Genomic DNA, 115,343 nt, shown 5'->3' with positions numbered 1-115,343 from the left:
GCCCCTAGTGCGGTCATCAATTTAGGCCTTAACCGTGTCGAAATAGCGAAAGTGATCGCTTCATCTACTTCTTTATCATGCAAGGATTGCTTAAACTGTAAGAAAGTAAAAATTGCATTTTCACCGATAATCCCCACAATCATAATCAACCCTGTATAACTACCTACGTTTAATGGCGTTGCCGTTATAAACAGTGCCAAATAGCTGCCTGAAATACCCAGAACTGAAATCAGGAGAATTAAAAATGCTATTTTAAAATCCTTGAAAAGGAATAAAATAACACTAAAAACAAGCAAACTTGATGCAATAAGGATAGTCAATAATTCAGAAAAAGATTGTTGTTGCTCCTTATAAGCACCGCCATATTCAATGTGATATCCTGAGGGCAGATTTACTTTTGATTTGATCGCTGACTGTATATCATTCATTACACTTCCCAAATCCCGGTTATCTAATCTGGCAGTAATGGCACCAATGGTTTGCAGGTTTTCCCTTTCCACTTCAGCACTACCTGGTTTCAGCTCAACTTTAGCTAAATTCTGAATTGGAATGGCAGTTCCATCAGGCAAAAAAATCTTCATCCTAGAGATATCAGAAATACTAAATTTTCTACTACCTGGATAAACCATTCGGATGGGAGAAAGTTGTTGTTTATCATACAAATCACCGATCATATTACCTTGGATGCCCGTTTGAACCTGCAACTGAAACGATGCAGGCGTCATACCATATTGAGCAAGCATAGCAAAATCAGGCTGGACATTTACGGATGGGCCAGATAATACAATCCCATCAAACACATCAACTGTTCCACTTATCTTGGAAACCAAATTTGCTACCTGTTTTGATAAGCCCTGTAATTTTTGCTGGTCGTTACCAAAAATTTTAATCTCGATTGGCTGAGTCGAACTCATTAAGTCTCCAAGCATATCGCCAATCACCTGGCCAAAATCCACCACTAATGCAGGCTGTGTACTTTCAACATGTGTTCTGATCTCAGAAATCACCTCATCTGTACTTTTTGTTCTGTTGGCTTTAAGTTGAATGAGGTAATCCCCTGTATTAGGCTCGGTAATGAAAAAGCCCATTTGTGTTCCCGTTCTTCTCGAATAAGCCTGCACATCAGGTATTTTAACAATTTCTTTCTCCACCTCTTTCAACATCCTATCGGTTTCTTCAAGCGATGTTCCTGGAGGCGATGCGTAATCCAAAACAATACTCCCCTCATCCATTTCTGGTAAAAATCCTGTTTGTAAGCGAGGAAAAACGACTGCAATGGAAACTATTAAGATCAATATAAAAACAAAACTGATATACGGTCGCTGAATAAAATAACGCACCCATTTTTGTGGCTTAACTTCATGACGGGTAGCTTGCCTGCCTGATGCATTATTGTGTGAATCTTTTGTGAGCAACAGATAAATTACGGGTAAGCCAATCCAGGTTACAAAAAACGAGCAAACCAGGGTAATAATCATCGTATTGGTCATTACCTGGAAATAAGACCCTGCAACCCCTGTCATCAGTACGAAAGGCAAGAAAATTACAATAGTACAAATCGATGAACCGAGCATTGCGGGAAAAAGATAATGAATCGCCCTTCCAAGTAAAGGAACTGTAGGTTCATCAGGATGCTCCTCGTGTGTACGATGGATTTGTTCTACTACCACTATAGCATCATCAATAATTAATCCAATAGCCGCTGCAATAGCGCCCAAAGTCATGATATTTAGAGAGTAACCGATGAAATAAAGTACAATTACGCTTAAGCAAAGCGTAACCGGTATAGTGATGAGGATGGTTGTGCTGGCTTTAATTGAACGCAGAAAAATAATGGCGACAATGATGGCCAGTACTAATCCTATCCATATACTATCGCGAACGCTTTTGACCGATTCGTTTATAAAATCGGCCTGCACATAATAGGGCTTGATGGTGATCCCCGCAGGAAGTATGGTTGCGAGCTGACTAACCTTTGTGGCCATTTGGCTCGAAAGGTCAACAAGGTTGGCGTTAGGCTGTTTGATAACTGCAATCAGAATTCCGTCTTTACCATTTGCATTTATCCTGGTGTATTCTACACTTTGTTGTATGCTAACTTTGGCAATATCACTTACTTTTACAATTCGGTTACCTTTCCTGGTGAGTACAAGGTTTTCGAGGTCTGTTTTGGTTTTTACCGTTGCATCGGTAACTGAAAGGTATAAATAATTATGGTCGGCTAAATAACCGTTCGATTTTATAAAATTGGTTTGTGATAGTACATTACTAATTTGATCTGGTGATATGCCTAGCGTTTGCATTTTGGATACATCAAGTTCCAGCCAAAATTCCTTGCTTTTCCCTCCAATAACCCGAATTTCAGATACACCGGTAACTTGTGAAAGAAAAGGTTTCACGGTATAAGTGGCAATCTTTTTCAGTTCTGCAGGCGAATATTTATGGCTCTCCAAGCTATAGCCGCTAATGGGCAAAATGGAGGGGTTCATTTTCTCAACCGAGATATTTACCCCTGCCGGTAATGTTGCGCTGATTTTTGCAATCTGCGATTCGATTTGTTGCTGGCTTAAATTGATATCTGCTCCAGGATTCATAAATGCCGAAAGCTCGCAACTTCCACGACTGGTTGTACTCCTTACCAATTGTAGATTTGGCACTTGCTTTACCGCATTTTCCAACGGACGTGTAACCGTAACCACCATTCTATCAACTGGTTGCAGCTCAGCGTCAGCAATAATTTTAATCTTCGGAAAAGTGATTTCGGGGAAAAGCCCGGTTTTCAGTTGCTGAAAAGAATAAACGCCTCCAACCAGAATAATAATGAGTACAGCCAGAATAGGATTTCTATGAGAAATAAAAAAGTTTTGCATGCTATTTCTGAATCTTAACTTTTGCTGTATCGGCAATTCCGTAGTTACCTGATGTGATAATTCTATCAATTGTGGAAAACTTCGGACTCAACACTTCCGTCGTACTGCTGTTTTCGATGCCTTTCCTCACATTTACTTTTATCGCTGTAGAATCGTTAATGAGTTTCATTACCCAAAATTCATCTTCCGTTTCGTTGGCTAATACCGCAGATTTTGGCAGAACCTGGGCGTTTGGATGGCTGAGTTTGCTCAGTTTTACCTTTGCAATTAACCCCTCTGGAATATCTTTGCCTGATGGAACTTGAATAATATATCGCTGAGTTTGCGCTAATGAATCAACCGCAGGCATTGTTCCGGAAACAGAACCTGTTAATGAGGTCCCATCGGGTAGCAATACATTCAGGTTTCCGTTTTGCTTAATGATTTGATTAAGCTCGTAGGGAAGATCTAACAAAAACACTAAACTATTACGATTGCTGACGGTTGCCAAAGCCTCACCATCTTGCACATAATCGCCTTTTTGATGATTAACCTGAACGATAATTCCGCCTTGTTCTGCACTAATATTTGAAATCCCTGAAAACTTAAAACCAGGATCGAGCTTATTAATGGTATTGCCAATCGATCTTGCTTCTTTGGTAATCAGTGTGAAAAGATTTTGCCCGCTGCCTACTTTTTGACCAGTTTGTGCGTTAGTTTTTTCGATATAACCATTGATGTTTGCTTTAACAAAGCTCTTTTCTAAATAAGCAGACGTTGCAGAAAGCTCAATATATTCAACCAGTGAACTATCGCTCACATGTGTAATTTGTACTGGTGTAACTGGAGATGGCGTATCTGCTGTAGTTTCAGGTGCTGAACTGCTACAAGAAGAAAGTGTAATTGCAACAGCGATGCTGGCATAAATCAATTTTAAATATTTTTTCATTATCGGTTCCAATAATTATATTGATTAATCAGTTTTAAGCGACTTATAGTAGTTTGTCTCAGCAGATTTTGTGCAGACATATAATTGTTAATGGCAATTACAAAATCAGCCACCCGCAAATCGCCTGTATGCATCAGTTTACTATCCACATCAATCAATCCTTTACTAAACCTGATTTGATCGTTGATTTTTCCAAAAAGCGAATTGGTTTGCTCAATTTGCTGACGAATTAAATTGAGCTGTTGTGTTTGTTGCCTAACAAAAAATGTTCTGTAATTTGATATGGTTTCTGAGGCAAGATCCAGTTTATTAAATTGCATTTTCTTTTGATGACCATCGTAAATCGGAACAGAGAATGTAAAACCCACGCTAGCACCGAAGTTTTTGTAGGGCTGGAGTGCTAAAGATGAGTTATAACCGCCATTGGCATACACGCCAAGTTTTGGTTGATAATTTAGCATGATCGAATTCCTTTGATTTTCGTTCTTCAAACTATCCAATTCAAATTTCTTTTTAAAAAAACCAGCTTCGGCAAACAATTTTTCCGACTTAAGCATTGGTTCTTCCAAATGAACAAGTGCGGTATCGGTAATTCCGGATAAGTAATTTAGCGTGGCCAAATCATTTTTATGTTGCAAAACTGCTTGTTGTAAGCTTAATTCCTGCTGTTGCAGGGTAACCAAAAAGGTTAAATATTCTGATTGTTTGTAAATATTACTTCTGGTTAAAGTTTTAAGCAAAGCCTCTTCTTTTCGCAATAAGATAACTACTTCATTATTAAAATCAACTTGATCTTGACTGGCAAAAGCCAGAATATATTGGTCGGCAATGGATCGATTTAAATCGAATGTCGACGCTTGACTTGCATACCTGATGGAATCGCTCTGCAATTTTACGCCTTGTAACTGGTTTTTAATACGTTTTTTATTCAGTAAATCATAATTCACATTGAGTAAAGCATCTAACGATTGACCGTTGGTAATGACTTCATCATACCCATAACTACGAATAATGGGTGCATATAATCCGCTTGAAGATCCCGTGACCTGAGGTTTTCCCGTTGCCCTCACAATCAGACTATCTATGCCTGCAGATTTACGCTTGTTTTCCAAATCCTTTAGTACAGGACTTGAAATTTTTGCCTGATTAAGAAAAAAATCAAGATTTTTTGTTGGTTCCTGCGCTTTTGCAAAAAGTGAAGCGCTAAGAAGTATAACAATGGAAAAATATTTGAATTTCGTTCTCATTTGTTAAAATTTATTCCGTTAGGTAAAACTTGCGCAATTCTGCCAAAAGTTTAGCCGGGCATTACTTTTGGAATAGTTAAATGGAGTTTTTTATAAATCTAAAATCTTCCGGATAGCATTAAACCCGATGCTCCAGGTTGGTAAAAGGGCATCAAAGTAAATTTGCTATCTTTCTTTTTATTGAAAATTTGTTTCATATAAGGATAAATGAGGTATGCAATCTTAGTCGAGGCAATTCCAAATCCGGCACCGGCGACAACATCACTAAACCAGTGTTTATTGTTGTACATCCTTAATGTTCCAGTGGCGGTGGCTACGAAGTATCCTGCATAGCCAATCCAGGGGTTAACATCCTTATATTCCTGATGCAAAAATTCTGCAGCCATAAAAGCAGATGCAGTATGGCCAGAAGGAAATGAATTTTCGCCGTTTCCATTGGGACGTTCCCTGCCAACGCCCTGCTTAACAAAATGAGTAGAAACCCCCATAATCGCAGCAGACGTTACATAAAGCATAGAAGCATCAAACAGATTATGTTTACCTTTTACGCCTGAAAGATTAAGCGCATAAACAGCAGCCGCCGGTGCAAACTGTAAATAGTCATCAACATGTGCTGCGAACAAAGGATGGTCTTCCTGTAGTTCAGCTTTTGTACTCAAATCCAGTTGTTTTAAGGCACCATTATCATAAACAGCTGCAAAACCATAACCCGCCAGAACAGCTGGGGCGATGAATGAGGCTATTTTAAATTTATTCTTTGGAACAGGATTACCTGAATACCATCTTCCTAATGAATCTGGAGTTAAAGCGGTTTTTAACGAATCTATACTTTGCGCAAAAGAAGATAATGTTGCTGCTGTGAACAGCAACATTAGGTAAAAATACTTTGCCATACTAAGGTTTTATAGGGTTACCTTTTGCATCAAACAGTAAATCTTTTCCTTTTACTTCAGCCTCATAACTTACACTGCCATCAGCTTTGGTAATTTTAGCAGCCTCGGCTACTTTCATACCTTTTAACTTAGCCATTACAGCGGCTGGAAACTCACTGGCTTTGATAGAAACTTCCGTTTCCAATAAAGACCCCGCTGCTGAATAGACTTCGGAGGTTTCCTTACCATTTAAAGTAAAACCAGCCTCGTAATTTTGTTTTTCCATCTCCCAGTTTACCTTAACTCCAGGGTGACTTTTTATAAAAGCAGTTTTAACTGCAGCCGGTAATTTTGCATCTGCAACTTTCTGTGCGAATGTAGCGGTAACCATACCGCCCATCAATAAAAAAATTCCTAAAATCTTTTTCATAGTTTTTATTTTTTATCAAAACTAAAAAGCAATTATGTAGGAATTCTGTAGTTAAGATGCAGGATTAAAAAAAACAGAAAAAATATGTATTTCGTTTATTTGCTGGTAATTGATCTGATAACCATAAAGGTTACAAACTTGTTTTGTAATGGCCAAGCCAAGTCCCATACCTTCAGATTCGTTTGATTTCGAGAACCTGTCAAAGAGCCTGTTTTTACCACTAAAATCCTTTCCTGTGTTGGACATAACAAGTGCAGCTTCAGTGAGCTCGATCCAAATCGTTCCACCACGTTGATTATGTCTTACTGCATTACTAAAGAGATTATTTAACAAAATATCTGCAAGATATCGGCTCATGATGACTGTTTTATGGTTCAATTTAATTTTGGTAGTCAAACTATCTCTCTCAAAAAGTTCATGAAACTGTCTTATCTTGGATTCTATTAAAATTTTAAGATCAATTTCCTGTGTATCGGTAATCAAGTTGTTTTCGATTTTAGCCAGCAGCAGAAGGGATTGATGAAGCCGCGAAAGCCTGCCCGTTGCCTGATAGATATCTTCTAGCAGTGTGCCTTGCTGTGCGGTAAAGGGTTCTGTTTGCAGAAGCGAGTCAAGTTTCGAATTAATCACCGCCAGGGGTGTCATCATCTCGTGCGATGCGTTGTCTGTGAAACTCTTAAGCTCCCTGTAATCCTGCTTCACCCTGTCGGCCATGGCATTTACCGATTGATTAAGCTCAATGAATTCATCTATTTTTGTGGTATCGCTGTTTAGTGATTCCATTTTGGTCACTTCAAAGGATTTCATTCTTTTCAGTGTGTTGTAAAAAGGCATCCAGAGTCTACTCATTACAAAACGATTAATTATAAATAGGGAAACGAGCAAAATTAGCGTCACCCCTAAAGTAATCAGCAGGATCACCCTCACCAGGTCTTCCGACTCTACCCTTGATTTAGTAATGGTTACCTGAATGCTCTGGCCTTTTAGCCTAAGGGTCGTAACCAGACTTCTTCCCGGTTCCTGCTCGTTCTCATTTTGGTTTAAGTAGGTCGTATTGCTAAATTCCCGGATATCGTTCGCTTCTGCGGGCAATTTGCGATAGGAAACCTGCTGATCGAGATAACTCGCAGGCAGGGGCAGCTTTTGATAAGTCCTAGTGTATTGCCTGATCTCATTTTCCTCTACCGCTAAATCCTTGTCCAGTTTATTGGTCAGGATCAGGTGAATAAAAAAATAATAGATGATGCCGGTGATCACCAGGATAACGGAAGAGGTCAGGATATTGACCCTGTTATAGCGGGTAGAAAGCTTCATGCATCTGTAAATTTATAACCAATGCCATAAATAGATTTAATATAATCCTTTGCACCTGTTTCGGCTAGTTTCTTTTTCAGATTTTTACATGGGTATAAATAAAATCGAAATCATCCGACAGATCCATTTCATCGCCCCAAAGATGTTCTGCCATCGCATTTTTCGTTACGACTTTGTTTTTATTTGATAAAAGATATACAAGCAGATCAAATTCTTTTCTGGTTAGAGTAAGTTGATTATCATTCAAGGTAACCTTCATTGCGATACGTCCACTTTAATCTCATGGAAGGTAATCACATTGTCTCCATCAAAATTTTTCCTGCGTACAATCGCACTCACCCTTGCCTTCAATTCTGAAAGATGAAAAGGCTTAACTAAATAATCATCGGCTCCCAGATCAAGTCCTGAAAGCCTGTCGTCCAAAGAGTGCCTTGCAGAGATAATCAGTACACCATCCTTTTTATTAGATTTCTTCAATTTGGATAAGAGTTCCATTCCATCCCCACCAGGTAAACCGAGATCTAAAAGGATGCAGTCATAACTATAAAGTTCAATCTTTTCACTGGCCGTATCAAAATCGGGAGCATGCTCACATATATTTCCCTCTCCGGTAAAATAGGCAAAAATGCTTTCATACAATGCATGCTCATCTTCAACAATCAGTATTTTCATTTTTTTATAATTTACATCTTGTATGCAAAATGGGTTAATTTACAAGTCAGTTATATAGCCGGCTTTTAAGTTTCATTATATTAAATGCTTTTTGTTGCTGAAGTGTATTTTTGCCGTAATCAGTAAAATATAAATGAGCTGATAACATGTTCAAATTTAATTTATCCCATTCAATATCACTGTAAAAAAGATTGAGATTCGTTTCCCATTCCATTTTTAGGCGGCTTGCATAATCCTGATAGTCAGGGAGCGAAAAGTGGAGGAAATCTGCATCGCAAATCACCTCTTCTAATTTCCCTGCAGGATGTTGCGGAAATTTCGTAGAAATAATACATTTTTTTACAAGCTCGATTTTTTCTACAGCTAACCCATTCGTCCCTAATAATTCTGATGCAATCCTGGCACTTTCTTCTTCGTGCCCCCGATATTGTTCGGTATATCCCACATCGTGCAGAAAAGCAGCTAGTACCAATATAAATAGCTCATCCTCACTAAGTCCTTCCGTCTTTCCAATAAGCTTTACCCCTTCCACAACCAATAAAGTGTGATTGAGGTTGTGAAAATACATTTGATTAGAAAGTCTGTCTCTGAGATTATGTTCAACAAACCGCTCCACGGTGGTGAGTAAATTTTCCACTTGATAGTCCATACCTTAAATTAATCTGATACAATATTAGTCCCCAACTCTGGAGAAAATCTGTAGAAGACTGACGCAGAAAATCTTTCTCGTTACTTTGGAAAGAAAAGTAAGACAACGTTATAAAATTCATAGTTCAGTTTAGCTACTGATTTGATAGCTATCTTCGCTTCTGGACAAGAATTAAAAGATGTGGAAATTTTATGCAATCCTCCCGGCTTTTTTTGCCGCTGCTACGGCAATACTTGCAAAAATCAGAATAAAAGGGGTAAACGGTAACCTGGCTACTGCAATTCGGACAGTTGTAATTCTTTTTTTGACCTGGGGGACTGTTCTGGCAAGCGGAGCGGTTCAGTAGTTAAAACACTTAACAAAAACAATCTGATCTTCCTTGGACTATCTGTGTAGCTACAGGACTCTCCTGGATCTTCTATTTCAAGGCTGGAAACTGGTGCCGTTTCAAAAGTAGCTCCAATTGATAAGTTAAGTAAGGTTATAGCCATGGGATTAGCATTTTTAATTATAAAAGAACCTATTGAAACCAAAATGCTAATCGGCGGATTAATGATTGTTGGTGGGGGCATCGTGATTCTGCATTAAGATTATCCATTTGAATTAAGAATTTCTATTATAGATCAAGAACCAAACTAAAACCTTATTTTAATTTATTTTAAATAAATTTACTTTTGCACTTATACCCGTATTCATAACCCGCGCCAATGAGCTTAACACAATCGAAAACAAAACCTCTTAAGCAAAAAAAAGGCAAGTCAATTGTCAGTAAAACAATATCATTTCTGCATCTCTGGTTGGGCTTGGCAGCAGGTGGTGTGCTTATTGTTGTTGCCATTACGGGTTGCATTTTATCGTTTGAAGACGAAATTAGCTCAGTAGTATTTTCGAAAGAACAACGAATTATACCTGGAAATAAACCCTTGCCAATCGATTCATTGGTATCAATTGCAAAGGCGGGCTACCCTGAGAAAAAAATCTTTAGGATGATTGTTTCCAATGCGCCTGAGCATAGTGTAAAAGCAACATTCGGCACCAAAAAAACAGGTTATGATTTTTTGTATCTTAATCCATATACAGGAGCAATCCTTTCAAAAGGAAAAGAAAGTAAACGTTTTTTTGCCATCGTGCTTAACTTACATCGTTTTTTACTGGCAGGCACAATCGGCAAAACGATAACTGGAATTTCTTGCGCTATCACCTTTTTTATGGCTTTAAGCGGAATGTATTTATGGTGGCCAAAAAATAAGAAGGTCTTAAAGCAGCGATTGGTTATGAAATCTGCAGCATCATTTAAAAGAACAAATTGGGATCTACATGCCGTTGGCGGATTTTATTCAATGATTTTCTTAGTCATCATTACCCTAACAGGCTTAATATGGAGCTATGATGCAGTGGAAAATCTGCTGTTAACAGCGATTGACGGAAAGGTCACCACATCACCGGTGGTAAAACAAGGAGCAGAAAAAGCAATGCAAATAGAACATTTATATGCTGGCATTGTTGCAAAAACGGATAGCATTTATCCTTATCAGGGAAATATAACCATCAGCTTTCCGGACAAAAAAAATAAACCTGTACTGGTTTCCAAGGAAAATGAATCTAAATTAATCAGCACGGTTAATCAAATCTATTTCGACAATAGAAATGGCAAAATTATTGATGAGCGCCCCTTTTCATCACTTACTACTGGTAGCCAGATTAGAAAGTTAAACAAGGCGATACATACCGGAAGTATATTAGGTTGGCCAACAAAAGTGCTCATGTTTATAGTTTCGTTACTTACCGCATCACTTCCAATTACAGGTCTACTGATTTATCTTGGGAGAGGAAAAAAGACCATAAAAAGGGTTTAACAAGCAGATAAGAATTTAAAAAAATGGCGATCAGTTTTATACTGAACACCATTTTTTTTTGAACTTTAACCTATCATTTTAAAACTTAAGGATAAAGTTCCCCGTAAATCTGGCTGGTGCCTGTGGCGTTAGTCGTACCGACCATGCTTTTTCACTCGTTAAGTTATCCACCTTAAAACCAATTCTAAACTTAGAGTGGTCGTAAAAAATACTGGCATCAAAGATTTGGTATTCTGGAATAATAAATTTTGAATTGTAGGTATTGGTATAATAAGACTTATCTCCTGTGTTTCCACCAAAACCAGTACCCAAACCTCTTAATTTACCTTCTGTAAAACGATAGCTTACCCAAAAGTTTAGTGTATTTGGCGGACCAGATTGTCCCGGACGAAGTCCGTTATTCCTGATATCACTTGCATCAGTAACCTTACTATCATTATAAGCATAACCAGCAACAATATTTAATCCTGCGATTGGGTTAGCGGTCAATTCCACCTCTAAACCCCGGCTCAATTGCGAACCATCTTGCACGCTGTAGTTGACGTCGATTGGGTCTGGACGAAGGATGTTTTTTACTTTAATATCATAATAACTGATGGTACCTACAAGTTTATGATCAAATAAATCACCTTTTACCCCAAACTCCAGCTGATCGGCATATTCCGCTTTAAAGCCACTACCATCTCTTGCAATCCCACTCTTGTTAAAAAAACCATTCATGTAGTTACCAAAAAGTGAAACACGGTCTTTTAACACTTCGTATACCAAACCAAATTTTGGAGAAAAACTTGTTTGATTATATGGGCCTGCCTGGATACCGCCAACACCTAAGCCACCTGAAGTTAATCCGGTTAAAATGTTATAAACGCCCTTGTACTGATATCGGTTCACCCTTAAGCTCGCCATTGCAGTCAGCTGATCGGTGATATTAAAAACATTAGAGGCGTAAGCTGCGTAAGTATTGTCGCGGTTTGTTTCCTTGCGAAGTGTGCCCCGGGAGGTTAATGAATCTACTTTAAACTGGCTTACGCGATAACTTGCTGGTGTATTGATAAAATCAACATCTGGAAGATTTACCGTTACACGATCAAAATCATTATAGTTATTGTAATAGTCAACACCAACAACGATTCTGTTGCGGTGATCAGCTATTGTAAAATCGCCAATAAAGTTTTGTTGAAAATCTGTTGCTATAAACTGGGTGTAACCAACAATGACGTTAGGGCGGATTGTTGTTTCACTTCTTCCGTTCAATGCCGTAATATCTCCGCTAATAAATGAACGTGCCCTGGAAAGAATGGTCTGAGAAGTCCATTCATCTGAGATCTTAAAATTGATTTGTCCGAAAATATTCATCATTTGCGTTTTATAAGTCAAATCATTACTCAAAAACGTTTTGTTGTATGGAAATCCAATATCTGCAATTGAACGTTCTACGCTGGTTTGACCGCCTGGCACTGCAACATATGGATTTAACCTTACTACTGAAGTCCCTTTCGCCTGGCCAAATTCTACATCAAGTAGTACTGATAAACGATCTGTAATCTGATAAGAGAAACTCGGTGCTGCACTTACACTGTTGGTATAACCCAAATCCTGGAAACTATGCTCCCAGGTTGTGGCACCATTTAAGCGGAATAGTGCCGTACGGTCTTCATTAATCGGGGTATTTACATCGAAAGTTAACCTGTTAAAGTTCCAGCTACCGGTGGTGTAACCTACTTCGCCACCAAAGCCATTAAAGGGTTTTTTGGTTACACGATTGTACAAACCACCATAACTACTGGCAATGCTGTTACCGAAAAGCGTTGCAGACGGGCCTTTGATCGCTTCGATACGCTCAAGGTTTGCCGGATCGATAAAAGAAAACGCAGCACCAGCCACACCGTTTCTTGCGTTTGGTTCGGTATCAAAGCCGCGGGAACGGAAAGTAACCCTTCCTTGATTGGCAATCATAGGTATACCAGCACCAGGTACATTTTTGGCAATACTTGCAAGGTCCACAGCCATTTGCTCTTGAAACAATGCTTTGGGAACTGCGTTGTAAACCTGTGGGTTTTCGAGATTTTTTAGCGGCAACCGAGCGATGTAGATACTTTCTTTCTGCGTAAATTTGTTGGTAACGCCTGCTACGGTAACCTCCTGAAGCGCCTGAACATTTTCTTTTTCAAGCTTATAGTCTAGTTTTGCGGTCTCACCTTGTAATACAACCACTGTCAAGTCCTTTTGCGGATTACCAAGCAATTGGAAGCGAACAGTGTATTTGCCTGGCGCAATATTGCTGAAAGTATAGTTTCCAGTTTCATTGGTAAGAGTTGATTTTCCAGTTTCTAATATAGAAACAGATGCCGATGAATAAGGCTGTCCGTCTACCAAAGTAATCTTTCCTGCTATCTTGCCTGGCCCCTGGGCAAAACTAGAAATGCCTGCGATAAGCAGGCATGCAGTGAATAATAAGTATAAATATTTCATCAAATGTGGCTTTGTATTTTTTTAAACGGGGCAAATATAAAAACATTATTTATAATTAGTCTAAGTAAATTCGTAACATGAAAAACTAACATTTAATGCTATTCTATAAAAAGGCAGTAATTACATCGGTGACGGATACTCGTGTAGGCTATACCTTTGTACTTTCCAGCCGTTGGATCATTCCAATCCAGCCTGATATTGTACATTCCCTTAGCTGTCGCATAAAAGACAGCTGCGCCATTTTCATCCACAACAAGTTTTTTTTCCCAGTTCTCGGGATTGAAAACCCGAAGCTTCGATTTGGCCTTTTCATGCTTATCTTCCCTAAAGGCATTGACGATAATGCTTTTGCCTTGTTTGTTTACCAACAAATCCAAAAACTGGGCAGGCTTTCGTTGCTCGGATATATAGCCGGCGATGTATTGGCCGCAAAGATAATCTATAGGAAGAATACTTTCCCCTCCAGTTGCAGACCTGTCGACGACTGGATGGGTTTTATTAATGCCAATAATTCTGTATTGGCCAGATAATTCTGGCAGAAAAACCATACTCCAGCAATCAATTTTTTTAGTCATTTTTAACGGCCTAATATTTCCTTTCGGATCGATCAGTTGAAAACTAAATTCACCTGCCAGAACAAGTTCCTGGCCCGTTTGCCGGTGGCGAGTGCCAAGTTCATCGATATTTCCATAGATGAGCTCGACAGTTACCTGACTGCTTAATTTGTGGTTGCCCTTAATTTCCATCCAGTAGGCACTAGCATGGCTGAAAAAAGGCAACAGTACCAGCAGATACACGAAGATAGGCGTGGTCTTGTTAAGTGATTTCATTAGGGCAAAACTAAATAGAAAGGCTTAACAATCCATATTTTTAATAAGCTTTGGTTATAAAACTTGTAAAGCCTTTGTGGTTCAGGATACAAACGCTGATATGTTATATAATATCATTAAATGTAACATTGATCCTAATATTACGTTTATAAAAAAAGCTTATCTCATTTACAATGGTTTAGGTACTGTAGGTAACTATACCACAATTAACCACACTGGAAAACAACTATAAAAGAGAGATCGACAAGCATACTAATAATGTTGAGGGCTTTTGGGGTTTGTCCTAATTAAACAGGTTTTTATAAGTTGGTAGCAAATTATTACCAAACTGATCGCAAACCCTCAAAATAATGACCATCTTCGGAAAAGTAATTTGGAGGGGTGATGAAATTTTGCTCCCGCAGAATAAAATCAAAAATAGCTTTAATCAGCTTCACTACTTCAATCAAACATTTTTGAGTTAGCATTACGTATTACCAGCCATCTTCGGGTGTCATGTCAGATTTCACTAATTCAAAACCTGTGTTAATAGGATAGAATGCAAATGCATTACTGAATCTTCTGTATTATTTTTCTAAACCGACATATCTTCAATTGCTGGTACTGCCATTACTCCGCCTAACATTCCTTATTAAAGACAGTGCTTAAATACAATTGCCATCGGATTTTAAATAACATTTTATCTTAAGCACTTTCTCCATTCGGTAAGTAATTTAATAATATGACATAGTTTGCGCTTTCCAAAATTGTTTGCTAACAATATGACCTTATCAACATTCGACACACTTAATTTGATCCTAGTAAATGAAGTCAAAAGCCCTCCTTCCCTGGTCGCTTAAATTTTCCTCTCATCAAATTCTACCATCCACTCTATGCCGTATTTATCGCGGAACATACCAAAATACGAACCCCAGGGACTATCACCAATTGGCATTTCAATGGTTCCCCCTATCGAGAGCCCATGGAATAATTTGTCTGCCTCAGCTTTGCTTTCAGTACCAATAGAAATTTTAGACCTGTTTTCATTTTCATTTACCCTGCCCATAAATTCGGGAACGTCGTTGCCCATCAGTACATTTTCACCAATCGGCAGCGCAATGTGCATAATTTTATTAGCATCCGTTTCTGCTATGGAATTTCCCGGAATTGACAAATCTTTGTAACGGATTATCACTGAGAAATCAGTGCCAAATACTGATTTGTAAAATTCAAATGCTTCTTCTGTATTTCCGTTGAAATTAATGTGTGGATTGATATGTGCCATAGAATTTATTTTGATTAACCCGAAATTGAGCTAACAATACAAAGATCGAGTTATTTTTGAATTTGATGCCGTATAAGAATGACAAGAAAAGGGTGATTTGCGACAGAATTTATTATATTGTAGAGAAAAAAATTTGAATATGAAACATGTATCTATTCTTGTACCTGAAAATTCGGTTTTACAAGCTATAGCGGATCCACAATATTTATTTTCTACCATTAATCAGTTTATGATTAATAGTGAGAAAAAGCCGTTATTTGAGGTCAAATTGATAGGACTAAAAAAGTCAGTGACCTTGAATGATGGCCTTTACACTGTAAATACAAATCAACTTTTGCAAGATGTAAAGGAAACAGACTTAATTGTTATTCCTGCTCTGTTTGGGGATATGAAAACGGCAATCGCTAGAAATAAAGAAATGCTACCCTGGATCATTGATCAATATAACAACGGTGCAGAAGTTGCATCATTGTGTGTTGGTGCTTTTTTGCTTGCTTCCACTGGATTACTCGATGGTAAAAAGTGTTCTACTCATTGGGGGTTTCAAAATGAATTTCGAGAAATGTTCCCGGATGTTAAGGTGATAGATGGAAGCATTATTACCGAAGAGCATAGGATCTATTCGAGTGGAGGTGCGAACTCCTATTGGAATTTATTACTGCATTTGATTGAGAAATATACAGACAGGCAAACTGCAATTTTGGCTTCAAAATATTTTGCCATTGATATTGACAGAGAAAATCAATCGGCTTTTGCAATGTTTCAAGGACAAAAAAATCATACTGACGAAGCTATAAAACAGGTACAGAAATTTATAGATAACCATGTTCACGAAAAAATAACCGTTGATGGATTGGCAGATTTGGTTTGCTTAGGAATAAGAAGTTTTGAGAGGCGGTTCAAAACTGCCACCAATAATTCTGTTTTGGAGTATGTAAATCGAATAAAAATTGAGTCTGCTAAAAGAAGTTTTGAAGCGAAAAGAAAAAACATTAACGAAGTGATGCATGATGTCGGCTACTCGGATACAAAAGCATTTCGTTCCATTTTTAAAAAAATTACAGGCCTTACGCCTGTGGAGTACAGAAATAAATATAATAAAATGGTAGTGGAGCAGTAGTCTGCTTACTAATGTAGAAATATTGAGAAAATAAAAGCAATACTAAAAATACAGATAGCCAATCTTTAAATATGGCTCTATTGTTACCTTTGGATTTACTCCAAAATAATATCATTTGGATGTATGCTATGTTCAATTTAATAGGAGCGGATCAATTTATATGCAGTTTGATACTTTAGTGATTATTTTGTCAAATAAACTGTGAATATCAGTGCAACAAAACGCATATCAACCGGAACAAACACAAGCAAGCATACTAAAAGGAGCTGGAAATCAGCTCCCACACTTTCTGTAAGAAAAAATCGATATCAAAAGGCTTTTGGATAAACCCATCTGCAACGCACCCTTTTTTTACTTGCTCAATACTGGCATTGGCACTCATAATGATCACAGGAGTATTGCATAACATGCAATCAGATTTTATGCTCTTGCAAACGTCGATGCCAGACCCATCAGGCAGCATTACGTCTAAAATAAATAGATCGGCGACTTCCTTTGCCTCCCTATTCATAAAATCGGACACATTCGCAAAAGAGGTCACAGTATAGTTTGCAGTTTCCAAAATAAGCTCAACTACCTCACGTATTGCAGGGTTATCTTCTAAAACGAATATTTTTGCCATAACTAATGTCTCCCTTAGATTATTGATTATCACGGTTATCTATTTTCTATCCTTATAAGCCATTTCCGTACGGAGTCTACTTAGGGTTTCTAATCTCATTCCTAAGAAGGATGCAATATATCTCAGGGGAATTCGCTCTATCAAGTGCTGGTAACTAACTAAAAATCGTTCATAGCGCAACTTAGCACTTGGTAGACGTGCTACAGTTGCCCTTTCAGATGCTTCACGATATTGAACTTCTGCGAGCATACGCCCGATAATATTTGCTTCAGTGAAATTATTATACAAATGTATCATTGTTTCATGTGGAATTGCGATAGCGGATACTGTTGAAATTGCTTCAATATATTCTTCAGATGGGCCAAACGTCAAATCTATGAATGGTCCGACAAATTCCCCCTCGGTGGCAATCCTTGTGGTTATATGTTTTGTCCCTACTTTTAAGAACCCATGGATAGCCCCGTCTAGAAGCAAATAAGTGCAATGATTTTTTTCAAATGGCGATGCGATAGATTTATTTCGTCTGAACTTTATAGGGAAGGTTTGCAAATTTATAATTTCCTCCATTTGTGAATTAAGCGAATGATAATCTTTGAAGACGGGGATGACCGGAGATGTTCCTCCATGAGATAGCCAGCGGGTTGCAGGAGATTCGGAAATAGTGTTCATGTTGAACCAAATATCACTAAAGCATTGTTACAAAAACGCCATTTTCCCTAACAGTTGATCAATATCAATTAAAATATTTTTTTAACATATAATGCGTTCTCTTTGTTCATATCTGAAAACTATTTTTCACTAAAATAAGCTAATCGCTATGACACTATATGCTACATTCAAATACGATGTAACGCCAAAGCAATCCCAGAAATCTGACGAATTATTTCTGAATTATAAATATGGTGTGTATGATGACGAAGAAACAGATAAATTTTACAAAACGTTGTGGTTGGTTTTCATGGTTAAGGTAATTCGCAGTCATACTATTAGGACCTTGTCATATGATTCACGCCAAATCTATCATTGCCCTTCGGATTATATTAGCATCGTTAGCATATTTGCTGAAAATATAGGATACAATTATGGCCGCATACCACTCCCTGTCCAAATGCTCAAAATATTAGCTTCCATCTCCTAACGTTGTTCGGTAATTATTATTTGTGAAATAGACTTATTATTCGGAATTTGGCCTTGTCACCAAAGTTGAAGCTTTGCAGGAAGATTCGAAGACAATTCGATAGTTTAACAACAAGCCGTAGATTTGCATACCACCAATTGCCACCTCTTTAGTGACTTAAAACTCGGAGCACCATCAATAGACTTTTTACCAGCTAACTATGGGAGGCCAAAGGGCTGCCTACCATAGTTAAATTTTATCATCCTGTATTTAGCAAATTACAAAACCAAAAGCCGCTTGCGCTCTTTGGGATCTTATTAGAATCATCATGCTTTTAAATTTAGACTTTTGATTGGAATAGCTGCATACATTTTGAAAATCTCCATTTGCTACATTATCTGCCCATGATAAAGTCACTATTGTCATTATTATCCAAATGTGAAGGCGCAGAAAACGCGAACTTTATTACAGTGTCAAGACGTTGCGTAAAAAGTGGATCTCTAGTTTCTTATTCAAGCAATTAAAAGCCTCTTTACTTAAGGACACGACCGTTACATATTGATTCCATCTACATTTCAGACAATACCATCAAAAATAGCAATAGTATTTTGAACAATCTGATAATCTTTACCCCTACCCCTAATGACTTTTCTGTATAAGTTTGGAGGTTGGCATAGTAATTTGAACCAGTTACCATAAGCTCATTGTCTCGAATATGGGCATTTAACAAATCAAAAATTCACATTGTCCAAGGTAAAAAGTGGCGTTTTTCAATGCAATAATAAAGGTCTGCAAATTGTAGCGCTTCGGCACTGGAGGGTTAGTCTCTAACAAACGTACTAAAACCTTACTATGATTTTTCTTTGACACAAAAAACTATGTTTCTGTGTTTGCTGATCATAATATATTTCATGTGTCAAGATATTAGTTTTTTTGGTTTCTGGTTTTTGTGGTTAGGATTTCCGAATTGATCACCTTAATGTGTGGGGTGTCGGTCATTAGAAAACGGGATTGTTTTTCCATTTCCTGTAGTGTATCATTAATATTGTTATGGGCGGTCTGCACTTCGATGCGAACGATAAAAAACAGCTCTTCGGTTTTCATAATATTTTAGTTTTGGTATTGATTGATAAATTGAATTTATTGGAGGCTAAAGGGGTAATTTCTCCCAGCAGGTTGTCAGCATACAGCTTTTCAGTACAATTAATGGAGTAATTCAAAAAAATCTCCATACATCCTTATAGCATTTTAATTAAGCCCCGCCATAAACAGGCAGGGCAAAGTGACATTAAGCAGGAATTGTAATTTCCGCTTCGATTTCTGCGAGGCGATTGGTACATAGCTCACGCACAAACTGGGCAACCGCTTTGATGATCACAGGGTTTTTGGTGGAGAACTTGTTGCGTTTATCGTCTGTGATTTCAATTTCGCAACCCTGATAATAATTTGAGGTGATATCTTCGGCTTCTTCCTTTTGTTCAATCTCAAATTTATCGAGATTATCAATAGTGTGTACCAGTCTACCCCGTTGCACCATTCGGCGGTGAAGTTCTTCTACCAGTTTTAATGTGCTCTCCAAATTCATGGCAGGTTTTTCGGGTTTAGTATCAGCATTTTTTGATTCGATCTTTTCTTCCTGATCCTGTGGCAACTGAACGACAGTGCCAGGGGAGTTTGATCTTTCGTTATTAATTTTTAGATCCAAGGTTTTTAAGCCTGCTGCTGTTTGGTCTTTTTTTAAATCCTCTTTTTCCGGTTCATCATCAAAAGACTTATTTTCATTGTTTAAGTTTGCCTTGCCTGCCAGGGGTTGATAAAATGGGTTTTTTGCGGATTTGATATCTAAAAATTCGGGTTTTGAATTAGTGCTATTTATACTTTGATTTTTCATGATTTTTGATTTTAATATTTGAAATAATTTGATTGATGATTTTGCCTATTGTGGCATTGTTTGATGAGCGTTTGCTCAGGGGTCGGGTTGGTGGGCTTCTGTTTTTTAATGGGTTCATCGCTTAGTTATTTAATGATTCAAAGTCAGTCGGCAGGAGCCTCCTGGCTTTTTGTTAAGCCGCCTCTCCTTGATACAATCCAGTATGCAAGGCAAGACTTTTCGAAAAACAAATACGCTTTTGAGCGCAGCGAGAAAGGAAGATTTTTTTTCAGCAAACCGAAGGTGTGGTCTTGACGGCAAACGGATTGTTCAGAAATTTGCTACTCAAAATGCCTACAGGTACTTTATATGAATTTTTAAAGGCAAACAGTTTGAAAATTTCGCAGACAATGCGAAATACATACAATAAATAAGTAGGTTTTGGATATAAACCGATAAGAGTTAACTGAAACTTGCAAGCAATGGATAGATTGATTATCTTAGCCGCCGAGAGCGTTAATTTAGATAAACGGATTTGTGGCCATGGCTGCATTTCCGTTTTTTTATTCGTTAGTACTCAATTCACTAACTTAGGCTTAAAGATTTAATCAACAACCGAATTTAAAAATTTGCTTTTGCGTAACGCTAGCATGCACTTAATTGTGATGCCATATCGGCATAGTTTTCTATCGTCCGGAAATTGCCTGAAAACACTTTTTGCCAGGAGTTTACGAATGAATGAATAAAAAATAAGCTCCTACGAGAAATCGCAGAAGCTTTAAAATCAGATCATAATTCCCTCATCCATAAAGCTACAATACCCATGCTTACAAACAATGATGTGATCGAGTATTTGGAGATCAAGCAACTTGCCGGCTTCGGTCAGCTTCCTGGTTAGTTTCATATCGGCCTCACTTGGGCTTGATTCACCAGAAGGATGGCTGTGAGAAAGAATTATCCCACTTGCACAGGCTTTCAACGCCACGGCAAAAATAATTTTGGGATCAGCTATTGTTCCCGACATGCCACCCTGAGAAATATTGACGATACCTAAGACCCTGTTTCTTCGGTTTAATAAAATAATTTTGAACTCCTCAATGAGCTCAATTTTGTTCATGTCCCAATTACTTTTTAGTATGTCATATGCCTTAGTGGAACTATCGATTTGCGGGCGATCCATTGCGATAAATTTCGGTTTGTAGCTGATTTCGATTTCGGCAAGCTGATAAAGTGAGTTTTCCATAATATAATGATTTAATTATGGTGCATGAGCTGGCTTGGTTTGCGCCAAAGAGATTGAAGCAACGGAATAAATGGAAATAGCGGGAATGGCCACAGGCGGGTTTATGCCGGAATTTCAGTCTCGTGCCGAAAAACAAGCCTAAATTTGCGGCGGATTAAATGATGCCCCTTTTTCACCTTTTTGCTATTGAGAGGATGCACATTCATTTCTAAATCTATCTCAAGGTGCTTCGCCACCTTTTAGTGAAGGTATTTTTAGAAATTTATCAGTGAGCAGTGACTTTATCAGGAAAAAAGGAGTTAGTAGATATATAGTTAAAATTATATTGTGCTGTGAAAACGGTATGCTAAATAATTATTAAAGCGCATGAATCTGGTAATATCCTGTGGGGATTAAAACCTAAACAAACAAGGCTATAAAGGGCAATAATGCTAAGAATAAGCATGTTGTACTTAAATAATACATCTGAAATGGAATAAATTTCAACACAACAAACAGCAAATAGTGTATTAGGCAAGGATTTTCGTTCTTCGATTTAAAACGATAAAGTCCCGACCTATGGCCGGGACTTAGGATTTTCCAAAACAGCTATCTTGCTATTTTGCGCTATTTTTCTTCTCTGTAACCTCTGCCCTGATTTCCTGAGCTAAAACTTTAAGGTCTTGCATCGCTTTACGAACACGGGTACCTGCCGCAGCATTACCATTTTCATAAAATTTAGTGGTATCAGCCTCAATTGCTGACACCAGATCTTTTACTTTTCCAAACTTTTCCATAATTGTTTCTTTTGCTAACTAAAATCGTCAGCGATTTATAAAATTTAATAGTTGTTTACAAAAAGCGAGCCGCTAAATTATAAAAAGTTCTTAGACGCCCAAGCCCTGATTGGCAGAGACGTCTTTTCCCTTCGATTTTGTCTCTGCTTTATTCTGGGAAGGTTGTTTAAGAAACTGTTCCCTTTTTTCTGCTCTTCCGTTGGCTGCGAACATATTGAGTTGGGAATAACGTGGCACCGCTTCAACCTGTAATCTCACCTGCTCCCCATTTTTTTCTACAGTGATCACCGGACGATCACCATTTTTCAATTGGGCTTCCAGTTTTTCTCTTTCTTTAGGGCTTTCGAGTTCTTTGATGTTGAATTTATCCAGTACCTCTTTTAGGTTGAAGCCGTATGAGGGATCGTGGTATTGATTCATATTGAAATTCATGTGCCTGTCCCGTGGCCCATCGAGGTCTAGCTTCATCCAGGCTTTATAGGGCAATCCGCCCTGGGTGAGCATGTCCTCACGATAAACTGCCCGACCCTCGATTAAATTTATGGACTGTGAAGCGGTGAACCCTTTGCCTCGTTCTACCCATATGGTTTGGGGCAATGGCGGATTTCGGAAAGTCCTGCCAAAATCTTTGTCCACATAATTGATCTTACCTTCTTCCATGGTGGCGAGTTTTGTTTTGTGTGCGGCGTCCTTACCTACGGCCAGTTCTGCATTTCCCTGATGCTTCCTGAATACTTCAATGGCATCTGCTACATTATCTCTTTTAAACACATTATTTTTTCCAGGCGTATCACTTGGCGAAATAACCAGATACTTTTGGCCCGCCTCTAAGGGTTTACCCTCGTTTAGTGCCACATCGTATTTATTAAGGTAATAATTTTCGGACTGGCCGGATTGCTTGAAATAAAGATTGAGATCTATTTGTCCTTTATGTCCATTGATCTGGTCCTTTAAAATAAACTCCGGAAGATTGGACTTCATGTTTTCTTCCATTTTCTCCTGCAGCTCCTTACTGAAACCCAGACTTTTCATCTCATTTTTGAGATTTTCCAAATTGTTTAAATTCATACTATTGTTGTTTATGGTTAACTAATTAGCTATTGTTAATTTCCTGATCCACTCACCGGACTGACGGTAATAAATCGAACACTATCTCCAACCAATACCACCCAGGGCATTTCACCAAATGCATGCTTCCATAGTACTCGGCTCAAACTTAAAGGGCTTCTTTTTAAAGGACAAAGTCTTTGCAGTGCACCATTTTGTTCGAAGCGGCTCGAGATTGGTAAATCAATTTTATTCCTTTCATAATCCAGCTCAGACCTGACCTAATGGAAAGTCCGGTAATCCCCATATCGTTTACCCACTTGTTGAACCGTTCGTAATTTTGCTCCCGAATCTCCTTCGAATACTTTACGAGGCCGGGCATGATGAGCAAGCGCTCTTTCCAATCCGAGTATTTCTAACGATTGGATTGGGAAAAAACCTTTACGAAGCATTTTCATGATTGAGCGGGTCATGTTTGCGAAAACACACTCATCAAGGGCAGTAACCCCGGGCGAGTACCTGCCAGGCCACGCCTTAAAAAAAAAATCTTTCTCTTTTATTCCTTTAAATAAGTCGTCCTGAACTTCTCCAAGCGATTCAAGTTCCTTTTGCTTTGCATCCCAGTTTTCAGGATGTTTTTTCCGAGGTTGATCTCAAAAATGAAATTATTTTCTGATTTGGTTATTGCGCAGCAGAACCGGAAACCCTGCTTTCACCTTCATTTTTACCCGCCTTACTTTTTTGGAAAAAAGCCCTTTAGCGGCGTCGATACCTGCACCTGCTACTTGGGTTCCAATGGATTGATCCATGGTCAGCAGTTGAAGGCCTCTCACTGCATCATCTGCTCCACCTGAAATCGCATTATCTACTATTGCATCTGGCGCCGCAATTCCTTTAATACCATCAAGGCTGTAGATGGAAAGGTCTACCGGAATGATGCTTTTATCAATCCGTATGGTTTTGATATCTACAAGCAACCTTTGATTAGTCAGGTTACAAAGTCCAAAAATTTCGTGTCCCTTTGGAAGCATGATGCCGTTGATGGTGAGTGTATCAGTGAGCACCAGTTTAAGCACTGCGCCCTGAATGAGGGTTTGTTTTGCCGCAACCTGGGCTGGAATTGCCGCAAATTTTTCTTCAGGTGCTGCATTGACTTGTTTAAGGTAGGCATCGCGTACACGCTCCGGGTGCTGAATATCCATGACCTTTTCGAGCATGCCCGAAAGCTGTTTGATTTCCTGATCTTCATTGGCATTTCCCTGCATAGAAGCCATGAGCTTTTCCAGCCTGTCCACATCGGTGCTCATCCCGGGCACGTTTATATCACGTTCGCGGGAAGAAGGTTGCGTACGGGTATCGGAAGGGGCATTGATCTGCGCGTTCAATTGTCGGAGCTTAAGATCAATATCCTGTGTAGGATCTGCCCCCTGTGGCGCAGCATATCCGAACCTGCCAGCAAGCTCTTCCAGATGGCCGGAGCCAGCTTTTACTGTATCCCGCTGAGCCTGCTGATAAATCCCCATTTTATCGGCAGGCTTTTCCTTGGCAAAGCTCGCGTTGGGGAGTGAGGAATTGATCCCTGTATTTACTGAATGATTATCTTCTACCGATTTTCCCCCTCCCATGGCGTAAAAGGCGAGGGAAAGAAATGGCAGGATGAGTACTGGCAAGGCGAGCATCATTTTTCTGTTGTCCTTGATTTTTTGATTTTTCATTTCTTTATGTTTTAAATAGTCATTGAATAGCATTGATAATGAGGTTAAGCAAGGCGGCACTCATCAGGACGATAAAAGTAATCAGCAATGCCCTCAGCACTTTGGATGATATGTTCCGGCATTTAGCATTGAGATGGTCTGCTAATCTTTGCTGCAAGAAAAGCATTTTTTGATTGAGCCTGGACACCGTTGCCCGTTTGTTTCGGTTAATATTTGATTCCTTTTCCATTTGCTATGGGTTTATGGGTTCATCATGATTGTCAAGTGTCTCCCAGCGTTGTATTAAAAATCCGTGTGGATTGTTATCTGAGCGGGAAACATTTCTCACTGTTCCGGTCGTCATGAGCTTTCGGGTTACTGTTGAAGTGGCCCGAATGAGTTTCTGTGTAGCGTAGCACCTGAAGCGATACGGGTAATCAGCAAGGTCGAGAGAGGTACTGTCGACCACAATTTCCTGGGAGATATTCGCAGAGATCAGGTTATTGAAATACCCTTTTTCCTTGAGATTATCATAGGCGCGTTTAGCGCTTTCATCAGCCAGGTTCAAAGCGGATGAGATATTCGACTGAATGACCTTTTCATCGGGATCCAGGGTAAAAAAGTAGTAGTGGAACATCTTGATGTGGTCACGAAGTTCTACCGAGATATTATCCTTTCTCTCTCCGGATACTGCCTCCAGTACCTTGCCATTCGCCAGGATATAAACCCGCTGTTGGGTGCTATTTACGATGCTGAATCCCTTATAGATCGCAAAGCCTGAAACGCAAACGCAGGCTATGATCAGAAAAAGACTGAAGCGTTTGATATGCTGAAAAGCAGTGTCAATGTTTTTGAATTGCGTAAACATAAGCGGTAAATTTTTAAGAAGTTTTTCCAGAAATTTTGTCCTTTTGATAGCTTCCCCGATCAGGGAAGTAGTCTCCTTGTGCAGCGGATGCATAACCTTGAGACTGCACCCGGGCCTTATCCCCCAGCGCATCGGCGACCATACCACCTGCTCCGGTGGCAGCGCTCATTCCAGACCTTGGCGCCGCAACCGTCATAGAATTGACCTTGGTTAGAATCACATTTCCCCCACCTGCATGAACGACATAATTGGCAACATTGGGAACGGAGAAATAGCCTACAATGCCGATAATGAGAAAAACCAGGTAAGCAGTATCTGTGGACGAGAAAAATGTATCGCCTTGCGCCTCGATCTGGGAAAGATCAACCTTAATCATATTCTCCTGAATCTTACCCAGTATGCTGCCAAAAATGTTGGCGATGGGTAGCCACAGAAAAATATTTACATATCTGGCGAGCCATACGGTAAGCGTTTGCTGAAAACCGTCAAAGACGGCAAAACCAAATACCAGCGGTCCCAGAATGGCCAGCACGATCAGAAAGAATATCCGGATGGTGTTGATGCAGAGCGATGCTGCAGCATAGAGCACCTCTAATACTTCCTTAAGCCATGATTTGATTGAATTGCGGAGGTTATAGCTCTGCTTTTCCATCCAGAACTGCATGGAATTGCCCAGTCCATCCAAAAACGTTTCATCTTCACGTCCGGGATCTTTGGGATGGGTATATTTATACCACTTATCACTGTCTCCCTGACCACTCTCCCCTACATACATCTGCCAATTCTTAGATTTCCTGATGGCCGCCTCCTTTAGTTTCAGCAATCTTTCAATAGCTTTATTGCTATCGGACACCATTGCACCTGTTGCCGAAACGGTAGGTTTAAGCACACCATTCATAATGCCTAGCACCGCGGGGAACATCATGATGCATAAGCCTAGGGCGAAAGGGCGAAGCAAGGGATAAAAGTCAATAGGCTCTGCAGCGGCAATCTGGCGCCACACCCGGCTGGCGATATACCAAAGGGCACCAAATCCTGCAATCCCCCTTGCGACATCAATCAGACGGGAGCTCAAAGGAATCATCTCTTCATACACATGGTCCAATACGGCCTGCATGCCTGTTAATTCGCCGGCGATGCCTTGTGAAAAACCAGCAAACGGAGAAAGAAAAATGACAAGGCAAATCCCTGCTCCCTTAAAAGGGAGATTAAATAATCTTTTCATGATCTAAAATTTTAATTGATTCTAAAGAGGTTTTTTGCACCTTGAACATCAGTGAATGCGCCCTTTCGCTGGATGAGTAGCGTGCCGGCTTCCAGGTTAAATTTTCTCAGGAAAACCAGTTTATCAGCGGTATCCTTGAAAATCCTGTCAATCGCGGAAAGCCTTTCTTCATCACTCATGCGCAGTGAGCCTGCGGTAAGCACCAGGGTCAGTTCCTCGAGATTGTCTTTGGTTTGATCAAACAGCACGGTATATACCCGGGAAATATAACCCATCTCGTTTCCATTCATTAGACCTGAAGCATTGAAGTTTTTCAGTGCATGCTTATATTCTGAAACGATATCTTTTTGAGCGGTGATGATATCCGCGACCCGGGCGTACTTGCGAACTTCAGGTGATACCAGCAGGAGCCCATCCAGAAAGGTTTCGTGCAAGGAGAAATTCCCCTGGGAGATGCTTTTTACTGCATTATATCCGGTTGAAATGATGGTGTATCCTTTTTTCATATCGCTCAGGATATTTTTCAGCTGGCTTAATTTTTCGACGTTCAATAGCAGCTGCTGGACTTCGGTGGATTGTGCAAAGCTGTTGATACAGCACAAAAAGCTGAGTACAACAAATAAGACGATCCTGGATATTTTACCTGTTTTCATACCATTCCTCCATTCTTTTTATGGTTTCTAATTCTCTGGTCCGCTCGGCACCCAATTGCTTGAAAGTGCCCGAAATGCCAAGGGCAAAGCTCCATTTCTCCTGCATATCTCCGTGTAGGCGGTCTATGCGAACAAGCCGTTCATCATCTGTTAATTCAGCCTTTCCGGAAGTTATGATCAGAAACAGTTCTTCCATATCTTGTAGACATTCATCGAGCAGACTACCTCTGATGAGATCCAGATAAGTGATATATTGAGGGTTCAAGCCTTTAACACTCCTCAAAACATTGAAAGTTTTGGACACCTCGATTTGCATCTGGATGATCTCTGCGACCTTTACATTATTCCTGACTTCGGGGCTTACCGTTTTTAGTGAGCTGAAAAACGCACCGTGCAGGTCAAATTCTCCTTTACTGGCATCTTTTATAAAGGTAAGCCCGGAGCGACCAATGTCATATCCCTTCTTTAAGTACCCGGCATAAACTTTGAGTGCGGCAACCTGCTCGAGAAGATACTTTTGCTGTGTCTTTTTTTGGGAAAACCATTCCGACCAGGTCTGCGCGTTTGCTGCGCCGGAAATTAACAGCGCCAATATCATTAGTACTGGATATTTTTTATTGATCGATTCCATAGAGCTCCTTCAATTTGGCTACTTCCTCAAGCGATACTGACCTTTTAATGCTCAGATCAATATTTCCAGCATTAAAAGCCCTTAGATCCGTATAATTTTCTTCCATCTTCTGTGCGGCGCCGTTTATGATTTCCAGCCGCTTTCCATCACTCATTTGGGTTTTAAAAGAATTGACGACCAGCAACACCTGGTCGAGATTCTTGACACTTTCTTCCAAAATCCCGAGATAAGTCTTCTGCATCTGATCCAGCTCGTCCACGGTGAAGTGTTTATCCTTTTGAAAGAGTCCCCAGGCCCATTTGTATTCTTCCACAATGGCAATTTGCCGCTGAGTGAGGTCTTTCACTCTTTTATAATAGGTGATCGCGGTCTTGACTTTCCAAAGCGAAGTATAGTATTCACTGTAGAGTTCCTTCTGCCGTTCCGTCCAATCGGCGATTTCGGTGAGCTTAAGTTTTGAAAGCTGGTTTTCAAGAACCTTTTGGGCATTTTGGAGCCAAATCGTTTCATTTTGAAGGCGCTGAACTTTCAGATCTACCGCGCGAATCACTTTTTTCACCCCTGCCTTGATCACTTCAAGTACTGCTATCTGTGCATTCGCTCCTTTGGGTAGGCTCACGCAGATGGTCATGGCGCTGACCGGCAGGATTACCATATAGTTTTTCATATGTCTTTTAATTTTGGACGCCAGCATACCCAGAATTTTATAGGGGTTTGCCAGGCTGTTTCTGATTTTGGTGCGTGGCCCTGCACCATTTGTTTGAGATCTCATATTTTTTAGCGCTTATTTTTTAATGTATTTTCCTTTCCCGATCAGCAGGTATCCCGAATCGGGATAAATGGTGATGAGCTTACCTTTTTTTATTTCGGTTAAGGATTTTGTTCCCTCATCATAGAGGGCTTTCCATTCTTCCCGTTCATATTGTCTCTCTCCTGATTCTCCATTTTCGATCAGATGATACCCTGTTCGGCGATGTATCAGAAAGACATTGCCCTCGCTGGCCTCAACGGCAAGCGTGTCGTCAGCTTTGCTAAATTCACCTCCGACGGAATTGACATATTCACCCGGCAAAAACGACCGCGATTTGTCGGGTTGACACCCCATGAGCTGGAGCACACAAGCAGCAGCCAAAGTCAATTGATAAATTTTCATGATATCTGTATTTTTTTATAGGTTAATGGATTTATTTCTGATATCTGCTGCCAGGCTTGTTATGCCTTTCTGCACGCTTCCATGCCGCTCAGCATAGTTCTGTACCAAAAGCTTTTCTTTTTCTTCTGTAGTATAGCAGAGGTATTCTTCTAAACTTACCTCGGTCCGGTAAACCTGACTGTGCTGACCACCCAGCGAAATGAATACTTCCTTATATTTTTTGGTTGGGTCATTATTCCTGTTCATCGACAAAATCTGGGATTTTTCTTTTTCGGTGAGGCCGAGCAATTCCTGTATATCGTTAAACTTATTTTGGTACTTACTCTGATCGAGCAGGATCTTACAATCCGAGTTATTGATAATGGCCTGCTTCACTATTGGAGAAGAAATGATGTCTTCGACCTCTTGGGTGACTACAACTGCTTCGCCAAAAAATTTTCTGACCGTTTTGAATAAGTATTTAATGTATTCCGCCATGCCCTCTTTAGCAATGGCTTTCCAACATTCTTCGATGAGGATCATCTTGCGAACACCTTTGAGCTTTCGCATCTTGGAAATAAATACTTCCATGATGATGAGTGTCACTGCGGGAAATAAAATCGGGTGATCCTTTATGGCATCAAGCTCAAATACAATGAAGCGCTCAGAAAGGAGGTCAAGCTGCGCGGTTGCATTGAGGAGGTAATCAAATTCTCCGCCCCGGTAAAAGGGCTTGAGTACATAAAGAAAACTGTTGATATCAAAATACTGATCCCGCACCTTGTTTTCTTCGAGTACCGAAAGATATTCCCCTGACAGAAACTCATAAAATGAATTAAAGCAGGGAAAGATGTCCGGATGAGCCTCGAGGTGCTTAAAGTAGAGCGTCAAGCCATTGGAAAAGCCCACATATTCTGAGCGGGTAAAGGTTTCCCCCTCTTTTTTGGAAAGCGCCAGGAGCAGCGTTTTAATGCTTTCCTTTTTCTCCGTATCCAAAAGGTCGCCATCAGAGAGATAAAATGGATTAAATGCAATGGGACTGGACTCGCTATAGCTGAAGTAATACCCGCCCACCAAATCACAAAGTCCTTTATAGCTATGGCCTACATCAACCAGCAATACATGAGTACCTTGTTCGTAGTAGCTGCGCACCATATGGTTGGTAAAAAATGACTTTCCTGATCCAGATGGGCCAAGAATAAACTTGTTTCGATTAGTGGTAAATCCTTTGGAAATGGGCTCATCGGAAATATCAACATGTACCGGGCGGCCGGACAGCCTATCCCCCAGGCGAACACCGAAAGCAGATCTTGAATCCCGGTAGTGGCTCTCCATATTGAAAAGGCAGGTTGCCTGTTCTAAAAAGGTATCAAAAGTATCGTTCATCGGAAAGTCCGCCTGGTTGCCCGGAAATCCGGCAAACCAGATCTGGGCCCCGCCATCGGTTTCGCGTTTGGCCACGGCTTCGATAGCAGCCATGGCAGAGGATACCCGGTTTTTAATCTCTTTTTGTTCTGCGAGATCCTCCGACCAGGCCATTACATTGACATGTGATTTTACAGGTAACCTGCCCAGGGCAACCGCTTCATTGAGAAAATCATTCACTGCATCCCGGGAAATTGAATTCTCCCTTGAGTAGCTTGAAAGGGATTGCAGGCGAAGCTTTTTAGCTTCCAGGCGCTTAATCGTTTTCTGCGCATCTCCGATAAAAACATATTGGTTGAGGATATGATTGCCTTTTAAAAGCTGACTAAGCGGACTGGCAAATCCGATGCTGAATTTGGAACGGTCGGTTGAATAAGGTTCATAATTAATCCTGCTTCCACAGAATGGTGGTAAATCCTCGGTATCGGCAAGGGTATAAATTTCCATTTTCTTCTCGCCGACAGCAATGCCGTCCTGCAAATTGATATCGCGGATGATGGGCATATGCCCTTCACCTAATAAAAAACAATACCGCTCTATGATGCCTGCTTTATTGGCTGTTCCGGCAAGATCATCATCCGATAACCTTTGAAGGCCAACGAACCCGGAATCATGTAAGATGCGCTCAAACTGTCCGGCTTTATCCAAAAAATCGGCCACCAAAACCGGATTGATCGTCTGCGTGGCAACGATGGATCTTCTCAAAATATTACTAACCGCAGAGCTGGATGGTTTCCTTCCTGCTGGCTTTTTGGTCAAAAAAACGTAGCAGGTGTGCTCAGTAAATGGCCGTTCATTAAAAAATATTTCACTGGCGCGGGAGAGAAAGTTGCGCCCATTCTTCTCAAAATCAGCATCAAATTTCTCTGTTAAAAACCAATCCTGCTTGTGAAAGATGCTCATTTGTGGCAAGACTTTAATCGCTTTCACCCAGGCCTGATGGTAAGCCTCATAGTCTCTGTCGGAAAGGGAAAATATTTCAGGTAACATGGCTTTAAATCCAATCGTAATGTCCCCGCTATGGGAAAGGATGCAGCTATGTTCTATTTTATAAATGGGCAGGATGTTTATGGCCTCTTTCATAAGCTTTGGGTTATTGATAACTGGGATATTTTAGTCTGGTGAAGATTCTTCTTGAAGAGAACCTGATATAATCTGGCAGCCCCTTTTTGGCGATGTATTTCATGAGCCCATGTTCGCCAAAGCGGTGACTGAGGCGAAAGGTGGTGATGAATAGTGCACTGCCCAATAAGCCAATAAGGGGCAAAACGATCAGCAGACTAAGACCAGAAATGTAGAGAATTGCAAAGGATAATAGCAGTAGCACCAGGCCTATGGCGAGATAGGCGATATACTGTGCTTTCAGTCCTTTAAAAACAATTGGCTTGGATACGCCCTTATTGATTTGATAAATGGTTGCCATAATCGTAAGTTTTTTTCGTTGATCATTAATTTCGAATGCCCAAAAGGCATCTTAAATCCCAAAGAAAGATTTGAGTACGGTGGCAACAACCACCAGGAATATGCAACTACCAAACCATGCCGCAGCGACTTTATTGGTATCGGATTCTCCGGCGTTCCATTTATTGAATACTTTGATGGCACCAATGATCCCTACAACTGCACCAATGGCATACATCAGGTCACATCCGGTATCGAAATAACCTTTAACCTTATTGGTGGCTTCCTGAATTCCGGCATTGCCATCCTGGGCAAAGCAGGAAACTGAAAAGATGTAATTGAGCGTCAGCCAGACAATTGAAAAGATTGCAGCTTTTAGCAGTACTATTCTTTTGGCCCTTTTGAATGAATTATTTTCCATGATAAATCGCTTTAGTAAAAAATCAGATGATTAGTCCCACAGATATTCGAGTTCTTCGATGGTCACCTCAAAAGGTGCGTGATCTCGTATAAACTCATTGATCCTGCCGATATTGGGATTGGACCCGATGCGTCCATATTTTTCACTGATCATAGCGGCCAGTGAGAAAAAATCCTGCTTGGTACCGTCTTCTTTTTCCAGGATCCCAAAAAGTTCTTTCAGCTCCTGAATGACATCAGGCACCAAGCCAAGTTGATCTGATTTCTGATCTTCATCGCTACTGCCAGAATGCTCACTGGCAGAAAAACTCAACGCTCCCATGCTTACCACTTCCAGCCCCTCAGGCATTTTAGATTTGCCCATAATCTCCATCTCTGTAAATTCCGCCTGTTTTTCATTCGGTGCAGGATCGCCAGGTAAAATCGAAGATGATTTAGGAATGGAGCCTGAAAGAAATGCTATTGCATCTTTACGAAATACCGTAAGCAAGAGCGTCAGATACCAGAGTGCACTTAACACGGCGAAGAAAACGAGGAAAGTTGTCCAAGAAAATTGTTGTAACATAAGATTTAAGATTTTCCGGCCTGCACCATTGCTGGCCTTTGTTGGTACAAATTTTGGGAAGCAGGGAATTTTTATTTCCGTAGTACGTTGGTACTACCGAACGATTTTTTTAATAATCCGGCGTTAAAACCGATATCGGGACCGCTGATCCTCGGGGATCCAGGCATCACTGTCCTCAATGCGTTTTGATACAAGCTGCTGCATCTCATCGAGGTAACGGGTTTTGCTCATGGACTTGCGTCTTTTGATGTCGGCAAAGCGTTTGAAGTAGCCGGTAATATTTACCTGAAAGGCCTGACCGAAAAATTCCATGAGTTCTGACAAGCTAATCTTGCCCCCATTGACCTGCCCCGTTTCATACACCCCATAAACCAGTTCCACCATATTGACGGCGTCTCCTGTCCATTTGAGATCTTTGAACGCATTCTTGTGCACGGCATCTTCCCCACCCTTTCGCATTTCAATCTCTTGCCTGATTGATTGCTGAAGCTTCTCGTAAGCCATGAACTTAGAGAAAAGATAATCGCTTACTGTTGAGAAAGATGGATCAACATCAGGAACTTCCGCAAAACCGGCCAGCTTGCTGGCACCCTCCCTTGTAAAATATCGTTCGTCCAGATCAGTAGCCCCGAGGCGGTAGTATTGAAAGATGAATTCATTCTGCCTGAAAAACCTGTCAATAAAATAAAGCTGGGATTCCAGGTGTGCCACTTGCTTCTCTTTACCCAAAAGCGGCATACTGCTCTCAATCGCATACCGCTCGGTGATGAGAATCAACAGCGAGTAGATCTTTGGCTTACCAGTTTTGAAGAAATAGATTTCTTCTTCCTGACTGGCGAAACCATTGTTGGAAAGTTCAATTTTTAGCTGAGCGAGGGCCTTTTGAACGAGTGCTAAGCCACTTCTGAATTTTTCGAGTGAATTTTCAATGGAAGCAGTTTCTTCAAGTTGCTCGGAAACCTGAGCATAGAGTTTTTCTGATAGTTTCTTTAGGTTCATGATGATGCATTTTAGGTTAACAATTTGAGCAGCAATCAATCAGATATCGGAAAAAGTAAAATTCAGGGTTCCCGGATAAAACAAAAACTTAAAAAATCCGTTAAAAAAGTATATCCTTCCGACAGGACAATATTAGCCAGGTAAATGCAATGAAAAGTTGATTTGTGACACAATCGACATCGCATGAAAAAACATTCAAGAAATGAGGCCGATCTGCTAGAGACACTGGGCCTTATTATTCCCCTACCCGCACCCTTTCAAAAGCGCGTAAACGAAGAGGTGATTACCGAAAATTTTAAACGAAAACACCTATTGCTCCAGCCTGGCGAAACTGCCCGCAGACTCTACTTTATCAGGCAGGGTTTCCTGCGTGCTTATTTCATAGATGGTAATGGAAAAGAGTGTACCACCTGGTTTATGGGACAAGGAGATTTAATGATCTCAGTGTATAGTTTTTTCACTCAAAAACCCGCTTACGAGTATATTGAGGTACTTGAAGACTGCAAATTGCAATCGTTAACCTGGAATGAGTTAAATAGCTATTACGCTGATTTTGAAGAAGGCAATTTGCTGGGCCGTATCGTGATGCAGAAGTACTATTTGCTAAGTGAAGAAAGGGCGATTTTTCTGCGCACCCAGACTCCTGAGACGCGGTATGAAATGCTTATTGAAAAATACCCCAATATTGAGCAACAAACAACACAAAGCATCATCGCTTCATACCTGGGAATTAGCCGCGAAACATTGTCCAGAATTCACCGAAAAAAACTGGGATTGTGTCATGTGACACAAAATGGGCAAAATTCAAATTCAGTTTTTCACTAAATAAATGACGCGATGAAGTCGAAAATCAAAATAACCGTGTTGTTCCTCTTTCTACTAGGTGCATGTCAGAAAGAACCCATTGGGGACACTATTCCTACACAAAATGCAACAGATAAAATCACGTTAACCCTAAGTGAAGCTAAGAACTTTATCTCGTCGATATATCAGGACAGCAGCAAGGCATTGACAAAAATCAAGATCGACTGGCAACTTGCAGAAAGCGAACCAATGAGGGCAGGCAATAAATGGACAATCTTACTCCAAGGACAGCCTACCTATCAAAACTATAAACAGGGTTATCGTAAACTGGTTATATTCAGAAATAGTGAAAGTCAAAAGATAGTAGCGAAAATATTGGAGATTATTCCAGATGCTATTTATTTGCAAAAGAACCGAATCGCGAGCGCATCTGATTTTACCGGGAGAGTGTTTGCATATGACCTCAATTACAAGTTAACTGGTGGTAGGCTATATAGCGGAGGAAAGCCTGTAGGGCTTATCAAACAATTTACAGAAGAGGGGCAAATTGAAGAGGCGAACAAAATGCTCAAGGATGTAAACCCTTATTCAGGAATCCAGGGGAAAGTGATGTTGATGATGGCGATTGAAACCTGCGAGTGGATTCAGGACAGTTACATAGATGCAGAGGGCGACTTCACTGTGCATTCAACCAAGATATGTTCTACAACTTATTTTGATGGTGGTGGTGACGGAGGATTTTATGATGGTGTCGGCAGCACAGGAAACTCGTCAGACAGTGTTGGTGGCGGCGGCGGCGGTGGCAGTACCGGAACATCCTCCGCACCTCCCCCATCTAATCTTCCCCAAGAAGACAAAAATCCTGTCAATCCAAAAGAAATGATGGAATGTTTCTCAAATATCTCTAGTCCCAATGCAGCCTTTGTAGTTAGGGTTTATGTTGTTGAGCCGCAACCAGGTACTTCTTTTAATGTCGGCGCCAATAGCTTTGGCCATGTTGCTATATCACTAACAAAATCGAGTGGGGCCGAGTCGATTACACAAACTATAGGGTACTACCCAACGGGAACTGGCCTAGACAAATTATCTTCTAAATCACAAATAATAGACAACGGTTTCGATTCATATAATATGTCATCCACCTATTATATATCAGGGGAAAGCTTCCAAAAAGTAATTGATTTTGTGAGCAATCCGAATAAAAATTATCATTTCACAGATTATAATTGCTCAGCTTTCGTTTATGGAGCAGGGCAGGCTGCGGGAATTCCAATTCCAAACCCTACAACACAAATCGGACTTAGCGGTCCTGGTGGTGCCGGATATGCCATGACTCCGGCTGGAATGGCAAGTGCTTTGCGGGAGCAAAAAGCTAATAATCCAAACATGGATCTAAATCAAGCCGGAGGTAAAATTCCTGAAAGCAAAGGACCTTGTAATATTAAATAAGATGAAAAAGAGCGATAAAATTATTATTATATTAATTGCCGCTGTAATTATTATAAGCAACCTGCCTCCGATAACCTACTTTTTACAAGAAGGGTTTGAATATCAAAACAAAGATGGAAGCTTCAAATTTTCAGAGCAAAGCGGACCAACTCAAGGGTTTGATGTTGCACTTGCACGCTTTGAAAGTTTCAAAAAACATAATCCTGAAAATCTAAATAAAATACTGTACAGAACTTTCAGTTTAAAGCCATGGAGATTTTGGGAATGGTGGAATATGATCTCACATTTTGAAAGATACAGGTTACCCAAATATCAACCTTTATGAAAATGCCCGGTCGTGTTGACCAGGCAGTGTATCAGTAACAAAAGTAATCATGAATGACCTTGTTATTGATATTATCAAGCAAAACACATTGATGATTGTAGGCAACGTCTCTCGCCTCACGAAGATCATCGGTTTCCAATAAATCTTCCATTGCCGTTTCATTAAAAACCCTGTAAAGTTTTTTTTCATTTTTTTCGAGCTGAATTTTCCATAATATTTCTTTTTCAATTTGCAGCCCGGGTAAAATATTACGAATTGTCAAGGGCGGTCAACAGACCGTTTATAAACCTTAATAATTTAACAGGAATATTTTACAGCTTAGCAAACAACAAAAAGTATTAGAAAAATCTGCTGAATATTTAGAAGGACAAAAAGGCATTTATTTGTAAATAAAACCCAGAAAGAAATAAACTCAGAATTTTATTACAATTCTGCGATCCTAACATTTGCGTTATTTTTTAAGCTTAGATTTCATCTGGCTTTGTTCGTGAAAAGAAATCAATTTCTTTTGGTTTGCAATGATCTCCAACAAATCCTCAATCTTACCACTTTTTGAAAGCAGCTCTTTTTCTAGTTCAGCAATTTGATTTTGAAAGACAACAAGATCTTTACTAAACATACTTTTCAATGGTTCCTCATTTAAATAGTATAGGAATAGATTTTTATTAAAAAGCCTGGAAAACAATATCAGCTTGTCAATATCAACTGATTGTCTATTGTATATCCCATATAGCGTTGACTCGCTTACATTGATATATTGCGCAACATTTTTTGCTTTCAAACCATTCTGCTTAACCAAATCTCTAATAATCTTTCCAATTGCAAACGCCATAAACAAAGCTTGCAAAACAGATATTCTTTATTAAATTATAAACTATCATATTATAATAGCTTTTAATACTGAATTATAGTAGTTTAAGGCACAAAACATTATATTTGATTAAATAAATGACATTTGTATTTAAAAACTGAATGAATTAATTCATATCAATTGGAGATTAATTTAAATAGAGCTTAAAAATTTTAATTTTGCAGTAGTAATCTTAACAAATACTGCTAACGAACCTCGCCACTAAATCTGGTAAATTTTCACGCGAGCGTAAGTGAAGCATCCATACCCTATATAACTATAGGGCTGGTGCTCGCTTATGTTTAATGTGTGAAATTTTTTCGCAAGAAAAAATTGGCTTTACCAGAGCCTTGTGACATTAGACTTTGCGGGTGCTAGCCCTAAAGTAACTTCCAGTTCGTATTATAATCAGGCTCTGAAACGATACGAACATGAATAACTGCGAGCATCTTTCCGACTACGATCTGTCAGTTCTAATTAGAAATGGAAATCATTCTGCTTATACGGAGATTTATAATCGTTATTTTTATCTGATGTTCATTTTCGCTTTCAAAAAACTTCAGGATGAAGAACTTGCCAAAGATTTTGTCCAAGAACTTTTTATAAACTTGTGGACCAAAAGAGAATCACTTTCAGAAACCGGAAAACTCTCCTCTTATCTTTACATCATTATTAGAAGCAGAATGCTAGATTATTTTGCGCATCAAAAAGTGCGTAATAAATACGTCGATTTTCTCAAATCCTACCAGCAAACTTCTGATGAGAGAACAGATCACTTGATCAGGGAGAAAGATCTTGCAAAATATATCGACGAGCAAATACAGACCTTGCCTCGTAAAATGAGGCAGGTTTTCGAACTCAGTAAAAAAGACCATCTTAGTAACCGTGAAATTGCTCAAAAACTAAAAATCTCGGAAAGTAACGTATCCTCACAGCTAGCCAATACCTTGAAAATATTAAGAACAAAGTTTGGTAGCATTATATCGATACTGATACCATAAAGATTTTCTATAAAAAATCTTGACATCTTGATTAGCAACTCGTACTAGCTCCAAATCAATTGAATCGAAATGGACAACGAGCAAGCTTTTATACTTTTGGGAAAGTACAATTTGGGAGAATGTACTGATGCTGAAAAGGCTTTAGTTGAACAGTCATTTATGGCTTTTAACGAACAGGATGTCAAAATTTCCTTTCAAAAGTTGCAGGCTTTGAAGAGCCAAATCGCGAGGGACTTACCCAAACCAATGGCGAAAGCAAGCTTTGTTAAAATCTCAATAGCGATAACATCAGCAGCCGCTGTGATTGCTTTTGCAGTTTATATGCTGATGCCACGTTATGAAAATGATGTAAAGGCAAGCTTGCATATCGCAGAACAAATCTTCCCTAAAGGCAACCAAGCTTTAATTACTCTATCAAACGGAAAAACAATTTCATTAGATCAAAACAGTAAAGAAATCAAGGTTTTAAGGACCGGATTAACCTATGCTGATGGCTCTAAATTACTTGATAGACCAATAGAATTCCAAACGATCTCCACTCCCAATGGCGGAGAATATACGATAGTGTTGTCCGACGGCACCAAAGTGTGGCTAAACGCCGCTACTGTTTTACAATATCCTACCAGTTTTAGTGAGCGAACTGAACGTAGAGTAAAATTAGTTAGCGGCGAAGCCTACTTTGAAGTTGCAAAAGACAGTGAACATCCATTTATTGTATCAACAGCAGACCAGCGTTTGACCGTATTAGGTACGCATTTTAACATTAATGCCTATACAAGGCAGATCAAGACAGTTCTATTAGAGGGATCGGTGCAGCTGAATGATCAAAGCCAGGAACAGTCGGCCCTATTGAAACCCGGTGAACAGGCAATTAAAAACGGGAGCCAATTCGATACTTCGAAAGCAGATGTCGGCCTAGAAGTGGCTTGGGTAAATGGAAAGATAAAATTTAGGAATGCCGATATAAAAATGATCCTTGCTGAAGCAGAACGGTGGTATAACATCAAAGTTATCTATGATGCTGATGTACCAAAAGTTCAGTTAACCGGCGGAATATCGAGAAAATCTAGCCTTGCTACCCTATTAAAGCTGCTTCAAATGAGCGGCATACACTTTAGCTTGAATGAAGATAACGGAATTAAAACACTTACTGTAAAATCTTAACAAATAATCAATCGTCTAATTAACCCTATGTTGCCTATGTAGAAACATGAAAATTAAGTTTTAGTTAATGATTCCAGATAAAAAAGCCGGAGGTGTTTTCGAAGAACACCACCGGCGCAGTCTGGAGATTTAACATCAAGCACGAACCTAACATTTTATTAACCAAACCAAACAAAAGTATGATTTTTTATCAACTGACAAAACCCTGTGACCAAAATCCACCCTATATACCACCTACCAAGATACCGAACCAAAATATTTTCTGGCAATATGTCAATCAAGCATTCGATATAAAACTACTGATAACAGGATTTATCCTCCTGTTCGCATCGATGCTATCTCAAGCACAAAATATAAGTTTGAATGTAAAGCAGGCTTCTTTGAGGTCTGTATTAGACAAGATCGAAAAACAAAGTGGTTATGATTTCTGGTACAATAAAAGCACTGTAGATGAGCAGGCCAAAATCAGCCTCGAGGTGAACTCAAAGCCCTTGGACGCATTACTGAAGTTACTCTTTGACGAAAAAAAGACCAGTTTTGAGATCATAGACAAGACGATTTTCCTAAAACCGCACCCCACTAAAAAAGAGGTACCCGATAATACGCAAAATGAAGTGTTGGGAACAATTGTCGATCATCAAGGCAAGCCAATACCTAATGCAACAATAAGGATCAAGGGAACTAACCTCAGTACCAGCGCAAATGACCTTGGACAATTCAGGATGACCAGTGTGGAAAGTAGCGGCATTTTGATTGTGAGCTCACTTGGATTTTCTCCGATAGAAATAACCTTTTCTCCTAATAATAAACATTTAAGTATTTTACTGGAAAGCGAGGAAAATAATTTGGAGGATGTTCAGGTGGTATCTACCGGGTATCAAACTTTAGAAAAGCGAAGGACCACTGGAAGTTTTGTTTTAATAGATAGCACATTAATCAACAGGAAAGTTAGCACAAACATTATCGATCGATTGGAAGGTATAACTAATGGTTTGATCATCAACAAAAATAAACAGGCTGGGCAAAGCAATATAAGCATTCGAGGGAGAAGCACTATTTTTGCAGATGCAGAACCGCTAATAATATTGGACAACTTTCCTTACCTAGGAGATATTCAAAATATTAATCCAAATGATATAGAGAACATTTCGATATTGAAAGATGCCGCAGCAGCTTCCATTTGGGGCGCCACTTCCGGAAATGGCGTTATCGTTATCACAACTAAAAAAGGTAAAATCAGTACTCAGCCGATAGTAGGTTTTAATACCAACCTCACCCTGGGGGCTAAACCAAATCTTTACTATCTTCCTCAACTCAGTTCATCACAATGGATCGCGGTTGAAGAGTATCTATTTAACCAGGGAAAGTTCACCTCAGTAATCGACAACGGTTATCAGTATATGTCTCCTGCTGTTTCGATTTTTCAACAAAGAAAACTGCAAAAAATTAGCGCCGAGGAAGCCAAAAACCGACTTGATCAATTGCAAGGGATTGATATCCGGTCAGACTTAGATAAATACCTCTACAGAACGAAAGTTTATCAGCAATATTCTGCCAATGTATCGGGTGGTAGCGACACCCAGCGATATAATTTTTCTGTAGGATACGATAAGAACATGGAAAATATTATAAGCGACGGACTAGATCGGGCCACTTTAAATTTCGGTAACAGTTACTACCTGCTGAATAAAAAGCTAGAATTGAGCACAGGGTTATTATACAATTCCACAAAGGGGACAAGTAATAACATTAGCTATGTTCCGTCTTCACCATACGATCAAATAGCCGATAGCTATGGAAATCCATTGGCTGTACAAAATAGAATCAATGGCAACCTGAATAAAGCCTATGCTGATACCGCTGGTAAAGGCCGGTTACTAGACTGGCATTATTACCCACTCGACGATTTCAAGCCAAATACAATTAATAAAACTGATGGGCTAACATTAAATTTTGGAGTAAGCTATTCTATTTTGAAATCTCTAAAAATATCTACTGCTTATCAGCGTGGTAGTCAAACTGCAGGAACTGAAACAAATTATGACCTAGCCTCTTTTTATACCAGGGATCTCATCAACAGGTTCTCCAGCATATCTGGGAACACGATAACTTACCATATACCCAATGGGTCAATAGCTGACAGGGGAAAAAGTGCTTTGACTAATAATTACGGGCGGGCTCAGCTCAATTTTAATCCAAATGTTAATGATAAAAATGAAATATCTGGTATCCTCGGCATAGAACTGCGAGAAAGTATTTTAAAGATCAGTTCCACTCGTCTTTATGGATTCAATGCAGCCACTGAAACAAATTCCATAGTTGACTATCTTAGTTACTTTCCGATTTACAGTGATCCACTCAGCACATCCACGATCCCCTATTTCGATGGTCAATTCAGCATGACTGATCAATACCGCTCCTACTACTTTCTTGCAAACTATGGATATGACCGTACCTATTATCTTTCAGCAAGCGCAAGACGTGACGAATCTAATCTATTCGGGGTTAATACAAACCAGAAGGGTGTACCATTATGGTCTATTGGAGGTGCTTGGATAATCAGTAATGAACATTTTCTCGAAAATACAGCAATAGATTTCCTAAAAATCAGGACCTCATACGGACTTTTGGGAAATGTCGACAAATCAGTTTCTTCCTATCTTACCGCTACGCAATTAGCCTATCAAAATCAGTTCCTCGCCTCTCAAGCACAGATTATTAATGCTCCAAACCCTTCATTAAGATGGGAAAAAACGAAAACATTGAACGTGGGAATGGATTTCTCAGTAGTGAAAAAGAGATTGTCGGGCACCTTTGAATACTTTAAAAAGTGGGGAGTCGATCTAATTGGGAACAGCCCGATAGCACCACAAACGGGAGTAGTATCATATAGAGGAAATTCTGCCAATACATCTAGTAACGGGATTGACCTAACCCTAAATAGCGTTAACTTTAAAGGAGCGCTTAGATGGGAAAGTAGGTTCAACTTAAACCTGGTCAAAGACAAAATTACCGAGTACAAAGTTAAGCAGGGCTCAAATAGCCTAATAGTCGGCGCCAACTACTTGAATCCGTTGGTCGGGTATCCATATATCTCCATTTTTAGCTACAAATGGAATGGCCTGGACACACTAGGTAATCCTATCGGAAGCCTGAACGGCGTACCAAGTAGTGACTATACCGCTATTCGAAACTCAACTAACTTGCAAGATTTGGTTTACAATGGTCCAGCCGCTCCAACTATTTTTGGTAATCTGATGAACGTATTGGAATGGAAAAGCTTTGGTTTCTCTTTTAACATTACCTATAAACTAGGCTACTATTTCAGGCGAGCTTCACTTAACAATACCGCCCTTTATTCAGGAGCAAGCAATTATGCACAGGCAGACTTTGAGAACAGGTGGCAGACCAAAGGAGATGAAAGGACAACTGACGTGCCAGCGCTCATTTATCCGACAAACAGCAACCGTGATGACTTCTACGAACGCTCTTCTATCCTGATCGAAAAAGCGGACCACATTAGACTACAGGATATACAGCTTAGTTATACAGTGTCTAAGAAAAAAACGGATCAATTGCCCTTTAAACAAATGAGAATATATTTCTACGCCAACAACCTCGGTATCCTATGGAAATCGACACCGTATAAAATTGATCCCGACTCCCCTTACGGATACCCAAATCCAAAAACCATCGCATTCGGAATTCAGGCAAACTTCTAATTTATTATCAAAATGAAGAAACAATACAAATACGTGCTGGCAACAATTGCCTGCCTAGGGTCGCTGATTAGCTGTGAAAAAGGTTTTCTTGATGAAAAGCCCAGTTCTACAATTATCACCCCAAGCACATTATCAGACTACAAAAACCTACTCGACAATTATTCGGTAGTTAATGTTACCGGGGCACTTCCGCAGCTGAGCGCTGATGATTATGACTATACCAATCAGGCCGCATTGAACAGTGTCGCTACAAATACTGCAAGGAACGCCTATCTATGGCGGGCAGACATTTACCAAGGGGAACGTAATATTCAAGATTGGAACGGGCCTTATCAGGCAATTTTTTATGCAAATTCCGTAATTGACGGGATAACCAAAATACCACGGGATATAGGGAATGCATCAGAATGGGATAATCTTATGGGTTGGGCACTTTTTGTGAGAGCCTATGAATATTTTGACTTAGTAAGGAATTTTTCACCCGCATATGAAGAAGCCAGTGCCGCAGCAAATTTGGGAGTCCCTATAAGGTTATCCCCTGGAATAGACATTCTTCTGCAGCGCGCAAGCCAAAAAGAGACCTATGAGCGGATATTGCTTGATTTAAATACCGCTAAGTTGCTACTGAACGGGAAGGTTCAGGCCAACAATAGAAATAGACCATCCGCTGCTGCGGTATCAGGATTATTATCAAGAATATACCTGAGCATGAGGATGTATGATCTTGCCTCATTTTATGCCGAAGAGTGTTTGGCTACATATAGTACCATTATTGATTACAACACTGTTAGCACGACCGCTCGGACTCCTTTCAGCTATAACAATGATGAAACGATTTACAGCTCTGTACAAGTCGCAGCTTTTTCAGGAGCCACCTCAAATAATACGAGTACCAGTATCTATGTGAACAAAGAATTAATAGCAAGCTATCAGAGTAACGATCTAAGGCTACCCATTTTCTTTGCGAAGAATACTGCCGGAAATTATAATAAAAAGAGGGGGTATGCGGGAGAAGCTTCCTATCCTTTTACGGGGATTGCGACTGATGAGATTATCCTTAATCTTGCTGAATGTAAAGCGAGAAAGGGAGATCCGCAGGGGGCTATGACACTCCTCAATTCCTTACTTGTTAAGCGCTGGAATAACAAGGTTGTATTTACGCCACTAAAGGCAAATGATGGGGCCGAAGCGTTAAAGCAAATACTGAACGAAAGGAGAAAAGAACTGGTCTGGAGAGGCCTTAGGTGGACTGATATCAAACGGCTGAATGTTGAGGGTAGAAACATTGCGCTGACGCGCAACATCAATAACGAAGTCTACACACTGAATCCAAATGATCCGAAATATGTATTCCCAATTCCAGATGATGAAATTCTTTTGAGTGGAATAACTCAAAATACTAGATAATAGATCGTATGGAAACGCAGAGAAAAATTAATCCAAAAATGATGAGTAGGGTAAGCCACATCGTATTGACATTTATTATAATCATGTTTGCACAACGTAGCCATGCCAGCGAAGCATTTACAACAGCTGATTCAGTCACGTTAACCATAAGTATTGTCGACGCTCATTCTAAAGAGCAGCTAGCAAAACTATCTATCACGACTTACTCTGATTTTATTGGAAATTATGGCCAGGAAAACAATAATCGTGTAGCGATTCAGAAGTTTAATTGTCGAGATGGCGACAAGCTTAAGATAAGAATACCGGCTCCGTCAAATATTTTTTGGCTTCAAATCAGTTATCATCCTGGCGATGATCCATATACAATATCGTTGTATGCGCCCAATAAAGTTTATTATATGGAAAACACCGACAATCTAAATTGTATACTTGGCCCCACAGACATTCATTTTTCTGGTATCGGCAGTGAAAAAATGAATCTTCAACGGGAACTTTTCCGGTATGATTTCCCAGAAAGTCCTGAATTGGAAAAGCTGCAGATAGAAGAACGGAAAAGCAAAAAAGTTGGTGCCTATTATCAACTTAGAACAATCGTCGATAAAGGCCTTGACTCATTGTATGACATTAAGGTTAATCTACTTCAAAAATATAAACCGCTTGTCAATAGCACCATATTTTATGCTCTTGAAAATGAGAGTATAGCTATTCGGAGGAAAGCGACTTTGAAAGGACTAAGGCTTATATTGGAAAGTGAGGTGGAAGACAATGCATCGAACGAAGCTGAAATGTATTTCCTTGACCACATTGAGCAGTTAAAGCCCAAAATCAAGAAACCAATTTTACCACTTTCTTACTCCTACTTAGATAATATCTATGACTTCGAGCGCATTAGCGCTCATATAAAAAATAAAGGGAAGGAGGCAATTTCATTTGATAAAGCACTTTTCAAGGAGATAATCGAGAAATATGGGAAAATTACCAGAGATAAACTTCTTTTAAAATGGTTCGCATATGCTGTGCGAAATGGGTTGGATGTAAGTCCCTATTTTGAGGAGGCTCTTAAAAACATCTATGATCCTGTAGATAGCGCGACTATAGTATCAATTAAATCGAAGATGATGACTGGCGAACCCTTTTTTAGGTTCGATCTCAAAGACAATCTAGGTAGGAGTATTACACTTCAGTCACTAAAAGGAAAAGTCATATTGGTGGATTTTTGGTTTACAGGATGCGGACCCTGTCGGATAATGGCATCAAACTTAGAACCAGTAATGAATCATTTTGCTAAAGATGATCATGTGATCTTCCTATCTGTAAGTGTCAGTTCGAAAAGCTGGTGGTTAAAAGGTATAAAAAGCAGGCAATACACCGCTTCGGCGCAGCTTCTGACGTACACGAATGACATGGGATACAACCATCCGCTTATCCGATATTATAACATTCAAAGTTATCCTAAGCTAATGTTGATTGATAAATTTGGAAACTTGGCGAGTTTTGAACCACCAAATCCGACTAATAAGAACGGAAAAAATCAACTCATAATAGCCATTGAAAAACTGCTATAGTTAAAGAGAGCACAGGCGAAATGCCTGTGCTCCGATTAAATTTTACAGATCATAACTAGCTTCAGACGCCCCTTGCGCAGTTAGCGAACCAATGTACGTATCGCGGTTTGCTTTACTTAGAGGGTTCGGTACTGCATCGTTTGTAGTGATATAACTGCATTGTTCATCACCCTCTATACACTTGTTGGGATCATATGTACCACTTAGTACTACCCAGGCATTTTGATCTTGATCAAAAACGAAAGTTCGAGTCGCTAAACTCGCTTTACTATTTACCGATTTAGTACCTGTAAAAGCACTACCACCTACGATCATAGCAACGGCTGCGAAGCCCATAATCACTTTTTTAAGATTTTTCATAATTTGAAATTTAAATTGTGTTGTTTATTAATTTAAGGTTTTCTCTAGGCGGATAGCTATGATAGTCAAAAAGATGAATCCAATATTGAACCATAAGTGTTCCGTCCAGGTTAAAGTTTCGATGACACCCCCACAATGACAGGGAAGCTTTGATGCCCAGATCAATGCAATCAAGATATACACTGTAAAAATGATCATCAAAACCAAAAAGCTCCAAAGCCCAATTCTTGCAGTTTTTGGAATGAGAATAAGCACTGCAATTACAAGTTCAGTTATCGGAACCGCTAAACTTATGAATAAGGAAAATCTCCCAATAATTTCTACTTTGGCAATACCATTAATAAACCGTTCATGGTCCATAATCTTTTCATAAGCCGTATAGGCAAAAAGCGATGCTAAAATGATATGCAACAGAAGTTGGAAAAGCTCCACGGAGTTTGAGGAAAGCTTAATTGGAATTTTTGAAATTTTTAAAGTCTTCATATTTATTTGATTGAATGTTCATCGAATAATTGTGGCATCCACCACTTGGAACAAGTAGCTCCAAACTGACTATCTAAACTCTTTGTCACAGCACTCCTTTCTAATCAACAGTCAGGAACCATCTCCTGATCAATAAGTTAAAGTTCAGTATTCCAAGAAAGAATAGAGAGTACATTTGTACACAATTAATTAGATAATGTACTCAAGTTCAAATTTTTAAATTATGGAAAAAGGGAATAATATCGGCGGAAGCCAATATCTTTTAATCCGAGAAATGATGCGATGTCTTTATGTTTGGCAACATTAAAAAGTGCAGGATGAGCTTTTTGAAATTTCTGATATTTCTGTTTTCCTGACAAATTGAAAAGATCCTCACTGTGATCGAGTCTAGCTTTATCAAAATAGAATTTGACCTCTTCCTGAAGCTTGGACACTTCCGGGAAAGCAGCTTTTAGGGAAAGAAAATCCTCGTGACTAATTTCCAAAAGAACGGTATTTGGTAAAACCTCAATGTCTGATATCGCCTCCTTTTGATTGAAAAATACGGGATAGGCCAGGACGAAATCACCTGGATACCAGAACCATGTTGTATGCCCTAGATTTGACGAATTGCTATTGGTCACCTCCCTCAAATAGCCCTCCACAACAAACCAGGCAAACTTTGCCCTTCTGCCTTTACGTAAAATGTATTCTGCATTTGGGAACTTATAGATTTTCAGTATTGGTCTCAACGCAGCATAAAAACCTGGTGAGATTTCGCAAAAGGATGTAATCCTATTTATAATCGCCTGATAATATACATCTGTGATCATACAAAGGTTATTGCATTCCGACTTAATAAAAAAGAGGGGTGGAAAACCCCTCTTCAAATACCTGGCTTCCGACGGCTTGGTAAACTGAAAGTTGAAATGTTGGTTAATGATTAAACAGTTATTTCAAAGGGAAAAGTCAAGATTAAATTCAAATTTAAAAAAGCTATTATGCGAAATGCGGATATATTGTGTGAACGCCAATTATGACAATGTAAACGACTTTGAAAACAGATCCTTGTTGCTAATTAAAAATACAATGGGTATTTTAGCTAAATACGAGCCGATAAAAATAATATTATGAAGGAACTAAGATGCATTGTTATTGACGATGAACCCTATTCAATTACGCAAATAGAAGATCTTATTTCTGCTACTCCAGGGGTAATCCATGAGCATAGTTTTGAGAATGCCTATGATGCGATGAACTATTTACACCAGCATAAACATATTGATGTAATCCTGTCAGATATCGGGATGCCCTTCATTAATGGAATTGAAGGGGCTAAATTGCTGAAACCCTACTGCGATTATTTAATATTCATTACTGGACATCGGGATTATGCTGAAGAAAGCTTTGAGGTCGGAGTAGACGGTTACTTACTGAAACCACTGAAAAAGTTAAAATTCATACAACAGATACAACGGTTAATTGCATCAAAACTTCCACTATTGTCTGTCACTACAAAGGATGACAACTTTGTGCTGATCAAGGGCGGGTTGAAAAATAATTACCTGAGTTTGCAATATGAAAATGTGATGTATATAAAGGCAATGTCTAATTACATTCAAGTCTTTACAAGGGATAAGGTGTTTACCAGTTACCACACACTTTCAGACATGGAAGAGGCATTAAAAGACAGGACAGAATTCCTGCGAATCAACAGATCAGAGATCTTGTCATTCAACCATGTGACACAAATCGATGGATTCAGAATAATGTTGCATAATGGAACCAAGTTTTCAGTGACTCGAAGTTATAAGAAAAAATTCGAGGAATTTCTAAATAACAGATTACCCGGTAATAGGACGAATTAAACTATCCGTGGATGTTATTGTAGTGGTAACCGAGGTTGTGGGCTCGGTGCTTCGACCATTACCCATTTGGTTTGATTTAAATATAAAGATTGTTTTTTTGACTAATTTGGGATGTTTCTCAGTTTTCATAACCATTAATTTTATGGCCGATTTTACCAAGACATTAAAAATTAGGCACTTATGTTATCTGAGATGAGCGATATATTATCCAAACAGCGGCTAGGCCTTGACAAAGAGCAATTGATCCATATTACCTGCTGGGCATCGTTTATATTCATCGAAGTCATTGTTGCTGGGGCAGTTAAACAGCGATTCAGTAGCCTCACCTACTATCTACTTTTTTATTCCCTAAACATTGGCATATTTTACTTGCATGGGGCGGTTGTAATGCCTCATTCCAAGCGAGCTGGCTTCGGAAGAATTGCTCTATTTGGTTCATTGATTATCACTGAGTTAGCTTTGTATGTGTGCGGAGCAGTTATTGCAAGTATTATTTTGCAGGACATTTTAAAGCAAAAGGTCAGTCCTTTTGTATTTAATTTTGATTTTATAGTGATTGTTCTTTATAGAGCATTATTCTTCATCGCTTTTGGTACTGGCTACTATCTGTTAAAGGAATATCTAAACCGACGGGAAAAGGAGATGACCAGATCGCTGGAGGTTGAAAAACTCAAAAGCCAACTTCTTGTTATGCAAAGGGATTATCTTAGAGCCCAAATCAATCCACACCTGCTATTCAATACCCTTGACTTTATCAAGGCGGTATCCAAGAAAAACCCTGAAAAATCAGATGAGGCGATTGACTATCTGACAGAAATCATGGATTATGCATTGGAAACGAGTAAGAAAGATTTTGTTGAAGTAGCACGAGAACTTGAGCAGATTGAATACATGATCCGACTAAACTCATTGAGAAGTAACGATCGGATAAATCTCAAATTTACCTCGGAGTTAAACTTTGAACGTGCAATGGTAATTCCAATTTTATTGCTGACGCTGGTGGAAAATATTTTCAAACACGGCAATCTTTTGGACCCCGAAAATCCAGCCATAATTGAACTCATCACAAGTACGGATGCTTTAATTTTCCGTACCAGTAATCTGATCGCAAATACGCTACCTCACCAGGGAGAAAGGACAGGAATCAAAAACATCATGACCAGACTTGCTCTGGCTTATCCAAATAACTACAATTTCGCAACGGGAATGAGAGATCAGATTTTCTACACTGAATTGAGAATAGACTATCTTTCAGTTCGTCGAAAAATTCCCTAAATTGAGTTCATCATACAAGATTTTGCAGGAATTAAAAAAAATTCGGTCGAAACCATCCGAAAATCAACAACAGTCGAAATACTACACCCAAATGAAGGAGCTCATCTGTAAAGTTTTGACGACCAATCCTTTGAATGAGACTTTGACTGATCACATCAAAAAATTCGAGGCTTTATAACTGTTGGAACCCTTTACTGAGCCTACAATCGCCTGCGAATATCTTTTAAATTAAGCTCAAGTTGATATTTTATTTGCCGATGTTAAATATGAACAAAATATCAGGAGTCACCCTAGCGGAAAACGTCGGATGGAATGTGAGCCACATCGTTTTTGTTACTTCACATTTCGAACATGAGCTGATGCCAAATCTAAAAGATAAGTGGCATTACCTGTTCAAACCTACTAGCGTCGAAAACTTCCGGGAACTTTTCCAGCAGCTACAAAATGAAAGCGAAATTTAACAAGCATTAAAAGGACAAACTTCAGAGCGAAACAGTTGGCCTCGAAGTTTCTTTTTTAGACTTTGATTTTTTTTTGTTTTTATTTAGCTTTTCATCAGGAGCTTTAGCGTCATTACCGATTATATTAGCAATATCAGCTTTTATTTTTTCATAATTCCCTCTTATCTCTTCCGAGGAAACATTTCTAATTGTAGGTATTGGCTTATATGCTTTTTCCTCCCGAGCGATAGCCTCATGATCATTTTGTATTTCACAATGAAACATTTTTAACGAAACCTTTTCTTCCGGATTGTCCGCTACCATGCCTACAAATTCTCCAGAGGATAGGGACGCGATCTTAGAAGCAGGAATGGCATAATCTAATTGCGTAGATTGTGAAATGGAAATGTCGCTACTGTTTATACTTTTTGATTGCCTGTCCTGCATAATTTTTCCGAAAGTCTCGCTCAGTGTTTTGGCGGTACTTCCAGTCACCTGACCTGCAATAATGTTTCCAACGATTCCGGTGATGACTTCAGATTGCTCTGCCCCATAATCCTTTTTTAGCTGGCTAAAATCCTGAACAGCCAAAGCAGTGGCTACCTTATTACTCCTGGCTGTTGCGATGAGGCTATCCATATTATTGAAAAATATAGTGGGAAATTCATCAAAAATAAGGGCACTCTTCAATTTTCCTTTTTGGTTGACCAGTTTAATCATCCTGGATATATACAGGGAGAGTACTGCACCATAGACCTGCAATTTTTGCGGATTGTTGCCCACACAGATAATCTTTGGTTCTTCAGGATTGTTTACGTCCAAACTAAAATCACTACCACTCAACACATAATATAATTGAGGTGAAGAAAGTCTCGCTAGTCCAATCTTTGCTGACGCAATCTGCCCCTCTAGTTGTGCCATCGCTTCATTCTGATAGGCGCTAATAAAAGGATTGATTAAAACCTTAATTTCTTCTTCTTGTTGCAGCACATTAAAAAGCTGTTCATAATCCGCCTGCATCAGTTCAATCACATGTGGAAGCGTGCAGTATTTACCATTTTTGTATTTTTTGAGGTGCCAGATAATGGCCGTGAGAAAATTTATAGGGCTTTCCACAAAGAAGTCGCCCTGCTTTTTGATCCAGTCGCGATTCAGGCCCATCATTATTGTCCTGCTTGCTTCTGTGGCATCCGTAATATCAGTCATTGCAGCGGGATCAAGGGGATTGCAACGATGGGTACGATTGAGGTCATCGAAATTAATCACATAAAATTTTGGCTTAACTTTATACTGGCCAATATATTTAAGCAAGCAATTATAGGCGATTACGGATAAGTCATCATACTTAAAGTCATAAATAAACATGCTAAATCCCTTCCCCACCAGCTGGTCGATCAAATGACGGATTACAAAATATGACTTCCCTGCTCCCGGGGTTCCTGCTACCAGCAAACCCCTAAACAGATTAATGAGATTAATCCAACTATCCCGTATCTCTCCTTTATAGTTGTACTTAGCGGGGAGGTTTACAGAGTATTCGTTTTCGAGTAGCCTTTCTTCCTGGGGAAAGGTTTCATTTTCCAAGTTGAATATATCTTTTACCAAACTTTGCTTAATTCGCCTTGAAATCCAGGTACCCGCAGCCAGAATCAAAAGAAAGCCAGTGACGGTTAGCAGGCAATAAAATCCGATCAAGAATACCTCTGAATAGTGTAGATACAAGACTAAGATTGCACAGAAATATAGAAATAGCCCTGTCCCCATGTAGATATAAATCTTTTTGAAGGAAACGTTTTCATCCTTCTTTCCTTTAACCCCTAAAAGGGATATAGCAAGAAATAATAGCGCAGCAAACTTAGCCAACCACCAGCCATCAAAAATGGCAAGCTTAGCCAGTTTACCGACTATGCGATCTGTAATTTCTGAATGCCACCCTAAATCGCGGAACATCTGAAAAAATCTAATATAAAAATGCATCGCCAGCAGAACAACGCTGATCATTCTGCTCAAGTCGAGTATCTTCCGGAGCCCTTGTGTATCTTCACCTGTATTCATAATCTTTTATTTTATAAATCCATATTTTTTGAGAGCCTTTTTTTCTTCTTCTTTTTCTTGATCCGCATTACAGGTAAATTGAGATCTGAAGCAGGTTTTTCAAATAAAAAGTGTAAATGTCCCTCCCCTGATGATTTACCGTAATCATTTTCTAAAACCGAGGAATTCGATATTGTACCAGATCTTTTTGTGCTATTCCATTTCACGGGCTCCAATGACTGGGCGTTACCCTTGTTCAATATTTCCAGGACTGATTTTGCACTGAACTGTTTACCAAGATCACTCCCATTGAAAACACACCGTGTATTGTGGTCAACATAGGTAAGGCCATAAATTCTACCCTCTTTATTTTGCCTATAAATTAGAGAAATGCCCTCCTTCCTCAACCTGTCCACCAATTGTTTTGAGGTCAACCCCTTAGCATTTGTAAGCTGCCCAAGGATTATTCCTTTCAACGATTCAGCATGCACTTTCCTTTTTTCAAGGTTTAATTTATACTTACTTTCAACCTTTGTCAGTACGGGATTGCCTGCAAATGAACTAGCTTTAAAAGGTATGCCAACACGGATACCTTTATTATCCAAAACCGAGTAGACCAGTCCCCTTTTTGCAAACATTACCGAATCTTCTGATCCCCGGTCAGCAATAACATTGAAGCTTTTTACTACCGCGTTGTATTCTGAGAACGAGGTAAACTTATAACTTCTCAAAACTGCCGTGACTATATTATAAATTGATCTTTTGGTTTGCTTTTCTCCATATTGAGCCCTATCAATATGGACTGGGACAATTTGCTGTTCTTTGCCACGCCCCTCAGCTTTAATCAGATTGTATTTGATCTCGAGTTCCATTCTGGTCTTTTCTGAAAGCACTTTACCAATATTATGCAGATCAATCCTAGTTGAATCTGCTTTAATATTAGTGGTGACAATATGAATGTGGGGATGGCTGGTATCCTCGTGCCTGTACACTAAGAAAGGTTGCTCACCAAACCCAATCCCACTCATGTAGTCCACACCTATCATTTGCATCTTTTCTGTCGACAGTACTTCAGTCGGATCGAAGTTGAGCATAATGTGTAATGCATTGGTTTTGACTCTGCTATTGAGCTTAGTCAAATGCTCGAACCTTGCCACCTTGTGCCGTAGTTCTAGTTGTTCAATATCCAGCCCGAATTTGCTAGCCAGAATGGGTGATGCAGTTCCCAAAGCAACCTTGGATTCGTTGTAATTAATTAGCCCCCGGATACTGCTTCCGGTTAATATCCTTGCAACCATCTCATTGACATTTTAGTTACCAGCTCCAATAGTCTGTCTACTTTTAATCCAACATTTTTATATAGGTCACTGGTTCGCATAAAATAAAATGACCGCTGCGCCTCGTTTTCCGAGGTATGAAAATGGTGGGTTTGCTGATTGATATTAATCCCAATAGACCGAAGTTCTTTACGTATAGACGCCAATTCTTCCATCGGTGCATTCATTGTTACATCCCTGGACAGCATCAGGATTTTTTCCTTTGATAGAATATTTCTTGCAACCTCCCCAATCGACTGACAATTGCTGTGGAGGAGAATTTTTTCTAAACGTTTATAGGTTTGCTCATTAACCCTAACGATGATTGGATGGGTCAGCAGCTGTTCTGGATTTTTAGATTTCTTCCTTGGCATAATCTTGCTTTTTATTTGGCTTCAGCATTTTCGAGTTCCGAGAAAAATGCCCGACCTCAAGGGCGCAAGATTTTTTTGTGTATACAAAAATACATCTTGCAAAACACCCCCGTGGTTAAAGTATTCCTGTAGGTCGCTCGAATTTGTTGGGATTAATACTATTTTTCTTTTGAGTGATCCAATCTAGTATCGCCCTTATCTGGCTGAGGAATTGAAATGATTTTTCTGCGGATAATTCTACGTAGCTGCTGGAAGTATAGATTTGATCCTGGCTTAATTTTTTTCTTCGTATTCATATCATAATCAAATAAGTTGAATACAAACTTATCGTGTTTTATCATTAGGCAATGGCACTTCCTATCGTCATACCGTAAGATTATCAAAACGGTGGTATTATGAGATTTTATCCTATCTTTAGAACTGTTTAAGATTCAAAAAGAGAATCGTCTCACAAACTTGTTTCATTAAACAAAATTTATTAAAAGTTTTAATAAAGGTTTTATTAATACAGTTATGAAGATTGGGTATGCTAGAGTCTCCACAAAAGAGCAAAATTTAAATTTGCAAATCGAAGCACTCGAAAAGGCAGGGTGCGAAATTATTTTTAAAGAAACGATTTCTGGAGCTACAAAGTTCCGCCCTGAACTCGATAAAATGATTGCCCAATTCCGAAAAGGTGATGAACTGATTGTTTGGAAACTTGACCGCTTAGGAAGAAGCTTAAGACATATTATTGATTTAGTTTTGAGCTTAAGTGAAAAAGGAATAATCATCAAGGGCTTGACAGATGGAGTTGACACTTCAACGATCAATGGCAGGCTCTTCCTAAATATAATGGCTTCATTAGCGGAGTATGAAAGAGAATTGATTAGAGAAAGAACAAATGCTGGTTTGCAATCGGCACGGGCTAGGGGTCGTATCGGAGGTAGACCAAAGGGCTTTGCAAAAGATACGATTGCCAAATTGATAGTTATGCGATCAGTTTATAAAGACCTGGATAAAACCCCAGAGGAAATTTATAAAGGCCTGCAATTGACAAGACCAACGTTCTATAGATATGCAAAGATTCTCGATACCCACACAAATGAAGAAATAAAAAAAATGGAGAAAAAATAAATTGACAAATTTAATTTTTGAAATAACCCCTGTTTTTCATGCGAACCATTCTGTAACTATATTTAATCTATAAATTTTTATTATGTACATAATGTACGTTGACGAAAGTGGAGATCCAGGGAACGCCCCATTATCATCACCACACTACATATTGTCTGGGTTAATTATCCATCAAAATGACTGGAAACATAGTTTAGATCGTTTAAAGATTTTGAGACAAAATATGGAGCCACTATTTGGTTTAAAGCCACGAACTGAATTTCATACATCAGAAATTTTTCGCACAAGTTTACCGAGTTACAAGGCAATAAAAAAGAACATGAGAATTAATATGATGAAATTTTATATTAATGAGGTTCCCAACTTATTCCCTAATGGAAAGATTTTAAATATTTGCTTCAAAAAATCTGAGCATCCCAACACTGTCAACTTTCAAGAGTTAGCGTGGAATCGTTTTTTAAATAGATATGATATCTATTTAAACAGAATGAATGATGTTGGTATTATTATTTGTGATGAGAGTAATGAAACCCAATTAAGAAACCAACTAAGAAAGAGCCGAATATACAATCCAGTCCCCTCCCAGTTTGGCCCAATCCCATATAATTCACCGGTACAAAACATCATTGAAGATATTACACATAGAAAATCTACCCTTTCATATTTTATCCAGACTTGTGACCTAATTGCTCATTCTTTATATAGAAGAGAATTTCCAAAAGGGAGTTTAAAGAAACATAATGTTGAAAAAATTTTCGATGCATTAGAACCGAATTTATTGAAAGCCGCTAGTAAATCCGATCCTTTAGGAATTGTTCGTAAATAAAAAAGCCCTGGTTAAAAACCGGGGCTCAAAATACTTTTTGATTTGTCGCGGCCCTAAGCAGTTAGGACTGCCTCAAGTCGCACACAAAGATAACAAATATCCCAATACCTATTTGTAACAATTAAATTACGAAATCGCATTTCGACAATAAGTTTGTGTCAAAAAAAATTGTCATCTACTATAACATAAAGAGCTAGTTTGGGATAAAAATTTATAGAATATATGTAGCCGAAAAAGAAGAAGTTAAAAATTTACACTGTTTTAATTACTTAGCATCAATCATAAAATAGTTACGCTCTTAAAATATTGATGATATCCAAAATCGTTTAATAAATAAGAAGAAACTACATATTTATTTTCTCCAAGGTGGTCTCAAAGTTAACGATAGTCATTATCATATTTTTCAAAAACATCAAAGCCATTCCCATCATTAATATCATCGACTTCAGCTTCTATATAATCTTCGTCAAGATCGAAATCCAAAACCACAGAAAAATGCTCATCTCTAGAGTCTTTGATTTTTATTGAACGATGCTTAGTTCCAAAATAAATATCATCTTCCTTATCATAAAAAGCTTCTGTATTATCTTCGACTGCGATAATTATTTCATATGCAAAATTCCCTAAACACTCAATCCGTGCTGAATCTTTTCCTATAAAGGTTATGTTGTATTCAGTAAATTCGACATCACTTAAATCTATCTTTTCAACGACATCTATTTCCATTCCATTGATCCCCCCTCGATTTGAGACTGAATTTTCGAGGAAAGAATTTATAAGTTCACTAGCCTCTTTTTGAAGCTTTACCTTTTCTTTGATAAATGCATTATCTATAAGTTTGAGTATATCTGCTAATTGCTCCTGCTCTAATCGTAATAGTATATCAATTTTATCTGTAATGTCCTTTACAGGGATAATATGAGGATTTTTAATTTTATCGAAATCTTTGTCATGAGAAACAAAATAACATTTCATGTCAAACTTTTTAAAATGATCGCCTAGTGCTAAAAAACTAAAAGCATCAGGAAATTCATGCTTTTTCTCTCCCGAACCAAAAGGTGGATTGTTCTCAAAATAGTCATTGAATATTCTCCCAATAGCCATGTCCTCAGTATCAATTATTATAACATTGGCTTCGTCTATCCATTTATCAAACCTACCTTTAAAATCTTGTCTTATTGTCTCCAAATTTATTTCTGGAAGTGTAAAATATTCCTTATAATCAGCAAAATTCTTCAAAACACGAAGACTTCCATGAATTGTTTTCCTAACAGAGTTTATTTTGTTATTCTCTTCCAATATCCTTGTGCTAAAACGCGCTAATACTTCCCTATATACAATATCAGTAATATAAATATTAGCAATTCCTTTTTTTCCTAAATCAGCAATATTATATAAAATATTTCCGGCGAGGAAGTTTTGCCCCTCTATAAATGAAGTATCTAATGCTATATTTTTTATGGTGACTTTTGGCATAGTATTTAGGTTAATATTAAACTTAATTTCACTAAGATAAAAAGATTATAAAATTAAGAAGACTATAGAATTAAGGCGAATTATAACAACTTAAGTTCAACATTTCAAAACTCATAGTCAATCCTACAAAACGATCGAAGTAGTGACTGCTAACTCTTAAAAAATAGGAATTCATTCAAATCAACTATAACACGATACCTGATGAATTAACACTAAAAAAAATTTCAATTGTAGAGGTTTTCCCGATGAAAATCAACTATTCACTGCAATTTTAACACATACAACTTTAAGCAAATGATTCGATCTCAATAAAGTAATTATAGAAAATATTTGGGTGCAGTTAGGTTTATGAAAGATTAGCAACTACATTTGAACAAATTTTACTTTAATGGACGGACTATCTCAGAACATTCAACAAGAAAAAATAAATTCCCTTAAAAATATCTTTCCAGAAGTATTCACTGAAGGACAGATTGATTTTAAAAAACTAAAAGGGATGTTAGGAGATTCAGTTATTTATGCTAATGAGCATTATGAATTAACTTGGGCCAATAAAGCCGAGGCCCGAAAAGAGGTTCAGAAACAAACAACCTGTACCCTTGAACCAGACAAAAATAATAGCGTTAAGTTTGATGAAGCAAACAATATTTTCATCGAGGGAGAAAACTTAGAAGTGCTTAGAATTCTTCAAAAATCGTATTTCGGAAAAATAAAAGTAATCTACATCGACCCACCTTACAATACTGGAAACGATAGTTTTGTATATCCTGATGATTATAGTGAACGTCAGGACGAATATAATAAAAGAACAGGCAGAACCGATGATGATGGTTATTTAAACAAACAGGATTTATGGAAAAAAAACTCAAAGGAAAATGGCCATTTCCATTCGAGCTGGCTTTCAATGATGTACCCAAGACTTTATCTTTCTCGAAATCTGCTTTCAGAAAACGGTGTAATTTTTGTATCCATTGATGATAATGAGCAAGCAAATCTAAAATTAATCTTGAATGAGATTTTTGGGGAAGAAAACTTTGTTTCTCAACTTGTTTGGAAAAGTCGTCAGAACAAGGATAATAGAAACGTGTCGGGAGTTTCAGTAGATCACGAATACGTTTTTTGTTATGCAAAAAATAGTACATATCGTTCATTAAAAGGAAGTGAAAGGAAGACAAATCAATACACAAATCCAGATGAAGATCCTCGTGGTGACTGGACAAGCGGTAACATGGTGGGATTGTTGCCTGAACATTTACGCCCGAATTGTCATTATGATTTAATCCATCCGACCACAGGTACTAATTATGGCAAGCCAAAAATGGGTTGGAGGTATGACAAAAAAACAATGCAATCTTTAATTAACGAAGACAAAATTCTTTGGCCCACAGTGGATACGGGGCGACCTAGAAGAAAAAAATTTCTAAGTGAACTTTCGGATTCTCTAGCTGGATATTCATCAATCATTGGAAAGGACATATATACGAGGAATGGTACATCGGAGATAGAAGAACTTTTTGGGGTTAGATATTTCGATTTTCCAAAACCCGTAAACCTGATTAAGGAGCTGTTACAACAAACCACTAATAAAGACGATTCTGATATCGTCATGGACTTTTTCGCTGGTAGTTCGACCACTGCACATGCAGTTTCAGAATTAAATTATGATGATGACGGAAACCGAAAATTTATACTTGTTCAAATGGCCGAGCTTCTCGAAGAAAAGAGCGAAGCGGTTCAAAACGGTTTTAACTCTATTGCAGATATAAGCAAAGAAAGGATTAAAAAAGTAATTGAGAAATATGCTGTTGATGAGGATAAAAATGGGGTCAAATTTTTTAAGCTTTGCCAATCAAACTTTAGTAACTGGCGAAATGATATTGCAGGTAAAGAGGCGATTTTAAATCAGCTGAAAATATTTGTACACTCCGATAAGCCAGGAAGTATTGCATCAAACATGGTATTCGAGTTACTATTAAAATTAGGGAAGCCATTAGATACAAAAATTGATAAAATTGTGGTGGAGAAAAATGAGTTTTATTACATTGAGAGTTACAAACTTGCATTCTGTCTTATAGCTTTTGATAGTGCAATTAAGTCAACAATCCATGATATGGATATTAAGCAGGTTATCATCCTTAATCGCTTATTCAATAACGATGAAGATTTGAGTAACACAAAATTAGAATTTAAAGAATCGAGTATAAATTTGGTTATCATTTAATATGAAGTTTCAGTTTGACGGCTCGCAAGAATATCAAATTTCGGCAGTAAAGTCAGTTGTTGATATTTTTGAAGGGCAACCTTTGGCAAGAGGTGATTTCGAAATATCTTTAGAACAAAGTTCTCAATCACTCGAATTGAATGACTATGGCATAGGAAATAAATTATTACTTGATGAGGACCAAATCCTCAAAAATGTTCAAAAAGTCCAATCCAGAAATGGCCTGAGCGTATCAAATAATTTAATTACATCTAAATCTGAAAATGGTAATGATGAGTTTTGTCGGTTAAATTTCACAGTAGAAATGGAAACTGGCACAGGAAAGACTTATACTTTCCTTAGAACAATTTATAGTCTTAATTTAGTTTATGGATTCAAGAAGTTTGTAATTGTTGTTCCAGGAGTAGCTATAAAAGAGGGTGCTTTAAAAAATCTACAGATAACTCACGACCATTTTCAGACAATTTTTGGGAACCCACCAATAAATTTTTCATTGTATGAAAGTAAAAATCTTGTAAATCTTCGAAATTTTTCTTCGTCTAATGTTTTACAAGTCCTTGTTATTAATATTGACAGTTTTACCAAAGACAATAATATTATAAACTCTGTTCGGGAAACGGGGATTAAACCAATAGATTTTGTACGAGCTACAAGTCCAATCGTCATTATTGACGAGCCTCAGAATATGGAGACCGATATTAGGAAATCTGCGATATTCAATTTAAATCCTTTATGTACTTTAAGGTATAGTGCAACGCATAAAGATTTTTATAACCAGCTCTATACATTAAATCCTGTTCAAGCTTATGATTTGGGATTGGTAAAGCAAATTGAAGTTGATGGTATTACTGCCCACCCTGACTTTAATAATTCTTTTATAAAACTTGTTGGTTTTGAACAAAAAAAACAAAGTCTCACAGCTAAAATCTTCATTCATGTTCAAAATCTTTTTGAAATTAAGGAAAAGAAAATAAATGTTAAGCCAGGGGATGACATTTATGAATTATCAGGAGGTAGGGATATTTACAAAGATGGCTATATAGTTAATTCAATTCAAGTAGTTGAAGGTAAGGCTATTCTAGAACTGTCAAATGGGGTAATATTATTACAGGACAGTGAAATTGGCAGAAAATCAGATGATGTGATTAAATATCAGATGGAACGGACAATTTTCCATCATTTTGAAAAAGAAGTCAAATATTGGAAAAAGCCTGAAGGCTACAACTCAATTAAAGTTTTAACGCTTTTTTTTATAGATAAAGTTTCGAACTACAGATATTATGATGATGATGGGAATGCTGTTAAAGGTAAGTTTGCTTTATGGTTTGAAGAACTTTTTGCAAAGTATGCTTTAAAATATAAAGCGAGGTTTCCTGATTTATTCAATTCTGCCCCCCCAGAAACGTATTTTGCAAGTGGCGACGTACATGAATCCGATATTCCTATTTTACATCCCGATTATTGGAGTCCGGCTCGGATTCACAACGGATATTTTTCTACTGATAAAAAGGGAAACTATAAAGATACAAAGGGAACAACCAAAGACGATGAAGATACATATTCGCTTATAATGAGGGATAAGGAACGGCTCCTCAGTTTAAATGAACCACTAAGGTTCATTTTTACTCACTCTGCATTAAGAGAGGGCTGGGATAATCCCAATGTATTTCAGATTTGTACACTGAATGAAAGCAAATCAGATATCAAGAAAAGGCAGGAAATTGGAAGAGGATTGAGACTAGCAGTTGATGCATCCGGAGTTCAGGTTCGAAGTAAAAGAATTAATATCCTTACCGTCATTGCAAACGAAAAATATGAAGATTTTACTTCAGCTCTTCAAAATGAAATTCAAAATGATACAAGTGTAGATTTTACGGGACGGATCAAAAATGCTGTAGAAAAGGGCCAAGTTAAATTAAACAAAGAATTAAATGCTGAGAACTTTCCTTTACTCTTTGATATATGGGAAAGAATTTCTTCAAGAACCAGATACAATGTTAGCTACGATTCTAAACTTTTGATTAAAAAGTGTGTGCAAGATTTCTCGAACTTCAACATCGTTCCATTAACCAAAAGGCCTATCTTACAATCAAAATCCGCCAGCTTAAATTATACATCTGAAGGTATCATAAACAAACTGGAAGGATCATCTGTAAAAAATTCAGAACAGGTTACCTATCAAATTCCAGATGTGTATACTTACATACAATCGAGAGTTGATATAACTAGAGCAACCATTTTCGAGATTTTTGAGAAATCAAATCGTTATGGAGAATTGGAGATTAATCCCCAAATGTTCTTAGACAATATGGTGAGTGTCATCCAAAGAAATCTCAATACATTATTAGTGGAAGGTGTAAAGTATGAAGTTATTAATGGTAAGTATTATGAAATGACTCTTTTTAACTTTGAAGAAATCGAAACGTATTTATCTGATTTATATAAGGTAGAAAATCTGAATAAGACCGTATTTAATTATATTGCTATCGATAGTTCAATTGAGAATCAATTTGCAATAGATTGTGAAGCAGACGAGAGCATTAAGTTTTACTTCAAGTTGCCAAGAGGATTCAAAATACCGACACCCATTGGTAATTATGTTCCAGACTGGGCGCTCGTAATGGAAAATGATAAGAAAATATACTTTGTTTGCGAAACCAAAGGAACACTTGACAGGGCATTTCTACGAGAAACAGAAAGGATGAAAATAGAGTGTGGTGAAAAACATTTTGCGTCTTTTGGTTCAGATAATATGATGTACCGATTAGCTACGTCAACGGAAGATTTATAAAAATCATTTATAATTAAGCACAACTAATTCTTGGGCTTATTATTTACTCTTTTATGGTGTAATCTTGAATAAGCATATCTAATGGAATATGCAAAAAACATAGATAAATTAACCAAAGACAAAATTCTAACTATAGAACAGTATCCCTTATCTCCGTAGTTTATTGATACCAAAAAAATCAAAATTTCAAAATATTCTATTTTTAGTAGAACGAAGACCTTATACAATCAAACTTGTCTCACAAAAGAAAAGTATTCATCCCCTACTGTACATCTTTCATTCTACTGAAAGTTTAATTGGACCAATTACGCAAAGAGAAAAATATTTCTCGAAACGAAAGTATTCGTCCCCTATTGGATATCTTTTTTTAGCTGTAAGTAGAACCGTACCAATACGACAAAAAGAAAAGTATCTTTCGAGACGAAAATATTCATCTCACCCCTATTCTTTATTTTCTTTCAGCTGTAAATTTATGTGAAGCAATAACCACAAAAGGAAAATGTTGTAGATATAGAATCAAGGTGACAATATTTATTATAATCCCCTCTTAACCAAGACTAAACTCTTTTGCATCTGGTTATGGAGCTGTAGCGTAGATAAAATGATTAGGTCTTCAACTAATTTAGACAGGACACTATTTGCACAAGTAATTTCAGTTTTTTTCTAGCGCATGCTGTCGGCCAAGTTCAGGATTTCCTGTCGTATAAGATTTGCCAGTATTTACTGAATTATTTTAACTGACTTCTTGTGTTCATCTATGGCAACGAAAGTAAATTCGCCATGTACTGCCAGTTCACGCCCTTCAGCATACATCCGTTCCACATAAATTTCAACCGATACTTTCATACTGGTATGACCAACATGTTAAACGCGGCCCACCGGTTCAATGATCGTACCAGCGGGAATTGACTTTTTAAAATCAATACGGTCGCTGCTCACCGTCACCATCACCTGGCGGCTGAAACGCGTGGCGGCCATAAAAGCCACTTTGTCCATCATGGCCATGGCGCTGCCACCAAATAGCGTACCCTAGTGGTTGGTGGTCTTGGGGAATACGGTCTCGAACACCCGTGTTTGCGAAGCTTGGATACGTTCCGTCAAATTCATTATCACTTAATTAAATCTGACCATCTATTATTTGTACAGCTTTTTCTTCATCCCAGCATGGATAATCAATATATCCTTGTTCCCCGCCACCATACATGGTGGCCCTGTCAGGCTCGTTAAGCAGGGCGTTTTTTTCAAACCGTTCAGGCAGGTCGGGATTTGCGATATATAGCTTGCCAAAAGAGATCAGGCTGGCAATACCTTTTTCAAGTTCTGCTTCGGCGGAAGCCCTATCGTATCCTGCATTGGCAATAACGGTCTGACGAATCTTCTTGCCAAAGCGCTCGATCTCGTCTTCAGCTGTATAATGTTCAGGCGAAGGAAAATTTGGGCTGCACCTCATGAGTTCCACATAGGCGAAGTCCATATCGTTCAGTTTTTCGATCAGGTAGGTATAGGTAGCCGTAGGATTATCCAGTACCATATTACCATAGCAATGGAAAGGCGCTATCTTAATGCCCACCTTTTCACCACCAACCACGCGAATCAATTCCCGCATCACTTCCAGCACGAAGCGGACTTTGCCCTGGATGCTGCCGCCGTAAGCATCCGTTCTTTGGTTGGAACTTTCAGCTAAGAACTGGTTGGGCAGATAGCCATTGCAGGCATGGAGTGCAACCCCGTCAAAACCTGCCGCTATCGCATTTTTCGCGGCCTGGCCATAATCATTAATGGTTTGCCTGATTTCCGGGATCGTCATTTCCCGAGGGATTTCGAAGTCTTTCCTGCCCTGAGAAGTAAAATGCTGCATGCCCAGAATAGGCAAGGGTGATGGCGCAAGCGGGAGCTTGCCGTTCCGGTCTACAGAATGTCCCATACGGCCGGTGTGCCAAAGCTGGGCGATTATTACACCGCCCTTATCATGTACCGCAGTTGTGACCTTCTTCCAGGCTGCTATTTGCTGAGCGGTAAAAATACCTGGTGTAAGCGGACTACCGGTAGCCTCTTCACTGATCCTGATGGCTTCGCTGAACAGCAAACCTGCACTTGCCCTTTGTGCATAGTATTTTGCCGTCATGTCACCCACCAGACCATTGCTGTCTGTACGGCCTCTGGTCATTGCTGCCATGGCTATTCTGTTTTTTAGGCTGACATCGCCCAACGGTATTTTTTCTAAAAGCTTCATAGGACTATTTTTCTTCTTTTCGCCGGGCCATACCCTGAGCGATAATACTGGCGGCTATCAATTGCAGGGCATGGTAAAGCATGAGTGGCAGCAATACGATCCCTGTGATGGTACTGTGCTGAAAGAGCACTTTTGACATGACCGTTCCATGTACCAGTGACTTTTTAGATCCGCAAAACAGTACCGTGATTCGGTCTTCAGCTGAAAAGCCAAACAATCGGCTGAGCAGTCCGACGCAAAAGAATACGGCAAAAAACAGGGCCATCATCCCGGCGGCAAGTCCCGCAAGTTCAAGGGCGGTAAAGCCCGCAAAAAGATGTTCGGAGAACGACTTACAGAATGACGTATAAATAATGGTAAGGATGATCGCCTGGTCAAAATATTTGAGCTGTTTCTTATATTTTTCGGCAATGGCCCCAAAACGGGAGTTGAGGCTGATGCCGACGATGACAGGTAATAAAACCTGAAGGACCAACTTGATCACGATTTCGGTGACATCAAAATCTCCTGTTGCAGAAGCAATGAACAGTCCAACCCAGAGCGGCGTCACCACTACGCCGATCAAACTGGAAATGCTCGCATTGAAAATGGCCGCGGGAATGTTGCCTTTAGCGATAGAAACCATGACCACCGAAGAGGAAACGGTGGATGGTAACGCTGCCAGAAAAAATATACCCAACCAAAGCACTTCTAAATCGGTGCCAACAAACAGCGGGCGGGACGCCAGAACGATGAGCGGAAAAAACAAAAAAGTCGTCAATTGGACGATGATGTGCATCTTCCAGTTGACAAGCCCGGCTTTTAATTTCTCCATGCTCAATCTTAGGCCATAGAATAAAAAGATCAACGAAACGCCAGCACCTGCGATCTGCTCCAGCGAAACAGGTTCTTTGACCATGCCCGGTTGCGGTAAAAAATAGGCCAGCAGGATCATCATGCCTATCATGAGCAGGAAACCGTCGAAACCTGCTTTACTTAATATTGCTAATAACTTCTTCAATGTAATTTAATATATTGCTAAACCGCATATTCTTTACGTATGATCTCTGCACCAGCGCTCAAAGCACTTAACTTTCCTCTGGCTACCGCTCTTGACAAAGGTGCCATACCACAGTTTGTAGAAGGGTAAAGGTTTTCGATATCCACAAACTTGAGGGCATTGCGCAGCGTACCAGCTACTTCTTCAGGCGTTTCGATAGTGTTACTCGCCACATCAATGGCACCAACCATTACTTTTTTACCTCGAACAAGTTCCATTAAATCTAAAGGAACATTTGAGTTATGGCATTCTAATGATACCACGTCAATTTTAGATTTTTGAATTTTTGGAAAAATTTCCTCGTATTGACGCCATTCTGAACCCAATGTTTTTTTCCAGTCGTTATTGGCCTGTATGCCATAACCGTAGCAGATATGTACCGCAGTTTCGCACTTTAAACCTTCAATTGCCCTTTCCAGCGTTGCCATTCCCCAATCGTTTACTTCATCGAAGAACACGTTAAAAGCAGGCTCATCAAACTGGATAACATCTACCCCTGCCTCCTGCAGCTCCCTCGCTTCTTCATTAAGTGCTTTGGCAAATTCCCAGGCCAATTTTTCCCGGCTTTTATAATGCCCATCGTACAACGTATCTACCATGGTTAACGGGCCGGGTAACGCCCATTTAATCGGCTTGTTGGTTTGTTTACGCAAAAATTTGGCGTCATCAACAAAAACTGCTTTTTGGCGAGCAACATCGCCTACAACCATCGGAACACTCGCATCATAACGGTCACGTATTCGCACGGTTTTGCGATTTTCAAAATCTACACCGCTTAAATGCTCGATAAAGGTGGTTACGAAATGTTGGCGTGTCTGCTCACCATCACAAACAATATCCAATCCTGCCAGTTCCTGTTCCTGGAGTGTAATGCGCAGCGCATCCTGTTTTCCTTCAAGCAACTGTTCGCCATTTAATTTCCAGGGTGACCATAGTTTTTCGGGTGGAGCAAGCCAGGCAGGTTTAGGCAAACTTCCAACAATAGAGGTGGGCAATAATAATTTCTTAGTCATAGCATAATTTTAATGTATTAATTAATTGAAAAATTGGCAGACCATTGCTCAAGAATATCCTGATAAGGCTTGATGAAATGCTCTTCGGCATATTTACCTTGTTCAACGGCCAACCGGCTACGCTCTTCGCGGTCATAGTCTACGCGGGTTAGTGAATAATCTTCGTGTTTAAGACTAGGTTGATAGATTTTGCCAGCCACTGAATTTGCATTGTAAATTTCAGGACGGTAAATCTTCTGGAAAGTCTCCATCGTGCTGATTGAGCTGATAAGTCCAAGATCAGTATAATCAGAAAGGAGATCTCCGGAATGATAAAAAGCCATTGGTGCCACAGCGTTCGCAGGCATGAAAAAACGAACTTTTAAGCCCATTTTAGAGAAATATTCATCGGTGAGCGAATACTGGTCCTGCTGATACTCAAAACCCAGGACGGGATGCTGGTACTCAGTCCGGGTATATATTTTGTTGCCTGACACACTTAAACAAATGATCGGCGACATCTTAAAGTGCTCTTTATAAGTTGACGAATTCACAAAGCACTTATAAAGTTTTCCATGTAAATCGCCAAAACTTTCAGGAACAGTAAAACTAGGTTTATCTTTATTGTAGTCAATTAATAAAACACTGAAATCATAATCCCGCACATAAGAAGAAAAATTATTTCCGGCAACACCTTCAATTTGCTGACCAGTTTTACCGTCAAAAATATTCGTTTTTAAAACCTCAATCATCGGCAGATCGTTGATGCCGTTCTTATCATCGATACGCATCGTTACGGTGAGGATTTCGAGTTCTAAATGATAACGGTCGCCTTTTGGATTGTCTATATGAGCCAGTGCATTAAATCGATTGTTAATCATATTTAAGGCATTACGCAGGTTTTGCTGGCGGTTAGCTCCTCTGGCCAGGTTTGCAAAATTGGTTGTCAGACGCGTCTGACTTGAAGGGTGATAGTTTTCATCTAGACAAGTGCTCTTTAGTGTGAACACAAATTCATTCCCCTTGGTGTCCTGGATATTTTCCATGTATTTTTTTAACTTTTTAAATGGTTAACAATCATTATAAAGTCCTTGATTATTCAGGATACGACAGGCAAAAGAAAGGATTTAGGAAGGAGAGATATACACAAATGGGCACGATCAACCCATGAGGGTTTGCACCTTTAAGCTATACAATCTGACCAATAACCTCTTTACGCGGAAGTATCGTCAATTCAGAAAAGGCAGGTATCCTGACTTGTAACGGCTTTTACCGGCCTTCCCGTTTTCACAGTGACCATCATTGGTAAAACCTTTTGTGTTACTTACAGTTGCGCGACAGCTCGTGATTTGCACACGATTCCCTATTAATTCACCGCTAAGTAAAACCTTTCCCGATTGCTGAAAAGCAAAGAACCACGAGTTTTAAACTCTGTCCAAAGGTACTAAAACAGTTATTAAAGTCGAATATATACTATAATTTCAACCGAAATTACTTTAAATTAAAGATTTATTGATTTTTTATGCGGTTTGTTCTTATTTTTGCGTGCTCAAACAGTGATTTATGCTATGGAACAATTAGATGAGATCGATCTGAAACTCTTAAAAATATTAGGCAATGACTCAAGTCATACTATCAAGGAACTTGCTGCGAAGGTAAATTTGACGCCATCGCCGGTTGTACAGCGTGTAAAACGCCTGGAAATCAGTGGCTATATCAAGAAATATATCGCGCTGCTTGACCCTGAAAAGTTCAACCAGGGCTTTATCGTGTTCTGCAATATCCGGCTTAAACAGCATGACCGAAAGGTGGGCCACAGCTTTGTAGAGGATATTCTCAAAATTGAGGAGGTTGTGGAATGTTATAATATCTCCGGCGATTATGATTTCTTTCTGAAAGTGTATGCCAAAGACATGAAGCATTACCAGGACTTCGTTTTTAATAAATTAGGCTCCGTTGAAAGTATTGGCAGTGCTCATAGTACTTTCGTAATGGCAGAGATCAAAAATACACACAACATCAGTTTTTAATATCGGCGTAAGTTAGGGTTAATGGGCTCCCGTTTTTCTTTCTCCCAATCCATGAGTGGCCGGTACAGAACAGCTATACTGAAAGAAGAGCCAAAGCAATGTGTTAAAGCGGCCATTAATCCATTTATCTAAGCTGACGGTTATGCACAGAGATTTACTAGCGCTAATCTCTTCATTGATAATATTGCCACATCGGATCCATTTATCATAATTCTTCATCCCAAAATCATATTAATAAAAAAATCCTCTATAGACTATTTTTATTTGCAGATCATAATAATCAAAAAGTCTCAAAAAACGAAGGTATCCACCTAATGAATTCATATGTTGTTTAGTCGTTATCTAACGAATTTCATGGCAAATAAGCTAAATAAGGATTAAATACGCTTTATCGATTTATTAAAGTTATAGAAACGCTAGATTTGCTTGACGTCCATTTCAAAGATATGATTCAAACTTATAAGATAGAAGACTTCCCATCAAATAACAACATAGACAATTTATTTGCCATAGAACGGTTTGAAGATATAACATGGCCAATAGACTTAACCTGGCCACACAAGCATAACTTTTACCAAATTATCTGGGTAACGGATGGCACTCCGACTTATACCATAGATTATCAAGATATCACTATTAAAACGGATACTCTATTGATCACCTCCCCGGGTCAAATTCATCTTTCAAAATCCTTGAAAAAAATAAAAGGATACTGTATCTCATTTACAGAAGAATTCCTTTTGACTCACCAAATGCTGGACTCTGTCTTCGAACTTACATTTTTAGAAGATAGTTTTTCTAAACCATATCTGTGCCTAAATGATGGCGCCAAAGAGGAGCTGACTGCAATTATAGGCCCCATCATTAAAGAACTAAATAGGGAGGTTAAAGTTCCGCTGATCATAAATGGATTAGTTTTAGTACTACTGAATCGAATCCAAAGGTTAATGAATCAAACGCACCCTATGCTTTCAAATGCCTATCATGTTTTAATACATAAAAAATTCAAAAAACTTATTGAGCAATATTATAGCAACGAAAGTGATCTCCATTTCTATGCCGATAAACTTGGAATTTCCCCTAATTATTTAAACCGGATCGTTAAGAATCTAAAGGGCAAAACTGCAGGCATTATGATTCGTGAACGCGGATTGACTGAGGCAAAACGAATGCTGGTTTATTGCAACCTTCCAATAGGCGATATTAGTGAAAGACTTGGCTTTAAGGATTTCTCATATTTTTCAAGGCAATTCAAAAAACAGGAAGGTATATCTCCTGCTGAATATCGCAGAATGATGTATAAAAAATATCTCTAACTCAAAAAACCCAGTCTGGTAATCCTGCACGCAAAGTGCCAATTTTGAAACTTTAACTTCTAACAGAAAAGAATCAATAATATGAAATTTGCTGATAAATTAATTTATAACAGCATGAACAAATCACTAAAAATAGCAAGGGATTATTTTAAAACTTACCTAAATTTGGAAGCTCCTATTCCAGAACTCCGTATTGCAGCTGATAAAATGTACGCTACTTTACCATTAGCTGAGGATATTTCTTATGAAACAGTCTCGGTTGGAAAATTGAAAGGTGAATGGACTAGGTCGCCGGAAGCAAGAGATTCACACGTTTTATATTATATCCATGGCGGCGCCTTTCTTATCGGTAGCCCGGCGACACATCGTGGTGAGATCAGCGAGCTCGGAAGAGCAGGAAAAATGAAAACCTTTGCACTGGATTACCGTTTGGCACCTGAGCATCCGTTTCCTCAGCCCCTCGAAGATATATTTGACGGCTACCTTTGGTTGCTTGAGCAGGGATACGATTCAAAAAATATTATCATTAGTGGCGATTCAGCGGGAGGAAATGCAACGATTAATCTGATGCTATTTGCTAGAGATAGAGGCATTCCGATGCCTGCTGGAGGAATAGCGATATCTCCCTGGATTGACTTGTCCCAAAGTGGTGAAACCTATAAAACCAGAGAGGGAATAGATCCAATCGTAAGTTTAAAGGCAATTCAGGCACAAACAGCAGCCTATTTAGGTGGAGCAGACCCAACACTTCCTCTTGCTTCTCCGATCTTTGCTGATATCCATGGTCTTGCGCCTATCTATATAATCGTTGGTGAGGCAGAAGAGATGTTAAGTGAAGCACTAACATTCACACGTAAAGCGGCAATGGCTGGCGTTCATATCCGACTTGAAGTATGGCCAAAAATGATACATAATTTCCCATTATGGCATGCTATTCTTCCGGAGGGAAAAGATGCAATAAAAAAGGCTGGTGACTTTATAATCTCCCTGACAACAGTATAAACCATTCGCAATAATAATGCAAAAAATAGATTTTGTACCATGGTTCAATATTTAATTCGTTTGCAATACTGCCATACATTTTTAACGAGAGTCATTATGTGACTTGTAATAAAAAGAAGAATATAGCTATCGAAGATATCATGGGATAAGAATATGTAGAGATGAATTGAAAGAAGTTTTAAATATAACACAATGGTGCTGCAAAGTATTACTATGCAGCACCTTATTCAACATTTCTAAATTATTTGCAATCTACTTTACTGAACTCAATGGAGCCTGCAAATTTAAGACTAGAATTGTTTTTGAATTTAGCAGTATTACCGGCTTCTTCCTGTTCCCCGAATCCTTCGATAAGTTTATTGTCTCTTTTTAGCCATACTACTTGACGTTTGGATTCCATTCCTTCTGAATTAAAGGTGTAATCAGCAATAATTGTGTCTCCTTTCACAACCCCTTCAATAGTCCCATTATTGATATCTTTTTCCGAAAGCTTATACATCAAGTTCCCGGAAACTTTGCCATCCAATGTAGCTATTGTTAGGGTTGCAGTATCCCGGCTTTTGGCATATATATAACAATCTGTAACATGCGTATCTGACTTACTTAGACTAGAATATGATGAAGTTTTTGAGGTGTTGTTGCTTTGGCACGAGATGGCAAGTATACTCGCGGCAGCCAAAATAGGGAATACAATTTTCATAAGTATTTTATTTAGGTTTTATTTGAAAGCAAATGATTTGCCAAAACATTCTAATGCATTTAAAATCATCAGAATAAAGCTATTTAAAACAAATCGATCCACAATTTAAGGTAGCTTTCAAAAAACAGTGTTAACAATGATAAAAACTTTGCTAAGGATACCTGTTTAAATGATTTCAAGGTTTTAATAAGATAATGTAGATTCTGTCTCCTGGAGTAAATAGAACTTCAACCCATGGGTCGCAGAAAGAATATTATAATCTCTATATAATTATTAATACTTTCCCGAAAAATCCTCCGGACTCAAGAAAATTATGGGCTTTTATGATTTCATCAAGATTGAATCTTTTGGCAATAATTGGCTTTATACGGCTTTCCTTGGATAGTAAAAATATTTCATTCATTGCTTCTCTAATCGAATTGATATCTTTTGAACTAAGACTTTCAAAGTATAAACGAGGGGATTTGGTGAATCGAGTTAACCAACTCATCCCAAAGCACTCATTTGGAAATCCCCCACTGGCTCCATTAAGAATGTAATCACCATCATTAGCCAATAAATCAACGAAATTATCCATTTTTTCTCCCGCTACAGGATCGATGATAGCGTCATAGTTATTACTAAGGTCGCCATCTGTATAGAATTTATCAATTCCTATTTCACTGATAGCCGGCTTTAAATACTGTTTATTTATAACTGCCGTAGTATCAATGCCATATGATACAGCTAACTGCAGGACCATGGATCCCACACCACCATTTGCTCCACGAACCAGCAATTTTTTTATTTCTTTATATTTGATAAGTGCTAAAGAAAAATAAGCTACAAGTGAGTTGACACCTAAAGCAATGCTTTCCTCATCCGAAATCCATTCAGGAAGAAAGATAAGATTTTCAATGGTGCTTAATATTTCTTCAGCATATCCACCTTGAGGTATAATTGCATAAACACGCATTCCCACGTATTTTGAATCTATACTTTTACCAACAGTTTTAATTACACCAGCAATCTCGATCCCTGGAATAAATGCCTCAGGATTTATATGTGGGTATACCCCCCTACGCATCATAATATCTACATATCCTGCGCCAGCAACACTGTTTTTAATTATTACCTCATTTTCTCTGGGGATTATAGGTGAAACTTTTACCTTTTGTAAAACTTCTGCGGGCCCAAAACCGCTTACTTTTATGACATTCATTTTTTTTGTTTTTTCGATAAACTTAGATAATGTTATGCTAACAAACTTGGTAGTTACAAATAAGTAACCGATGAGAAAAAGGTAACCTAATAAAATAATATGTATATTTAAAACATAAATTATTATGCTGAAGCCAATTAAAATAGATCATAAAGAGAGTATATTAGCCATTCATGATGCTCTTGAAATTCTTTCCCGGAAATGGACTGTGTCAATTATTTTTGGTTTAGCAAAACACAATAAATTATGTTTTAAAGAGCTTAAGTTTCATTTGATCGATATTTCCGCAAAGGTATTATCTTATGAGCTAAAGGAACTAGAGCAAAATCTCCTCATCTCACGAACCTCATTAGCCAGCAATCCTCCAAAAGTTGAATATGAACTAACTGAATATGGAATGAAGCTGGAAGCCCTAATATTTCCTTTACTAATCTGGGGGTTAGATCATCGAGAGAGAATACTATGTACAAAAAAACATTCTACTGAAGAATACGTAGACACCGTAAAAAAAAATCTATGTTCTTGTATGCCCCTGTTAAAGTAATTGCAATTGTATTTACTCTTGTTAAATGTATTCTAACAGCCAAAGAGTTCTAGTTTAAACATTATCTCTAATTTAATCAAAGTTTAATAAGATAGTTTCAAGCTTCCGAAATTTGTAAGACTGTTCTATAATAAATTTGCTTATGCCCTTATATATATCTTCAGCTGAAAGGTTCATTTACAAACCAGAGCCTGGATATAAAATGTCTTACATAACCATTGTATTTATCCCCGAGTGTATATTTTTCTTTCAACTGCAAATTTAATTGCATCAATTACTACCAAGAAGAAATTGTTTCTTAAAATGAAAAATTCAACAAACTTCTTGAGTTATACGCTGTCCCAAGTAAGAGTCGATTTATTTACTATTGGCAATACTTAATTTCCAATATGTGTTACTGAAAAAGCTTCGACTTACTTGCCAAGATAATATAAATCCAATATAACTAATACCTTTTAGTTTCCATCCAGCATTCTAAAATCAACATAATCCGCAAAATTATTAATGTTAACTCTTTTTTGGCTTGTTCGCAAAGATTTATACAAATAACTCAATTATAGATCCATAGAACACAAAATGCAAACTTAGATATATAAATAGAAAGCAAGATAAAAAATCAATTGCTATTATAGGTTTTTACATTTAAAAGAACCATTCAGGTTTTGTATATAAACTTTTTCTAAAAAATAATACAAATAACCTGTAACTTTTTTTTACTATTTGCGACCTACTGTCCAAACATCAAAAAAATTGAAGAATAGTAACCTACATCAAACATTCGAAATGCTGATTAAAGATCATGAAAGAATGGTTTTTAAAATCTGCAGATTGTATGGCAATACTGAAGATGACCGGAAAGATCTTTTTCAAGAAATCGTTATTCAGCTTTGGAATGCCTATCCAAAATTTAGGGGGGAATCGCAATTTGGAACGTGGCTTTACCGGATCGGTCTTAATGTAGCAATCACACAGTACAGAAAAGGTAAGAAGAAAATATACACCACTGATATCGAGTCATTGAACATAGACTTAGCCGAGCACGCATACGGTTATTCGGAAGAGGCAAAGTTCCAAAGTATGTACGCCGCAATTGAACAATTAAATGATATTGAAAAAGCAGTGGTTATGCTTTATCTGGAGGATAAATCTTATGAGGAAATGGAAGATATCCTTGGAATAAGCAACGGTACCCTCAGGGTAAAAATGAACCGCATTAAAGATAAATTACGCCAATTGACCAAAAATAAATAATAATGGAACTCGACGACTTAAAACAAGACTGGACGTTTTCCAGCCAAAAATACAAAGCTCCAACTTACAAACTCGGTGAACTAATCAGTCAGAAAGGCAATGGTTCGCTGGGTAAGCTGAAAGCAAAGTATAAAAAACAGATGATATTACTCCCACTTGTAGCAGCATTTCTAACAGTAGCCATGATCGTTAAACCAGTTTTACAGCAAAGTGCATTTATCTGGTTTATTATACCCGTTGCCTTGACGTTAGCATTAATGTATTACCGTGATTACAAACTGATAGAAAAAATGGAAGATGCCAATACAGAATCAGTGAAAAGCAGCATACAAAAAAACATGCATCTTTTGCGACAAAATGCCAGGCATCACCTCATTTTCGCTAGAATTTTCCTGGCAGCATTCATCATCATCCTTGAAGCAACAATGTATTTTCAACCGGGTAATGATTTTGCATTCTGGCAAACCATAGCACTACCATTAAGACTGATCATTTACGGAGTCGCAGGATTTTTACAGCCCTATATTACAAAATATTTCTTCGATTATCATTTTGGAAAATACATAAAAGATCTTCAAGCCCTTTCTGAGCAGACTACCTAAACAAATAATATATCATATTTAAAATATTCTTGTATAAAATACATTAAGGCTATTGCTATGCCTTTTAAAACCAAACATTATGAAAAAAATAATTCTTCTATTGTTATTGCTGGCCACTTACCGGGCATCAGCTCAGGAATTTAAAATCACTGACAGCATTGTTATAAAGCTTAAAAACGGCAGTGAATTAACCGCAATTGTCACGCAAAATAAAGCCATAAGCAAACCGCTGCCAGCAATCGTGCGGTATTCCATTTATACAAACCTGGAGGCTGATAAATTCTTCAACTCTATTGCTTGTCTCAGGGGATATGTAGGCGTGACAGTTTATGTAAGAGGCAAATATCTGAGCAGTCAAAAAGCTGAACCTTTTGCCCATGATGCTGAAGATGCGTATGAAATGATTGACTGGGTTAGCAAACAATCCTGGTGTGATGGTAAAGTAGGAATGTACGGTGCCAGTTATCTGGGATTTAGCCAATGGGCATCCGTTAAAAATCTTCATCCAGCATTAAAAACAATAGTCCCTCAGTCTGCAGTTGGTATTGGTGTTGACTTTCCCTTCCACAACAACATTAACTTAGGTTATAATTTAAACTGGATTCATTACGCAACTGAGAGCAAAGTACTGGATAGTAAAAGCGTACAGGAATTTGCCGACCAAAAAAAATGGACAAATGTATTTAACGAATGGTTTGTAAGCGGTAAATCGTTCGCTTCACTGGATAGCATAGAGGGCAGGCCAAATGAGATGTTTCAGGAATGGCTAAAACATCCTTCTTATGATGATTACTGGAAGAAATTGACCCCGACCGCAGAAGAATATGCAAAGCTAAATATCCCTGTGTTAACGATAGCCGGATACTATGATGTTGACCAATCCGGCGCATTGCATTATTTCAGAGAACATAACAAAAACAATAAAAATGCAAACCATTATCTGGTACTGGGACCCTATGATCACTTTGGCCTTCAGCAAATGACGATGCCAGCTTCGATTGGTGGCTACAAAATTGATTCTGCGGCTATTTTTAAGGTTTATAAACTCACCTTCGACTGGTTTGATCACATATTGAAAGGTGGCCCCAAACCATCTCTATTAAAACAAAAGGTTAACTTTCAGGTAATGGGTGCAAATAGATGGGAACATGCTGAAAGCCTTGAGAAAATCACCTCAAAAAAGTTAAACTTTTTTTTGAGTTCAGTAAAGCAGAGTAGTATGTATAAGCTTAGCAAATCATCTGGGAACAAAAATGAAATTATTCGCCAACGCATTAACTTCAAAGATAGAAGCAACAGCATTTCAGCCGGCAATGCACTTGTTCTGGATACTTTATTGCGCACAGATAAAAACAGTCTTGTCTTTGAAAGTGATCCATTTGAGCAACCGGTGTCTATTGCGGGCTCCCTTGATGGAGAATTGAGTCTGAGCTTAAATAAAAAAGACCTTGACATCACAGTACAACTCTATGAAAGATTGTCAGACGGTAGTTATCTGAGGTTATATAATGATATGTTACGGGCAAGCTATGCTAAAGATCGCAGCAAGCGGCAACTTTTCACGCCAGGAAAAACAGGTAAAATAAAACTTACAGGTAACACCTTTTTCGCCAGTCGCCAGATAAAGAAAGGATCAAAATTGGTGTTTATCTTAAGCGTGCCAGTAGATCGCGGTATGGAAATTAATTATGGGACTGGGAAAATTGTAAGTCAGGAAACCATCGCTGACGCAATTGATGACCTTCAGCTTGAGTGGCATCCAGATAGCCATATAAGCCTTTCAGTGTTGCCAGGCTCATGAAAGTTATGATCTTATCATCATCAGAAACGGAAAAATATATAATTAGATGGTCTATACGAACCTAACCTCATTATGTCGTTTGCAATTACTTCAATAGTCAACTAAAAATCACTATCAGTTTACCAAGTTGAATTCCAGCAAAAAGAATATCGTCTCAAAAAACGAACCTTTACTACAAACAGCAAAGATTTTGATATAAATCTAAAGCTTTAAAAGTGTTGATTTTATGCCTTCTGTTAACTTTCCGCTAACCTTTGCTCTATCTGCATAAGCCTCCCAATTATCAATCTTTTCCTGAATCCCTTTTATTATTGAGTCGGCTGACTTGATATTCATTCTCCGTGCCACTTCCAATAAATCGGCACGTATAATCCCGTCCCTCTTTCCGTTGACCATTAGCGATTGCGTGCTTACCCACGCACTTCCCGGCCTGTAAGCGTAACACACATCATAGGCTGGTGTCAATGCCCATTCACCATTTTTATCCATTATAAAGGCAAAATTCTTAGTATGATCATCACAGTTCCTGGCCATCACATTGAATACCATCCTTCTAAAAAGCTGTTCTGCTTCTGGATAAGGTAAACGTAATGCCCTCATGGTCTGAAACAACTGTTCGTAACTGTATAACCCTACGTTATTAAAGTCTAAGTGCTCCATTGCGCACCATGTCTGAACATGTAGCTTGTCTGGTGTACGATCAAATCTTTTTGTCATAAAATGCGCCCTGTCATTTTCCTCCAAGAGTCTACATTCAGTCATTTCAATTCCACTCGCAACTGCCATGAGGTGATAGGCATACTCAACCCTGCCAAAACCATAAGTAGCACCAAACTGACTGTCGTGAACACCATCGAACTTAATTAGCCAATGAGCGAATCCTTCTGGTGCGTTTGCCTGGCCTGAACGAACCTCTTTAGTCTGTTCATTATAGGCAATGAGGGCTTTTGCCCTTGCACCACCCGCAGAGGTTCCTATACGTAGAATATCCATTAGCGCCTTTTGCTCATCAGCATTCATATCAACCAAAAAGTCCTGACGGCCCTGCAAAACTTTTCCTGCAATATGTACTAGTCCTTCAATTTCGATCTTTGTAGCCCGATCTGGAGTCCGTGCTGTTGCTGGTTCAAATTCCAAGGCCCCCATCCCTCTCTTACCAACAAAACAGAGCATTTCTACTGGATTCATACTATCTGTACGACGGCCATTGGCCACAAGCCACGCATTGATCAATGCATTACCATATTTATCCGGAAGAATATCTGCCAACAATCCAGGCAGGCCTTTAAATGTATTATTCCGTGCGAGCTCTGGAAAGGAATAAATTCGTCCCCGCGTCCCCAGAGGCATTTTGATTGGGGCAATATCCAGATCCTCACTTATAAAATCAGGATCATACTCAAAGCTTGCCAACTGACTATTTTCATCCCAAAGTACAGCACCTACGCGCTTATTCCAGAGATTTATTATTGCTGTAGTCATTACCAGTCGGATTGTAATTTATCATCATAAGACTTGTTACCGCTTGCCCTCATCTTCTTTTTCATAGATAATTCTGCCATTTTTATTGGGCTAACCTGCCTCATAAATTTCATATTTTCCAAAAAACCTAGCTTACCCAGAGCACGCAGAATCTGAATAAGCGAGAGGAGATTAATAGAGTCTCCTCTTTCCGCTTTTATTAGTGTTGTCCTATCTACACCGGCCCTTTGGGCGACAATATTTTGCGTGAGATCAAGTTCAAGCCTTGAACCTTTTAAAAATTCCCCAATTTGGCTTAAGTATTCCAAATCACTCTTCGCATTCACTTCAATATCGGATATATCCATCTTTAAACATCAAATTATTAACTAATGTCGTCATTTTTCAACTTAAATACAACTGTTAATTAAATAAGCTAATAAGGCGTCTTTTTCCAACATTAAACAGGGTAATTAGAAATAAAGTTGAGATTAAACAACTTTATTAGCTTTTTATTGTCTGTATTAACGGTTAGCATTAAATTGAAACCCCTTTATCCTTTGCAAAGCTAGTTCAGAAATAAGTTCTTTCATATTTATAAGTCTAAAGCTAGGTATCCACCCGTTCGCAACTTAAAGATAACGCAGCTAGTAGAGTGTTTTCAGGATGAAAAAGGTTTTGAAATCATTTCTGGTAATTTTACTTTTATCAACGAGTCTCAAAAAACGAACAAATATTTCGTATTGCTACTTTAATTATTTTAATAGTTGCTAATATCTATTTAATAACCTTGATAGTATATTTAACTATTAAATTTGTCGCAGTAATTGGCGAAACTGTCCCTCCTCTAAGATTGGCACCCCTGCTCCCAGGGAAATTGCAGTTACAGCGCATGTACAATTACAACGGTAAATCTATCCAATTCTCTGTTTCCCAGCATCGCCTTTACAGCAGTTGTACCAGGGGCAATTGACTGAACGGTTCTATCGTCAAGAATCTTTACTTTACCTTCATCCCAGGATTCAAACCTGATCGCAGAAAAAGGATAATTCGTCATGCTTTCCCTAAGTTCAAAAATCTGTTTTTCGCCAGTAAGAAGACGCATGGTATAATTCTGGAAGTTAAAAAAGCGCTCTACTGGAGCTTCAACATCATTTGTCTTGGAACAACCTGAAAAAAAAATAATTGAAAAAATAAATAAGCTTTTTGTAATCTTCGTGTGGCAATATTTAATTATCGAATAAAGATCAAAACATCATGTTTATTTTATATTACAGGTAGATTACATATTTGACGATCATTATGATTAATTCCTTGATTATCAAAGCCAAAAGTATTTAATGGAATATATAAGTTCCAGCACAAGATGATGTGACCCTCCACTTTATTTTCCTACCTTCTGTAATCATATAATGGAGTTACTACAATAAGAAAACGATCTTTAAGGAACAAAATCCTAACCGCTTACTGGTTAGTTATTAATTTTGCAGCTCCAATAATAATATGCTGACGGCCAAGTTCTGTACATTATTTTTGTTTTTTTAAGGTATATTGTTTTTCATCCTCCGTCACCAATAAGGAATTATTATCAGGGTTAAAGACCATTTCAACATCCCAAGGCTCACATTTAAAAGTATGGTTCTGATAAGCATCCATTGAAAATGCGCTAACGGGCGAGCCTGCGTAATGTGCGGCTAAACGATTCCCTTTTTTGAAGACCACTATTTTCTTAGGATAATCGGAACCGGAATAGATGCCTTCATATTTATCCAGATCCTCCTGATTGGGAAAGATCCTTTTATTAACCGGCAACTTTAAACCATACATGATCTTTCTGATGTCACCAAGGGCGATTTTCGAATTTGGGGTATTCACGTTCTGCAGTAAGATAATGGTTTTATCACTGTCGGTATGTCTTTCTATGTAAGTAATATACCCGGCCCAACTACCGGAATGATTAACAATTTTGCCATATTTTTCATTCTGGGAAAGGACCCAGCCAAAACCGTAACTGTTTTCTTTTCCATTCCTTGTTTTTAAGGAACCAAAAATCTCTTTTTTATCCTCTGGATTAATAAGTTTATCCGTGTATAAAGCCCTATCCCATTTTAAAAGATCTTCCAGATTAGAGTGGACCGTGCGGGCTCCGACAACACCATCAAGGTAATTATAGGTTGTTAATTTATTTTCGATGCTATGATAAGCGGAAATGTAATTCAATAAACTATCTGTTCCATAGGCTTGTGCATAATTCTTTATTTTTTCAGGCGCATAGACACATCGGTAAATAAAAGTATGTTTCATATGGAGGGGCCTGAAAATATTTTCCTTGAGAAACCGTTCGTAGGTTTGTTTGGAAACCCTTTCGATAATAGATGCCAGTAAAGCATAGCCGGTGTTACTGTATTGCGATTTTTCCCCGGGCTGAAAATCCAACGGCGGTTTATATTTCGCAAACTCCGTGATCACTTCTACATTAGTAGCTATTTTGGTTTTATCCCATTTCTCCCGGAAAACGTCTACATATATATAATCAGGCACCCCACTTGTGTGATTCAACAGATTCCTTATGGTCACACCATCATAGAAATCAAGCTCAGGCAGATATTTCGAGATGGGGTCATCATAATTTAATTGCCCCCGTTTTTTTAATAAGACGATGCCCATTGCAGTAAACTGTTTGGAAACAGAGGCCAACTCAAAAACTGTCTGCAGGTTCAATTTTTCTTGAGTTACTGCATCGGCAAAGCCATAACTTTTTTTAAAGACCACCTTTCCCTTTTCGGCAATCAGCACATTGCCGTTAAAAGAACCTGATACATACAGTGCCTGATAAACAGAGTCAAGCAGGTGGATCTTTTCGTTCCGGTCATTCATTTGGGCTATTGATAAATAACTGTTCAGCAGCAGCAAAATTATAATCGGAGTTTTGAAGATATTTTTCATTTATTGTGATTTAGATAAAAGTTCAGACATAGCAATCCCTATCCCGCCCCGGGGCAGAAAAAAATGGAATTCAAGACAAAAGTTGGATGTAAATATCTAATTACTAATCAGGAGGTTTGACCGGGAGGTCGTCTAAATGATGCCTGATCCGTTCATTGTAGTCCTGTAGTGTTTTTTTATACTGCACCAGCCCTTCATTATAGTACTGTAGTGTTTTTTTGTACAGCACCATTTGCTCATCGCCATCATGTAGTGTTTTGTTGTGCTCCGCCATCTGTTCACTATAGGCCTGTATCTCTTTTTTGTACAGCACCATTCGTTCACCATAAGCCTGCATCTCTTTCGAATACTCGCTTTGCACTACTTCATTTATAGCAGTTGCTGCCTGGGGTGCAGATGAAATCGAAGATATGCTATCCTTGCGTTGGATCACAGAGGATTCGGCATCCATATGTTGAACCACAGATAGCGCACTACCGGGGACTTCCTTTTTAGCTATCAGCTGTGACTGCGGTACCGGAGCCGCATTGCTGGTAATTGCCAGACCTTTTTTTCGGAGAGGTTTTAAATTGATAAGCCTGGAGATCATCTGATCATGCTGTAAGGGAAATATAGCGTTGTTCAGGAAAAACCAGCCCATAAGCAACAAAGGGAACATATAAACCAACAAATACCACCGGGCATGCCTCGATGACGATATTGGATGACCTATGATCCGGCTGACCCGTATTAGAAGCTGATCCTTCTGACCTGTAAAGGCGAGCGGAAAAGACCGCCGGTAATGAGAATGTTCCTGAAAGCTTACCAGGGCCTGAACAAATGTATGTTTATTGATATGGGAAAGGGCAATATCATCACAGCAATGCTCCCGCTCAATGCGGATTTGCACCGATAGCCATTTTAATGCCGGGTTAAAGAAAAATATGGCTTCCGCCGTAACCTGGATCAGGTTAACCAGGTAATCTTTCCTGCGTATGTGCGCCAGTTCATGTAACAAAACGGCTTCGAGCTGATCGGCAGGCATTGAAGCCAGTACACCCATCGGTATCAAAATAATGGGTTTGAGCAAGCCTATTATAGCGGGTACATTGATTGCTGTGGATTCTAAAAGCCTGATCCTTCCGCTGATCCTCAATTTTAACGCAAGCTGATCCAGCCGGTGCTGCCAATAGGGGTCCGTTTTGCCGTTACCTGCCCGTGCTAGCCGATGGCTATTTACTAAATCCCAACCAAAACGGCCGGAGCGGATTAAAAATGCGATTAGCCATAAAAAAGTAACCAAAGGCAACAAGGGGTCAACCGATACGGAACCGGTATCCGGACCGGGCAAGTTCAATATTAACCTGGTCGGCGCTGTTCCTAGTTGTAACGCTAATGTACAGCCACAGGCCACCAGGAAAATAAAAAAAAGGAAAAGCAGTAAATTATACCTGAGGGCAGCGCCCATCCGTTTTCCATACCGCAATAATAAAACAGCGACCATATGCAACAGCAGTCCTTGCCAAACTGAATGTAACAGCATGAAGGCCCAGGCCTGAAACAGGTTTGATCCTAAAATGTAGGCCAGCAAAAAATGTAGGCTGTCCTTCATTATTGTTTCATGTTCTTGATTAATTCCCTGATCTTGTCCAATTCTTCAGCAGAGGTATCGCTATTGCCCAGCAAAGCCACCATCAGGCTGCTTGGCGATCCTTTGAACGTACTGTCAATAAACCGCTTCAAAACAGTCTGCGTGAGTTCACTTTCATGGGGTACCGAGGTATATAAATGACGCATCTTGCTTTCGTCACGATCTAAAATGCCTTTTTCATGCATGAGCTGCATCAGCTTAAGCGTTGAAGTATAGGCCACTTCCCCTTTTTGAAGAATTAATTTATCATGAACAAACCGTACAGTCGACGGACCGTATTGCCAAAGAACTTGCAAAACATCAAATTCTGTTTTTGTTGGATTATAGGCTGCTGTAGCTTTCGGAGTTTGCATGAAGCTAATGTACGTATTTAAACGTACGTTGAAAACATAATGTGTATTTTATTATAATTTTTTTGGGATCATCCGATTTCTGAGAATTGAAGTATCATAGGGAATACAACTATGCTTTTTTGACAAGCAACTTCTTAAAATCATCTTTCTAACACGCAAAGTGCTCCCCGAGATAGAAAAGTCATTGCACACAGGAGACCAAACCATCTTTAAATAATGATAATCAAAGTAAGGCAATTTTTAACAAATTGACCTTGTTAGGCAAAATCATTTTTTGTTCTGTAATGAATTGATTCGTCCCTTTACACCATCTTTAAATTGCTGATATTCATCAGCCTTCATGGTTCCCTTCTGCCTTTCAATTTCTTCATTAAGGAGCAGGTAGAATTCTTTCGCCTTGACCTTATTGTTTATATTCTGATACATTTCGCCGATACTATCAAACAGGTTTAAATCATGTGGAAATATTTGATGAGACCAAAGTAATATTTGTAATGCATCATTTGTTTTTCCCATATAATAGAAGTTGTAAGCGAGTTGGTTCAATCCCTGGGGGTTGAAATCCATGATTTTTCGTTTTTTAAGCTGAGTATAATATTTTAAAAGATTTTCGGAATTAAAATACTGGTAGTCAAAATATTTTTTCACGCCATTAATCACCCCAATTTGGAAAACTGAACCGTGGGTTTCAGTTGCAGAGAAATCCTGAGCCTTGAAGGTTACTTTATTTTTAAATGCTGCGCTATTGAAAATTCCGGCGATTTCATTTCTCGCTGTTATCCAATCTCTTTCTTCAGGATACCCTCCTGCATTACACATATAAAAAAATTTAGTAGCAGTTAAGTTTTTGGATTTAAAGTCTTTGAAACGCTTTACAAACTGCATCTTATCGTATCCGAAATTTGGGGAAATGGCAATGTAGGCATCAAATAAATCTGGCTTTTGAAGAAAGCTATAGGATATAAAAGTGCCTCCGTTTGAATGTCCGACAGCAATTCTTTTAGGCAATGTTCTATATTTTTTATCTACAGCAGGGATAAGCTCATTGCCAATAAAATTCAAAAAGTTGTCAGCATTACCCAGATGACCCTGATAGGATTCCGAGGTTTCCTTGAATTCATTTGCGGGTAAAAAGTCTTTGTTTCTATCATCTGAAACGACTCCTACAACAATCATTGGGCAAATGTTATTGTTTTTGAATGCCATGGTCGCGTGAACCATATCAAAAACCTCTCTGGCCTGTGCATCAAAGACGTAAATAACTTCAAATTTCTGATTAGGCGCAGATTCATACTGTACGGGTGTGTAAATTATTAGCTTTCTGCTTTCATTTAAGACTTTTGAGTCTATGGATAGGGTGTCAACTTTCTGCGCTGAACAGTTGATAGCAAAACATGATAATAAGGTAAAAAGTAATAATTTCATTTGGGTAATTCTTTCGATCAATTAACTGCGCAAATAAAATCGAAAAAAAAACCTGAAAATTGTACTTTTCGGACATAAATATCATTTCTCAACAAATTTTAAAATTAATTGGTTGTCTGCGAGCCGTTCAATTGAATTAAAAAAGCCGGAGGGGTTGTCTCCCGTGATTTTTCTATAGACTTTATTAAAATAGGATTGATCATAAAAGTTGCTCGCATATCCGATCTTGGTAAGTGAAGTAAAGGGAGTATTAAGTGATTTAACTTTTAAGGAGTGCCTGAAGCGAGCAATCTTTCTGAAGCCAACCGGTGATATCCCCAAATGCTTCCATATTAGCCTGTTGAATGTTCTGGTATTCATATGCATTTTTCTTGCAATTTCATCGATTGAAAGTTCCATACCAACGTCAGCAAGCATATCGATTGCCTGATTCAATATTTTTCCCTCCTGAACTGGTGAATATTTGTACAACAAAAAACTCTCAAGTATTTCAATCCTCTTTTTATTATCAGGTTCTTCAAAGAATGAGGATAAAAATCTTTCATACAGCTTGTCATCTGACCAGTCCTCGAAAATTTGTGTTGGATTGCGAGATATGTCTAGATAAGGTGATTTGATAAAATGATTTAAACCAAGAGCCTTAAAAACAATGGTCAACTTATCGATTTTGCCCTCTTGTTCTACATTTAGAGGAAGCTGAAACCGACCTTGTAAAATCATCAAATAATTATCCTTCTCGATCCCTGTAATTTTAACTTGATGTGATTTTATTTCGCAGGATACGTTTTTATGGATATTTAAGGTTTGAATTAGATTAGGGAAAGCATAATAGTTTGTTTTAAAGTCACAATTTTCCGTTTTCTGAAAATAGTAATATTGGATGAAATTCTTAAGTAGACTCTGCTCGGGATAAAAAGTTTCAATCTTCATGATGGTTATATTTTAAGCAGTATATTTCTTAAGCTCAAAGAAAGCGATATTTTTTAAAATTTGGCAAGCCCCAGATTTGATTTTCCTCGTTTTTTATATGGAAGCGAGATTTAGCTTTTGGAAGCTTCAAAAGATGAAGTCCTGAGTTTTTACGGATTAATTTAGTCAGGTACCGGTTACAGTGGTTTCGGCTTGAATATTATAAATTATCTCATCTTCTATTGAAGTAAAAAAACTTTTTTGAATTTCTACGGACTTGACTTGAAATAGACAAAGTTTCGAGCATTTTCTTCTAGCCTTAAACATTCTGGTTTGCTATCAGGTGATCATCTTGCTAGATTACCCACTTTTTCTCCAGAATTAAACGCAAGCGAAAAGATCGACAGTAATAATAGTGCTTTTGAATTTCGTATTAACTTATCCTCACTATCTGGCACTAATAGATTTTCGTAGCCGGTTTATAACCAGACGGACAAATTATAATTACATATTTATATAATAGTACTTTGTATAACAATGTAATTTGTTATACATTTGTTTATGAATGATTCATTTATAACAAACTGGAAGTCGCAGCTTAAGAAAGGTACTTTGACATTTATTATCCTGAATATTCTCCATGAAAATGAGTTTTACGGTTATGAACTTATTGAACAACTGCGCAAACATGCCAAAATGGACATTGCCGAGGGTACTCTCTACCCATTGATGAACCGTTTGAAAACAGAGGAACTAGTTTCATCCAAATGGGTTGAGCAGGGAACAGGAATTCCAAGAAAATACTATTCGCTTACTGAATCCGGAAAAAATATTCTCCGTGAAATGAATTCATATTGGAACCATCTACAAACCATTACCCAAAAAATTATCAAATGAAAATAGAACAGATACCATTTAATGAAGATGCATCGCGGAGGATCTATCAGGATTACATGAAGCGGGTGAGCACTGCTACATCATCACTTTCAGCAGAAAATATGAACGATATTTATATGGAAATTAATAGTCACATTTTTGAAGCTTTCCAGCAAAACAGCACACTGCCTGAGATCGATGCCTTGCTAAACGTTTTGGAACGAATTGGTGCACCCGAAGAGGTGTTGAAGCAATTAGTTGCAGATAAAAAACTTGAGCAGGCGACCACCACCTTTAATCCGATACACGTTATCAAGGCCTTATTTCTAAACCTATCTAACGGGATTTCTTACGTAGTCTTCTCAATATTATATCTTTTGTTATTTGGCTTTGTATTTTTAATTTTTGCAAAGCTCGTTCATCCGGCCGATGTAGGGATGTATTATAAAAATACATCATTTGTTGTTCTTGGCCACCTAAAAGAATCGGGTGACCCGAAGGTTAAAGAACTACTGGGTAATTGGTTTATTCCAGTGATGATTGCGGCGGCGCTTTTCTTCTATGTATTACTCACCCTCGCCCTGAAACTCAAGAAAAAACTCACCAAAAATAAATCATGATCAAAAAACTATTAACGCTTCCCATCGTGTTCGCTTTTGTCACCACAGCCTTTTCACAAACATTCCGTGTTAGCCAAATGGATAGCCTTTTCAGAATCCTTGATGAAAATCAAAAGTTCATGGGTAGCGTCGTACTGGTACAAAATGGAAAAGTGTTTTACCGCAATGCCATTGGCTTTACAGATGTCGAAACCGGGCGAAGATCCAATACTGAAACGCTTTTTCGAATAGGTTCGGTATCAAAAATGTTTACCGCTGCACTGGTGCTGAAAGCTGTAGAGGAAAAGCGGCTATCTTTGCAAGATAAGCTGGATCTATATTTTCCAGAAATTTTCAATTCAAAAAAGATTATCATCAGGGATCTTCTAAACCACAGGAGTGGTATCCACAACTTTACCAGTGAAGAAACGTACCTTAAATATTATACTTTTTCAAAATCTCAGCAGGAGATGTTAAAAGTACTGTCAAACCTTAAAAGTGACTTTGAACCAGGGCTTAGGCCACAATACAGTAATTCTAATTATGTTATCTTAAGTTACATATTGGAAAAGGTATACGGCAAACCGTATGCAGATATACTAAAAAATAAAGTTACTAGACCTTTGCATTTATCCTCAACACGGGCAGGGGGAAAGATTGCATTAAAGAACAATGAGGCTTATTCTTTCGCATTTGATAATAAATGGATTAAGGATCAGGAGACGGATTTAAGCATACCGATGGGAGCGGGTTCTGTGGTCTCCAATCCTACAGACCTAGCCATGTTTATATCAGATCTTTTTAAAGCCAGGATCATTTCCAAAAAATCGCTGGAAGAAATGAAAACTATGGTGAATGGATTTGGAATGGGGATGTTTGAATCGAATTTTGACGGAAATACAGCCTACGGACATACAGGTAGTATTGATAAATTTCAATCCACTTTATGGTACTTTCCGAAAATAGATCTATCAGTGGCTATCATTTCTAATGGATTACGGTATCAATTAGAAAATGTGTTTAAGGCAGTAATAAGTATTTATTTTCAGAAGCCTTTTAAAATGCCGTCTTTTCGTGAAGTTACTGTTCACGCTGATGATTTAAAGCCTTTGACCGGTACGTATTCCAGCAAAGTAATGCCTTTAAAAATAGTCGTTACACAGGTGGATAATCAATTATTTGCTCAGGCTACAGGGCAATCTGCGATTGCGCTTAAAGCTAATGGAGATGATAGCTTTGAATTCGAAGAAGCCGGTATTATACTTCAGTTTAACAGGCAAAATTCAGGTATGATTTTAAAACAAGGTGGCAAGGAAATTCCATTTTCCAAGGATTAGGCGTAATTATATTTTATAAGCATTTATTGCAAATGTTAAGGATAAAAGCCTGCTAGATAACTATCAGCTCTGAGCTTTTACTATCCAAGGGAAAAAAAATATAAGTATTGCTAAAATTTTGACTTAGATTATCCTCAGAAAGTAAGATTTTCTCACTCCTGGTAATTTGATAACAGTTTCTATCGTGAAATAGGCAAAGTAGATTTAAATGAAAAGTATAAAAGTAATTATCGCTGCGACACTATTAATCCTGGTAAGTTGTGAGCGTTCAGCAAAAAAAAATAATGATAAGAAGATAACGAAAATAAATAATGAACAGGCAAACAAATCAGTTGATATGGTTGCGATTAGAAGACTCATTGAAGAACAAAAAGATGTTGAAACTGAAGAAAATGAGCCTGAAAAACCGTATAAGCTTTCTGAAAATGATTTTGCTATCTGCAGAGATATCATAGCAGAGGGGCTCAAAGAATCAGGATACAAATTTATTTCAGAAGAGGATTTCAATAAAAAACTGTTTATAATTTTTAAAATCACGCCATATGCAAACTGTGATATGGTTTCATCAAAAAGCAGTCACATTACCCTGTTTGGCAAGGCAATGGATGGCTCAAAAAACACAAGATTGCAAAATCAGTACGATTTATATAATTACACTGAAAATTTGTTTATTGTTCAAAGTGAAAAATTTTTAACCCAAACTTTTCTGGTAAAAGACCTTGTAAAAATTAATGGTAACTCAATCAATATAATTCTCCCGAAATTTATTATTGCACGAAATAAATATCTTTTTAATGACAGCAAGACAGCTCTCAGTTGGTTAATAAAAAATGACAAAGAGTTTCTGCGAAGACTTGTCAGTAATTTCGGGTATGATAAAGAAGAAATGGTCAACCAATTGGTTCTAGAGGATGTTTATGAGGAGTATAGCAATCCAAATCATAATATGACCGAAAAAATAGTTGAAATATTTTTCAAAAAAAACTGCGAAGGAAAATTACAGATTCAGGAAGGCTTACTGAATTTCGTCTCACGACATACAAGCAAAGATGATGACCGGTACATTTATTCACTCGGAAACTACCTAGATTACCTGTTCAAAGATGATAAAGATCTTATATTTAATGAACCTCCAATGAAAAACTTTTCAATTGAAGAGAAAGCTAAAATAGTGGCTTTCGTAGCAAATGTGGAAAGCCAGGCTTTTTATAGATTCAAACCACTCAACAGAAGTAGTACATGGCGCAATGCGACAACATCCCTTTATTATATCAGTGCATCCCACCCCGAAATACTGGAAATTATTAAAAAAAACGACTATTATCACCTCTCGGATTTAAAGGATGTTATTGAGGGTTTGCAGTTTAAAAATGAGCATTAATGGGCTTCTTATAATCCATAAATAGCTTGGCATGACATAGAAGAAATTAAAATCCATGAGGAATTATACCATTTGCGTAACTAAAGGATATAATCATAAAACCGTTTTAAAGATTGTCTATTATTGGCTACCCGTTTTTGCATTCATCATCCTTGTTTGCTCTTATTTCGACAAATACAGATATACATTATATGTGACCGTAGTCGGTAGCACATATGGCTTTATTTTAAACAAGCTAAAAAAAAGAGTGATCCATATTGCTTTTTGTAATGACAGGATCATTATAGATAAAAACGAGATTCCAATTTCTCATATTAAAGAATACCATATTTCTGTTCCCTTAAATGATTTAATAATCCTTCGGCTTAAAACATCTAACAAAACACAGGCTATTTATATTGTCAAAGAAAAACATGAAATCATAGATCATTTTTTTAAAGATGCTCATATTCCTAACAGAAAAAAGTTCAATGATTATTACCTACAATATGGTCATCTGATACTGCCATTTGCTTTACTTCTGATTTGTGCAGTCATTAATCAATTATACAAATACTTACTTTACGCCTATGAATGCTAAATAAGCTAAGCAGTTGTATAATTACAAGAAGAGTTATTCTGAAAATTGTTGTTTTCAATCTACATATTCTTCCATGTACAACTTTTATTTTAAATTTCTAGGACATTACTTAATTTACTGGAAATTAAACTATTGTATATTTCTGAAGAAATGGTAATGTAATTCCCTGGCAAACTAGCTACCTGGATTGCTGGAGAAAGTGTGGATCAGATAATGCATACCATTCAAGTAAAGTTGCAAAAATAGATGTGGCAGTAAAGTTATAAAATAGAAAAAAACGTACTTAACATTACTAAAACTGCTCCGTATACCATCAGTTCAAGTATCGCCTTCTTTTAAAATGAATAATTATGAATCTTATCGCGACAACTTTAATAAAATCTCTCTATTGTGCAAATATTGCACTGTTTCAATTTTTGCCATAAGTATCAAATGATCATTATGATTAATTAGATATAATCCTGTAATATCGATGACCAATAAAATTCATGTCCCATAAATGTGTGGCAATGTTACTACAATTTTTGTATTATGTTACTACAGTGTACATCTTTAAAAACTGAAAAGTGAAATATATTATCCAAAGTTTTTTTTTAGCGCTAATATGCTTAATCCAATTCATAAACCCTTTTGCCAATTATATAAATACAGATAAGCAATACTTTATAACAAATTTATTTGCGGTGAAACGGGGTATATGTAAACTGGTATAAACACCTGACTATAAATGATCTCAAATAACGAAGAATTGCTAGTTGTAAGGAAAATATAATTCGACCAATTTAAGTGGAATTTGTTGCTGAAGTGCAATTCCTCTAATTACAGATTAGTTAATAAATTCTCAATTGATAGGTATCTATTCTATGGCCCAAATGCACCTAATTAAGTACGTATTCGAGCAAATTTATGGCTGCTATACATAATTAAATGCAAGTTTAAAAATGACAATAATGACTGACAGAATAGACCAATTTTTCAAAGCGTATTGTAGAATAGGAATGAGGTCAGTTTATACTGACAGTGTTCCAAAAGAAATGATTGGATCAGAACTTGACAAAGAAGGCTGGTATGAATGGAAACTTATTCCAGGAACTTTAACTTCTGACAATTATAAAAAAGTAGAAACAAAATTTAAAGTTAAATTTCCAGAAAACTTTATTCAATGGCATAAACGCTATTTTTTCGCTGACTGTGATTGTTCAACAATAAGACTCCCATACTCTTTGCCGACAAAGCCGTTGGAGCAAGTAATCGACAATCTTAACTGGGACGTAGCAGAACAACTTATTTTGCTCGGACTCATTCCATTTGCAGATGATGGGAATGACGCAGGACCATTAGTATTTGACACAAGAAACGCAAATAACAAGGAAGATTTTCCCATTAGAGTTTATGACCACGAATACGGTGGCGACTTAGACGGTTTAAACGAAATTGTATTCTCATCCTTTGAAAAAATGTTAGAATGTTTAACGCATTTCTTAACTGAAACTAAAACGAGAAAAAGCTTTGAAGTAATACCCGGCTTTTATACAATTGACCCTAAAGGTGCGGGGTCGACAGGTAAATCATATTGGGCAAGTTGGACACAAATGGAAAAAGCAAACTTTGAGCAGTTTGGATACTAAATAAACAACGCATACCAGCAGGTGACCGTGTGTTCAACAAAAAAGTGGATGCACTGCTTACATGAAGATTCATGCCTCGTGTCAAGTTCAGTGCTGGCAGACAGCCTAGTGCTTCTAGATCGGCATCTCCTCCACATGGCAAACCCATGAGCATTGTCTCACAAAACGAAGATATCATTCCCTATTGTATATTTTACTTTCAGCTGTAATTTATATAGACTCGTTACAGCAAAGAGAAGAAAATGTCATTTAAAATGAAGCATTTTACATAGCCTCAGGCACCTATTCTAATTTTATTGAGGGTAATTTTACACAACCAAGCCAAATCAACTAACTCAACTTGGATGTACAAAATATTCTAGTTGCTACTTTTCTCTCTAATTTGTAGAGCGATGAAAATATAAATACCTCGATCAGCCTAACCTTTCCCTAATTCTCCCACTTCCCCACCATCTCTAAAGTTCATATCGCTTTGATACATTTCTTTAATTAAACCTGATGACAAATCAATCACCCAACCATGGATAACCAAATCGACGCCCTCATCCCAAGCTTTACAAACAATGGGAGCCCTGGAAAGATTGTAAACCTGATGCAAAACGTTTAATTCTACTAACCTGTCCCACTGCTCGTTCTCATTTTTAATTGAGTCAATTTCATCACGATGTTGCTCATGTATATCCCGGATATTTAATTGCCAATGGTCAATAAGCCCGACAGGCTGACCCTTTAAAGCTGCATGCACACCGCCACATCGATAATGCCCAGCCACGATAATATGTTTAACTCTCAGACTATTCACCGAATAATCCAGCACGCTTAAAAGATTGATATCCGAGTGTTGACATAAATTTGCAATGTTTCTGTGTTCGAAAATCCTACCTGCTTCTGTCGAGGTAACTTCACTGGCTGGAACACGGCTGTCTGCGCAGCCAATCCACAAAATTTCAGGAAATTGCCCGGAGGCAAGTTTATCAAAGAACGCTGAATCTTTTTCGAGCGAACGCTTGACAAATTCCAGATTACCAGTCAGTAATGACTGATAGCTGTCACTAGATTTCTCAGGTGGCTTTTGGTGATGGTGAATAATATCATTTATTTAAATATTTTTATATCTGCCTATTAAAACTTATTGAAGGGTAAATATTTGCCAGTCATGGTCAGTTTTACACGCGGCCCGTCAGCGCTTTCCAATCGCTCTACATCCATATTAAAACTGATACCACTCATTGCACCATCGCCAAATTTCTCGTTAATCAGCAATTTAATTGAAGGACCAAAACTCTGCATCATTTCCTGTAAACGATATAAAGTCGGATCAAGAGGATACCCGCTCTCCTGGTGACCTTTAAGCGGTATAGTTTTCAGCTCTTCAATAATTTCAGGTGATAAATTCAACATACTGCCAATTTTGTTTGCATCCTGCTCACTAAATGTTGCCTGACGAAGCAATGCATGAACGGTCCAAACTTCACTTGCTCCAATAGCTTCAGCAAGATCAGCATACGTAACACCCTTAGCTTTTATGCTAGCCTTAATCTGTTCAATCAATGATTTCTTTTCCATTATGTTTATTTTTTTTGACAAATGTAGGCTTGGATGTATGGCAGCCTGTGGTGTTATTTCTTTGATTTGCGGTACGATTTGAATAAACGCTTATCTCTGATTTATCTACTCATAAACAGACATTAATCGCTATGTAAAATATATCCCTTAATAACTAAAACGCCGTTTAGTATTTTAATGGATTGACAATTGACTTAATGTTGTAAAAAATGCAAATTGTACCGCATACGCGATAAATACCTCCATAAGTATAATTTAAAGCACGATACCTTTGAAATATATTTTAATAGTTAAAACACAATTATCATGGAACAAAAATTCCCATTGCCTCCATTCACTTACGAAACGGCAAAACAAAAAGTTCAAATGGCTGAAGATGCCTGGAACACTCAGGACCCGGAAAAAATATCTAAAGCCTACACAGTAGACAGTGAATGGCGTAACCGTTCTACTTTTTTAAATGGTCGCCAAGCAATAGTAAAGTTCCTCACAACTAAGTGGGAAAATGAATTTCACTATAAACTTAAAAAAGAGCTTTGGGCTTTTACAGATAACAAAATTGCGGTACGTTTCGAATACGAATTTCAAAACAGTGAAGGACATTGGTTTCGTGCATACGGAAATGAAAACTGGGAATTCGATGAAAATGGATTGATGCAAAAAAGATATGCAAGCATAAACGATTTTCCTATAGAGGAAGCAGATCGCAAGTTATAAAGAGGTTTACATGGAGGGTTCGCTTTTACTACCCTCCTGAATTAAATAATTCTTAATTATCTTTACCTTATGGAAAAAGCATAGCACAGACATGAAAAACGAATTTCCGGTATATGACATCTGTAAGTTTTCTTATTCGCAGGAAGACGACATCATCGTGAAGCCGCTTGCTCCTTATTTAAAATCAATGAGGAAGCTCCATTTCCCACACCGTCACGACTTTTATCACATGATATTTTTTACTCAAGGTGGTGGCAGCCATACCATAGATTTCGAGAAGTTTGAAGTCAATCCTTTTCATGGCTATTTCATGTCACCCGGCCAGGTGCATGGCTGGGAATTTGAAGGCGAAGTTGATGGATATGTCATTAATTTTTCGAAGACCTTCTTCAAATCTTTTCTTTTAGATAATCAATACTTAGAAAATTTTACTTTTTTGAATGGGCAAGTTCAACATTCTGTAATAAATTTAGAGGAACAGGCTAGATCATCTGCAACTGAAGTACTAAACAAGGCATTAACAGCAGCCGAAAGTACAGGTAAATTTCGTCTAGATAAACTCAGGATAATATTATTGGAATTTTTCTTTTTGATTGCAGAAATAAAGGGTGAGCTTGGAGATACAAAGAACAGTGAAAGTCACAATAAAACCGTCCTCAGGAATTTTGAGATGTTGATAGATAAAAACTATCTGCAGCTTAAGCTACCAAAAGAATATGCGGCGCTGCTGTGTATTACGCCTAGTTACTTGAATGCTATATGCAAAACCTTGTTAGGGATATCAGCAGGAAACATGATCAGAAACAGAGTGGTTTTAGAAGCGAAGCGCATGCTGATCAATATGAAATTAACGGTAACAGAAATCGCATACCAGCTCAATTTTAGCGACAATTCCTATTTCTGTAAACTATTTAAAAATCAAACAGGGGTTTCGCCTGAAACTTTCAGGAAGACATTAGGAGTTAAATCGGTGTAAATCAAAAATTGCACTGTAGGTTTTATAAGCAAATATCCCTGTTTTGCTTGCTAAATAGATAAATTGACTATCAAAGTATTTCAGAAAAGCATAACACAAAATTAGCAAAAAGCTTTAGTGCAAATATTGAAGCAGTAGAAACAAAAAATCAATAAATTCAATATCCTACTAATTCAGCATAGTAAGTTACCTATCATAAATTCCAGATTACAAACAGAAACATAAATCATTGTATGAAGTTAGTGTCTCAAAAAACGAACGTTATTTTAATGTTCAAAATCATTAGCTCCCATCACCAATTACTGCAAATCAGACACGAAATAATTCTAAATTTATCCGACTAAGGGTCTTGTTAATTAAATTTAAATCTACTAAAACTGCGATCAAGAAATTAGAACTTGGCTATAAAACATACCCATACCTAAGGTAAGTAGTATAGAGTTTTTCACTTTTTGACTACATTGAATTCATAATTTGAAAATATGGGTATAGAAACTGAAACTCCAGAAATCAGCACACTTGAATTAATTGAACTTGTTTTAGATCTTTCGAGAAAAATAAATGACATCCACCACTTACACTTTTCAGAGGAAAAATTAAAGAAGCGCAAAAACCAAAGACAAAGGTTTCTTGCAGAAATCCTTACGAGCCCTGCAAGAAAACCCAAAAGTGGTTAAATAGCTGGAATAGCCTTATCCGACCTTACGAATTTCAACAGTTCTTTCAAATAGGTTTCCGTCTCTGAAAGACTGCCATGCCTGTTGGCTGAACAAATCTCAGCAAGCGTCCATCCTGCTCGAAACTTTCTAACGTTGGAAAGATGTTTGAAAGAATAAAGCGTATAGTTCTTATCAAGTAGGCCCGTTGCCTCCAAACATTTTTTAAACCTATTGTAGGCATAATTTTCAGCGCACATACTTGCTGAAATAAAAGTTGTTGCAGAACCTAACAGGAAACATTCCTTATCGAATTTTTCTATGTGCAACTTTTCCAGCTCTGTCCTGAGACTTACATCAATATTAACAGGGATTGATTTTTTATTTTTTGAAACAACCCCAGGAATGGTAATTGTATTATCCTCCAAATCAATGTACTTCAATTGCAAGAACCTAAGCTCTTTTGGCCGGATACAGGTATAATAAATCATGCGTACAAAAAGCTGGCAATATTTATCATGCTTATCCAACCAATCCATTATAACCTTGAAATCCCGTTGGGTAAATACCTGATGGGACTGGGTCGGCGTTTTCTTTCTCGTTTCGCAGTCTGTTACTGGATTCTCAGAGATGTACTTATTAACTTTTAGATACCTGAATAAGTTATTTAGCCCGATTCTGCAGTTATTGTAAGTTACTCCGGCCCACTTCTCTTCTCTTTCTTTAAAATTCAGAAAGTCCGTAATCTCAAAATCACTGATGATATTCACTTTTTTAGTTCCTCCATGATATTTGATAAATGAATTTATTGTTGACTTGTAGGTGCTGATCGACTTTGTCCTGGTTCCCTTTGCTTTGTGATAGGACTCAAAAAGTAGCAATGCTTCGTTGAGGTCAATGCCAATGAGTTCCTTTTTCAACCGGGAATTTGCTTGCTCATCCAGTGGGTTCCAACCGCCTTCAAGGGCGATCCGGTAGGCTTCGCAAAGGTTATTAAAATTCCGAAGCTTTTGCCTTGGATCTTTTATTCTATTGAGATTTCTGGTTACCCTGATCCGGTCCATCCGTTCTTCCACTGCATTATGGAAAAAGAACTCCACATACCAGCTTTGTTTAGCGATTTCTTTTTCGATAGTACTACCTGTAGGAACTTTTTTTATAGCCCTTCCCTTAACGATACGAGGTAGGGTATATGGGAGTTCAGGAATTTCCATGAAGCCAAAACTAGGTCCACTCGGAATTTTCCCCTGTAACTTACGTTCGGAATACCCAACGTTTTCCTGGTTTTCTTCAGAAGAATTTTGATTTTTTCGCCTTGCCGGACGGGGTGAATTTTCGGTTCCCGAGACGGTTAGTGGCAGACTTGTGTCAGAGTTATCAGCTAAATTTAAAGATAATCCATTGTTTTTCAATGACTTATCTTTACGTGTGGAGAATATAGGATTGAAAAATTCGACTAATATTTCTTCCTATACGCTTTTTTGAAACTCTGAGAGGGGTTTTACTTTTTTCATTTCGCTATTTGTAGGGGGTATTTGGCAGACTTTTCACCCTTGATTTCTATCTCAAAATATGAAAAAACATCCTTTTTTGCAAGCTAGTAGCACATTATCATGAGTCTCATTTATTGTTGTGAAAAATATAACTGTCAGACTTTTAGCAAAATTCGTCACATTCTAGTTATTAGACTTAATAAATAAATGTAATAAACAGCTTGCAGAGATGTGCCATTTATACATTCGCAAGCTTTAATTAGTCTCTTTATTTGAAGATTCACCACGGGATTTATAGGGTTATTACGGTATTTTGAGGAAGTGTTTTCCGTTGAAGATTAACCTGCAGCATATTTACCGATAACATTCCGATATACAGCATAATAACTGCCAAAGATAGTTTCCATTTTACTGGAAAGCATAATCAAGATATCCGTGTAAACTTACCAATGCAATTAATTAAGAAAGGGCTCGGCAATTGGATGCCAAATTGTAACAGAACTGGATTGCCAAAACACTAATGCCTATCCAAATAAGTGCGCCAGATTACCATCATCACCGCTATTATGCCAAAACCTATCCCCACCCAGGGCGTAACTGATATACCGTAGTGGCTAATAAACCATCCTCCGGTTGACGTACCAAGTGAAACCCCGAGGTTCCCAAAGGAAGTTTGCAGACTATTCGCGAATTCCTTCGCATCCTGCGCCGCCGATACCATGTATCCTACCCCTATCAAAAAACACGGCCCATACATTACACCCCAAAATCCGACTACCAGGGCAATACTTAACAGCGAGCCCGTAGTATATTGGAATGCAAACGGTACCAGAAAGGTACCCGCAAGAAAAAACAGCGTGGTACCGATCATATACTTCCCCAGTAACCGGCCAGCCAGAAAATTAGAGATCACTCCCATTACACCAAACAACAGTAACATGTAGCTGATTTCCTGAGCATTTAAACCTTTATCTTTGGAAAGATAATCTGCAAAATAACTATAAGAACTAAACCAGGCGGTAATCAGAAACAAGTTAACTGCTGTTCCGGCAATAAACTTTGTCCTTCCCAGAATACGCAGTTGATTTTCAAACGACTTCACCTCGGTATTGGGCATCGCAGGCAATCCTTTATATATAATCAGTAAGGTTACCAAAATAACCAGGGCCTGAATAACATAACTCCATTGCCAGTCGTATATACTGGCGATAAAAGTGGTAAATGGAATCAACGTTACCTGAGCAAGGACAATACCACCAATAATGATACTGGTTAAGCGCATCTGGACTGGAGGCGAAGCATCCTTACTTGCTGCGGCAATGGCCATCGAAAAAAATGCCGGATGTAAAATCGTCGGCAAGATCCTCAAGATCATTAACAGCCAGAATGGTGGACTAAGTGCCGAACCAACGTTGGAAATGAGAAATAGGCCCAAAGCATACAGCATGATTTTTTTCTTGTCAAACCGTGAGGCATATAGAACCATAAAAGGTCCTGTAAATGCAATTGTTAGCGCGAACAGACTCAATAAATAGCCAGCATTACCAATGGTGATATTATAATACTCAGCAATTTGCGGCAGGATACCGATCACTCCAAATTCAGTACCTATTATACCAATTACGCCCGCACATCCAATGTATGCCACTCTTTTATTTACACTTAAATTCATATTAAACCGAACAGTTTAAAAAAGATTAAAAAAATATTTATTGTTAATTATCTAAAAAAGATTGCTACATTTTTACCATATCGATCAAATTTTCAATCATATCATAAATCGCTTTCCTATTTTTATTTAAAGCATAATTTTTAAATAATGCACTAGAAGAGGCTGCAAAGAAATCAGCCGTTAATTTTGTATTCAGATCAGCTTTAAAAACTCGTTTTTCCTGACCTTTTTTTAAAATCCTGAAATAAATCTCTTCAATTTTCTTTTCATTGGTCAGCAATACACGCCTGATATCTTCATCGTTTACCGATATTTCAAATGCCATCTTAACAGCCAGGCAGGATCTGCCTTCCTGAATACTTTGGTCAACTGCGAGCCTTAACATTTTCCTCAAATCTTCACTGGCATCAACATCAGCTGCTCCAGTTATTGCGCCATATTCAGCTACCTTGCCCCTCAGATACTTGGTCAGACATTTTATTAGCAATTCCTTTTTATCCCCGTAGGTAGGATAAATACTGCTCCGATTAATCGCCATTCCTTTCTCCAGATCAGTGATAGAAGTGACATGATACCCTTTATCCCAGAAAAGCTCGAGTGCGGCATCCAGCTTCTGTTCATAATCAAATTCCTTATTCCTTCCCATACTATCGCAAAGATATAATTTAAACTGATCAGTTTAAAATAAAAATAAACATAATAGCTTCATATTTTTTACCTTCTGTACCATTTGGAAATTTCGGCTCAGTATTAAACTAATCCTACTGATCATATCTATAGAAAGGGCTCTGGAAAAGATTTGTAAATTAATCTTGGTTCCTTTTGTCTCGGAAAACGAAAGTATTCTTCCCCTACTTATCTTTCAACAGTAAGTTTATCTGCAACAAACATGGCAAAGCAAAAATCATTACAAAACGAAGGTATCTACCCCACATCTGTATATTTTTTTACCTGTAAATTGAATGTCCAGAGCTATCTATCCAGCTAATGGAAAAGACAAAATAAATGTACAACCATTTCCTACTTCACTTTCAGTTTTTATAGTAGCCCCGTGACGGTTGATAATTTTCTTAACCGTCGCCAGGCCTACGCCAGTACCTTCATATTCTTCCTGATTACCAACCCGGCTAAATAGACCAAATATTTTGCTTTGCTCTTCTTCGCTAATTCCAACACCGTTATCTTTAATCCGATATACGATGCTATCATTTTCAATTGCTCCGCTAATAGATACGATCGGAAGGTTTTTTTTATGCGAATATTTAACCGCATTTTCAATTAGGTTTAAAAAAACCTGGAAAATCAATATGGGATCACCATCGATGTCGGGAGTTGATAGAATGTTGAGCGCAAGATTTTTATTTACAATACCAACCAAAACCTGTTCTTTTATCTCAGCAATCAGTGAAGTCATGTCCACCTTTACGGTTTTTAAAAGTTTTTGACCAGCCCTGGAATATTCAAGCACAGTATGAATCATCTCATTTAACCTTACAGAATTGGCGACAATCTTTGCTGACATCTTCCTTATCTCCTCTTGCGAGGACCTGCGTTCAATTAGTTGACCATAGGATTTAATAGCTGTTAATGGTGTCTTTAAATCATGTGATACAGTATGTGCGAATGCGTCAAGTTCCGAATAAGCGTCCCTAAGCTTTTCATTAAGGACGCGCAATTCCAGGCTCTTCCGACCGATGGCAAAATTTATTTCATCCCTGATTTCAAATAATATTTCCACCTCAGTACCAGACCATACTTCAGATTTACCTTTTACCTCCTGCGACCATTGTGCAAAAGAGTTTCTTGGCGAGATATATTGATTACCATGCTCATCGAACTGGATAATTTTTTTTGGATCACCAGCCCATTTTACGGTATGCGAAACCTCAGATCTAAAAATTAAGAGGCAATCTTTTACATCTTCCATTAATAGGCATCCCAGCAGACCGGCAAATTTATTACTGTCTAAATTAATTGCTGGAATGTCGTGGGACAAGTTGTACGATTTTATTGAGTTGCTATCCCGTTGATCTAGTTCAGCAGCCAAAAGAAGAATATCTTCATCATCCGGAACTTCACCTAATGAATAACTAGCCCCCTGGAAAAATAGGGAAATGCCTGAGGCCTTGAAGGCATTCAATATGGTCTCTCCACAGTCTTCGATAAAATCTTGAATTCTTTTTCGGTTAGACAAACTTCTGGTAATCTCTGATACGATTGATTGCAATTTGGAATTATCCTGATGAAGTTTTTCCTGACTTCTTGTTTCAATACAGGAACTCAATACCTGACCGATCAGTTTGGCAGCCTCACGTTGCCTAAAATTTATAAAACGTGGTGAATAATTATGACAGGCAATAAGTCCCCAAAGCTCATCATCTACAATAATGGATACACTAAAGCTTGATTCTACCCCCATATTCTTCAGATAGGTAATATGTATGGGTGAGACTGCTCTAATTGTGCTGTTCGTGAGATCGGCAGGTAAATTAGTCACTGATAATATGGGAACTGGCTTATCCTGAACGTTCGCAATCAACCTTGTATAATTCTTTTTATAAAGATCGCGTGCCTGTTTCGGAATGTCAGATGCCGGATAATGCAATCCAAGCCATGTTTCTAAATCACTTCGCTTTTCTTCCGCAATAACTTCCCCATGACCATCATCATGAAACTTATAAATCATGATCCGATTATAGCCGATAATCCGTTGGATCTCAAAAACAGTATTTTCAAGGATAGTCTGAAGACTTTTCGATGCCAGCATCTGTGAGAGTGCTGCCCCTACTTTATTTTGAGGATCGGTAAACAAATCTGATGCCTCAGGCTCAAAGTCTAGAATATAGTCCTCGCCAGAAAGCGAAAGAATCATATTATAAGGGTTCCCCTTAATCTCTACCATATAAGGATTAAGCGGTTTAAATTCGTTTCCTTGCCAGGATAGATTAATAATATATTCTATAAACTTATGATTTTCGGCTTTACCAAAAATAGGACTTAAATTCGTTACGTAGCTTTCCAACACTTCAATCCCAAGCACTTGCCTGGTTAATGCCTGGAAATTTTCACTACTATATTTTACAATCCCTACGGAATTAAGAATCAAAAGATAGCCATGCGCCTGAATATGGCCTGGCACATGTATAGCCTCGCGACTACATAAATCTAATGCGTTTACTTCAATCATTGCTAGCTTTGATAAATTGAATCTTTAGTCAGCCTAAACTATAATTATTTGTACTATTTTTATAGCTGATTCATCTTGGAACTATTCGTCTAGAAATTAGTGTTGCCAATACCTATTTTAAAAATTCGACTTCAAAGGTAGACATAAAAATTATAACATTATTTTGAGTTCATTTTCAGGACTGTATAAGCTAGCCTAGAAACTTGTGTTGAGATAAATTGAAACCAGTTTGGACTAAATCATTTAGCTGTTCTTGGTCAGTATCATTCAATTATGAGAGATGGATCAAGAAAACGAAGATATCTATCTCAGTCTGTAAATTTTTCTTTCAGCTGTATGCTTATCTGCACCTATTACAGCAAAGAGAAAATGTCTTAAGTTAAGGAGAGCGTTAATCCATAATTTGGGTTCTATAGCATATTTTTAATACAATTACAACATGCTTGAACCAGGCACCCAGAAACAAAATATTTACTGAACAGGAAGAAATATTTTAAATGTAGATCCTAATCCTTCTTCACCCTCGATCTCAATTTTCCCACCTGCACTGGTGACAATTGCATTCACAAGGTAAAGTCCCACGCCGCTACCTTCGACGTTGGTTGTGACCCTCTTGAATTTTTCAAGGATCAGGGATTTGCTATCTTTGTTCAACCCAATCCCTTTGTCACTTACCTTAATCAAGGTAAATCCATCTGTAATTTCAGATGAGATTGTTATATCTGGCTTCCGGTCAGCTGGGGTATACTTTATTGCATTGCTGATGAGATTGTAGATTATACTCCTAAGTTTCCTTCTTACAAAAACAATTTCTGCCAGGTCAAGCCTGTAGCTAATAACTGCACCGGTGTCCTGGATAGCGGATGCTAGCGAAAGCCGAACATCCTGTAAAATTTCCTCAATGTCAATATTTTCTGAAGATGCCTGATATTTCTGCTTGCTCCAATGCGACTGAATCAGCCCCTCCACAACCTGTTTCAAATTAGTCAAACTCCTTTCGAAGCCAGTTATTAGTTTCGCCAGTTTTCCATCTAGATCAATAGCATTTTTCATCACTTCGACACCGAGGTTAAGTCCAAGTAAAGGGTTTTTGATGTCATGGGCAATGGTATCCAATAACAGCTCATGCTCGGCCACCAGCCTTTCCTGATCTTTCAAGTCGCGAACTCTTGCGGTAATGTCCACGAACGTTATAATTACGCCATCGGCTTTCTTTTCTTTTCTTACAACGTATGGAAGAATATTCATCTGAAACCAACGCATGTCAGTTGTCTGGACTTCTTTCTCGAGAATTTTTCCGGTTGCAATTACAATTTTGATATTCTCCAGTATGCCCGGAAAGCGGAAGTTGTCCTTTATGTCCTCCATTGATTTTCCAACATACTCCTTCTCAAGCTTAAACTGCCTCATGGCTGGAGGTGTAAATTTTCTCAAAATCAGCTCAGCGTCAACAAAGAGCTGTGGTATGATCGTGTTGGAAAAATAATTTTCAAGGAGCTCATTTTCTATGGTGAGATCACGAATCTGTTCGCGTTGATTTTGCATAGTAGTAATTAGATGTTCGAAATATACTCATTAAAAGACGAGAAATTCCCACAGGTTTTAAGAATGCTATTAATGTTACAAAGATAGAAATAGTGGAAGGATTTGATTAAAATTTAAAATGAGTGCTGATTGATTAAAATTAATACTAGCCTTAAACAGAAACGGCAAGATCAAAAGTAGTGTTTCCCTGCATTTACTCTACAAAATGAGTATAATATCTCTTCATATCTAATTTTCTCTTCAAATGTGTAAGTTCTTTAAAACCTTATCTTAGAGAAAGGTGTATAACTTAATTGAGTATTTCATGGTTATCAATGAAATACTGCCATATTCAAAATATATTTGTAGTACTTAATTTTTGGTCGTGACTTTATTTACTCAAGATAACCTATACACCAGCCCTGCTTTTCAGGATTTTTTTAAGTCTTCGCCGCGCTCACTTGTGCTGAGTGCCGATGCTCCGCGGTTTACGATCCTTGCCGTTAGTGATCAATTTATCAACTTAGTGGGTAAAACAAGATCCGAACTATTGGGTAAAGGGCTATTTGAGGTATTCCCGGGCAATAAGGCTGAATCTCCCGGACAAAATATTATTGAAGCGTCCTTCGAGCGGGTGATACAAACCGGAAAACCGGACAAACTTGAAGCTTTTTCGTCCGAAATTTTAGTACCTGGAACGTATCAGCGAAAAAGCAATTACTTTTCAAGCCTGAATGAGCCGGTTGCGGATGACGAAGGAAAAGTTAGTCATCTTATTAACAGCACAAAAGATGTAACCGAGCAGATAGGTCATCAAGATGCATTGAAAGAAGCGCTCGGACGAGATGAAGCTTTAAAAGTTCAACAGGCATTCAATGAGCAATTGGATGCAACAAACAAAAAACTGGCTGCCGCAAATGATGAGCTATCTGTCACAAATGAAGAGTTACTTCAAACTCATAAAAAGCTTTATGGGCTGAATCAGGAACTTGAAAACCGGGTTCGGCAGCGGACAGCTGAATTAACCGAGGAGCGGGATAAACTGATCCGTTTTTTTATGGATTCTCCTGTAGGCATATGTATCTTTGCAGGTCCCGAACTGGTTTTCGAACTTGTGAATCCCAATTATAAGCAGTTGCTGCCAGACAGGGAAGTGCTGGGCCGCCCTGTATTTGAGGCCCTGCCGGAAATTCAAGGTCAGCTTGTAGGAGATATGCTACGTAGGGTGTTCTTTACAGGAAATCCAATGGTGGAAAACGAGCTCCAGGTACCGCTAATGACGCACGATGGTGCAATGGTTGACAGATACTTCAATCTAAATTTTCTGCCCAGGCATGATACAAACGGAAAAATCGACGGCGTAATGGCCTTTGTGTTGGAAGTTACCCCAATAGTTGAAGCACGTAGACGTTCAGAACAGAGTGAACATGATCTCCGGGCACTGGTCATGACATCCCATTATCCGCTGATGATATTGCGGGGAAGAGAATATTTAATTGATATCGCTAACGAGCAACTGGCTGATTTATGGGACAAGCCTTTAAATTCGGTCTTGGGGCACCGGTTATTGGATGTCTTACCCGAAATTGCTGACCAGCCGTTTCCAAAACTACTTAAACAGGTATATGATACCGGGATTGGTTATGGACAGGAAGAACAGGTATTTTACCTGAATACTGATAATGGCATTAGAACGAAATATGTTAGTTTCTATTATGATCCGCTGAAGGGAGAAAATGGTGAAGTAAGCGGAATTATTGTGGCTGCGTCAGACATTACAAAAATGGTTAATTCCCGTCAACTACTGGAAGAAAGTTACGAAGTCCAAAAGGAATTAAACGAAAAAATTACTGCCACCAATGAAGAACTCCTGGTCTTTAATCGAAGTGTTACCGATTTAAACAGGGCTTTATTTGAAAGTGAAAAGCGTTTTCGCATCATGGCTGAAGGCACCGATGTAATGATTGCGGTTGGTGACGAATCGGGTGCTGCCGTGTATTTCAATAAGGCATGGGAAGAAGTAACCGGGAGAACAACGGCCGACCTTATAAATTATGGATGGGCAGATTTGATGCACCCGGATGATCAACTAAGGGTAATGAAAATTTTTACAGAGGCCTTTCAGCAGAGAAACCCATGGGAATGGGAATTTCGAATGCCAAACCGAAAAGACGAATATATCTGGCTATTGGCCCGTGGAACACCCCGTTTTAGTGCTGATGAATCATTTGTAGGTTATATCAGTTCGTGTATTGATATCACCTCGCGAAAACTGGAAGAAGAGAGAAAGAATGATTTTATCAGTATGGTCAGTCATGAACTGAAAACGCCGATAACATCCATGAGCGCCTATGTACAAATGTTGCAGCTGCGAGCCAGAAAAAATGCAGATACGTTTAGTACCAATGCACTATCAAAAACTTACGATCAGATTAAAAAAATGCCCAATATGATCAATGGTTTTTTAAATGTATCAAGACTTGACTCCGGAAAAATAAACATTGACAAAACAAGATTTGATATGGCGCAATTACTTACAGAAGTTGAGGAGGAATCATTAGCTACAACTCATAGCCACGATATTATTTTCGGGCACGTAAGAGACGCCTGGATATCTGCCGACCGGGACAAGATTGGCCAGGTAATTCATAATTTCATTAGCAACGCTGTAAAATATTCTGCGGTAGGGACTGTAATTGATGTAGCTTGTGTCTTTAATAATAATGAGGCTCACGTGAGTGTGAAAGATCATGGGATTGGTATTGAGCCTGAAGACCAGGCAAGATTGTTCGACAGGTTTTTTCGTGTTGAAAATCCCCAAACACGTACGGTGGCAGGTTTTGGTATTGGCCTGTACCTATGTGCCGAAATTATCAAACTTCATAACGGGCGCATATGGGTGGAAAGCGAGGCCGGCAACGGCAGCACCTTTAATTTCAGCATACCTTTAGGGAATAGCTAAAAAGAATAAATAGTATCCCCTATACGATGAATTAAGAGAGGATTTCTTTTGTTTCATGAATTTCAAAGATCTCAATATAAAATTCTAACTGCAATGTGATGATTTGGAAATAGGCTTATTATTTACGTCACACAAAACGAAGTTATGCATCTCCTATTGATAATTTCTTTGTCGTGTAAGCCTTAATCTATTGATCACTTGTAAATCTTATGATAAAACGAACGTATCGATCTTTATAACATTTTCTTTTACCTGTAATTTTATATACTCTGAATACTGCAAAGAGATTAATTTCCTTCGACATCGAAGATTTATTTGATTCAAAACGCAAAAAATATTTGACATATTATATTCTACCTGATAAAAGAAGTTCCTAAATGACAACATCGACTTGCATCAGAAACAATCAATTAACTGATTGATATGAAATTGACGCCATGGCGCAAATATTTTTCAAACAAAGAGGAATAATTCATTAAGATCCAGAGTATGATGGTCAATATCATTATACAACTGAAGGCTATAGCTAACTTACAACTTTTAGCAAGCATTACCTGTTGTAACTACATAACTTAAAACCTTGATTATGAAACTTATTAGAAATTTTGGACTTGCCCTATTGACCGCATGCAGTCTTAGTTACTGTACCAGTGCAGACAAAACCGCCGAAGAAAAGGATAGCATTAGTCAGGACAGCACTCTCGAAAGTACGCAGGAAATGGTGGAAGACAGCGCTAAAGCCCTAGGGGATGACCCGAAATTGGTTTATGAACTCGTAGAAAGCATGTATGGAGGTATAGCTGTCATGAAGGACGGCGAAATGAAAGCTTCAAGTCCTGCTGTAAAGGCGCTCGCAAAAAAACTTACATCCGAGCATACTAAATTGACTGAAGAGTTGCAGATGTTGGCTACAAAAAAAGGATGGACATTACCAGTTGGTGAATCAACTGATGATAAGGAGAAAAGAAATGATTTGAATAAAAAAACCGGCTCGGATTATGATAAAGAATGGCTTAGTGCCTTAGAAGACAGACACAAAACTAACATAGGAAAGCTTGAAGATGCCAAACCAGCAGACGCCGACTTAAAAATGGCAGGCGAAAAAGGTCTACCAAAAATTAAAGCATTACTTGCTGATATTGAATCTGTAAAGTCCTCGTTAAAGTAATTGGCTAATTAATAAATGGTATAGCAGGAGTTAAGGCTGCTATCCAGTCAATTATCATGATTGGCTATGTTTGATCCGAAAATTCAAACTGCACATTCAAACAACATTAAAACGCACTGTAAAACAATAATTTGCAGTGCGTTTTATCTTTTGCAATATTCCAAAATATTTCAGTGAATAAGGTGCATGAATCCACAGCAAAAATAATACAATGCTTGTTGAATATTACTTTATAAATAACAGTGAGTTTCGATAGTGTTCATAATTTTCTTGAGGTTAATATCTAACTAGCCGAAGGTGTTCGTTCCCTAGTTCATTTCTTTCTTTTAACTGTAATTTCCATTGCAAAGATTATGGCAAAGAGAAGAAGTGTTTAACAGGTTAAAATTACCAGTCTTTTGCTAATATTTTATTTTAGCTATTGAATTACAATTCTGAACAGCAAAAAGATATCTTTTTTACTATCGAATCTTACTGTAATATTTATATTTCAATAATAAAGGTATTTCAGTTATATATGTATGTATCTGCTTCTCTTATCCAAGGGAAAATACCCTTGCTAAATTTGCATTACTTAAAACTTAAACATCATGTACAATCATTTCGTTAAAAAACAGATAAGGAAATCTTTTACACTAGTGAATGAATAGAGATTTGATGAATTAGTGCGCAAAACTTAACAAATGTAAAGCATTCTTTTGCTGGCAATTATGCACTTGGAGGCGTCAGGAATTACCGAATCGCATTTAAGCTTTGCCTTGAAAGGTTGGCAAGGATTATGCCGGGGTTAATTTTTGGAGTGGAACACCTGTTAAGCTCAGGATGGCCAGTGAAAACATTGGCTATTGTATGTCAGAATGCGAAAACCACCCTTCCAAATGGTGAAAAGTATCTAAACAAAGGAGTACATTTTATAATGATAAAATGGGGTAAAGTTTCAGAAATTGTTGTTTATTAAGATACTTTAGCGGTCTATAATGGCCCGAACACGCAGTACAACCCAAGCGTTATGGAGGCTAAGGCAAATCAGATAACATCTTGATTAAAAATATTTTATAAGCGCTTTTTCATTTACCAATCTTAATTAACACTCGGGTTTCAATGTATTATCCTAATAGCTATATAGCTAATAATCAATTCACTTCAGAAGAATTCTATTAATCTAATCATATTGGATACAAATCAACACAATTTTACTTTCTTGATATACTAAACAATTCGGCATTTATAAGTGTTAACGGTCATAGACCATCTAAAAAAATAACAATTAAGTTTTGAATATAGACTATGTATCCGATCTTCCATTATCTGGAAATGATCCCGCAAATATTAAACTTCTAAAATCTGCATTGGATTCGTCAATTTCTGGAATTATCATCACTGATAACACCCAGTTCGACAACCCAATTATTTATTGCAATAAGGCTTTCGAAAAGCTTTCTGGATATTCAAGAGATGAAGTAATCGGCCGAAACTGCCGTTTTCTCCAGGGAAACGAACGCAACCAGAAAGCAAGAGAAGATATCAGAAAAGCTGTCATTGGTGGTGAATCAATTACGGTAGAACTGCGAAACTACCGAAAAGGTGGTGAACTGTTCTGGAACGAACTTTACATATCACCTATAATAGGAGAAGCTGGACTGGTTACTCATTTTATTGGAGTACAGAATGATATCACCAGAAGAAAAAATGCAGAGGAGAACCTTCATTATGAACGTGAGCAGGTTGAATTAAAGATTGAAAAAAGGACGCGACAACTGAATGAAAACCGGGAATATTTGGATAGCATCATTCAAACTATCCGCCAGGGGCTGATAGTTTTAGATCCTGAATACAAAGTTATATCTGCCAATGATTTCTTTTTAAAGACTTTCAAAGTAGAAAAAAGAGACACAATCGGGCGTTCTTTATATGATCTTGGTAATGGTCAATGGGACATCAAACAGCTAAGGGTTTTGCTGGAACAAATACTACCCAGTAATAATCCGGTGCTGGATTTTGAGGTAGATCATGAGTTCCCACACATTGGAAGAAAACTGATGCTGCTGAATGCACACAGAATTGAATTAGAAGGAAGTTTTAAGGATAGAATCTTAATAGCGATTGAGGATATTACCGAAATGCGAGCATCGGAAAATAGGAAGGACGATTTTCTTTCCGTATCCAGCCACGAACTGAAAACGCCGCTGACCACGATAAAGGGATATAACCAGACAGTCTTACGTTTATTGCCTGCCGACATCAATCCAAAAATACCGATGATGGTGAATAAGTCAGGAAAACAAATCGACAGGCTACAAAATATCATTACCAGCTTACTGGAAATGTCCAGAATACAATCTGGAAAATTGGTATTGGATGCGGACTCAATTGATTTGAATATGCTTATTAAAGAGATGCTGGATGACATCCAAGAAGCAAATCCGGAGCATACCTTAACCTTTGAAGGACAGACCAGCCATACTGTACCTGGAGATGAATCACAAATCTCCCAGGTATTGCAAAACCTGATACTCAACGCCATCAAATATTCTCCTGATGCCAGGGAAATCAAGGTGCTGCTTTCTGAAGTGAGCAATTATGTGAAGGTTTCCATTACCGACTTTGGATTTGGTATCAGTGTGGAAGATCAGAAAATGATTTTTGAGCGATTTTTCAGGGTTTCCAATATCCAGAAGCATTTCCCTGGCATGGGTATAGGATTATATATTTGCGCCCAGATTATTAAGCAACATGGCGGAACGCTATGGGTGGACAGCGAGCCAGGCAAGGGGGCAACTTTTAGCTTTACCTTACCAACAATACGAAAGGAGTCTGGTCATGAGTAAGAAACTTCTGATTTGCGATGACGATATTGATATTATAGAGATGCTGGAAATCGTGCTGGATGATAGCGGCTTTGACATTATTACAGAAACTGACAGTAAAAAAGTATTGGAATTGATTACGGATACAAGACCACAACTTGTTTTAATGGATCTATGGATGCCAGTGACATCTGGCGATCAGATATTAAAGCGTATGCGGGAGGATGAAAATCTATCCTCAATCCCGGTAGTGATCATGTCGGCTGCGCAGGATGGTAAAGAAGTTGCATCCAAAGCAGGTGCGAATGGCTATATCCCAAAGCCCTTTGATATAGACAAGTTAATGCAAAAGGTTGATGAACTTATGAGTTAAGTATTTGTGATATGCAAGTTATAACTAATTTATAGACTAAGCTACTAGGCATTCCTTGATGTTTTGATGGCCTGAACCCATTCATCTTTATGGTACCTTTCACAGTGACTGGCTTTAAAGATCTGGGCGATGTTTGCGCAGTGTGTGCATGCATATATCCCGCTCTCATGAATCGTTTTAGATTTAACTGAAGATGGCTTAGGATATATCGGCATCCTGGGTTAAGTTTCTTCTGGACCATAAATAAAAAACATACCTGTCATTTGATTCTAAAACGGCGGTTCCTTACCTTCCCAAATGTTCAATACTCTCCACACGCATTTCAGTGAAGAATTCATCTTGAGCAAAGTTTGCACCCCTTCCTCTTTAAGTGTTAACATACCTTCTTCAATAATGTAGATTGGTTTTCATTCCAATAAGTTTTTGATTTTTTGAAGCCAAGAAGGTTATGATCCTGTAGATAATCAGTATTACCAGAAAAACTAAAAGCTATGGAAGGATGGCTGATTGACTATTTAACGTTAGATCTCCTGCTTCCGAGCCTAGCGCAGTGATAATGCCGACTTCAAAAATACTTAACTCCCTGACGCCCTTTTTTCCAGACGAGCGCAGGAATATAAGTACAAAAACAGACATGGTTCCTGATCTTATTGCAATTTCTGCTACCAATAACCAGTCCAGGTCTTCAAGGACATTTCCTTCAAATCTAAAGAGAGAATTATCATGCGGCTTCAGGTGTTGTGGCCTGATTTAAATCAAAAATAGCATCCACTACCCTTCCTGATGCTACCTAACCAAAATCCAACCCTGAGAAATCCGGATTATATCCACCGATGTAAGGAACAGCCAACATGAAAATGTGCTCATTTGCTGCTCCATATATCCAATACTTGAACGCTATCATTGATGGGGATTCCTGGAACAAGCTGGTAATATTGCCCATTCGCAAACTTAATCACTTTACTATCACCGTTTTCGTGAAGCCCTTCAGCAGTGTCTTGATCGTGAAACATTAGCATAGCATGTGCTACTGTTCCTAGTTTAATCAATCCTGGGTACGGTAAATCTTTTAACTCTAAATGCGGTTGCCCGATTGCATCAATAAAGGTTTCGTATTGCACGCTCACTTCTTCCTCATTTTCATCGTCGTAAGTATGTAATATTTTATTTCCTTCATTATGGACACGTCAGCCTTTTCACCTACCCTTACAATGTCTAAAAGGCCAGCTGGAGGTAATGCCATCAATTCATGAACAGAGCCTTGTGGAGCAAAAGCAATAACTACAGAAATTAAAGGCATCAGGTCTTTTTTAAGGCGTGCCATATCTTCAGCAAAAAAGTGTTTTGAAGGATAATTCATCGCAAAAAATAAAACCGCTAGCATCTCTTTCCCATGTACCGATGCCCTTTTTTTATTGATCGCTCGCCATAATCCATTTCTATCGCCAATAATTCATAGGCTGAATGTTCATGACGCGTGTGCATTATCTTTGCTACGAACTCCTCTATCGATAGGTTTTTTATTTTATTATGGAATTCCGGGTCTGATTCTTCAAGTGGTTGAAGGAAGTTTCGCATGAACACGTAATCCAGTGGTAGAAAACCTCCATTCTTTCCCATTACAGCTTTGACTTCATCGTTTGATAAAACAGCATCTTTGGAAAGATGACAATCCTCAAGATGGAATCTCACAGCAGGTAATAGGGCACTGCATGAATGCATAATCATTTTAAAATTCGGACTACTTTCATCTAATATATAGTCAATGCCCCCGTCCTGTTTTTCAATAAACTGCCATTCGCCCTAGCCAGTGTCCGGATGGCATCGATAGCAGTAAGCGAAGAACCCCTGATGGCTACTTTATGATAGTACGGTGCGCCAATTTTTCAGGTGGATAAGGCGATCAAAGTACCTTCGACTAAGAAAGCAAAGCGTATGGTGAGCAGAAAGATTATTTGGATCATTCAAGCTGCATTGGATGGACAAGGTCAGGGGACGATGAGCATGTGCATTCAGGAATATCAGTAGTGCTATCAAACGGCTCAGCAGGCACAAAAAGGATGGAAATAGGTACTCGCCTTGCACACAGCGTGTTTCGGGATCACCTTTCGCATCATGAAGGGGCGGTTACTGTTGGCGACGATGGTTGGGCAGAACTGTACTGCGACGCCGGTTCAGTTTCAGTCTGGGCAAAAGCTTAGTATCAAACTTATTCTGATGGCGGTGATTGAATTCACCGCCATATCCTATCCATATACTAAATCGTAATTTATAAAGGCAGACTAAACTGCGCAACGGTCCCTTTACCTTTGGGATTAGCTACTATTTTGATTTCGCCGCCATGGTGAGCGATAATCTCCGAACAAAGAAATAGACCTATTCCACTTCCTGATGCGATTTTGCTGGTATTTTCTACTCTATAGAACTTTTCAAAAACTTTGGTATGCTCCTCTTCGGCTATGCCTATACCATTGTCAACGACCGAAACTTTTATATTTCTATTTTCCCCGGAAATTTCAATTTCAACTTTAGATTCGCCAGGCGAATACTTTATTGCATTATTAACCAGATTTGTTAGTACCTGAGCGATCCGGTATCTATCAGCAGTTACGCTTAGGTTTTCTGTATTGATGGATAGCGTAACTTCAAAATCCTCATTTATAAGATTTGCATTGGCGATAACTTCTAATGTCAATTCCTCCAAATTTATTTTCTCTTTTTTAAGAATCATTTCTGATTGATAATGCAAGCGCTCATTGGTCATATCTTCCATCAGTCGTTCCACCTTTCCGCTTGCAGTGATTGCCCGCTCAGAAATAAGCTGATGCTTGGAATCGCCAGTTTTGGCAATGAATTTATGAAGTAACTGTAAATAACCCTTGACAACAGATAAAGGCGACTTTATTTCATGGGTAGTAATATTTAGCAGCTCGTCGCGCAGAATCTCCATGCCTTTTTTATTCGATATATCGATGGTGGTGCCAATTATGCGAACCGGTTTGGATTGCTTAAAAATAACTGTGCCCCGCACCTGCAGCCAATGAATCTTGTTATCGTGATGTCTGACACGTACTTCGAAATCATATGTAGGCGTTTCAGGATTCATAGCCAGCCTTACCCCCTCCTCCCTTCGCCAACGGTCTTCAGGCAATATCGCGTTGATAATCGTTTGCTCAGTAATAAGCTCATTTGGTGATAAATGAAAGTTTATCCTATTCTGGTCGGTACATTCGATCAGTTTGGTTTCAAGGTTAAATTCCCAAAAGCCAAGTTTGACCTGAGCAAGGGCTATAGCAAGATGCTCATCAGAGATCCTGGCAGAGTTAAAAAAGTTCTTCGGCAATTGTT

General features: G+C 38.2%; 104 protein-coding genes, 1 pseudogene and 1 riboswitch (1 of these 106 running past the window's edge). Of the genes and pseudogenes, 39 read left to right on the top strand and 66 right to left on the bottom strand.

Features of this window, described 5'->3' with window-relative positions; genetic code table 11:
- The 9 genes from R2Q80_RS14400 to R2Q80_RS14360 all read right to left on the bottom strand — a co-directional run.
- Nucleotides 1-2,870, bottom strand: partial view of an efflux RND transporter permease subunit gene (locus R2Q80_RS14400; protein WP_316800257.1) — the 5' portion only. Its footprint begins 169 nt before the window's first position; 2,870 of the gene's 3,039 nt are visible here — the first part of the coding sequence; the start codon lies at nucleotides 2,868-2,870; its stop codon lies beyond the left edge, outside the window.
- A gap of 1 nt (nucleotide 2,871) precedes the next feature.
- Entirely contained in the window at nucleotides 2,872-3,798 is a 927-nt protein-coding gene (locus R2Q80_RS14395) for an efflux RND transporter periplasmic adaptor subunit (protein WP_316800256.1), read from the bottom strand.
- Complete coding sequence (locus R2Q80_RS14390) at nucleotides 3,798-5,045, bottom strand: hypothetical protein (RefSeq protein ID WP_316800255.1); 1,248 nt, start codon at nucleotides 5,043-5,045, stop codon at nucleotides 3,798-3,800. The genes R2Q80_RS14395 and R2Q80_RS14390 overlap by 1 nt, the downstream gene beginning before the upstream one ends.
- A 98-nt stretch (nucleotides 5,046-5,143) precedes the next feature.
- Entirely contained in the window at nucleotides 5,144-5,938 is a 795-nt protein-coding gene (locus tag R2Q80_RS14385) for a phosphatase PAP2 family protein (protein ID WP_316800254.1), read from the bottom strand.
- Nucleotide 5,939: 1 nt separating this feature from the next.
- A complete protein-coding gene (locus R2Q80_RS14380; protein ID WP_316800253.1) occupies nucleotides 5,940-6,347 on the bottom strand; it encodes a hypothetical protein in 408 nt (135 codons plus the stop codon).
- 51 nt (nucleotides 6,348-6,398) lie between these two features.
- Complete coding sequence (locus R2Q80_RS14375; RefSeq protein ID WP_316800252.1) at nucleotides 6,399-7,661, bottom strand: ATP-binding protein; 1,263 nt, start codon at nucleotides 7,659-7,661, stop codon at nucleotides 6,399-6,401.
- Nucleotides 7,662-7,737: 76 nt separating this feature from the next.
- The gene (locus R2Q80_RS14370; protein ID WP_316800251.1) at nucleotides 7,738-7,920 is read right to left on the bottom strand and encodes a winged helix-turn-helix domain-containing protein; all 183 of its coding nucleotides are present in this window, start codon (nucleotides 7,918-7,920) and stop codon (nucleotides 7,738-7,740) included.
- Nucleotides 7,917-8,333: a response regulator gene (locus R2Q80_RS14365; RefSeq protein WP_316800250.1), complete on the bottom strand. Its 417-nt coding sequence runs from the start codon at nucleotides 8,331-8,333 to the stop codon at nucleotides 7,917-7,919. Before R2Q80_RS14365 ends, R2Q80_RS14370 begins: the two co-directional genes overlap by 4 nt.
- A gap of 46 nt (nucleotides 8,334-8,379) precedes the next feature.
- A complete protein-coding gene (locus R2Q80_RS14360; protein ID WP_316800249.1) occupies nucleotides 8,380-8,982 on the bottom strand; it encodes an HD domain-containing protein in 603 nt (200 codons plus the stop codon).
- 178 nt (nucleotides 8,983-9,160) lie between these two features.
- Here R2Q80_RS14360 and R2Q80_RS14355 point away from each other — a divergent pair, with 178 nt between their 5' ends.
- From R2Q80_RS14355 to R2Q80_RS14350, 3 genes are all read left to right on the top strand, one after another.
- Complete coding sequence (locus R2Q80_RS14355) at nucleotides 9,161-9,328, top strand: hypothetical protein (RefSeq protein WP_316800248.1); 168 nt, start codon at nucleotides 9,161-9,163, stop codon at nucleotides 9,326-9,328.
- A 143-nt stretch (nucleotides 9,329-9,471) separates the two neighbouring features.
- Entirely contained in the window at nucleotides 9,472-9,570 is a 99-nt protein-coding gene (locus tag R2Q80_RS21920; protein ID WP_410478745.1) for a hypothetical protein, read from the top strand.
- A gap of 119 nt (nucleotides 9,571-9,689) precedes the next feature.
- The gene (locus tag R2Q80_RS14350) at nucleotides 9,690-10,838 is read left to right on the top strand and encodes a PepSY-associated TM helix domain-containing protein (protein ID WP_316800247.1); all 1,149 of its coding nucleotides are present in this window, start codon (nucleotides 9,690-9,692) and stop codon (nucleotides 10,836-10,838) included.
- A gap of 78 nt (nucleotides 10,839-10,916) precedes the next feature.
- Here R2Q80_RS14350 and R2Q80_RS14345 read toward each other — a convergent pair whose 3' ends face one another.
- The 3 genes from R2Q80_RS14345 to R2Q80_RS14335 form a co-directional block, all read right to left on the bottom strand.
- Nucleotides 10,917-13,310: a TonB-dependent receptor gene (locus R2Q80_RS14345; protein WP_316800246.1), complete on the bottom strand. Its 2,394-nt coding sequence runs from the start codon at nucleotides 13,308-13,310 to the stop codon at nucleotides 10,917-10,919.
- 98 nt (nucleotides 13,311-13,408) lie between these two features.
- A complete protein-coding gene (locus R2Q80_RS14340; RefSeq protein WP_316800245.1) occupies nucleotides 13,409-14,140 on the bottom strand; it encodes a hypothetical protein in 732 nt (243 codons plus the stop codon).
- Between the two features lie 835 nt (nucleotides 14,141-14,975).
- A complete protein-coding gene (locus tag R2Q80_RS14335; RefSeq protein WP_316800244.1) occupies nucleotides 14,976-15,404 on the bottom strand; it encodes a VOC family protein in 429 nt (142 codons plus the stop codon).
- Between the two features lie 139 nt (nucleotides 15,405-15,543).
- Between R2Q80_RS14335 and R2Q80_RS14330 the strand changes: the two genes are divergently transcribed.
- A complete protein-coding gene (locus R2Q80_RS14330; RefSeq protein WP_316800243.1) occupies nucleotides 15,544-16,524 on the top strand; it encodes a GlxA family transcriptional regulator in 981 nt (326 codons plus the stop codon).
- Nucleotides 16,525-16,780: 256 nt separating this feature from the next.
- On the opposite strand, the gene R2Q80_RS14325 is transcribed toward R2Q80_RS14330, so the two are convergent.
- The 21 genes from R2Q80_RS14325 to R2Q80_RS14225 form a co-directional block, all read right to left on the bottom strand.
- Nucleotides 16,781-17,146, bottom strand: a complete 366-nt coding sequence (locus tag R2Q80_RS14325) for a response regulator transcription factor (protein WP_316800242.1) — start codon at nucleotides 17,144-17,146, stop codon at nucleotides 16,781-16,783.
- Nucleotides 17,147-17,185: 39 nt separating this feature from the next.
- Complete coding sequence (locus tag R2Q80_RS14320; RefSeq protein WP_316800241.1) at nucleotides 17,186-17,815, bottom strand: Crp/Fnr family transcriptional regulator; 630 nt, start codon at nucleotides 17,813-17,815, stop codon at nucleotides 17,186-17,188.
- Between the two features lie 1,372 nt (nucleotides 17,816-19,187).
- Nucleotides 19,188-19,367: a hypothetical protein gene (locus tag R2Q80_RS14315; RefSeq protein WP_316800240.1), complete on the bottom strand. Its 180-nt coding sequence runs from the start codon at nucleotides 19,365-19,367 to the stop codon at nucleotides 19,188-19,190.
- A gap of 184 nt (nucleotides 19,368-19,551) precedes the next feature.
- Nucleotides 19,552-20,154, bottom strand: coding sequence for a hypothetical protein (locus tag R2Q80_RS14310; protein ID WP_316800239.1), 603 nt, complete (start codon nucleotides 20,152-20,154; stop codon nucleotides 19,552-19,554).
- 763 nt (nucleotides 20,155-20,917) lie between these two features.
- Entirely contained in the window at nucleotides 20,918-21,376 is a 459-nt protein-coding gene (locus tag R2Q80_RS14305; RefSeq protein WP_316800238.1) for a JAB domain-containing protein, read from the bottom strand.
- Nucleotides 21,377-21,972: 596 nt separating this feature from the next.
- On the bottom strand, nucleotides 21,973-22,152 hold the full coding sequence (locus R2Q80_RS14300) for a histone H1 (RefSeq protein ID WP_316800237.1): 180 nt from the start codon (nucleotides 22,150-22,152) through the stop codon (nucleotides 21,973-21,975).
- Nucleotides 22,153-22,242: 90 nt separating this feature from the next.
- The gene (locus R2Q80_RS14295; RefSeq protein WP_316800236.1) at nucleotides 22,243-23,220 is read right to left on the bottom strand and encodes a hypothetical protein; all 978 of its coding nucleotides are present in this window, start codon (nucleotides 23,218-23,220) and stop codon (nucleotides 22,243-22,245) included.
- Between the two features lie 260 nt (nucleotides 23,221-23,480).
- Nucleotides 23,481-23,672: a hypothetical protein gene (locus R2Q80_RS14290; protein WP_316800235.1), complete on the bottom strand. Its 192-nt coding sequence runs from the start codon at nucleotides 23,670-23,672 to the stop codon at nucleotides 23,481-23,483.
- Between the two features lie 192 nt (nucleotides 23,673-23,864).
- Complete coding sequence (gene traM, locus R2Q80_RS14285; RefSeq protein ID WP_316800234.1) at nucleotides 23,865-24,914, bottom strand: conjugative transposon protein TraM; 1,050 nt, start codon at nucleotides 24,912-24,914, stop codon at nucleotides 23,865-23,867.
- A 19-nt stretch (nucleotides 24,915-24,933) separates the two neighbouring features.
- Nucleotides 24,934-25,143 (bottom strand): hypothetical protein, encoded by a 210-nt coding sequence (locus tag R2Q80_RS14280; protein ID WP_316800233.1) that lies wholly within the window; start codon nucleotides 25,141-25,143, stop codon nucleotides 24,934-24,936.
- Nucleotides 25,144-25,146: 3 nt separating this feature from the next.
- Nucleotides 25,147-25,761, bottom strand: a complete 615-nt coding sequence (gene traK / locus R2Q80_RS14275) for a conjugative transposon protein TraK (protein ID WP_316800232.1) — start codon at nucleotides 25,759-25,761, stop codon at nucleotides 25,147-25,149.
- A gap of 13 nt (nucleotides 25,762-25,774) precedes the next feature.
- Entirely contained in the window at nucleotides 25,775-26,986 is a 1,212-nt protein-coding gene (traJ, locus tag R2Q80_RS14270; RefSeq protein ID WP_316800231.1) for a conjugative transposon protein TraJ, read from the bottom strand.
- A gap of 11 nt (nucleotides 26,987-26,997) precedes the next feature.
- On the bottom strand, nucleotides 26,998-27,639 hold the full coding sequence (locus R2Q80_RS14265) for a TerB family tellurite resistance protein (protein WP_316800230.1): 642 nt from the start codon (nucleotides 27,637-27,639) through the stop codon (nucleotides 26,998-27,000).
- Nucleotides 27,626-28,270, bottom strand: coding sequence for a hypothetical protein (locus R2Q80_RS14260; protein ID WP_316800229.1), 645 nt, complete (start codon nucleotides 28,268-28,270; stop codon nucleotides 27,626-27,628). The genes R2Q80_RS14265 and R2Q80_RS14260 overlap by 14 nt, the downstream gene beginning before the upstream one ends.
- The gene (locus tag R2Q80_RS14255; RefSeq protein ID WP_316800293.1) at nucleotides 28,254-28,937 is read right to left on the bottom strand and encodes a conjugal transfer protein TraI; all 684 of its coding nucleotides are present in this window, start codon (nucleotides 28,935-28,937) and stop codon (nucleotides 28,254-28,256) included. Before R2Q80_RS14255 ends, R2Q80_RS14260 begins: the two co-directional genes overlap by 17 nt.
- Nucleotides 28,938-29,054: 117 nt before the next feature.
- Nucleotides 29,055-29,423 carry a hypothetical protein gene (locus tag R2Q80_RS14250; protein WP_316800228.1) on the bottom strand — a complete coding sequence of 123 codons (369 nt, stop codon included), beginning with the start codon at nucleotides 29,421-29,423 and terminating at the stop codon, nucleotides 29,055-29,057.
- Between the two features lie 15 nt (nucleotides 29,424-29,438).
- Nucleotides 29,439-31,910, bottom strand: coding sequence for a TraG family conjugative transposon ATPase (locus tag R2Q80_RS14245; RefSeq protein WP_316800227.1), 2,472 nt, complete (start codon nucleotides 31,908-31,910; stop codon nucleotides 29,439-29,441).
- Between the two features lie 10 nt (nucleotides 31,911-31,920).
- Complete coding sequence (locus tag R2Q80_RS14240; protein ID WP_316800226.1) at nucleotides 31,921-32,250, bottom strand: DUF4133 domain-containing protein; 330 nt, start codon at nucleotides 32,248-32,250, stop codon at nucleotides 31,921-31,923.
- A 51-nt stretch (nucleotides 32,251-32,301) separates the two neighbouring features.
- Nucleotides 32,302-32,649 carry a DUF4134 domain-containing protein gene (locus R2Q80_RS14235; RefSeq protein ID WP_316800225.1) on the bottom strand — a complete coding sequence of 116 codons (348 nt, stop codon included), beginning with the start codon at nucleotides 32,647-32,649 and terminating at the stop codon, nucleotides 32,302-32,304.
- 30 nt (nucleotides 32,650-32,679) lie between these two features.
- Nucleotides 32,680-33,138 carry a hypothetical protein gene (locus tag R2Q80_RS14230; protein WP_316800224.1) on the bottom strand — a complete coding sequence of 153 codons (459 nt, stop codon included), beginning with the start codon at nucleotides 33,136-33,138 and terminating at the stop codon, nucleotides 32,680-32,682.
- A 198-nt stretch (nucleotides 33,139-33,336) separates the two neighbouring features.
- Entirely contained in the window at nucleotides 33,337-34,212 is an 876-nt protein-coding gene (locus tag R2Q80_RS14225) for an RteC domain-containing protein (protein ID WP_316800223.1), read from the bottom strand.
- A gap of 183 nt (nucleotides 34,213-34,395) precedes the next feature.
- Here R2Q80_RS14225 and R2Q80_RS14220 point away from each other — a divergent pair, with 183 nt between their 5' ends.
- The 3 genes from R2Q80_RS14220 to R2Q80_RS14210 are packed head-to-tail and all read left to right on the top strand — an operon-like array spanning nucleotide 34,396 to nucleotide 36,790.
- On the top strand, nucleotides 34,396-35,037 hold the full coding sequence (locus tag R2Q80_RS14220) for a Crp/Fnr family transcriptional regulator (protein WP_316800222.1): 642 nt from the start codon (nucleotides 34,396-34,398) through the stop codon (nucleotides 35,035-35,037).
- A 12-nt stretch (nucleotides 35,038-35,049) separates the two neighbouring features.
- Complete coding sequence (locus R2Q80_RS14215) at nucleotides 35,050-36,465, top strand: hypothetical protein (protein WP_316800221.1); 1,416 nt, start codon at nucleotides 35,050-35,052, stop codon at nucleotides 36,463-36,465.
- A 1-nt stretch (nucleotide 36,466) separates the two neighbouring features.
- A complete protein-coding gene (locus tag R2Q80_RS14210; protein WP_316800220.1) occupies nucleotides 36,467-36,790 on the top strand; it encodes a hypothetical protein in 324 nt (107 codons plus the stop codon).
- Nucleotides 36,791-37,241: 451 nt separating this feature from the next.
- Here the strand turns inward: R2Q80_RS14210 and R2Q80_RS14205 are convergent, their stop codons facing one another.
- A complete protein-coding gene (locus R2Q80_RS14205; RefSeq protein ID WP_316800219.1) occupies nucleotides 37,242-37,622 on the bottom strand; it encodes a hypothetical protein in 381 nt (126 codons plus the stop codon).
- Between the two features lie 449 nt (nucleotides 37,623-38,071).
- On the opposite strand from R2Q80_RS14205, the gene R2Q80_RS14200 reads away from it, so the two are divergent.
- The 5 genes from R2Q80_RS14200 (at nucleotide 38,072) to R2Q80_RS14180 (ending at nucleotide 46,499) form a co-directional block, all read left to right on the top strand.
- A complete protein-coding gene (locus R2Q80_RS14200) occupies nucleotides 38,072-38,641 on the top strand; it encodes an RNA polymerase sigma-70 factor (RefSeq protein WP_316800218.1) in 570 nt (189 codons plus the stop codon).
- Between the two features lie 69 nt (nucleotides 38,642-38,710).
- On the top strand, nucleotides 38,711-39,805 hold the full coding sequence (locus R2Q80_RS14195) for a FecR family protein (RefSeq protein WP_316800217.1): 1,095 nt from the start codon (nucleotides 38,711-38,713) through the stop codon (nucleotides 39,803-39,805).
- Nucleotides 39,806-40,185: 380 nt separating this feature from the next.
- Nucleotides 40,186-43,527, top strand: coding sequence for a SusC/RagA family TonB-linked outer membrane protein (locus tag R2Q80_RS14190; protein WP_316800216.1), 3,342 nt, complete (start codon nucleotides 40,186-40,188; stop codon nucleotides 43,525-43,527).
- A gap of 12 nt (nucleotides 43,528-43,539) precedes the next feature.
- Nucleotides 43,540-44,934 carry a RagB/SusD family nutrient uptake outer membrane protein gene (locus R2Q80_RS14185; protein WP_316800215.1) on the top strand — a complete coding sequence of 465 codons (1,395 nt, stop codon included), beginning with the start codon at nucleotides 43,540-43,542 and terminating at the stop codon, nucleotides 44,932-44,934.
- Between the two features lie 8 nt (nucleotides 44,935-44,942).
- Nucleotides 44,943-46,499 carry a TlpA disulfide reductase family protein gene (locus R2Q80_RS14180; protein ID WP_316800214.1) on the top strand — a complete coding sequence of 519 codons (1,557 nt, stop codon included), beginning with the start codon at nucleotides 44,943-44,945 and terminating at the stop codon, nucleotides 46,497-46,499.
- A gap of 42 nt (nucleotides 46,500-46,541) precedes the next feature.
- Here the strand turns inward: R2Q80_RS14180 and R2Q80_RS14175 are convergent, their stop codons facing one another.
- The 3 genes from R2Q80_RS14175 to R2Q80_RS14165 form a co-directional block, all read right to left on the bottom strand.
- Nucleotides 46,542-46,835, bottom strand: coding sequence for a hypothetical protein (locus R2Q80_RS14175; protein ID WP_316800213.1), 294 nt, complete (start codon nucleotides 46,833-46,835; stop codon nucleotides 46,542-46,544).
- Between the two features lie 51 nt (nucleotides 46,836-46,886).
- A complete protein-coding gene (locus tag R2Q80_RS14170) occupies nucleotides 46,887-47,342 on the bottom strand; it encodes a MauE/DoxX family redox-associated membrane protein (protein ID WP_316800212.1) in 456 nt (151 codons plus the stop codon).
- A gap of 221 nt (nucleotides 47,343-47,563) precedes the next feature.
- Entirely contained in the window at nucleotides 47,564-48,154 is a 591-nt protein-coding gene (locus R2Q80_RS14165; RefSeq protein ID WP_316800211.1) for a Crp/Fnr family transcriptional regulator, read from the bottom strand.
- A gap of 297 nt (nucleotides 48,155-48,451) precedes the next feature.
- On the opposite strand from R2Q80_RS14165, the gene R2Q80_RS14160 reads away from it, so the two are divergent.
- From R2Q80_RS14160 to R2Q80_RS14150, 3 genes are all read left to right on the top strand, one after another.
- Complete coding sequence (locus R2Q80_RS14160; protein WP_316800210.1) at nucleotides 48,452-49,189, top strand: LytTR family DNA-binding domain-containing protein; 738 nt, start codon at nucleotides 48,452-48,454, stop codon at nucleotides 49,187-49,189.
- A gap of 192 nt (nucleotides 49,190-49,381) precedes the next feature.
- Nucleotides 49,382-50,464: a sensor histidine kinase gene (locus tag R2Q80_RS14155; RefSeq protein ID WP_316800209.1), complete on the top strand. Its 1,083-nt coding sequence runs from the start codon at nucleotides 49,382-49,384 to the stop codon at nucleotides 50,462-50,464.
- A 266-nt stretch (nucleotides 50,465-50,730) separates the two neighbouring features.
- Nucleotides 50,731-50,925, top strand: coding sequence for a hypothetical protein (locus R2Q80_RS14150; protein ID WP_316800208.1), 195 nt, complete (start codon nucleotides 50,731-50,733; stop codon nucleotides 50,923-50,925).
- A gap of 21 nt (nucleotides 50,926-50,946) precedes the next feature.
- Here R2Q80_RS14150 and mobC read toward each other — a convergent pair whose 3' ends face one another.
- The 3 genes from mobC to R2Q80_RS14135 are packed head-to-tail and all read right to left on the bottom strand — an operon-like array spanning nucleotide 50,947 to nucleotide 54,628.
- Nucleotides 50,947-52,959, bottom strand: coding sequence for a conjugal transfer protein MobC (gene mobC, locus R2Q80_RS14145; protein ID WP_316800207.1), 2,013 nt, complete (start codon nucleotides 52,957-52,959; stop codon nucleotides 50,947-50,949).
- Nucleotides 52,960-52,970: 11 nt separating this feature from the next.
- Nucleotides 52,971-54,236, bottom strand: a complete 1,266-nt coding sequence (locus R2Q80_RS14140) for a relaxase/mobilization nuclease domain-containing protein (RefSeq protein WP_316800206.1) — start codon at nucleotides 54,234-54,236, stop codon at nucleotides 52,971-52,973.
- Nucleotides 54,218-54,628, bottom strand: coding sequence for a mobilization protein (locus tag R2Q80_RS14135; protein ID WP_316800205.1), 411 nt, complete (start codon nucleotides 54,626-54,628; stop codon nucleotides 54,218-54,220). Before R2Q80_RS14135 ends, R2Q80_RS14140 begins: the two co-directional genes overlap by 19 nt.
- Before the next feature lie 513 nt (nucleotides 54,629-55,141).
- Between R2Q80_RS14135 and R2Q80_RS14130 the strand changes: the two genes are divergently transcribed.
- The gene (locus tag R2Q80_RS14130) at nucleotides 55,142-55,744 is read left to right on the top strand and encodes a recombinase family protein (RefSeq protein ID WP_316800204.1); all 603 of its coding nucleotides are present in this window, start codon (nucleotides 55,142-55,144) and stop codon (nucleotides 55,742-55,744) included.
- A 91-nt stretch (nucleotides 55,745-55,835) separates the two neighbouring features.
- The gene (locus R2Q80_RS14125; RefSeq protein ID WP_316800203.1) at nucleotides 55,836-56,570 is read left to right on the top strand and encodes a DUF3800 domain-containing protein; all 735 of its coding nucleotides are present in this window, start codon (nucleotides 55,836-55,838) and stop codon (nucleotides 56,568-56,570) included.
- A 378-nt stretch (nucleotides 56,571-56,948) separates the two neighbouring features.
- Here R2Q80_RS14125 and R2Q80_RS14120 read toward each other — a convergent pair whose 3' ends face one another.
- Entirely contained in the window at nucleotides 56,949-58,046 is a 1,098-nt protein-coding gene (locus R2Q80_RS14120) for a PIN domain-containing protein (protein ID WP_316800202.1), read from the bottom strand.
- A gap of 388 nt (nucleotides 58,047-58,434) precedes the next feature.
- Between R2Q80_RS14120 and R2Q80_RS14115 the strand changes: the two genes are divergently transcribed.
- Both R2Q80_RS14115 and R2Q80_RS14110 read left to right on the top strand, forming a co-directional pair.
- Nucleotides 58,435-60,267, top strand: a complete 1,833-nt coding sequence (locus R2Q80_RS14115) for a site-specific DNA-methyltransferase (protein ID WP_316800201.1) — start codon at nucleotides 58,435-58,437, stop codon at nucleotides 60,265-60,267.
- 1 nt (nucleotide 60,268) lies between these two features.
- Complete coding sequence (locus R2Q80_RS14110) at nucleotides 60,269-63,058, top strand: DEAD/DEAH box helicase family protein (RefSeq protein WP_316800200.1); 2,790 nt, start codon at nucleotides 60,269-60,271, stop codon at nucleotides 63,056-63,058.
- A gap of 720 nt (nucleotides 63,059-63,778) precedes the next feature.
- Here the strand turns inward: R2Q80_RS14110 and R2Q80_RS14105 are convergent.
- The 5 genes and pseudogenes from R2Q80_RS14105 to R2Q80_RS14085 all read right to left on the bottom strand — a co-directional run bounded on the left by R2Q80_RS14105 (nucleotide 63,779) and on the right by R2Q80_RS14085 (nucleotide 68,368).
- Nucleotides 63,779-64,165, bottom strand: a pseudogene (locus R2Q80_RS14105) (acyl-CoA thioesterase).
- Between the two features lie 10 nt (nucleotides 64,166-64,175).
- Nucleotides 64,176-65,291, bottom strand: a complete 1,116-nt coding sequence (locus tag R2Q80_RS14100) for an alkene reductase (RefSeq protein WP_316800199.1) — start codon at nucleotides 65,289-65,291, stop codon at nucleotides 64,176-64,178.
- Nucleotides 65,292-65,295: 4 nt separating this feature from the next.
- On the bottom strand, nucleotides 65,296-66,291 hold the full coding sequence (locus tag R2Q80_RS14095; protein WP_316800198.1) for a bile acid:sodium symporter family protein: 996 nt from the start codon (nucleotides 66,289-66,291) through the stop codon (nucleotides 65,296-65,298).
- Nucleotides 66,292-66,308: 17 nt separating this feature from the next.
- The gene (locus R2Q80_RS14090; RefSeq protein ID WP_316800197.1) at nucleotides 66,309-67,343 is read right to left on the bottom strand and encodes a methionine synthase; all 1,035 of its coding nucleotides are present in this window, start codon (nucleotides 67,341-67,343) and stop codon (nucleotides 66,309-66,311) included.
- 17 nt (nucleotides 67,344-67,360) lie between these two features.
- Nucleotides 67,361-68,368, bottom strand: a complete 1,008-nt coding sequence (locus R2Q80_RS14085; protein ID WP_316800196.1) for a DUF1852 domain-containing protein — start codon at nucleotides 68,366-68,368, stop codon at nucleotides 67,361-67,363.
- Between the two features lie 178 nt (nucleotides 68,369-68,546).
- Nucleotides 68,547-68,729: riboswitch (cobalamin riboswitch) on the bottom strand.
- A 161-nt stretch (nucleotides 68,730-68,890) separates the two neighbouring features.
- On the opposite strand from R2Q80_RS14085, the gene R2Q80_RS14080 reads away from it, so the two are divergent.
- From R2Q80_RS14080 to R2Q80_RS14070, 3 genes are all read left to right on the top strand, one after another.
- Nucleotides 68,891-69,352 carry an Lrp/AsnC family transcriptional regulator gene (locus R2Q80_RS14080; protein ID WP_316800195.1) on the top strand — a complete coding sequence of 154 codons (462 nt, stop codon included), beginning with the start codon at nucleotides 68,891-68,893 and terminating at the stop codon, nucleotides 69,350-69,352.
- A 446-nt stretch (nucleotides 69,353-69,798) separates the two neighbouring features.
- Nucleotides 69,799-70,668, top strand: coding sequence for a helix-turn-helix transcriptional regulator (locus tag R2Q80_RS14075; RefSeq protein ID WP_316800194.1), 870 nt, complete (start codon nucleotides 69,799-69,801; stop codon nucleotides 70,666-70,668).
- 81 nt (nucleotides 70,669-70,749) lie between these two features.
- Complete coding sequence (locus tag R2Q80_RS14070; protein ID WP_316800193.1) at nucleotides 70,750-71,670, top strand: alpha/beta hydrolase; 921 nt, start codon at nucleotides 70,750-70,752, stop codon at nucleotides 71,668-71,670.
- 241 nt (nucleotides 71,671-71,911) lie between these two features.
- On the opposite strand, the gene R2Q80_RS14065 is transcribed toward R2Q80_RS14070, so the two are convergent.
- Nucleotides 71,912-72,370 (bottom strand): hypothetical protein, encoded by a 459-nt coding sequence (locus tag R2Q80_RS14065; RefSeq protein WP_316800192.1) that lies wholly within the window; start codon nucleotides 72,368-72,370, stop codon nucleotides 71,912-71,914.
- A 262-nt stretch (nucleotides 72,371-72,632) separates the two neighbouring features.
- Entirely contained in the window at nucleotides 72,633-73,571 is a 939-nt protein-coding gene (locus tag R2Q80_RS14060) for a zinc-binding alcohol dehydrogenase family protein (protein ID WP_316800191.1), read from the bottom strand.
- A 124-nt stretch (nucleotides 73,572-73,695) separates the two neighbouring features.
- On the opposite strand from R2Q80_RS14060, the gene R2Q80_RS14055 reads away from it, so the two are divergent.
- The 4 genes from R2Q80_RS14055 (at nucleotide 73,696) to R2Q80_RS14040 (ending at nucleotide 77,769) form a co-directional block, all read left to right on the top strand.
- A complete protein-coding gene (locus tag R2Q80_RS14055; RefSeq protein WP_316800190.1) occupies nucleotides 73,696-74,115 on the top strand; it encodes a helix-turn-helix domain-containing protein in 420 nt (139 codons plus the stop codon).
- A gap of 783 nt (nucleotides 74,116-74,898) precedes the next feature.
- Nucleotides 74,899-75,366 carry an RNA polymerase sigma factor gene (locus R2Q80_RS14050; RefSeq protein WP_316800189.1) on the top strand — a complete coding sequence of 156 codons (468 nt, stop codon included), beginning with the start codon at nucleotides 74,899-74,901 and terminating at the stop codon, nucleotides 75,364-75,366.
- A gap of 2 nt (nucleotides 75,367-75,368) precedes the next feature.
- Nucleotides 75,369-75,968 carry a hypothetical protein gene (locus R2Q80_RS14045; RefSeq protein WP_316800188.1) on the top strand — a complete coding sequence of 200 codons (600 nt, stop codon included), beginning with the start codon at nucleotides 75,369-75,371 and terminating at the stop codon, nucleotides 75,966-75,968.
- 79 nt (nucleotides 75,969-76,047) lie between these two features.
- Nucleotides 76,048-77,769, top strand: a complete 1,722-nt coding sequence (locus tag R2Q80_RS14040; protein ID WP_316800187.1) for a CocE/NonD family hydrolase — start codon at nucleotides 76,048-76,050, stop codon at nucleotides 77,767-77,769.
- A gap of 201 nt (nucleotides 77,770-77,970) precedes the next feature.
- Here the strand turns inward: R2Q80_RS14040 and R2Q80_RS14035 are convergent, their stop codons facing one another.
- The 8 genes from R2Q80_RS14035 to R2Q80_RS14000 all read right to left on the bottom strand — a co-directional run bounded on the left by R2Q80_RS14035 (nucleotide 77,971) and on the right by R2Q80_RS14000 (nucleotide 86,514).
- Nucleotides 77,971-79,251 (bottom strand): type II toxin-antitoxin system HipA family toxin, encoded by a 1,281-nt coding sequence (locus R2Q80_RS14035; protein WP_316800186.1) that lies wholly within the window; start codon nucleotides 79,249-79,251, stop codon nucleotides 77,971-77,973.
- The gene (locus R2Q80_RS14030; RefSeq protein ID WP_316800185.1) at nucleotides 79,251-79,598 is read right to left on the bottom strand and encodes a helix-turn-helix domain-containing protein; all 348 of its coding nucleotides are present in this window, start codon (nucleotides 79,596-79,598) and stop codon (nucleotides 79,251-79,253) included. The genes R2Q80_RS14035 and R2Q80_RS14030 overlap by 1 nt, the downstream gene beginning before the upstream one ends.
- A 515-nt stretch (nucleotides 79,599-80,113) precedes the next feature.
- Nucleotides 80,114-80,335, bottom strand: coding sequence for a hypothetical protein (locus R2Q80_RS14025; protein WP_316800184.1), 222 nt, complete (start codon nucleotides 80,333-80,335; stop codon nucleotides 80,114-80,116).
- A gap of 422 nt (nucleotides 80,336-80,757) precedes the next feature.
- Nucleotides 80,758-82,176, bottom strand: coding sequence for a serine hydrolase domain-containing protein (locus R2Q80_RS14020; protein WP_316800183.1), 1,419 nt, complete (start codon nucleotides 82,174-82,176; stop codon nucleotides 80,758-80,760).
- Between the two features lie 103 nt (nucleotides 82,177-82,279).
- Nucleotides 82,280-83,767 (bottom strand): M56 family metallopeptidase, encoded by a 1,488-nt coding sequence (locus R2Q80_RS14015; protein WP_316800182.1) that lies wholly within the window; start codon nucleotides 83,765-83,767, stop codon nucleotides 82,280-82,282.
- Entirely contained in the window at nucleotides 83,767-84,159 is a 393-nt protein-coding gene (locus R2Q80_RS14010) for a BlaI/MecI/CopY family transcriptional regulator (protein ID WP_316800181.1), read from the bottom strand. The genes R2Q80_RS14015 and R2Q80_RS14010 overlap by 1 nt, the downstream gene beginning before the upstream one ends.
- A gap of 267 nt (nucleotides 84,160-84,426) precedes the next feature.
- The gene (locus R2Q80_RS14005) at nucleotides 84,427-85,584 is read right to left on the bottom strand and encodes an alpha/beta hydrolase (protein ID WP_316800180.1); all 1,158 of its coding nucleotides are present in this window, start codon (nucleotides 85,582-85,584) and stop codon (nucleotides 84,427-84,429) included.
- Nucleotides 85,585-85,665: 81 nt separating this feature from the next.
- Nucleotides 85,666-86,514: a helix-turn-helix domain-containing protein gene (locus R2Q80_RS14000; RefSeq protein ID WP_316800179.1), complete on the bottom strand. Its 849-nt coding sequence runs from the start codon at nucleotides 86,512-86,514 to the stop codon at nucleotides 85,666-85,668.
- A gap of 540 nt (nucleotides 86,515-87,054) precedes the next feature.
- On the opposite strand from R2Q80_RS14000, the gene R2Q80_RS13995 reads away from it, so the two are divergent.
- The 5 genes from R2Q80_RS13995 (at nucleotide 87,055) to R2Q80_RS13975 (ending at nucleotide 92,894) form a co-directional block, all read left to right on the top strand.
- Complete coding sequence (locus R2Q80_RS13995; protein ID WP_316800178.1) at nucleotides 87,055-87,390, top strand: PadR family transcriptional regulator; 336 nt, start codon at nucleotides 87,055-87,057, stop codon at nucleotides 87,388-87,390.
- Nucleotides 87,387-87,989, top strand: a complete 603-nt coding sequence (locus tag R2Q80_RS13990) for a hypothetical protein (RefSeq protein WP_316800177.1) — start codon at nucleotides 87,387-87,389, stop codon at nucleotides 87,987-87,989. Before R2Q80_RS13995 ends, R2Q80_RS13990 begins: the two co-directional genes overlap by 4 nt.
- Complete coding sequence (locus R2Q80_RS13985; protein WP_316800176.1) at nucleotides 87,986-89,305, top strand: serine hydrolase domain-containing protein; 1,320 nt, start codon at nucleotides 87,986-87,988, stop codon at nucleotides 89,303-89,305. Before R2Q80_RS13990 ends, R2Q80_RS13985 begins: the two co-directional genes overlap by 4 nt.
- Nucleotides 89,306-89,513: 208 nt before the next feature.
- Nucleotides 89,514-90,686, top strand: coding sequence for a hypothetical protein (locus tag R2Q80_RS13980; protein WP_316800175.1), 1,173 nt, complete (start codon nucleotides 89,514-89,516; stop codon nucleotides 90,684-90,686).
- 1,530 nt (nucleotides 90,687-92,216) lie between these two features.
- A complete protein-coding gene (locus R2Q80_RS13975; RefSeq protein ID WP_316800174.1) occupies nucleotides 92,217-92,894 on the top strand; it encodes an SMI1/KNR4 family protein in 678 nt (225 codons plus the stop codon).
- A gap of 418 nt (nucleotides 92,895-93,312) precedes the next feature.
- Here R2Q80_RS13975 and R2Q80_RS13970 read toward each other — a convergent pair whose 3' ends face one another.
- Together R2Q80_RS13970 and cynS are read right to left on the bottom strand one after the other, a co-directional pair.
- On the bottom strand, nucleotides 93,313-93,837 hold the full coding sequence (locus R2Q80_RS13970; protein ID WP_316800173.1) for a carbonic anhydrase: 525 nt from the start codon (nucleotides 93,835-93,837) through the stop codon (nucleotides 93,313-93,315).
- Between the two features lie 179 nt (nucleotides 93,838-94,016).
- Nucleotides 94,017-94,460: a cyanase gene (gene cynS / locus R2Q80_RS13965; RefSeq protein WP_316800172.1), complete on the bottom strand. Its 444-nt coding sequence runs from the start codon at nucleotides 94,458-94,460 to the stop codon at nucleotides 94,017-94,019.
- A 306-nt stretch (nucleotides 94,461-94,766) separates the two neighbouring features.
- Here cynS and R2Q80_RS13960 point away from each other — a divergent pair, with 306 nt between their 5' ends.
- The 3 genes from R2Q80_RS13960 to R2Q80_RS13950 all read left to right on the top strand — a co-directional run bounded on the left by R2Q80_RS13960 (nucleotide 94,767) and on the right by R2Q80_RS13950 (nucleotide 96,830).
- Nucleotides 94,767-95,177: a nuclear transport factor 2 family protein gene (locus R2Q80_RS13960; RefSeq protein WP_316800171.1), complete on the top strand. Its 411-nt coding sequence runs from the start codon at nucleotides 94,767-94,769 to the stop codon at nucleotides 95,175-95,177.
- Between the two features lie 91 nt (nucleotides 95,178-95,268).
- Complete coding sequence (locus tag R2Q80_RS13955; protein ID WP_316800170.1) at nucleotides 95,269-96,153, top strand: helix-turn-helix transcriptional regulator; 885 nt, start codon at nucleotides 95,269-95,271, stop codon at nucleotides 96,151-96,153.
- 482 nt (nucleotides 96,154-96,635) lie between these two features.
- Nucleotides 96,636-96,830: a hypothetical protein gene (locus tag R2Q80_RS13950; RefSeq protein ID WP_316800169.1), complete on the top strand. Its 195-nt coding sequence runs from the start codon at nucleotides 96,636-96,638 to the stop codon at nucleotides 96,828-96,830.
- Here R2Q80_RS13950 and R2Q80_RS13945 read toward each other — a convergent pair.
- The 5 genes from R2Q80_RS13945 to R2Q80_RS13925 form a co-directional block, all read right to left on the bottom strand.
- Nucleotides 96,827-98,221, bottom strand: coding sequence for a site-specific integrase (locus tag R2Q80_RS13945; RefSeq protein ID WP_316800168.1), 1,395 nt, complete (start codon nucleotides 98,219-98,221; stop codon nucleotides 96,827-96,829). The genes R2Q80_RS13950 and R2Q80_RS13945 overlap by 4 nt on opposite strands.
- A gap of 598 nt (nucleotides 98,222-98,819) precedes the next feature.
- Nucleotides 98,820-99,974 carry an MFS transporter gene (locus R2Q80_RS13940; protein WP_316800167.1) on the bottom strand — a complete coding sequence of 385 codons (1,155 nt, stop codon included), beginning with the start codon at nucleotides 99,972-99,974 and terminating at the stop codon, nucleotides 98,820-98,822.
- 64 nt (nucleotides 99,975-100,038) lie between these two features.
- Complete coding sequence (locus tag R2Q80_RS13935; protein WP_316800166.1) at nucleotides 100,039-100,620, bottom strand: TetR/AcrR family transcriptional regulator; 582 nt, start codon at nucleotides 100,618-100,620, stop codon at nucleotides 100,039-100,041.
- 330 nt (nucleotides 100,621-100,950) lie between these two features.
- The gene (locus tag R2Q80_RS13930) at nucleotides 100,951-103,161 is read right to left on the bottom strand and encodes an ATP-binding protein (RefSeq protein ID WP_316800165.1); all 2,211 of its coding nucleotides are present in this window, start codon (nucleotides 103,159-103,161) and stop codon (nucleotides 100,951-100,953) included.
- 471 nt (nucleotides 103,162-103,632) lie between these two features.
- Entirely contained in the window at nucleotides 103,633-104,706 is a 1,074-nt protein-coding gene (locus R2Q80_RS13925; protein WP_316800164.1) for an ATP-binding protein, read from the bottom strand.
- Nucleotides 104,707-105,070: 364 nt separating this feature from the next.
- Between R2Q80_RS13925 and R2Q80_RS13920 the strand changes: the two genes are divergently transcribed.
- The 4 genes from R2Q80_RS13920 (at nucleotide 105,071) to R2Q80_RS13905 (ending at nucleotide 111,995) form a co-directional block, all read left to right on the top strand.
- Entirely contained in the window at nucleotides 105,071-107,647 is a 2,577-nt protein-coding gene (locus R2Q80_RS13920; protein ID WP_316800163.1) for a PAS domain-containing protein, read from the top strand.
- A gap of 586 nt (nucleotides 107,648-108,233) precedes the next feature.
- The gene (locus R2Q80_RS13915; protein ID WP_316800162.1) at nucleotides 108,234-108,815 is read left to right on the top strand and encodes a DUF4142 domain-containing protein; all 582 of its coding nucleotides are present in this window, start codon (nucleotides 108,234-108,236) and stop codon (nucleotides 108,813-108,815) included.
- A gap of 1,274 nt (nucleotides 108,816-110,089) precedes the next feature.
- Complete coding sequence (locus R2Q80_RS13910) at nucleotides 110,090-111,643, top strand: PAS domain-containing protein (RefSeq protein WP_316800161.1); 1,554 nt, start codon at nucleotides 110,090-110,092, stop codon at nucleotides 111,641-111,643.
- A complete protein-coding gene (locus tag R2Q80_RS13905) occupies nucleotides 111,636-111,995 on the top strand; it encodes a response regulator (protein WP_316800160.1) in 360 nt (119 codons plus the stop codon). Before R2Q80_RS13910 ends, R2Q80_RS13905 begins: the two co-directional genes overlap by 8 nt.
- 863 nt (nucleotides 111,996-112,858) lie before the next feature.
- Here the strand turns inward: R2Q80_RS13905 and R2Q80_RS13900 are convergent.
- Both R2Q80_RS13900 and R2Q80_RS13895 read right to left on the bottom strand, forming a co-directional pair.
- Nucleotides 112,859-113,122: a hypothetical protein gene (locus tag R2Q80_RS13900; protein ID WP_316800159.1), complete on the bottom strand. Its 264-nt coding sequence runs from the start codon at nucleotides 113,120-113,122 to the stop codon at nucleotides 112,859-112,861.
- Entirely contained in the window at nucleotides 113,119-113,355 is a 237-nt protein-coding gene (locus tag R2Q80_RS13895; protein WP_316800158.1) for a hypothetical protein, read from the bottom strand. The genes R2Q80_RS13900 and R2Q80_RS13895 overlap by 4 nt, the downstream gene beginning before the upstream one ends.
- Before the next feature lie 700 nt (nucleotides 113,356-114,055).
- On the opposite strand from R2Q80_RS13895, the gene R2Q80_RS13890 reads away from it, so the two are divergent.
- Nucleotides 114,056-114,196, top strand: coding sequence for an alpha-amylase domain-containing protein (locus R2Q80_RS13890; RefSeq protein ID WP_410478743.1), 141 nt, complete (start codon nucleotides 114,056-114,058; stop codon nucleotides 114,194-114,196).
- A 68-nt stretch (nucleotides 114,197-114,264) separates the two neighbouring features.
- On the opposite strand, the gene R2Q80_RS13885 is transcribed toward R2Q80_RS13890, so the two are convergent.
- Nucleotides 114,265-115,338 carry a PAS domain-containing sensor histidine kinase gene (locus R2Q80_RS13885; protein ID WP_316800157.1) on the bottom strand — a complete coding sequence of 358 codons (1,074 nt, stop codon included), beginning with the start codon at nucleotides 115,336-115,338 and terminating at the stop codon, nucleotides 114,265-114,267.
- Between the last annotated feature and the right edge of the window lie 5 nt (nucleotides 115,339-115,343).

It is taken from the genome of Pedobacter frigidisoli, from assembly GCF_032678525.1.
Classification (GTDB): Bacteria; Bacteroidota; Bacteroidia; order Sphingobacteriales; family Sphingobacteriaceae; genus Pedobacter; species Pedobacter frigidisoli_A.
This window is presented reverse-complemented; position numbering and strand designations above follow the sequence as displayed.

Excerpts from the sequence above, each read along its gene's own strand:
- R2Q80_RS13985 (WP_316800176.1), top strand. The coding sequence starts at position 87,986 with ATGATCAAAAAACTATTAACGCTTCCCATCGTGTTCGCTTTTGTCACC.
- R2Q80_RS13940 (WP_316800167.1), bottom strand. The coding sequence starts at position 99,974 with ATGAATTTAAGTGTAAATAAAAGAGTGGCATACATTGGATGTGCGGGC.
- R2Q80_RS14075 (WP_316800194.1), top strand. The coding sequence starts at position 69,799 with ATGATTCAAACTTATAAGATAGAAGACTTCCCATCAAATAACAACATA.
- mobC (WP_316800207.1), bottom strand. The coding sequence starts at position 52,959 with ATGAATACAGGTGAAGATACACAAGGGCTCCGGAAGATACTCGACTTG.
- R2Q80_RS14130 (WP_316800204.1), top strand. The coding sequence starts at position 55,142 with ATGAAGATTGGGTATGCTAGAGTCTCCACAAAAGAGCAAAATTTAAAT.
- R2Q80_RS14265 (WP_316800230.1), bottom strand. The coding sequence starts at position 27,639 with ATGAAAACAGGTAAAATATCCAGGATCGTCTTATTTGTTGTACTCAGC.
- R2Q80_RS14315 (WP_316800240.1), bottom strand. The coding sequence starts at position 19,367 with ATGAAAACCGAAGAGCTGTTTTTTATCGTTCGCATCGAAGTGCAGACC.
- R2Q80_RS14390 (WP_316800255.1), bottom strand. The coding sequence starts at position 5,045 with ATGAGAACGAAATTCAAATATTTTTCCATTGTTATACTTCTTAGCGCT.
- R2Q80_RS13950 (WP_316800169.1), top strand. The coding sequence starts at position 96,636 with ATGGGTATAGAAACTGAAACTCCAGAAATCAGCACACTTGAATTAATT.
- R2Q80_RS14185 (WP_316800215.1), top strand. The coding sequence starts at position 43,540 with ATGAAGAAACAATACAAATACGTGCTGGCAACAATTGCCTGCCTAGGG.
- R2Q80_RS14030 (WP_316800185.1), bottom strand. The coding sequence starts at position 79,598 with ATGGATATATCCGATATTGAAGTGAATGCGAAGAGTGATTTGGAATAC.
- R2Q80_RS14045 (WP_316800188.1), top strand. The coding sequence starts at position 75,369 with ATGGAACTCGACGACTTAAAACAAGACTGGACGTTTTCCAGCCAAAAA.
- R2Q80_RS14255 (WP_316800293.1), bottom strand. The coding sequence starts at position 28,937 with ATGAAAAACTATATGGTAATCCTGCCGGTCAGCGCCATGACCATCTGC.
- R2Q80_RS14200 (WP_316800218.1), top strand. The coding sequence starts at position 38,072 with ATGAATAACTGCGAGCATCTTTCCGACTACGATCTGTCAGTTCTAATT.
- R2Q80_RS14205 (WP_316800219.1), bottom strand. The coding sequence starts at position 37,622 with ATGGCGTTTGCAATTGGAAAGATTATTAGAGATTTGGTTAAGCAGAAT.
- R2Q80_RS13925 (WP_316800164.1), bottom strand. The coding sequence starts at position 104,706 with ATGCAAAATCAACGCGAACAGATTCGTGATCTCACCATAGAAAATGAG.
- R2Q80_RS13915 (WP_316800162.1), top strand. The coding sequence starts at position 108,234 with ATGAAACTTATTAGAAATTTTGGACTTGCCCTATTGACCGCATGCAGT.
- R2Q80_RS14100 (WP_316800199.1), bottom strand. The coding sequence starts at position 65,291 with ATGAAGCTTTTAGAAAAAATACCGTTGGGCGATGTCAGCCTAAAAAAC.
- R2Q80_RS14170 (WP_316800212.1), bottom strand. The coding sequence starts at position 47,342 with ATGAAGACTTTAAAAATTTCAAAAATTCCAATTAAGCTTTCCTCAAAC.
- R2Q80_RS14070 (WP_316800193.1), top strand. The coding sequence starts at position 70,750 with ATGAAATTTGCTGATAAATTAATTTATAACAGCATGAACAAATCACTA.
- R2Q80_RS14150 (WP_316800208.1), top strand. The coding sequence starts at position 50,731 with ATGAACAAAATATCAGGAGTCACCCTAGCGGAAAACGTCGGATGGAAT.
- R2Q80_RS14175 (WP_316800213.1), bottom strand. The coding sequence starts at position 46,835 with ATGGGCTTCGCAGCCGTTGCTATGATCGTAGGTGGTAGTGCTTTTACA.
- R2Q80_RS14300 (WP_316800237.1), bottom strand. The coding sequence starts at position 22,152 with ATGGAAAAGTTTGGAAAAGTAAAAGATCTGGTGTCAGCAATTGAGGCT.
- R2Q80_RS14260 (WP_316800229.1), bottom strand. The coding sequence starts at position 28,270 with ATGGAATCGATCAATAAAAAATATCCAGTACTAATGATATTGGCGCTG.
- R2Q80_RS14120 (WP_316800202.1), bottom strand. The coding sequence starts at position 58,046 with ATGCCAAAAGTCACCATAAAAAATATAGCATTAGATACTTCATTTATA.
- R2Q80_RS14005 (WP_316800180.1), bottom strand. The coding sequence starts at position 85,584 with ATGAAATTATTACTTTTTACCTTATTATCATGTTTTGCTATCAACTGT.
- R2Q80_RS14125 (WP_316800203.1), top strand. The coding sequence starts at position 55,836 with ATGTACGTTGACGAAAGTGGAGATCCAGGGAACGCCCCATTATCATCA.
- R2Q80_RS14220 (WP_316800222.1), top strand. The coding sequence starts at position 34,396 with ATGAAAAAACATTCAAGAAATGAGGCCGATCTGCTAGAGACACTGGGC.
- R2Q80_RS14345 (WP_316800246.1), bottom strand. The coding sequence starts at position 13,310 with ATGAAATATTTATACTTATTATTCACTGCATGCCTGCTTATCGCAGGC.
- R2Q80_RS14110 (WP_316800200.1), top strand. The coding sequence starts at position 60,269 with ATGAAGTTTCAGTTTGACGGCTCGCAAGAATATCAAATTTCGGCAGTA.
- R2Q80_RS13955 (WP_316800170.1), top strand. The coding sequence starts at position 95,269 with ATGAAAAACGAATTTCCGGTATATGACATCTGTAAGTTTTCTTATTCG.
- R2Q80_RS14350 (WP_316800247.1), top strand. The coding sequence starts at position 9,690 with ATGAGCTTAACACAATCGAAAACAAAACCTCTTAAGCAAAAAAAAGGC.
- R2Q80_RS13895 (WP_316800158.1), bottom strand. The coding sequence starts at position 113,355 with ATGAATTATCCTTCAAAACACTTTTTTGCTGAAGATATGGCACGCCTT.
- R2Q80_RS13890 (WP_410478743.1), top strand. The coding sequence starts at position 114,056 with ATGGAAATAGGTACTCGCCTTGCACACAGCGTGTTTCGGGATCACCTT.
- R2Q80_RS13980 (WP_316800175.1), top strand. The coding sequence starts at position 89,514 with ATGAAAAGTATAAAAGTAATTATCGCTGCGACACTATTAATCCTGGTA.
- R2Q80_RS14180 (WP_316800214.1), top strand. The coding sequence starts at position 44,943 with ATGGAAACGCAGAGAAAAATTAATCCAAAAATGATGAGTAGGGTAAGC.
- R2Q80_RS14165 (WP_316800211.1), bottom strand. The coding sequence starts at position 48,154 with ATGATCACAGATGTATATTATCAGGCGATTATAAATAGGATTACATCC.
- R2Q80_RS14020 (WP_316800183.1), bottom strand. The coding sequence starts at position 82,176 with ATGAAAAATATCTTCAAAACTCCGATTATAATTTTGCTGCTGCTGAAC.
- R2Q80_RS14050 (WP_316800189.1), top strand. The coding sequence starts at position 74,899 with ATGCTGATTAAAGATCATGAAAGAATGGTTTTTAAAATCTGCAGATTG.
- R2Q80_RS14340 (WP_316800245.1), bottom strand. The coding sequence starts at position 14,140 with ATGAAATCACTTAACAAGACCACGCCTATCTTCGTGTATCTGCTGGTA.
- R2Q80_RS14135 (WP_316800205.1), bottom strand. The coding sequence starts at position 54,628 with ATGCCAAGGAAGAAATCTAAAAATCCAGAACAGCTGCTGACCCATCCA.
- R2Q80_RS14240 (WP_316800226.1), bottom strand. The coding sequence starts at position 32,250 with ATGGCAACCATTTATCAAATCAATAAGGGCGTATCCAAGCCAATTGTT.
- R2Q80_RS14090 (WP_316800197.1), bottom strand. The coding sequence starts at position 67,343 with ATGACTAAGAAATTATTATTGCCCACCTCTATTGTTGGAAGTTTGCCT.
- R2Q80_RS14290 (WP_316800235.1), bottom strand. The coding sequence starts at position 23,672 with ATGACCCGCTCAATCATGAAAATGCTTCGTAAAGGTTTTTTCCCAATC.
- R2Q80_RS14335 (WP_316800244.1), bottom strand. The coding sequence starts at position 15,404 with ATGGCACATATCAATCCACACATTAATTTCAACGGAAATACAGAAGAA.
- R2Q80_RS14250 (WP_316800228.1), bottom strand. The coding sequence starts at position 29,423 with ATGAAAATTTATCAATTGACTTTGGCTGCTGCTTGTGTGCTCCAGCTC.
- traM (WP_316800234.1), bottom strand. The coding sequence starts at position 24,914 with ATGAAAAATCAAAAAATCAAGGACAACAGAAAAATGATGCTCGCCTTG.
- R2Q80_RS14140 (WP_316800206.1), bottom strand. The coding sequence starts at position 54,236 with ATGGTTGCAAGGATATTAACCGGAAGCAGTATCCGGGGGCTAATTAAT.
- R2Q80_RS14245 (WP_316800227.1), bottom strand. The coding sequence starts at position 31,910 with ATGAAAGAGGCCATAAACATCCTGCCCATTTATAAAATAGAACATAGC.
- R2Q80_RS14395 (WP_316800256.1), bottom strand. The coding sequence starts at position 3,798 with ATGAAAAAATATTTAAAATTGATTTATGCCAGCATCGCTGTTGCAATT.
- R2Q80_RS14010 (WP_316800181.1), bottom strand. The coding sequence starts at position 84,159 with ATGCAAACTCCGAAAGCTACAGCAGCCTATAATCCAACAAAAACAGAA.
- R2Q80_RS14280 (WP_316800233.1), bottom strand. The coding sequence starts at position 25,143 with ATGGAAAAGGAATCAAATATTAACCGAAACAAACGGGCAACGGTGTCC.
- R2Q80_RS14235 (WP_316800225.1), bottom strand. The coding sequence starts at position 32,649 with ATGGAAAATAATTCATTCAAAAGGGCCAAAAGAATAGTACTGCTAAAA.
- R2Q80_RS14155 (WP_316800209.1), top strand. The coding sequence starts at position 49,382 with ATGAGCGATATATTATCCAAACAGCGGCTAGGCCTTGACAAAGAGCAA.
- R2Q80_RS13975 (WP_316800174.1), top strand. The coding sequence starts at position 92,217 with ATGACTGACAGAATAGACCAATTTTTCAAAGCGTATTGTAGAATAGGA.
- R2Q80_RS14085 (WP_316800196.1), bottom strand. The coding sequence starts at position 68,368 with ATGGAAAATATCCAGGACACCAAGGGGAATGAATTTGTGTTCACACTA.
- R2Q80_RS14360 (WP_316800249.1), bottom strand. The coding sequence starts at position 8,982 with ATGGACTATCAAGTGGAAAATTTACTCACCACCGTGGAGCGGTTTGTT.
- R2Q80_RS21920 (WP_410478745.1), top strand. The coding sequence starts at position 9,472 with ATGGGATTAGCATTTTTAATTATAAAAGAACCTATTGAAACCAAAATG.
- R2Q80_RS14015 (WP_316800182.1), bottom strand. The coding sequence starts at position 83,767 with ATGAAGGACAGCCTACATTTTTTGCTGGCCTACATTTTAGGATCAAAC.
- R2Q80_RS13905 (WP_316800160.1), top strand. The coding sequence starts at position 111,636 with ATGAGTAAGAAACTTCTGATTTGCGATGACGATATTGATATTATAGAG.
- R2Q80_RS14385 (WP_316800254.1), bottom strand. The coding sequence starts at position 5,938 with ATGGCAAAGTATTTTTACCTAATGTTGCTGTTCACAGCAGCAACATTA.
- R2Q80_RS14195 (WP_316800217.1), top strand. The coding sequence starts at position 38,711 with ATGGACAACGAGCAAGCTTTTATACTTTTGGGAAAGTACAATTTGGGA.
- R2Q80_RS14065 (WP_316800192.1), bottom strand. The coding sequence starts at position 72,370 with ATGAAAATTGTATTCCCTATTTTGGCTGCCGCGAGTATACTTGCCATC.
- R2Q80_RS14295 (WP_316800236.1), bottom strand. The coding sequence starts at position 23,220 with ATGAATTTAAACAATTTGGAAAATCTCAAAAATGAGATGAAAAGTCTG.
- R2Q80_RS14115 (WP_316800201.1), top strand. The coding sequence starts at position 58,435 with ATGGACGGACTATCTCAGAACATTCAACAAGAAAAAATAAATTCCCTT.
- R2Q80_RS13960 (WP_316800171.1), top strand. The coding sequence starts at position 94,767 with ATGGAACAAAAATTCCCATTGCCTCCATTCACTTACGAAACGGCAAAA.
- R2Q80_RS14330 (WP_316800243.1), top strand. The coding sequence starts at position 15,544 with ATGAAACATGTATCTATTCTTGTACCTGAAAATTCGGTTTTACAAGCT.
- R2Q80_RS14040 (WP_316800187.1), top strand. The coding sequence starts at position 76,048 with ATGAAAAAAATAATTCTTCTATTGTTATTGCTGGCCACTTACCGGGCA.
- R2Q80_RS13995 (WP_316800178.1), top strand. The coding sequence starts at position 87,055 with ATGAATGATTCATTTATAACAAACTGGAAGTCGCAGCTTAAGAAAGGT.
- R2Q80_RS14325 (WP_316800242.1), bottom strand. The coding sequence starts at position 17,146 with ATGGCAAAAATATTCGTTTTAGAAGATAACCCTGCAATACGTGAGGTA.
- traJ (WP_316800231.1), bottom strand. The coding sequence starts at position 26,986 with ATGAAAAGATTATTTAATCTCCCTTTTAAGGGAGCAGGGATTTGCCTT.
- R2Q80_RS14000 (WP_316800179.1), bottom strand. The coding sequence starts at position 86,514 with ATGAAGATTGAAACTTTTTATCCCGAGCAGAGTCTACTTAAGAATTTC.
- R2Q80_RS14380 (WP_316800253.1), bottom strand. The coding sequence starts at position 6,347 with ATGAAAAAGATTTTAGGAATTTTTTTATTGATGGGCGGTATGGTTACC.
- R2Q80_RS13930 (WP_316800165.1), bottom strand. The coding sequence starts at position 103,161 with ATGATTGAAGTAAACGCATTAGATTTATGTAGTCGCGAGGCTATACAT.
- cynS (WP_316800172.1), bottom strand. The coding sequence starts at position 94,460 with ATGGAAAAGAAATCATTGATTGAACAGATTAAGGCTAGCATAAAAGCT.
- R2Q80_RS14365 (WP_316800250.1), bottom strand. The coding sequence starts at position 8,333 with ATGAAAATACTGATTGTTGAAGATGAGCATGCATTGTATGAAAGCATT.
- R2Q80_RS14080 (WP_316800195.1), top strand. The coding sequence starts at position 68,891 with ATGGAACAATTAGATGAGATCGATCTGAAACTCTTAAAAATATTAGGC.
- R2Q80_RS14310 (WP_316800239.1), bottom strand. The coding sequence starts at position 20,154 with ATGAAAAATCAAAGTATAAATAGCACTAATTCAAAACCCGAATTTTTA.
- R2Q80_RS13935 (WP_316800166.1), bottom strand. The coding sequence starts at position 100,620 with ATGGGAAGGAATAAGGAATTTGATTATGAACAGAAGCTGGATGCCGCA.
- R2Q80_RS14025 (WP_316800184.1), bottom strand. The coding sequence starts at position 80,335 with ATGCGTCTTCTTACTGGCGAAAAACAGATTTTTGAACTTAGGGAAAGC.
- R2Q80_RS13990 (WP_316800177.1), top strand. The coding sequence starts at position 87,387 with ATGAAAATAGAACAGATACCATTTAATGAAGATGCATCGCGGAGGATC.
- R2Q80_RS14060 (WP_316800191.1), bottom strand. The coding sequence starts at position 73,571 with ATGAATGTCATAAAAGTAAGCGGTTTTGGGCCCGCAGAAGTTTTACAA.
- R2Q80_RS14035 (WP_316800186.1), bottom strand. The coding sequence starts at position 79,251 with ATGACTACAGCAATAATAAATCTCTGGAATAAGCGCGTAGGTGCTGTA.
- R2Q80_RS14215 (WP_316800221.1), top strand. The coding sequence starts at position 35,050 with ATGAAGTCGAAAATCAAAATAACCGTGTTGTTCCTCTTTCTACTAGGT.
- R2Q80_RS14320 (WP_316800241.1), bottom strand. The coding sequence starts at position 17,815 with ATGAACACTATTTCCGAATCTCCTGCAACCCGCTGGCTATCTCATGGA.
- traK (WP_316800232.1), bottom strand. The coding sequence starts at position 25,761 with ATGTTTACGCAATTCAAAAACATTGACACTGCTTTTCAGCATATCAAA.
- R2Q80_RS14370 (WP_316800251.1), bottom strand. The coding sequence starts at position 7,920 with ATGAAGGTTACCTTGAATGATAATCAACTTACTCTAACCAGAAAAGAA.
- R2Q80_RS14305 (WP_316800238.1), bottom strand. The coding sequence starts at position 21,376 with ATGGAAAACTCACTTTATCAGCTTGCCGAAATCGAAATCAGCTACAAA.
- R2Q80_RS14055 (WP_316800190.1), top strand. The coding sequence starts at position 73,696 with ATGCTGAAGCCAATTAAAATAGATCATAAAGAGAGTATATTAGCCATT.
- R2Q80_RS14375 (WP_316800252.1), bottom strand. The coding sequence starts at position 7,661 with ATGAAGCTTTCTACCCGCTATAACAGGGTCAATATCCTGACCTCTTCC.
- R2Q80_RS14225 (WP_316800223.1), bottom strand. The coding sequence starts at position 34,212 with ATGAACCTAAAGAAACTATCAGAAAAACTCTATGCTCAGGTTTCCGAG.
- R2Q80_RS14160 (WP_316800210.1), top strand. The coding sequence starts at position 48,452 with ATGAAGGAACTAAGATGCATTGTTATTGACGATGAACCCTATTCAATT.
- R2Q80_RS14355 (WP_316800248.1), top strand. The coding sequence starts at position 9,161 with ATGTGGAAATTTTATGCAATCCTCCCGGCTTTTTTTGCCGCTGCTACG.
- R2Q80_RS14210 (WP_316800220.1), top strand. The coding sequence starts at position 36,467 with ATGAAAAAGAGCGATAAAATTATTATTATATTAATTGCCGCTGTAATT.